The organism is Acinetobacter sp. FY683, assembly GCF_059515885.1.
This window is the reverse complement of the sequence record NZ_JCAKNA010000008.1, coordinates 1-115,343: the sequence shown is the minus strand read 5'-3', so window position 1 is coordinate 115,343 and position 115,343 is coordinate 1. Positions and strand designations below refer to the sequence as shown.

General features: G+C 36.0%; 110 protein-coding genes and 1 riboswitch (1 of these 111 running past the window's edge). Of the genes, 61 read left to right on the top strand and 49 right to left on the bottom strand.

Annotated elements, in window-relative coordinates; all coding sequences use genetic code 11:
- A protein-coding gene (locus AC5YDH_RS06520) for an AAA family ATPase (protein WP_496117864.1) crosses the window boundary here: on the top strand, window positions 1-744 show its 3' end. It extends 1,119 nt beyond the left edge of the window; the window shows 744 of its 1,863 coding nt (coding positions 1,120-1,863); its start codon lies beyond the left edge, outside the window; it ends in the stop codon at window positions 742-744.
- A gap of 24 nt (window positions 745-768) precedes the next feature.
- Here AC5YDH_RS06520 and uca read toward each other — a convergent pair whose 3' ends face one another.
- The 7 genes from uca to AC5YDH_RS06485 form a co-directional block, all read right to left on the bottom strand.
- On the bottom strand, window positions 769-4,374 hold the full coding sequence (gene uca / locus AC5YDH_RS06515; protein WP_496117862.1) for an urea carboxylase: 3,606 nt from the start codon (window positions 4,372-4,374) through the stop codon (window positions 769-771).
- A 3-nt stretch (window positions 4,375-4,377) separates the two neighbouring features.
- A complete protein-coding gene (locus AC5YDH_RS06510) occupies window positions 4,378-5,028 on the bottom strand; it encodes an urea amidolyase associated protein UAAP2 (protein ID WP_496117860.1) in 651 nt (216 codons plus the stop codon).
- 15 nt (window positions 5,029-5,043) lie between these two features.
- Complete coding sequence (locus AC5YDH_RS06505) at window positions 5,044-5,790, bottom strand: urea amidolyase associated protein UAAP1 (RefSeq protein WP_496117858.1); 747 nt, start codon at window positions 5,788-5,790, stop codon at window positions 5,044-5,046.
- Between the two features lie 28 nt (window positions 5,791-5,818).
- A riboswitch (guanidine-I (ykkC/yxkD leader) is annotated at window positions 5,819-5,932 on the bottom strand.
- Between the two features lie 224 nt (window positions 5,933-6,156).
- The gene (locus tag AC5YDH_RS06500) at window positions 6,157-6,627 is read right to left on the bottom strand and encodes a copper resistance protein NlpE N-terminal domain-containing protein (protein WP_496117856.1); all 471 of its coding nucleotides are present in this window, start codon (window positions 6,625-6,627) and stop codon (window positions 6,157-6,159) included.
- Window positions 6,628-6,709: 82 nt separating this feature from the next.
- Window positions 6,710-7,966 carry a serine hydrolase domain-containing protein gene (locus AC5YDH_RS06495; protein WP_496117854.1) on the bottom strand — a complete coding sequence of 419 codons (1,257 nt, stop codon included), beginning with the start codon at window positions 7,964-7,966 and terminating at the stop codon, window positions 6,710-6,712.
- A gap of 61 nt (window positions 7,967-8,027) precedes the next feature.
- Window positions 8,028-8,882 (bottom strand): MaoC family dehydratase, encoded by an 855-nt coding sequence (locus AC5YDH_RS06490; protein ID WP_496117852.1) that lies wholly within the window; start codon window positions 8,880-8,882, stop codon window positions 8,028-8,030.
- 140 nt (window positions 8,883-9,022) lie between these two features.
- Window positions 9,023-10,414 carry a 3-oxoacyl-ACP reductase gene (locus tag AC5YDH_RS06485; RefSeq protein ID WP_496117850.1) on the bottom strand — a complete coding sequence of 464 codons (1,392 nt, stop codon included), beginning with the start codon at window positions 10,412-10,414 and terminating at the stop codon, window positions 9,023-9,025.
- 241 nt (window positions 10,415-10,655) lie between these two features.
- On the opposite strand from AC5YDH_RS06485, the gene AC5YDH_RS06480 reads away from it, so the two are divergent.
- Window positions 10,656-12,197 carry an acetyl-CoA C-acetyltransferase gene (locus AC5YDH_RS06480; protein ID WP_496117848.1) on the top strand — a complete coding sequence of 514 codons (1,542 nt, stop codon included), beginning with the start codon at window positions 10,656-10,658 and terminating at the stop codon, window positions 12,195-12,197.
- A gap of 711 nt (window positions 12,198-12,908) precedes the next feature.
- On the opposite strand, the gene aceI is transcribed toward AC5YDH_RS06480, so the two are convergent.
- Complete coding sequence (gene aceI, locus AC5YDH_RS06475) at window positions 12,909-13,334, bottom strand: chlorhexidine efflux PACE transporter AceI (protein WP_496117846.1); 426 nt, start codon at window positions 13,332-13,334, stop codon at window positions 12,909-12,911.
- Window positions 13,335-13,443: 109 nt separating this feature from the next.
- On the opposite strand from aceI, the gene aceR reads away from it, so the two are divergent.
- The 4 genes from aceR to AC5YDH_RS06455 all read left to right on the top strand — a co-directional run bounded on the left by aceR (window position 13,444) and on the right by AC5YDH_RS06455 (window position 17,419).
- Window positions 13,444-14,328: an HTH-type transcriptional regulator AceR gene (gene aceR / locus AC5YDH_RS06470; protein WP_496117844.1), complete on the top strand. Its 885-nt coding sequence runs from the start codon at window positions 13,444-13,446 to the stop codon at window positions 14,326-14,328.
- Window positions 14,329-14,423: 95 nt separating this feature from the next.
- Window positions 14,424-15,413, top strand: a complete 990-nt coding sequence (tal, locus tag AC5YDH_RS06465; RefSeq protein ID WP_496117842.1) for a transaldolase — start codon at window positions 14,424-14,426, stop codon at window positions 15,411-15,413.
- A 73-nt stretch (window positions 15,414-15,486) separates the two neighbouring features.
- Complete coding sequence (gene leuE, locus AC5YDH_RS06460; RefSeq protein WP_496117840.1) at window positions 15,487-16,134, top strand: leucine efflux protein LeuE; 648 nt, start codon at window positions 15,487-15,489, stop codon at window positions 16,132-16,134.
- A 106-nt stretch (window positions 16,135-16,240) separates the two neighbouring features.
- A complete protein-coding gene (locus AC5YDH_RS06455) occupies window positions 16,241-17,419 on the top strand; it encodes a benzoate/H(+) symporter BenE family transporter (protein WP_496117838.1) in 1,179 nt (392 codons plus the stop codon).
- Window positions 17,420-17,481: 62 nt separating this feature from the next.
- Here AC5YDH_RS06455 and AC5YDH_RS06450 read toward each other — a convergent pair whose 3' ends face one another.
- The 3 genes from AC5YDH_RS06450 to AC5YDH_RS06440 all read right to left on the bottom strand — a co-directional run bounded on the left by AC5YDH_RS06450 (window position 17,482) and on the right by AC5YDH_RS06440 (window position 19,470).
- On the bottom strand, window positions 17,482-18,039 hold the full coding sequence (locus AC5YDH_RS06450; protein ID WP_496117836.1) for a TetR/AcrR family transcriptional regulator: 558 nt from the start codon (window positions 18,037-18,039) through the stop codon (window positions 17,482-17,484).
- An 11-nt stretch (window positions 18,040-18,050) separates the two neighbouring features.
- Window positions 18,051-18,383 (bottom strand): SMR family transporter, encoded by a 333-nt coding sequence (locus AC5YDH_RS06445; protein ID WP_496117896.1) that lies wholly within the window; start codon window positions 18,381-18,383, stop codon window positions 18,051-18,053.
- Window positions 18,384-18,480: 97 nt separating this feature from the next.
- A complete protein-coding gene (locus AC5YDH_RS06440; RefSeq protein ID WP_496117834.1) occupies window positions 18,481-19,470 on the bottom strand; it encodes an alpha/beta hydrolase in 990 nt (329 codons plus the stop codon).
- A 263-nt stretch (window positions 19,471-19,733) separates the two neighbouring features.
- Here AC5YDH_RS06440 and AC5YDH_RS06435 point away from each other — a divergent pair, with 263 nt between their 5' ends.
- Both AC5YDH_RS06435 and AC5YDH_RS06430 read left to right on the top strand, forming a co-directional pair.
- Window positions 19,734-20,177: a universal stress protein gene (locus tag AC5YDH_RS06435; RefSeq protein WP_496117833.1), complete on the top strand. Its 444-nt coding sequence runs from the start codon at window positions 19,734-19,736 to the stop codon at window positions 20,175-20,177.
- 114 nt (window positions 20,178-20,291) lie between these two features.
- Complete coding sequence (locus tag AC5YDH_RS06430; protein WP_496117832.1) at window positions 20,292-20,738, top strand: universal stress protein; 447 nt, start codon at window positions 20,292-20,294, stop codon at window positions 20,736-20,738.
- A 54-nt stretch (window positions 20,739-20,792) separates the two neighbouring features.
- Here AC5YDH_RS06430 and AC5YDH_RS06425 read toward each other — a convergent pair whose 3' ends face one another.
- On the bottom strand, window positions 20,793-21,017 hold the full coding sequence (locus tag AC5YDH_RS06425) for a hypothetical protein (protein WP_496117830.1): 225 nt from the start codon (window positions 21,015-21,017) through the stop codon (window positions 20,793-20,795).
- Window positions 21,018-21,240: 223 nt separating this feature from the next.
- Window positions 21,241-23,850: an aminopeptidase N gene (gene pepN, locus AC5YDH_RS06420; RefSeq protein WP_496117828.1), complete on the bottom strand. Its 2,610-nt coding sequence runs from the start codon at window positions 23,848-23,850 to the stop codon at window positions 21,241-21,243.
- Window positions 23,851-24,185: 335 nt separating this feature from the next.
- Here pepN and AC5YDH_RS06415 point away from each other — a divergent pair, with 335 nt between their 5' ends.
- The 4 genes from AC5YDH_RS06415 (at window position 24,186) to hdeA (ending at window position 27,551) form a co-directional block, all read left to right on the top strand.
- Complete coding sequence (locus tag AC5YDH_RS06415) at window positions 24,186-24,443, top strand: hypothetical protein (RefSeq protein WP_496117827.1); 258 nt, start codon at window positions 24,186-24,188, stop codon at window positions 24,441-24,443.
- Between the two features lie 345 nt (window positions 24,444-24,788).
- A complete protein-coding gene (locus tag AC5YDH_RS06410) occupies window positions 24,789-25,952 on the top strand; it encodes a hypothetical protein (RefSeq protein WP_496117894.1) in 1,164 nt (387 codons plus the stop codon).
- Window positions 25,953-25,992: 40 nt separating this feature from the next.
- Window positions 25,993-26,820 (top strand): hydroxyethylthiazole kinase, encoded by an 828-nt coding sequence (gene thiM / locus AC5YDH_RS06405; protein WP_496117825.1) that lies wholly within the window; start codon window positions 25,993-25,995, stop codon window positions 26,818-26,820.
- Window positions 26,821-27,236: 416 nt separating this feature from the next.
- Window positions 27,237-27,551: an acid-activated periplasmic chaperone HdeA gene (gene hdeA, locus AC5YDH_RS06400; RefSeq protein WP_496117823.1), complete on the top strand. Its 315-nt coding sequence runs from the start codon at window positions 27,237-27,239 to the stop codon at window positions 27,549-27,551.
- Window positions 27,552-27,639: 88 nt separating this feature from the next.
- Here the strand turns inward: hdeA and AC5YDH_RS06395 are convergent, their stop codons facing one another.
- Complete coding sequence (locus AC5YDH_RS06395; protein ID WP_496117821.1) at window positions 27,640-28,143, bottom strand: cytochrome b; 504 nt, start codon at window positions 28,141-28,143, stop codon at window positions 27,640-27,642.
- Window positions 28,144-28,983: 840 nt separating this feature from the next.
- On the opposite strand from AC5YDH_RS06395, the gene aroQ reads away from it, so the two are divergent.
- From aroQ to accC, 3 genes are read left to right on the top strand one after another with little or no spacing between them, the layout of a single operon-like run.
- Window positions 28,984-29,439: a type II 3-dehydroquinate dehydratase gene (aroQ, locus tag AC5YDH_RS06390; RefSeq protein WP_496117819.1), complete on the top strand. Its 456-nt coding sequence runs from the start codon at window positions 28,984-28,986 to the stop codon at window positions 29,437-29,439.
- 17 nt (window positions 29,440-29,456) lie between these two features.
- Window positions 29,457-29,876, top strand: coding sequence for an acetyl-CoA carboxylase biotin carboxyl carrier protein (gene accB / locus AC5YDH_RS06385; RefSeq protein ID WP_496117817.1), 420 nt, complete (start codon window positions 29,457-29,459; stop codon window positions 29,874-29,876).
- Window positions 29,877-29,893: 17 nt separating this feature from the next.
- A complete protein-coding gene (gene accC, locus AC5YDH_RS06380) occupies window positions 29,894-31,252 on the top strand; it encodes an acetyl-CoA carboxylase biotin carboxylase subunit (RefSeq protein WP_496117815.1) in 1,359 nt (452 codons plus the stop codon).
- A gap of 68 nt (window positions 31,253-31,320) precedes the next feature.
- Here the strand turns inward: accC and AC5YDH_RS06375 are convergent, their stop codons facing one another.
- Window positions 31,321-31,806 carry a hypothetical protein gene (locus tag AC5YDH_RS06375; RefSeq protein WP_496117813.1) on the bottom strand — a complete coding sequence of 162 codons (486 nt, stop codon included), beginning with the start codon at window positions 31,804-31,806 and terminating at the stop codon, window positions 31,321-31,323.
- A 205-nt stretch (window positions 31,807-32,011) separates the two neighbouring features.
- Between AC5YDH_RS06375 and AC5YDH_RS06370 the strand changes: the two genes are divergently transcribed.
- Window positions 32,012-33,442 carry a GGDEF domain-containing protein gene (locus AC5YDH_RS06370; RefSeq protein ID WP_496117811.1) on the top strand — a complete coding sequence of 477 codons (1,431 nt, stop codon included), beginning with the start codon at window positions 32,012-32,014 and terminating at the stop codon, window positions 33,440-33,442.
- A 6-nt stretch (window positions 33,443-33,448) separates the two neighbouring features.
- On the opposite strand, the gene AC5YDH_RS06365 is transcribed toward AC5YDH_RS06370, so the two are convergent.
- Both AC5YDH_RS06365 and AC5YDH_RS06360 read right to left on the bottom strand, forming a co-directional pair.
- A complete protein-coding gene (locus AC5YDH_RS06365; RefSeq protein WP_496117809.1) occupies window positions 33,449-34,606 on the bottom strand; it encodes an MFS transporter in 1,158 nt (385 codons plus the stop codon).
- Window positions 34,607-34,759: 153 nt separating this feature from the next.
- Window positions 34,760-35,389 carry a TetR/AcrR family transcriptional regulator gene (locus AC5YDH_RS06360; protein ID WP_496117807.1) on the bottom strand — a complete coding sequence of 210 codons (630 nt, stop codon included), beginning with the start codon at window positions 35,387-35,389 and terminating at the stop codon, window positions 34,760-34,762.
- A 357-nt stretch (window positions 35,390-35,746) separates the two neighbouring features.
- Between AC5YDH_RS06360 and AC5YDH_RS06355 the strand changes: the two genes are divergently transcribed.
- The 3 genes from AC5YDH_RS06355 (at window position 35,747) to AC5YDH_RS06345 (ending at window position 39,279) form a co-directional block, all read left to right on the top strand.
- Window positions 35,747-36,043: a LysM peptidoglycan-binding domain-containing protein gene (locus AC5YDH_RS06355; protein ID WP_496117806.1), complete on the top strand. Its 297-nt coding sequence runs from the start codon at window positions 35,747-35,749 to the stop codon at window positions 36,041-36,043.
- Window positions 35,953-38,937, top strand: coding sequence for an inverse autotransporter beta domain-containing protein (locus AC5YDH_RS06350; RefSeq protein ID WP_496117892.1), 2,985 nt, complete (start codon window positions 35,953-35,955; stop codon window positions 38,935-38,937). Before AC5YDH_RS06355 ends, AC5YDH_RS06350 begins: the two co-directional genes overlap by 91 nt.
- A gap of 153 nt (window positions 38,938-39,090) precedes the next feature.
- Window positions 39,091-39,279 (top strand): hypothetical protein, encoded by a 189-nt coding sequence (locus AC5YDH_RS06345; RefSeq protein WP_496117804.1) that lies wholly within the window; start codon window positions 39,091-39,093, stop codon window positions 39,277-39,279.
- A 58-nt stretch (window positions 39,280-39,337) separates the two neighbouring features.
- On the opposite strand, the gene AC5YDH_RS06340 is transcribed toward AC5YDH_RS06345, so the two are convergent.
- The 6 genes from AC5YDH_RS06340 to AC5YDH_RS06315 all read right to left on the bottom strand — a co-directional run bounded on the left by AC5YDH_RS06340 (window position 39,338) and on the right by AC5YDH_RS06315 (window position 43,348).
- The gene (locus AC5YDH_RS06340) at window positions 39,338-39,571 is read right to left on the bottom strand and encodes a hypothetical protein (RefSeq protein WP_496117802.1); all 234 of its coding nucleotides are present in this window, start codon (window positions 39,569-39,571) and stop codon (window positions 39,338-39,340) included.
- A gap of 237 nt (window positions 39,572-39,808) precedes the next feature.
- The gene (locus AC5YDH_RS06335) at window positions 39,809-40,354 is read right to left on the bottom strand and encodes an Ail/Lom family outer membrane beta-barrel protein (RefSeq protein WP_496117800.1); all 546 of its coding nucleotides are present in this window, start codon (window positions 40,352-40,354) and stop codon (window positions 39,809-39,811) included.
- 114 nt (window positions 40,355-40,468) lie between these two features.
- Window positions 40,469-40,894: a 2-amino-4-hydroxy-6-hydroxymethyldihydropteridine diphosphokinase gene (locus AC5YDH_RS06330; protein WP_496117798.1), complete on the bottom strand. Its 426-nt coding sequence runs from the start codon at window positions 40,892-40,894 to the stop codon at window positions 40,469-40,471.
- Window positions 40,851-41,231, bottom strand: a complete 381-nt coding sequence (gene folB / locus AC5YDH_RS06325; protein ID WP_496117796.1) for a dihydroneopterin aldolase — start codon at window positions 41,229-41,231, stop codon at window positions 40,851-40,853. Before folB ends, AC5YDH_RS06330 begins: the two co-directional genes overlap by 44 nt.
- Before the next feature lie 31 nt (window positions 41,232-41,262).
- Window positions 41,263-42,561 (bottom strand): ABC1 kinase family protein, encoded by a 1,299-nt coding sequence (locus tag AC5YDH_RS06320; protein WP_496117794.1) that lies wholly within the window; start codon window positions 42,559-42,561, stop codon window positions 41,263-41,265.
- Between the two features lie 58 nt (window positions 42,562-42,619).
- Window positions 42,620-43,348 (bottom strand): HesA/MoeB/ThiF family protein, encoded by a 729-nt coding sequence (locus AC5YDH_RS06315; protein WP_496117891.1) that lies wholly within the window; start codon window positions 43,346-43,348, stop codon window positions 42,620-42,622.
- 503 nt (window positions 43,349-43,851) lie between these two features.
- Between AC5YDH_RS06315 and AC5YDH_RS06310 the strand changes: the two genes are divergently transcribed.
- The gene (locus tag AC5YDH_RS06310) at window positions 43,852-44,202 is read left to right on the top strand and encodes a hypothetical protein (RefSeq protein WP_496117792.1); all 351 of its coding nucleotides are present in this window, start codon (window positions 43,852-43,854) and stop codon (window positions 44,200-44,202) included.
- 62 nt (window positions 44,203-44,264) lie between these two features.
- On the opposite strand, the gene prmC is transcribed toward AC5YDH_RS06310, so the two are convergent.
- Both prmC and prfA read right to left on the bottom strand, forming a co-directional pair.
- Entirely contained in the window at window positions 44,265-45,083 is an 819-nt protein-coding gene (gene prmC / locus AC5YDH_RS06305) for a peptide chain release factor N(5)-glutamine methyltransferase (protein WP_496117791.1), read from the bottom strand.
- Window positions 45,084-46,172, bottom strand: a complete 1,089-nt coding sequence (prfA, locus tag AC5YDH_RS06300; RefSeq protein WP_496117789.1) for a peptide chain release factor 1 — start codon at window positions 46,170-46,172, stop codon at window positions 45,084-45,086.
- Between the two features lie 399 nt (window positions 46,173-46,571).
- Between prfA and AC5YDH_RS06295 the strand changes: the two genes are divergently transcribed.
- From AC5YDH_RS06295 to AC5YDH_RS06280, 4 genes are all read left to right on the top strand, one after another.
- Entirely contained in the window at window positions 46,572-47,003 is a 432-nt protein-coding gene (locus tag AC5YDH_RS06295) for a glycine zipper domain-containing protein (protein ID WP_496117787.1), read from the top strand.
- A gap of 216 nt (window positions 47,004-47,219) precedes the next feature.
- Window positions 47,220-47,717, top strand: a complete 498-nt coding sequence (locus AC5YDH_RS06290) for a YMGG-like glycine zipper-containing protein (protein WP_496117785.1) — start codon at window positions 47,220-47,222, stop codon at window positions 47,715-47,717.
- A 130-nt stretch (window positions 47,718-47,847) separates the two neighbouring features.
- Complete coding sequence (locus tag AC5YDH_RS06285) at window positions 47,848-48,849, top strand: LLM class flavin-dependent oxidoreductase (protein WP_496117783.1); 1,002 nt, start codon at window positions 47,848-47,850, stop codon at window positions 48,847-48,849.
- A gap of 155 nt (window positions 48,850-49,004) precedes the next feature.
- A complete protein-coding gene (locus AC5YDH_RS06280) occupies window positions 49,005-49,562 on the top strand; it encodes an NAD(P)/FAD-dependent oxidoreductase (RefSeq protein ID WP_496117781.1) in 558 nt (185 codons plus the stop codon).
- Window positions 49,563-49,685: 123 nt separating this feature from the next.
- On the opposite strand, the gene ppsR is transcribed toward AC5YDH_RS06280, so the two are convergent.
- A complete protein-coding gene (gene ppsR / locus AC5YDH_RS06275) occupies window positions 49,686-50,522 on the bottom strand; it encodes a posphoenolpyruvate synthetase regulatory kinase/phosphorylase PpsR (RefSeq protein WP_496117779.1) in 837 nt (278 codons plus the stop codon).
- A gap of 153 nt (window positions 50,523-50,675) precedes the next feature.
- Between ppsR and ppsA the strand changes: the two genes are divergently transcribed.
- The 13 genes from ppsA to alr all read left to right on the top strand — a co-directional run bounded on the left by ppsA (window position 50,676) and on the right by alr (window position 63,854).
- Window positions 50,676-53,057: a phosphoenolpyruvate synthase gene (ppsA, locus tag AC5YDH_RS06270; RefSeq protein ID WP_496117778.1), complete on the top strand. Its 2,382-nt coding sequence runs from the start codon at window positions 50,676-50,678 to the stop codon at window positions 53,055-53,057.
- Between the two features lie 78 nt (window positions 53,058-53,135).
- A complete protein-coding gene (locus AC5YDH_RS06265; protein ID WP_496117776.1) occupies window positions 53,136-53,912 on the top strand; it encodes an RDD family protein in 777 nt (258 codons plus the stop codon).
- A 306-nt stretch (window positions 53,913-54,218) separates the two neighbouring features.
- On the top strand, window positions 54,219-55,259 hold the full coding sequence (cyoA, locus tag AC5YDH_RS06260; RefSeq protein ID WP_496117774.1) for a ubiquinol oxidase subunit II: 1,041 nt from the start codon (window positions 54,219-54,221) through the stop codon (window positions 55,257-55,259).
- A gap of 3 nt (window positions 55,260-55,262) precedes the next feature.
- On the top strand, window positions 55,263-57,251 hold the full coding sequence (gene cyoB, locus AC5YDH_RS06255) for a cytochrome o ubiquinol oxidase subunit I (RefSeq protein WP_496117772.1): 1,989 nt from the start codon (window positions 55,263-55,265) through the stop codon (window positions 57,249-57,251).
- Between the two features lie 4 nt (window positions 57,252-57,255).
- Window positions 57,256-57,873 carry a cytochrome o ubiquinol oxidase subunit III gene (gene cyoC / locus AC5YDH_RS06250; RefSeq protein WP_496117770.1) on the top strand — a complete coding sequence of 206 codons (618 nt, stop codon included), beginning with the start codon at window positions 57,256-57,258 and terminating at the stop codon, window positions 57,871-57,873.
- The gene (gene cyoD / locus AC5YDH_RS06245; protein WP_496117889.1) at window positions 57,870-58,199 is read left to right on the top strand and encodes a cytochrome o ubiquinol oxidase subunit IV; all 330 of its coding nucleotides are present in this window, start codon (window positions 57,870-57,872) and stop codon (window positions 58,197-58,199) included. The genes cyoC and cyoD overlap by 4 nt, the downstream gene beginning before the upstream one ends.
- A gap of 10 nt (window positions 58,200-58,209) precedes the next feature.
- Window positions 58,210-59,088: a heme o synthase gene (cyoE, locus tag AC5YDH_RS06240; protein ID WP_496117768.1), complete on the top strand. Its 879-nt coding sequence runs from the start codon at window positions 58,210-58,212 to the stop codon at window positions 59,086-59,088.
- 234 nt (window positions 59,089-59,322) lie between these two features.
- A complete protein-coding gene (gene rpsF, locus AC5YDH_RS06235; RefSeq protein WP_496117766.1) occupies window positions 59,323-59,712 on the top strand; it encodes a 30S ribosomal protein S6 in 390 nt (129 codons plus the stop codon).
- Between the two features lie 12 nt (window positions 59,713-59,724).
- Window positions 59,725-59,952 carry a 30S ribosomal protein S18 gene (gene rpsR, locus AC5YDH_RS06230; protein WP_004278792.1) on the top strand — a complete coding sequence of 76 codons (228 nt, stop codon included), beginning with the start codon at window positions 59,725-59,727 and terminating at the stop codon, window positions 59,950-59,952.
- Between the two features lie 9 nt (window positions 59,953-59,961).
- Window positions 59,962-60,408, top strand: a complete 447-nt coding sequence (rplI, locus tag AC5YDH_RS06225; protein ID WP_496117762.1) for a 50S ribosomal protein L9 — start codon at window positions 59,962-59,964, stop codon at window positions 60,406-60,408.
- A 225-nt stretch (window positions 60,409-60,633) separates the two neighbouring features.
- A complete protein-coding gene (gene dnaB / locus AC5YDH_RS06220) occupies window positions 60,634-62,079 on the top strand; it encodes a replicative DNA helicase (protein WP_496117760.1) in 1,446 nt (481 codons plus the stop codon).
- Window positions 62,080-62,193: 114 nt separating this feature from the next.
- On the top strand, window positions 62,194-62,535 hold the full coding sequence (locus AC5YDH_RS06215) for a hypothetical protein (RefSeq protein ID WP_496117758.1): 342 nt from the start codon (window positions 62,194-62,196) through the stop codon (window positions 62,533-62,535).
- A gap of 245 nt (window positions 62,536-62,780) precedes the next feature.
- Window positions 62,781-63,854 carry an alanine racemase gene (gene alr / locus AC5YDH_RS06210; RefSeq protein ID WP_496117757.1) on the top strand — a complete coding sequence of 358 codons (1,074 nt, stop codon included), beginning with the start codon at window positions 62,781-62,783 and terminating at the stop codon, window positions 63,852-63,854.
- A 48-nt stretch (window positions 63,855-63,902) separates the two neighbouring features.
- Here alr and AC5YDH_RS06205 read toward each other — a convergent pair whose 3' ends face one another.
- The 5 genes from AC5YDH_RS06205 to AC5YDH_RS06185 all read right to left on the bottom strand — a co-directional run bounded on the left by AC5YDH_RS06205 (window position 63,903) and on the right by AC5YDH_RS06185 (window position 68,098).
- Window positions 63,903-64,313 carry a BLUF domain-containing protein gene (locus AC5YDH_RS06205; protein WP_496117755.1) on the bottom strand — a complete coding sequence of 137 codons (411 nt, stop codon included), beginning with the start codon at window positions 64,311-64,313 and terminating at the stop codon, window positions 63,903-63,905.
- 78 nt (window positions 64,314-64,391) lie between these two features.
- Window positions 64,392-65,126, bottom strand: a complete 735-nt coding sequence (locus AC5YDH_RS06200) for a proteasome-type protease (protein WP_496117754.1) — start codon at window positions 65,124-65,126, stop codon at window positions 64,392-64,394.
- A gap of 18 nt (window positions 65,127-65,144) precedes the next feature.
- On the bottom strand, window positions 65,145-65,924 hold the full coding sequence (locus AC5YDH_RS06195; RefSeq protein WP_496117752.1) for a transglutaminase family protein: 780 nt from the start codon (window positions 65,922-65,924) through the stop codon (window positions 65,145-65,147).
- Window positions 65,921-66,523, bottom strand: a complete 603-nt coding sequence (locus AC5YDH_RS06190; protein ID WP_496117750.1) for an alpha-E domain-containing protein — start codon at window positions 66,521-66,523, stop codon at window positions 65,921-65,923. Before AC5YDH_RS06190 ends, AC5YDH_RS06195 begins: the two co-directional genes overlap by 4 nt.
- Window positions 66,524-66,547: 24 nt before the next feature.
- Window positions 66,548-68,098, bottom strand: a complete 1,551-nt coding sequence (locus tag AC5YDH_RS06185; RefSeq protein ID WP_496117748.1) for a circularly permuted type 2 ATP-grasp protein — start codon at window positions 68,096-68,098, stop codon at window positions 66,548-66,550.
- A gap of 221 nt (window positions 68,099-68,319) precedes the next feature.
- Between AC5YDH_RS06185 and AC5YDH_RS06180 the strand changes: the two genes are divergently transcribed.
- Window positions 68,320-69,318 (top strand): helix-turn-helix transcriptional regulator, encoded by a 999-nt coding sequence (locus tag AC5YDH_RS06180; protein WP_496117746.1) that lies wholly within the window; start codon window positions 68,320-68,322, stop codon window positions 69,316-69,318.
- A gap of 400 nt (window positions 69,319-69,718) precedes the next feature.
- Here the strand turns inward: AC5YDH_RS06180 and mhpT are convergent, their stop codons facing one another.
- Both mhpT and mnmG read right to left on the bottom strand, forming a co-directional pair.
- A complete protein-coding gene (gene mhpT / locus AC5YDH_RS06175) occupies window positions 69,719-70,921 on the bottom strand; it encodes a 3-(3-hydroxy-phenyl)propionate transporter MhpT (protein ID WP_496117745.1) in 1,203 nt (400 codons plus the stop codon).
- 295 nt (window positions 70,922-71,216) lie between these two features.
- Complete coding sequence (mnmG, locus tag AC5YDH_RS06170) at window positions 71,217-73,097, bottom strand: tRNA uridine-5-carboxymethylaminomethyl(34) synthesis enzyme MnmG (protein ID WP_496117743.1); 1,881 nt, start codon at window positions 73,095-73,097, stop codon at window positions 71,217-71,219.
- A gap of 292 nt (window positions 73,098-73,389) precedes the next feature.
- On the opposite strand from mnmG, the gene AC5YDH_RS06165 reads away from it, so the two are divergent.
- The 6 genes from AC5YDH_RS06165 to purD all read left to right on the top strand — a co-directional run bounded on the left by AC5YDH_RS06165 (window position 73,390) and on the right by purD (window position 79,919).
- On the top strand, window positions 73,390-74,262 hold the full coding sequence (locus AC5YDH_RS06165) for a bile acid:sodium symporter family protein (RefSeq protein WP_496117741.1): 873 nt from the start codon (window positions 73,390-73,392) through the stop codon (window positions 74,260-74,262).
- 118 nt (window positions 74,263-74,380) lie between these two features.
- On the top strand, window positions 74,381-75,283 hold the full coding sequence (gene prmA / locus AC5YDH_RS06160) for a 50S ribosomal protein L11 methyltransferase (protein ID WP_496117739.1): 903 nt from the start codon (window positions 74,381-74,383) through the stop codon (window positions 75,281-75,283).
- Between the two features lie 22 nt (window positions 75,284-75,305).
- Window positions 75,306-76,166 (top strand): MJ0042-type zinc finger domain-containing protein, encoded by an 861-nt coding sequence (locus tag AC5YDH_RS06155; RefSeq protein ID WP_496117737.1) that lies wholly within the window; start codon window positions 75,306-75,308, stop codon window positions 76,164-76,166.
- A 387-nt stretch (window positions 76,167-76,553) separates the two neighbouring features.
- Complete coding sequence (fis, locus tag AC5YDH_RS06150) at window positions 76,554-76,823, top strand: DNA-binding transcriptional regulator Fis (RefSeq protein ID WP_001086304.1); 270 nt, start codon at window positions 76,554-76,556, stop codon at window positions 76,821-76,823.
- 94 nt (window positions 76,824-76,917) lie between these two features.
- A complete protein-coding gene (gene purH / locus AC5YDH_RS06145) occupies window positions 76,918-78,492 on the top strand; it encodes a bifunctional phosphoribosylaminoimidazolecarboxamide formyltransferase/IMP cyclohydrolase (RefSeq protein ID WP_496117717.1) in 1,575 nt (524 codons plus the stop codon).
- Window positions 78,493-78,635: 143 nt separating this feature from the next.
- Complete coding sequence (gene purD / locus AC5YDH_RS06140; RefSeq protein ID WP_496117715.1) at window positions 78,636-79,919, top strand: phosphoribosylamine--glycine ligase; 1,284 nt, start codon at window positions 78,636-78,638, stop codon at window positions 79,917-79,919.
- Window positions 79,920-79,964: 45 nt separating this feature from the next.
- On the opposite strand, the gene AC5YDH_RS06135 is transcribed toward purD, so the two are convergent.
- On the bottom strand, window positions 79,965-80,213 hold the full coding sequence (locus AC5YDH_RS06135; RefSeq protein ID WP_496117713.1) for a hypothetical protein: 249 nt from the start codon (window positions 80,211-80,213) through the stop codon (window positions 79,965-79,967).
- A 145-nt stretch (window positions 80,214-80,358) separates the two neighbouring features.
- Window positions 80,359-80,694 (bottom strand): FRG domain-containing protein, encoded by a 336-nt coding sequence (locus AC5YDH_RS06130; RefSeq protein WP_496117888.1) that lies wholly within the window; start codon window positions 80,692-80,694, stop codon window positions 80,359-80,361.
- Between the two features lie 651 nt (window positions 80,695-81,345).
- On the opposite strand from AC5YDH_RS06130, the gene AC5YDH_RS06125 reads away from it, so the two are divergent.
- The 12 genes from AC5YDH_RS06125 (at window position 81,346) to AC5YDH_RS06070 (ending at window position 97,713) form a co-directional block, all read left to right on the top strand.
- The gene (locus tag AC5YDH_RS06125) at window positions 81,346-82,215 is read left to right on the top strand and encodes a MetQ/NlpA family ABC transporter substrate-binding protein (RefSeq protein ID WP_496117711.1); all 870 of its coding nucleotides are present in this window, start codon (window positions 81,346-81,348) and stop codon (window positions 82,213-82,215) included.
- Window positions 82,216-82,288: 73 nt separating this feature from the next.
- The gene (locus AC5YDH_RS06120) at window positions 82,289-83,314 is read left to right on the top strand and encodes a methionine ABC transporter ATP-binding protein (protein ID WP_496117709.1); all 1,026 of its coding nucleotides are present in this window, start codon (window positions 82,289-82,291) and stop codon (window positions 83,312-83,314) included.
- Window positions 83,311-84,006 carry a methionine ABC transporter permease gene (locus AC5YDH_RS06115; protein WP_496117707.1) on the top strand — a complete coding sequence of 232 codons (696 nt, stop codon included), beginning with the start codon at window positions 83,311-83,313 and terminating at the stop codon, window positions 84,004-84,006. The genes AC5YDH_RS06120 and AC5YDH_RS06115 overlap by 4 nt, the downstream gene beginning before the upstream one ends.
- Window positions 84,007-84,272: 266 nt before the next feature.
- The gene (gene dnaE / locus AC5YDH_RS06110; RefSeq protein WP_496117705.1) at window positions 84,273-87,842 is read left to right on the top strand and encodes a DNA polymerase III subunit alpha; all 3,570 of its coding nucleotides are present in this window, start codon (window positions 84,273-84,275) and stop codon (window positions 87,840-87,842) included.
- Window positions 87,843-87,869: 27 nt separating this feature from the next.
- Entirely contained in the window at window positions 87,870-88,697 is an 828-nt protein-coding gene (locus AC5YDH_RS06105) for an RNA methyltransferase (RefSeq protein ID WP_496117703.1), read from the top strand.
- Between the two features lie 14 nt (window positions 88,698-88,711).
- Window positions 88,712-89,518 (top strand): serine O-acetyltransferase, encoded by an 807-nt coding sequence (gene cysE / locus AC5YDH_RS06100; protein ID WP_496117701.1) that lies wholly within the window; start codon window positions 88,712-88,714, stop codon window positions 89,516-89,518.
- 122 nt (window positions 89,519-89,640) lie between these two features.
- A complete protein-coding gene (locus AC5YDH_RS06095; protein ID WP_496117699.1) occupies window positions 89,641-90,471 on the top strand; it encodes an ABUW_2363 family tetratricopeptide repeat lipoprotein in 831 nt (276 codons plus the stop codon).
- Between the two features lie 114 nt (window positions 90,472-90,585).
- The gene (locus AC5YDH_RS06090) at window positions 90,586-92,592 is read left to right on the top strand and encodes an esterase/lipase family protein (RefSeq protein WP_496117697.1); all 2,007 of its coding nucleotides are present in this window, start codon (window positions 90,586-90,588) and stop codon (window positions 92,590-92,592) included.
- A 172-nt stretch (window positions 92,593-92,764) separates the two neighbouring features.
- Entirely contained in the window at window positions 92,765-93,988 is a 1,224-nt protein-coding gene (locus tag AC5YDH_RS06085; RefSeq protein ID WP_496117696.1) for a diguanylate cyclase, read from the top strand.
- 90 nt (window positions 93,989-94,078) lie between these two features.
- Window positions 94,079-96,700 (top strand): DNA mismatch repair protein MutS, encoded by a 2,622-nt coding sequence (gene mutS, locus AC5YDH_RS06080; RefSeq protein ID WP_496117694.1) that lies wholly within the window; start codon window positions 94,079-94,081, stop codon window positions 96,698-96,700.
- A gap of 166 nt (window positions 96,701-96,866) precedes the next feature.
- Window positions 96,867-97,184, top strand: coding sequence for a hypothetical protein (locus tag AC5YDH_RS06075; protein ID WP_496117692.1), 318 nt, complete (start codon window positions 96,867-96,869; stop codon window positions 97,182-97,184).
- A gap of 199 nt (window positions 97,185-97,383) precedes the next feature.
- Entirely contained in the window at window positions 97,384-97,713 is a 330-nt protein-coding gene (locus AC5YDH_RS06070) for a hypothetical protein (RefSeq protein ID WP_496117690.1), read from the top strand.
- 97 nt (window positions 97,714-97,810) lie between these two features.
- Here the strand turns inward: AC5YDH_RS06070 and tsaD are convergent, their stop codons facing one another.
- Entirely contained in the window at window positions 97,811-98,827 is a 1,017-nt protein-coding gene (gene tsaD / locus AC5YDH_RS06065) for a tRNA (adenosine(37)-N6)-threonylcarbamoyltransferase complex transferase subunit TsaD (protein WP_496117688.1), read from the bottom strand.
- Window positions 98,828-98,973: 146 nt separating this feature from the next.
- Here tsaD and rpsU point away from each other — a divergent pair, with 146 nt between their 5' ends.
- Both rpsU and AC5YDH_RS06055 read left to right on the top strand, forming a co-directional pair.
- The gene (gene rpsU / locus AC5YDH_RS06060; RefSeq protein WP_001136722.1) at window positions 98,974-99,189 is read left to right on the top strand and encodes a 30S ribosomal protein S21; all 216 of its coding nucleotides are present in this window, start codon (window positions 98,974-98,976) and stop codon (window positions 99,187-99,189) included.
- A 34-nt stretch (window positions 99,190-99,223) separates the two neighbouring features.
- On the top strand, window positions 99,224-99,670 hold the full coding sequence (locus AC5YDH_RS06055) for a GatB/YqeY domain-containing protein (protein ID WP_496117655.1): 447 nt from the start codon (window positions 99,224-99,226) through the stop codon (window positions 99,668-99,670).
- A gap of 116 nt (window positions 99,671-99,786) precedes the next feature.
- Here the strand turns inward: AC5YDH_RS06055 and AC5YDH_RS06050 are convergent, their stop codons facing one another.
- From AC5YDH_RS06050 to AC5YDH_RS06005, 10 genes are all read right to left on the bottom strand, one after another.
- Complete coding sequence (locus tag AC5YDH_RS06050) at window positions 99,787-101,232, bottom strand: M48 family metalloprotease (protein ID WP_496117653.1); 1,446 nt, start codon at window positions 101,230-101,232, stop codon at window positions 99,787-99,789.
- Window positions 101,233-101,314: 82 nt separating this feature from the next.
- On the bottom strand, window positions 101,315-102,289 hold the full coding sequence (locus AC5YDH_RS06045; RefSeq protein ID WP_496117651.1) for a 2-hydroxyacid dehydrogenase: 975 nt from the start codon (window positions 102,287-102,289) through the stop codon (window positions 101,315-101,317).
- 14 nt (window positions 102,290-102,303) lie between these two features.
- Complete coding sequence (locus AC5YDH_RS06040; protein ID WP_496117649.1) at window positions 102,304-102,948, bottom strand: hypothetical protein; 645 nt, start codon at window positions 102,946-102,948, stop codon at window positions 102,304-102,306.
- Window positions 102,949-103,036: 88 nt separating this feature from the next.
- A complete protein-coding gene (locus AC5YDH_RS06035; RefSeq protein WP_496117647.1) occupies window positions 103,037-104,926 on the bottom strand; it encodes a M48 family metalloprotease in 1,890 nt (629 codons plus the stop codon).
- Window positions 104,927-105,014: 88 nt separating this feature from the next.
- Complete coding sequence (purF, locus tag AC5YDH_RS06030) at window positions 105,015-106,553, bottom strand: amidophosphoribosyltransferase (RefSeq protein WP_496117646.1); 1,539 nt, start codon at window positions 106,551-106,553, stop codon at window positions 105,015-105,017.
- A gap of 24 nt (window positions 106,554-106,577) precedes the next feature.
- Complete coding sequence (locus tag AC5YDH_RS06025; protein ID WP_496117644.1) at window positions 106,578-107,162, bottom strand: CvpA family protein; 585 nt, start codon at window positions 107,160-107,162, stop codon at window positions 106,578-106,580.
- A gap of 1 nt (window position 107,163) precedes the next feature.
- A complete protein-coding gene (locus tag AC5YDH_RS06020) occupies window positions 107,164-108,165 on the bottom strand; it encodes a quinone-dependent dihydroorotate dehydrogenase (RefSeq protein WP_496117642.1) in 1,002 nt (333 codons plus the stop codon).
- A 236-nt stretch (window positions 108,166-108,401) separates the two neighbouring features.
- Window positions 108,402-108,854: a phosphoglycerate mutase family protein gene (locus tag AC5YDH_RS06015; protein ID WP_496117640.1), complete on the bottom strand. Its 453-nt coding sequence runs from the start codon at window positions 108,852-108,854 to the stop codon at window positions 108,402-108,404.
- 76 nt (window positions 108,855-108,930) lie between these two features.
- Window positions 108,931-110,001 carry an NAD(P)H-dependent glycerol-3-phosphate dehydrogenase gene (locus AC5YDH_RS06010; protein ID WP_496117638.1) on the bottom strand — a complete coding sequence of 357 codons (1,071 nt, stop codon included), beginning with the start codon at window positions 109,999-110,001 and terminating at the stop codon, window positions 108,931-108,933.
- 24 nt (window positions 110,002-110,025) lie between these two features.
- Window positions 110,026-110,601 (bottom strand): nitroreductase family protein, encoded by a 576-nt coding sequence (locus AC5YDH_RS06005; RefSeq protein ID WP_496117636.1) that lies wholly within the window; start codon window positions 110,599-110,601, stop codon window positions 110,026-110,028.
- 282 nt (window positions 110,602-110,883) lie between these two features.
- Here AC5YDH_RS06005 and AC5YDH_RS06000 point away from each other — a divergent pair, with 282 nt between their 5' ends.
- On the top strand, window positions 110,884-111,264 hold the full coding sequence (locus AC5YDH_RS06000; RefSeq protein ID WP_496117634.1) for a hypothetical protein: 381 nt from the start codon (window positions 110,884-110,886) through the stop codon (window positions 111,262-111,264).
- Window positions 111,265-111,353: 89 nt separating this feature from the next.
- Here the strand turns inward: AC5YDH_RS06000 and rhlB are convergent, their stop codons facing one another.
- Together rhlB and AC5YDH_RS05990 are read right to left on the bottom strand one after the other, a co-directional pair.
- On the bottom strand, window positions 111,354-112,505 hold the full coding sequence (gene rhlB / locus AC5YDH_RS05995; protein WP_496117632.1) for an ATP-dependent RNA helicase RhlB: 1,152 nt from the start codon (window positions 112,503-112,505) through the stop codon (window positions 111,354-111,356).
- Window positions 112,506-112,604: 99 nt separating this feature from the next.
- Complete coding sequence (locus AC5YDH_RS05990) at window positions 112,605-112,820, bottom strand: cold-shock protein (protein ID WP_004280099.1); 216 nt, start codon at window positions 112,818-112,820, stop codon at window positions 112,605-112,607.
- Between the two features lie 378 nt (window positions 112,821-113,198).
- Here AC5YDH_RS05990 and AC5YDH_RS05985 point away from each other — a divergent pair, with 378 nt between their 5' ends.
- Both AC5YDH_RS05985 and rpoH read left to right on the top strand, forming a co-directional pair.
- Window positions 113,199-113,432, top strand: coding sequence for a sulfurtransferase TusA family protein (locus AC5YDH_RS05985; RefSeq protein WP_496117624.1), 234 nt, complete (start codon window positions 113,199-113,201; stop codon window positions 113,430-113,432).
- Window positions 113,433-113,556: 124 nt separating this feature from the next.
- Window positions 113,557-114,426, top strand: a complete 870-nt coding sequence (gene rpoH / locus AC5YDH_RS05980) for an RNA polymerase sigma factor RpoH (RefSeq protein WP_496117622.1) — start codon at window positions 113,557-113,559, stop codon at window positions 114,424-114,426.
- Window positions 114,427-114,516: 90 nt separating this feature from the next.
- On the opposite strand, the gene AC5YDH_RS05975 is transcribed toward rpoH, so the two are convergent.
- Window positions 114,517-115,263 carry an IS5 family transposase gene (locus AC5YDH_RS05975; protein ID WP_496116939.1) on the bottom strand — a complete coding sequence of 249 codons (747 nt, stop codon included), beginning with the start codon at window positions 115,261-115,263 and terminating at the stop codon, window positions 114,517-114,519.
- Window positions 115,264-115,343: the final 80 nt, after the last annotated feature.

The following is a 115,343-nucleotide window of genomic DNA, read 5'->3' as shown; positions in this document are numbered from 1 at the left end:
GGGCTTATGCCTATAACCAGTTTAAGATACATCACAAAAGATGAAACAAATCAGCATGTCATTGCACATGCAGATTGCAATGACATTTTACAATCAATCAGTGAAGATTTAGGTATACATCCTTTTGGTAATATCTCTAATCCTCAATGTCGAGGATATATATTCGTTGAAGGTGTTTCTGATGTTGTATTTTTAAAACACATATTTTCAAAATTTGCAGAAAATAGATTAATTCAAAAAGATTACATCGCTGAACTAGATGTACAACTTTTAATAAGTGGAGGAAGTGATAATTTAAAACATTGGGTTAACTATAAGTTAATTGAATCACTTCAAAAACCTTGGGCTGTATTTTTTGATTCTGATAATGATGGTAACAACTGCCCTAAGTACCAACAGAATCTAGCATCGCAGATTAAATATCCAAATATTATTTTTCATTTAACTACCAAAAGAGAGTGTGAGAACTATCTACATCCTAATGTCATATTAAGAGTATCTAATAACAGACTTAGCTACACCCCTGATAATTTTTCTGATCAAAAAGTACTTTTAACTCCTCTTCTATCCAATTATATCGCCATTAAAAAAAGTAATTTAATTGAAAAATTATGGGGAAATAGTACATGCGAGGAAATTATAGAAAGTTGCACAGATCAACAAGGAAATAATGAATTCCTTACATTCATTAACAGGATTGAGGAAAAGTTTGGTTTAATACAACCTGAAAAAAAGACCGCTTAAGCGGTCTTTTTTATAACTATCTCATCAAGCCACTGGTGCCAACGTAAACAACACCTGTCCCGTTTTCACTGTTTGCCCTTTCTCAATCACAATTTCCTCAACTTTCATACGCTCAGGTGCAATAATTGGAATCTCAATTTTCATTGCTTCAATTACGGCTAAGGTTGCACCTTCTTCCACAATATCACCCGAAGCACATTCAATTTTCCAAATAGACCCTGGCATATGCGACTCAACCGCACAACCACCATCAGGAATTTGAATATCACTATCATCAGTCACAGCATCAAGGCTTTCAGATACATATTCTGCAAGCCCTGCTTCATGCCAGCGTTTACGTTCAGCATCAAAATTCGCTTGTTGTACAGCTTTAAACTCTGAAATAGATTGCTCATTTTCAATCAAGAAATCATTGTATTCTTTTAAGTTAAGCACACCTTCTTCAACACGAAGTTTTAAGCGACCTGCTTTAAAGTCCTCACGCATTTGCATAAGTTCTGTTTCAGAGACTTCATAAAACTTAATTTGATCAAAGAAGCGCAGTAACCACGGCATATCTTGCTCAAAGTCAGGGTTTTTACGGTAACGACTCCACATTTGCGTAGTACGACCGACAAACTGATATCCACCCGGACCTTCCATGCCGTACACGCACATATAAGCACCGCCAATACCAACAGCATTTTCAGGTGTCCAAGTACGTGCAGGGTTATATTTAGTCGTCACTAAACGATGGCGTGGGTCAAGCGGCGTAGCCACAGGCGCACCTAAATACACATCACCCAAACCCATCACCAAATAATTGGTGCTATACACAATGTCTTTCACTGCTTGTTTAGAATCTAAACCATTAATACGGCGGATAAACTCAACATTATCAGGACACCACGGTGCATCAGGGCGCACGGTTTGCATATAACGCTCGGTTGCCAATTGGGTTTGCGAATCTTCCCAAGCAAGTGGTAAATAGACAGTACGTGATGGCACTTCCATCTCCGTTACATCAGGCAATAGGCTTTCAGCTTGTTGTAATAAACCAAGCAGTTTTTTCTGATCTAAAACCAATGAATCAAAATGAATTTGTAACGAGCGAATCCCTGGTGTTAAATCAATAATGCCATCAAAGTGCTGATCTTTTACCCATTGCATCAGCGCATGAATACGGAAACGTAAGTTTAAATCCAGTACTAACTCGCCATATTCAACGAGCATATAATTGTTACCCGCAGGGCGATATACCACATCAGGCAAGCCATTTTCACCTTTTAAGGTCGCAAGAATGGCATCTTGTAGCGTTTCCATTTCTGCGCTAAATCTTGGTGCAAAATCAACAGTATCAGTAACGTCAGCTTTTAAGGCTTTGCTATAGGCTTGATTTAAAGTTTGTGCTTGTTCATAAGATACAGGAATAAATTTCACTTTATCGCCCGCTTTTAGCTGACCCACTTTCCAAAGCTCTGAACTGACGATCACCGCAGGACAAACAAATCCACCTAAACTTGGACCATCTGGCCCTAAAATAATCGGCATATCGCCTGTAAAATCGATTGCACCAATCGCATAAGCATTGTCATGAATATTGGATGGGTGTAATCCTGCTTCACCACCATCTATACGTGCCCACTCAGGTTTTTCACCAATTAAACGCACACCTGTACGGCTTGAGTTAAAGTGAATTTCAAACTCTTGGACAAAAAAAGTATCAATATCTTTTTTGGTGAAGAAATCAGGTGCACCATGTGGACCATACATCACCGCAATTTCCCATGTATTCGAAAATGTTGGGATTTGCTCAGGACTTAATGCTTTAGATTCAACCGATGTGTACGCTGTAATTGGCAACATATCGCCAATCAACAAATTACGACCTGCATGACCACCAAATTGACCTAATGTAAAAGTTGCTTGTGAACCTAAATATTCAGGCACATTCAAACCGCCTTTAATACCGATATAGCTACGGCAACCTGTGGCAACTTTACCTGTTTTCAGGATTTGTCCTTTTTTCACATTAATGGTTTGCCACATTGGAACCGTAACACCATTAAGCGTTGCAGACATTTCTCCGCCCGTAATCACAATTTGGCTATCACAATGGAATTTTAAAGTTGGTCCTTGTAGCGTACATTCCAAACCTGCGGTGTTATATGCATTACCAAGCAGTTGATTTGCGACATTTAAAGATAATGGATCAATCGCACCTGATGGTGGTACGCCCACATCCCAATAACCCAAACGCCCTGTCACATCTTGCACAGCGGTTTGAATACCCGCTTGAAGCACTTCAATTTTTTGCGTTTCCCACTCGAAGGTATTTAAAAAACGTGTGGTTTGTGTACCTGCTTTAAATACATCGCATTCGATAATATTTTGTAGATATTCAAGATTGGTTTCTATACCTGCAACCGAGGTTTTCGCCAAAGTATCCGTCATCGCTTGAATCGCAGAGTCACGATTTTCCGCAGTGACAATAATTTTGGCAATCATTGGGTCATAGAATGAAGATACATTTGAGCCTGTTTCTACCCAAGTTTCATTACGTGCTTGCGGATCAAAATCTACATAAGTGAGTAAACCTGCGCTTGGCTGGAAGTTTTTAATTGGGTCTTCTGCATATAAACGTACTTGAATCGAATGCCCTTTAGACTCTAACTTTGAGGTTGGTGCATTCCAATCACCACTGCCTAGCGTTACCATCCATTCAACTAAATCGACACCAAATACTTGTTCTGTTACGCCGTGTTCAACTTGCAGACGAGTATTTACTTCCAAGAAATAAAATTCTTGTGTGTCGGTATCCATCACAAATTCAACTGTCCCTGCCGAACGGTAATTCACCGACTGCATCAGTTGAATGGCTACATTTTGAATATAGGCACGTTGCTCATCATTCAAATGTGGTGCAGGCGTCTCTTCTACCACTTTTTGGTTACGGCGTTGTACTGAACAATCACGCTCGCCCAGTGCTAAAACCAAACCCTGACCATCACCAAAAATTTGCACTTCGATATGACGAGCATTTTGAACAAATTTCTCTAGGTATAATCCTGCATCTTTAAAGTTGGCTTGCGCTAAATAGGATACGGTTGCATAAGCATCTTTCAGCTCTTCTTCGTTCCACACCAAACGCATACCAATACCACCACCACCTGCGGTACTTTTCAGCATCACAGGATAACCAATGCGTGATGCCTCAAGCAGAGCTTCGGCTTCATCCGCCAATAACTGACTACCTGGCAGTAATGGCACATTGGCTTGAATCGCAAGTTCACGTGCAGTATGTTTTAAACCAAATGATTTCATTTGCGCTGAATTTGGTCCTAAAAACACAATACCTTGAGCTTCACACAAATCACAAAATTCTGCATTTTCAGATAAAAATCCATAGCCGGGATGAATCGCTTGTGCACCCGTTTGCTTTGCCACTTCTAAAATTTTATCAATATTTAAATAACTTTGGCTTGCAGGTGAATCGCCAATAAAAACAGCTTCATCGGCTAACGTCACATGTAAAGAGTCTCGATCAGCTTCTGAATAGACCGCAACAGATTGAATGCCTAATTTTTTTAAGGTACGAATAACACGACACGCAATTGCACCACGGTTGGCGATTAGAACTTTATTAAACATGGCTTATTCCTCGCCTTCACGGATGATCAATTGAATTTTAGTTGGGTTATAGGCATTACAAGGGTTGTTCAGTTGTGGACAGTTAGAGATCAGAACAATAAGATCCATTTCCGCTTTCACTTCGACATATTTACCCGGTGCGGAAATACCATCATCAAACTTAAGATGACCTTCCGCCGTTACAGGCACATTCATAAAGAAGTTAATATTCGGCCCAATATGGCGCACGTTTAAACCATGCTTTTTCGCAATAGCATGTTGAGATAAAGCAATCATGAAGTTATTACGACAACTGTGCATTGGGAACTTATCTAAGCTATAACGCACCGTGTTGCTTTCACATGAACAAGCACCACCTAACGTGTCATGTCGACCACAGTTATCATCATTAATGGTGGCAATTTTATTACCAAAGTTAGTGTAGAGCGTTGTACCTTTTTCCAAGTAAATCTGTTGGTTAATAGCTAAAGTATCAGTTGCGCTATAACGCTCTTCAGGGTTTTGAGCAGAAATAAATAAGGTATCTACTGCTTGATTACCTTCGACATCAACAATGCGGAAATATTGTCCTTTTTTCACTTCACACATCCATGCTTCACCAGCAGGACAAACCTCATTGAGCACTTCTTTGTTTAATTGAACTAATGCAGTCATTTTTCTTCTCCCCAATTAAGCGCTAAGCACGCTAGAAGATAATGCGTAGTAACGATTATTATTTTGGAATGCACGTTTATTTTGCGGGCATGAATCACGGCAAACGTCAGTTTCATCTAAAGGTAGAGCTTTAAAAAGTGAAAGTTGGATGTCAGCAGGTGCATATTCAGTACTATTATCTAAAGCATGCGGTGCAGAAGATAAGAACACCAAACAATCCATTTCAAAACGCAGTTCAATTACTTGATCGGTATTGTCCGATTGCACATAACTTAAGTTGCCATTGTCATCAGGTTGAACTTTTGAGAATAGATTTAAAGTGCTACTAAGATCTGTAGCAGATAGACCAAACTTGGTCATTTCAAGCAATAGACTGTCTTTCCCATTGCGATACATGTCATTACGTGCATCTTGGAAAGTTTGAATCCCAAATTGCTTTTCGATTTGTTTCGCTGTGCTTGGTGCACAAAAAGCATCATTCCAACTGTGGTCATCTTTAACAATAGAAACCATAGCTCGACCAAGGTCAGAGGCTAAGATATGTCCTGTGCTTAAAAATGCAGTGTGTTGCCCTTTTAAGCTGTCTGGCATGTTATAGCGTTCAAGTTTATCTTCACTGTTTACGCAATAAAGAGCCACATTGGCATTTTTGCCTAAGGCTTTCAGTTGTAAGACTGCGCCACGCCCAATGCGTGCAGACCAGTGATGTCCACCTGGTAAACGCTCAGCCCAAAGAACTTGGTTATTATGATATTCGCCCATTGCACGCCCCCTAAAAGCTATAAATACAACCTCCCGGGCTTTTATCCCTCCGTGTAGCTCTGTTTGGTTAAAAACGAAGCCGTGAACTCTCGGTCTCAGTCATATATGAAATGCATATATCGGAACCCTAGTTCACCTTTCATGTATTTTATAAAGCAAAGGCTATGCCAATTTAGTATTACGTATTTAAAAAAACGTAATACTATTTAGTAAGGGACTCAATTTAAATAAAGTCTATTTTTCAGAAATTAATAAAGAATAGAAATCGCACATTTTTGAAGATAAAAGCACCTTTATAGTGCTAAAAAAGCCTCATATAAAATGAGGCTTTAAAATTAAATATGAGCTAAGACGTAAAACAACACACTAACCATCAATAGATGAAATAAGCAAAAAGTCATTTTGCGCTTTATATGCTTCTGCTGTTTGATCAACACGAATTTCCAAGACATGGTTTTCCAAATCTACAAACAATTGATTGCGTGTTTTAACATTTAATAATTCTAATTGTGTTTGTTCAGGATTCTTAAATAGAATTTTGCCTTCAAGTGTTTCAATTCCACCGTGATCATTTTCATTTAAACTTTCACGGCGTAGGACATAAGTCATATTGTCTTTAAGTTCAACATCTACCGCCATGCCAGAGCAATCTTCACATCTAGAAGAACATGTCATACACGGTGTAGTCCCCTGATAGTTTCCTACCCACAGTGGAATAACTTTCTTTTCTACCCACCCATCTTTTACATCATCAACTTGAGTATTCGTTTGATTTGACTCCTGACAACCCAGTAGTACAGTAGATGCAAATAAAGGAATAAGAACGCGATTTTTCATATAACAAAAGTAAAACAACACAATCGCTATAAGATAACACACTGCATTAAAAAGCTCATTAGATGCTAAAAATTCATCTCTCCTAGAACCAGCCTTTAAACCCATGAATTTCGGCATCTGCACAACGTAAAGCTTCTTGCGTTAATCCCCATAAACGGTAGTCGCCTGTAATTGAACCTGTTTGAAAGTTATGAATATATGCAAAACTGAGTTGTCGATCGACATCACACCAAGCACCAGAGCCATTAAAGCCAATATGTCCAAAACCTTGTGGAGCTTTTTTACCTAGTGTAAGTAAACGGTGATACCCCAAACGCCAATACATAGGAATAGGCATGACTCTATCACGCTTAATATATTGAATCGTTGACAGCTCTTGAAATACTTGGTCTTGAATATATTGTTTGCCTTCCCAATTTCCCCGATTCGCCAACATGGCATAAATTTTTGCCAAGCTATCTGCGGTAAATACACCATTGGCAGCAGGAATAATTGAGCGCATCGCTTGTTCATTAAACATAGTGAATTGCCCCATACCCCGAGGAATCATCGCATCTTGAAAATCTTGAAGATTATGCCCACTAAATTCCATTAAACGATCCATTTTGGTTTTTTTACGTTTAATTTTTTTAGGATTGGGAAACATCGGTTTTAACTCATGATTTTGAGCAACTAAAGGTCGAGCAACTCGATCAATTTCATCTTCAGGAACGCCATAAAATGCCCCATCAAGCTTAAGAGGCTCTATTAAATAAATTTGCATTAATTCATTTAATTTTTTACCAGAGGCTTTTTCTAACACACCACCCACTTGCCAACCAAAAGTAAAAGGTTGATATGCTGCATCTGTACCCGCTTGAAATCTTGGAGTTGCTTGCTCCATAACTTTTAGCATTTTCTCCCAATTTGCCATATCTGTTGCATGCTCGATATTAGAACGAATATCAAACAAGCCACTCTGATGACTTAGCATATGACGTAAGGTAATTTTATCTTTATTATTTTGAGCAAATTCAGGCCAATAATGTGCAACAGGCGTATCGTAGTCGAGCAAACCCTCACTAACTAAAATATGAGCAAGTGTTGAAAGTACGCCTTTACCTGTGGAATAACACACAGACATGGAGTCGTGCTGCCAATCTTCAGTGAATGATTTTTTCCCTGTATAAATATCAACAACTTTTTCACCTTGGAAATACACCACCAAAGCAGCGCCACCAAAATCTGTTCGTGCATCCTGCATTTGGCTAAATTGTTTCGCTAAATCTATAAATCGCGCATCGACATCGCCCTTATAGTTTCTTCTTTTAGCGAAGAGATATTCTGGAATACGTTTCATCTATACAATCCTTTGCATTAGACAGAAAAAAAGCCTAAATCAGATGATTTAGGCTTCTAGCTTAAACGGCTTTTAATATTCCCGCTACATGTGGTTTCTTATTTTTACTATTTCTAATCAAAAAGTTAATGTCTTTTCCAGACGGTGCAGTCATAAATTCAACTGTTGATGGCAAGTACATTGGCAATTTAAAATCGACATCAACTTCATAGGCATCGGGCAAAGTTAAATGACTAAGTACTTGCGCCTTACTCCACATTCCATGGGCAATGGCTTGTTTAAAACCAAAGGCTTTCGCTGTAATGGCATGAATGTGAATTAAATTAAAATCACCTGAAGTTAAAGCATAACGACGACCTGTATTTTCAGATACAACCCATTCTTCAACAACTTGATAATCTGGTGCTTTTACCGCTGTATCTTTCGCTCCTACTTTTTTATCTACTTTTTGACGAGCAAGATAAGTCGTTAAAGCCTCTACTACAGTTTCATTCCCCACTTTCACAGTGGTAATAAAGTCAAACTGCATGCCTTTATCGTGAGGTTGAAGCTCACCAAATTTACAAGAAAGCGTCAATTTTTCGTTCACACCTACTTTACGTAACTGCTTTACTTGGTTGCGAATATGCACCAAACCAAGTACTGCAAATGGAAATGCCTCTTTGGTCATCATGTGCATTTGTAGGCTTTGTGATAACACCGCTAAATAAATTGCAGGAATATATCCATTATTTTTAAAGCCAGTAACTTCGTTATACGCTTTTAAATGTTTTGGATCGACCTTGAATGAATCCACCACATATTCAACTTGTGGTAGAACCTTTTCCCCTTTTGGCTTTTTAAAAATTAAACCCTGAATTACTTTTGGGTATGCCGTGTAAGGTTTTGGCAGTTGACTAAAATGGCGAATATTCATACTAAACCTTTGGAATTTTATTATTACAGATTATAAAAAAGCTCCATCTCCCTTTGGGAAATGGCTGGGGTAAGGATCATCATAACTAGTTACCTTTCCCTAGCCCTTTCCTTAAAAGAGAGGGAGCTTTTTAGGTGACATTAAGCGCCTAATAAGCTTTGACCACAAACACGTACAACGTTACCGTTTAGACCAGATGATGCTGTTGAAGCAAACATTGCTATCGTTTCTGCAACATCTACAGGTAAACCACCTTGGCTCATTGAGTTCATACGACGACCCGCTTCACGAATAGCAAATGGGATTGCCGCTGTCATTTGCGTTTCAATGAAACCTGGTGCAACTGCATTAATAGTCACACCATTTTTCAATAATGGTGCGGTAAATTTAACAACACCAATTACACCAGCTTTAGATGCTGCATAATTCGTTTGACCTAAGTTACCTGCAATACCTGAAATTGAAGATACGCAAACAATACGGCCATTTTCATTAATACCGCCATTACCAAGTAAATAATCATTTACTCGTTCAATTGCAGACAAGTTAATATTAATCACTAAATCCCAAAGCTCAGGCTTCATATTTGCCAAAGTTTTGTCACGTGTAATACCTGCATTGTGAACAATGATATCTAAACCACCATGCTCCGCAGCAACAGCTTTAATTTTTTCACCTGCATCAATAGCCGTAATATCAATAGCCAATGCAGAACCACCAATTTCAGCCGAAACACGATCTAAGTCTGCTTGTTGTTGTGGTACATCTAAACAAATAACATGTGCACCATCACGTGAAAGTACATGTGCAATGGCCTCACCAATACCACGACTAGCACCTGTTACAACAGCTGTTTTACCAGCAAGTGGTTTTGTCCAGTCGATATCGACTTGTTTCGCTTTAGAAACACGAATCACTTGACCTGAAACATAAGCAGAACGTGGTGAAATAACAAAACGTAAAGCCGACTCTAAGTTATCTTTTGCCGTTGGATCGACATAAACTAAGTTTGCTGCAATACCTTTCTTAAATTCTTTAGCAACAGATTTTACAAAACCTTCAAGTGCACGCTGTGCAATGGCTTGTTTTACTGTTTTTGCAGATTCAGGGGTAATACCAACAACGACAACACGACCAGAAGATTGAACTTGGCGTGCAATTGGCTTAAAGAATGCATAAAGTTCATGTAATTGTTCAGAATTTTCGATACCTGATGCATCAAAAATAACAACCTTAAATTTAGATTCTTTATCGCCTTCATTGAAAGCATTTAAATTTAAACCCACTTTAGCCGCAGCTTGCTGAAGTTCTGCATTATTGCCTGCATAAGCATTTGCATGAACATTTGCCAATACTTGAGCAATCGAACCTGACAAACTACTTGAAGATGCTGCACCCAATAAAACCGCACCCTGAACAACAGGCGTTGCTGATACAAAACGATCTAAAAAAGTTGGCGATGGTAAGCCTAGGTTTTTAATGACAAGTTTACCAATGGTAGATTTTGCGAATGCTTGATATTGGTCAGTCATGTTTATTATCTCTCATGCAAATTAATTTTTGATGGATTTGGATGTCATCTTTTAACTTCAATGTGATGTCAAATACTTATATTTCAACAGATCCATCAGTTTCTCTTGAATAATACTTGAGTTAAAGTCTATATGTCTTGACCTGAATGCATACCACAGCGTCATTTTAGTCAATTGAGCTTTTTTTCTATTATGATAATGTACACTATAAATTGATGATCAACATGCTTGGGAAAGCCTTATGAGTAAAACAACTCAAGAAACGCCAGCAGTCGAAGATTCTGCGACAAAACCTGTGTCAAATACATCAAAGAGTACAACTCGATCAACAACAAAATCACGTACTTCTACAACATCTACATCGACACGTGCCAAAGCAGCACCTAAAGCCACGACAACATCTCGTGCAAAATCACCTACATCTGCAACCAAAACTGTAAAAGCAACACCAGTAAAATCGACATCTATAAACCAAGTAAAACCGAAACAACAAGGTCAATCCATGAGTCAAAACACTATTCGCCGTGTCGCTATTATTGGCGGTAACCGTATCCCTTTCGCTCGCTCAAATGGCGCATATTTCAAAGCATCTAACTCTGACATGTTTACTGCTGCGTTAAATGGCTTAATTGAACGTTATAACCTTCAAGGTCAACGTTTAGGCGAAGTAGTTGCAGGTGCTGTTCTTAAACATAGCCGTGACTTTAACATGACACGTGAATGTGTTTTAGATACCGCTCTTGCTCCTGAAACACCAGCTTATGATTTACAACAAGCATGTGGTACTGGCTTACAAGCAGCATTCCAAGTTGCAAATAAAATTGCGCTTGGTCAAATTGAAGTAGGTATTGCAGGTGGTGTTGATACCACATCTGATGCTCCAATTGCTTTAGGTGATGGCTTACGTAAAGCATTACTTGAGCTTAATGTTGCTAAGACTGCAAAAGATCGTTTAAAAGCATTAACGAAAATTAACTTTAAAGACTTAATGGAAGCACCTAAAAATGGTGAACCTCGCACGGGTCTTTCTATGGGTGATCATCAAGCACTTACAACGCTTGAATGGGGTATTTCACGTGAAGCGCAAGATGAACTCGCTGCCTCTTCACACCAAAAAATGGCGGCTGCGTATGAAGAAGGTTTCTTCAACGATTTAATCACTCCATTTTTAGGTCTAGAACGTGACAATAACTTACGTGCAGATTCTACTGTAGAAAAACTTGCTAAATTACGCCCTGCTTTTGGTAAAGGCGATGCACGCACCATGACTGCAGGTAACTCTACACCACTTACAGATGGTGCATCTTGTGTGCTTTTAGCATCTGAAGAATGGGCTAAAGCAAATGGTCATGAAGTACTCGCTTACTTAACATTTACTGAAACAGCTGCTGTAGATTTCGTAAACAAAAAAGAAGGCTTATTGATGGCACCTGCTTATGCAGTTCCACGTATGCTTGAGCGTGCAGGTCTTACACTTCAAGATTTTGACTATTACGAAATTCATGAAGCATTTGCATCTCAAGTGCTTTCTACATTAAAAGCTTGGGAAGATCCAAAATTTTGTAAAGAGCGCTTAGGTTTAGAAGCACCATTGGGCTCAATTGATCGTAGCAAGCTGAATGTAAAAGGTTCATCTTTAGCTGCAGGTCATCCATTTGCTGCAACGGGTGGTCGTATTATTGCCACTGCTGCAAAACTTCTAAACCAAAAAGGTTCAGGTCGTGTACTCGTTTCGATCTGTGCTGCGGGTGGTCAAGGTGTAACTGCCATTATTGAAAAATAATGAACTATTGAATAAAAAGCACCTCTTTTGAGGTGCTTTTTTAATTTAAAAATGAAGTAAAATCATGCATTAACATTTCAATAAAAGTAAGATATATTCCTTAAAACATGAATAAGACACTACAATTATGAAGAATCTCCAACCTTTTTTCTTCTATATAAATGCAGTTGCCCCCTATTATTATTTCTATCTTATTCCCGTTATTATCTGCCTTATTGTTGTCAGTTTCGATTTTCAATTTCATGGAATTTTTCCAACAACGGTGAACTCTACTATTTCTAGCAAGCATAAATTTATTAACGATTTTTTTGCTATTTGTTCTTACTCCGTCATGCTCTTCATTTTTTTCAATTACTTTAGACTCAAGCCAGATCGCACATACAAAAGGCAACTTAGACTAAACTATCTTAAATTAACCACACAACAGCAATCATTTTTTGGTTTTCTAGGTTTGGTTTTTTTCGCCTTTATTCTATTTTTCTTTTGCATAAACTGGTTTCTTATTTCAGACACTCTACCTCCTCAAAATTCCAAGGGGTATTTCTTCACCTATTTAATGTATTTTTCACACCCATATAGCAGTGTTTTTGCCTCAAGTTTTCTATATGTACTTATTTTGTTTTTCACGCTTCATTTTGTATATGCACTGAATATGCGGAAATATCGTTAATATAAAAAAGGGAGCTCAATAGCTCCCTTTTATTTTTACATTTAAGAATGAACGACGCCATAACCTAAACGTGCTTCAATATGGTCGTAGAACCATTGGAATATAAAGGTATAAACCAAAATACACATGGTTAAACTAAAATCGAGCACAATTGCCTGCCAAATTGTCATCTCCATTGCATAAGCAACCATAGGAATGGTCGCAAGCATTAAGCCACCTTCAAATCCAATCGCATGTAAAATACGAACACCAATTGTTCTTTTTAATTTACGTTTTGCTTCAAACTTTTCAAAAAAATGGTTAAAAATCATATTCCAAATAACAGAGGTAACCGCCATGGCAATACCCAATGATCCTGTAACTTCTAAGGGCATATGGAAAATAAAACTCAAAGCAACAGCAATGATTACCAACAGGATAATTTCATAGCTTAAAGCATGAATAATCCTTCTTTTGGAAATCAACATTTTAATTCTCTCTAAAATTATTTATTGAAGATGAGTGAATTTTATTCCATATTGTTGAATGATCGAGTTAGAATCTATCAAATATTTTGAAAGATTAAATTTTATAATTATGAATATCAATCAAGATCAGCTCCTCATTTTTAAAACTGTCATCGAAACAGGTTCATTTTCTGCTGCTGCACGAAAATTAGGAAAAGTTCCATCTGCGGTAAGTATGTCTATTTCAAATTTGGAGATAGATTTAAATTTACAGCTTTTTCAAAGAGTTGGTCGTGAGCCAATTCCAACAGAAGAAGCAATGGTTCTCTTTGAAAAAACAAATCAACTGCTTGTTGAAATGAAACAATGGAAACAACATGCTTTCGCACTCAGTACAGGTTTAGAGTCTTCTCTAAATATTGTGGTGGTTTCTGAACTTTTACACACAAACTGGACAGACTATATTTCAATAATTGAAACAAAATTCCCACAATTACAAATCAATATTTTCAGTGCTCCTCAAGAAGATGCACAAAAAATGCTACTCAATGGCACAGCACAACTTGCCCTAATGTTTGAGCGTGAACAATTAGAAGGCAATGAACAATTTGTAGAACTAAAACGTGAAATATTAGTTCCTGTATCATCTAAAAACTTTGAACTTGCTAAATTTGAGCATGTAAGCTTCGAACAAATATTACAAAGTCGTCAAATTGTGGTCGCTAGTAGAGATAAAAACATTAAGCCTGAGTTATTGTATTCAAAGTCATATTGGCGTACAGATAATCATCACTCTGCGTGTTCTATTATTTTACAAAATTTAGCTTGGGGTGTTTTACCCCTTGAAATGTTTAATGAAAACCCTGAACTCAAACATCAATTAAAAATTCTCAACTTTTCAGATTTCACTCCAAAATTTGAATATTTTGTAGATTTAGTTTGGAATCGAGAAAGCCAGTTAGGTGCTGCTGCTCGTTTTTTGATTAATCACATAAGAAATGAAAGAAAATTTTAGAATTTAGCTTCACAAAACGATTGAAGAGACTTTTCCAATACAAAGTTTGTGTTATAAATAAATGATGGGTAAACAACTTTAAAGAATAGATACTAATGACACTTACAGCCTTAAACCAATTAAAAAACCTAACCACTATTGTTGCCGATAGCAGCGACTTAACCGCAATTGAAAAGTTTCGCCCATTAGATGCTACAACTAATCCATCATTAATTACGGCTGCAGCAAATCAAAAAGAGAATATTGAACTCATTCAAAGTGCATTTACTCAAGCTAAAAATGAAAATTATGAAAATGACGAGTTGATTGAACGCACTATTGATATTTTAACGGTAAAATTTGGTGTAGAAATTTTAAAACTGATTGATGGTCGTGTATCTACAGAAGTCGATGCGGCTTTATCTTATGACACAGAAGCAACTGTAGCAAAAGCAAAAGATTTATTAGCACTATACAAAAAATATGGCGTAAACCAAAACCGCATTTTAATTAAAATTGCTTCTACATGGGAAGGTATTCAAGCTGCCCGTATTCTTGAATCAGAAGGTATTCACTGTAACCTAACCCTGCTATTTGGTTTACACCAAGCTCAAGCATGTGCTGATGCCAAAGTTACCCTTATTTCACCTTTTGTTGGTCGTATTTTAGATTGGTATAAAAAGGCTGAAAATGTAGATGCTTACTCGATTGATAAAGATCCCGGCGTATTATCTGTAAAACAAATCTATCACTTTTACAAACAACACGATATTAAAACTGAAATTATGGGTGCAAGCTTCCGTAGTATCGATCAAGTACTTGGTTTAGCAGGCTGTGATTTACTTACTGTTGCACCAAATTTACTTGCTGAACTTGAAAATGATACTCGTATTGTAGAAGCTCAACTCTTTGAAAATCATGCTCATGCACATTGTCAGCATGATGTTGTTTCATTTAATGAAGCGGACTTTAAACAAGCTGTAGAACAAGATTTGATGTCTTCTCAGTTATTACAAAGCGGTATTGATGGATTTATTAAAGCTCGTGAACAATTAAGTACTTTATTACGCCAATCTTTTGGTATCGATGCTGAAATTAAAGCTTAAGGTTCTATTTCCCATCTTTTTGTTAAGCCGATGTTGATATACTCACATCGGCTTCTTATTCGAGTGTATTCACGTGTTTGGTATCACAGACTTAACCACCTATATTATTGGCACTATTTTAATTGTGATACTACCAGGTCCAAACTCATTATTTGTCATGTCTATTGCATCTCGATTTGGGATTAAAGCTGGCTACAAAGGAGCTTTAGGTGTTTATACTGGCGATATGATTTTAATCATATTAACTGCATTAGGCGCTGCATCTTTACTACATGCTTTCCCATGGTTATTTATTTTACTCAAAGTTGTTGGTGCTGCTTATTTGAGTTACTTGGGAATTAAGTTGCTGATTGCCGCATACCACACTTTCAATGCAGTACATACTCCAGAAAAAATAGAAAAAAAACAATCATTAGAACAAGTTAAGCCATTTAGTACAGCACTTACTATTAGTATTTTAAATCCTAAGGCTATTTTATTTTACTTATCTTTTTTTGTGCAATTTGTTGATCCTGCTTACTCATATCCTGCGATCACGTTCACAGCACTTGCAATTATTTTGCAAATTATCAGTATGAGTTATTTAACCGTGCTTATTTTTTCAGGTGCGAAACTCGCCTCTTATTTTTCAAATAGATTAAAACTAACGGCAATTTGCGTCGCAAGTGTTGGTATTCTATTTTGCGGATTTGGCTTAAAACTAGCAACATCCACATTATAACTCACTTCTTTTTATACACTTTGTTGGAACATGTGCTGTATAAAAATATTGAAAGGCGTATGATAACTGCACGAATTATCCATTAATAATAATGTTGCAAGGACTCATGCAAAAGCTCATCCAAGATTTTTCCATACCTGCTGTTTTTGCAGGTTTTATTACTTTCCTTGTTGGTATTAGTGTTTCATCTGTACTTGTTATACAAGCGGCTCAGCATCTAGGTGCAAATACATCTCAAATTACATCATGGTTTTGGGCACTTGGCTTAGGTATTGGTATTAGTGGCTTATTTCTTTCATGGAAATATAAATACCCTGTAGCAACCTCGTGGTCTACAGCAGGATTAGCACTCATTTTAGCATCGGGTAGTGGCTACTCATTAAATCAAGCCATTGGTGCATTTTTAGTTTGTGGTTTACTTACTGCAGTCTTAGGGTTTTTAGGCGTTTTCAATAAAGCACTCGAATATATTCCACAAAGTTTAACAAGCGCTATGCTTGCGGGCGTTCTATTAAAATTTGGTATTGATATATTCGCAACGATGCAATACGAATGGGGATTCATTCTTTCATTACTCGCTGTTTACATCATTTCAAAACGCATTTTTACTCGATATAGCATTGTCATTACAGTAATTGCGGGTGTTGTACTTTGTCCAATGTTCCTGACTTTTGCCACGCCAAATATTCAATGGTCATTGGCTCGTCCTGTTTGGATGAAACCTGATTTTTCTATTGCCGCTATTTTAGGTATTGCTTTGCCCTTATTTGTTATCAATATGGCTTCTCAGTATTTACCCGGTCTCGCGATGATTCGTAGTTATGGTTATGAACCCAATGTAAAACCACTAATTGGTTTTACAGGTTTAATGCATACCTTACTTGCACCATTTGGCTGTTTTAGTGTGAATATTGCTGCAATTAGTGCTGCAATTAGCTTAGATGATCAAGTGCATCCAGATCCTAAAAAGCGTTATATCGCAGGTATGAGCTGTGGTTTATTCTATATTCTGATGGGTTTATTTGCTGCAACATTAACCAGCTTTTTACTGGCTTTTCCACTTGTATTTATTACTGCCTTAGCTGGTATCGCACTCTTTGGTACGATTGGTCATAACATTGCAATTGCCTTTCAAGATGTATCAGAACGTGAAGCTGTATTACTTACCTTCTTATTTAGTGCATCAGGAGTAAACTTTTTTGGTATTGGATCTGCATTTTGGGGGCTAATTTTTGGTTTAGTGGTTTCTATGATTCTAAAATTGAAAATAAAAAAGTCTAACTAAATTTAAAAACAGAAAAAGCAAACCGAGGTTTGCTTTTTTCATAATACATTAATTTGCTTAGGCTATTTAGGGTGAGTGCGACGTATAAGTTCTGCCTTTAATTTTGCAGCTTCTTCTTGCTTCTCAACCTTGGTAAAAGATGTTAACCACAATCCATCTGCAGCATAACGTAATATTGATAAATCTAAATCACGATCAGTTTGCTGATGCTTATGTAAACTTGCATCCAACCAACGAATCCAATGTTCATTGAACGTATGATCTGTGAGCATGGTCATCGATATGGCATCCCATAAGTTTCCCATACCCTCGACATCTTTACTTAATGTAATATCAATATATGCACGAGTAAATCGACCATATTGCTCAGAATCATTATTCATATATGAATCAAAAACATCATTAAGTCTTTGAAATATTTCTACAAGCATTGCATCTAACAATATTTGTTTATTTGAAAAATGATGAAAAACCCCACCTTTAGTAATACCCACCAGATCTGCAATACCCTGTATTGAAATGCCCGTAACACCCTTTTTCGCAGCAAGTATAATTGCTGTTTCTAAAATTTTTTTACGTACAATTTCTGGTTCTTTTTTACGTTGATGTGGATTTTCCATTCATATTCCTATTAGTGCCCCGCAGATGTTGAAAACATATTAATAACAACAACCCCTGACACAATTAAGCCAATACCTATAAGTGCAGCAATATCTAGGCTTTGTTTAAAAACAAAGTAACCCACTATTGCTGTGAGAATAATACCAACTCCAGCCCATATTGCATAAGCAATCCCTAACGGAATTACCTTAATAACGTGCGATAGCATATAAAATGCTGCACTAAACAGAACAATAACTGCCAAAGATGGCATAAGCTTAGTAAAACCTTCCGACTTTACCAAAAATGCTGAACCCATTACTTCTGTGATAATTGCGCATGCCAGTAAAGCATAAGCAAACATTACAGGACTCATATAAACCTCAAAAATATAAACATACCGACCGGTAGGTATGTTATAGATTTATAAAATTAGATGCAATCTTTATATTTAAATAAATTTAATCAGAATTTTTATCTAAAAACTGAATGGTTTTAACAAAAGTTTCTTGGCTTGCTTTTTTACTCATCATAAATTGATATTCATGCACAAGTAATTCTCTAGAATTTGGATAAAAAATTTCTGTAACAGGAATATTCTTTTCCTTTAACGAAAGAACAAATGGAATAGACTGACTTTCCGTTAAAAAATCTTTATTACCCCCACTAATAAATACAGGTGGATAATTTTCAGTTAAATGCTGACTTGGAGAAATACTTGCCAAAAAGTTAGCATCATCTTTTTTACCGCCAGTATATGCCTGAACAAGATTTAAAATCCCCCATTCAAATAGTTTCATTTCCTTGGCACTGTTTTTAACAAAACTTTCTAAGTCGTAAATACCACAATGCAAAATTAAACCTTTTAATTGAGAAGTTGATATTTGGGGATATAAATCTGAAGTTTGGGCAAACTGAGCATTTGCAACAAGTGCAGCATAATGACTTGCCATATTTGCACCTGCAGAATCACCTGCTAAATAAATTTTGTTAGCATCTATGTGATACTTATTTGCATGCTCTGTTATAAATGCTAAAGCTTGATCAATTTGTTGTAATTGTTGAGGATAAATTTCCGTTGGTGCAAATTGATATTCTACAGAAACAACATTATAGCCTTGCTCTGCAAGTCGTTTAAAATAACCACTCGCATGTTCTTTTGAGCCTGAAATCCACCCACCACCATGAATCCAAACTACAACGGGTCTTTTACCTAATTCGGCAATATTTTCAGGTTGATATAAATCAAAATGTAACTTTGGATTTTCCATATATTCAATATTATGTGTCACGATAATATTTTCAGGAGCATGGCGTTCAATAAATTTCTTTTGAATATTTGTAGATGCATTAAATGCACCTGCAATAATTTTGCTATTATTTTGCGTATTTTGACACCCACTAATAGCTAAAGATAAAACTAAACTCAGCAAAACAAACTTTAATTGCACCGCTAGCCCTTTCATTCATATATAAAAAATAATAAATTGAGTTTAATTTAGTTTTAAATATTTCCCTATAAAAACATATCAAACCAGACAAAATATAAACAAAAACCGACCAATTTTATATGAATATTCTGCCAAATAAATAACATAATTTTGATTAAAATTTATTATTTTTTCACGATCACATTATAAGGTTTGAACCATCACTAGCAATGTGTTATCAATAAATAAGTAGGGTCAATAACGATAACTTTGGAGCATTTTTTATGTCATATAACCATATTTTAGTTCCTGTAGATGGTTCACAAATTTCATTTTCAGCAGTCAAAAAAGCAGCTCAAATAGCAAAAGCATTCAATAGTAAACTTAGCTTAATCAGCCTTGTTGCTGAAGACCCTTTTACAGATACAGATTTTTATTATTCTTCAGCAGCAATGAAAGAATACTTTGTACAAGCTTATAACAATGCAGAAGCAGCACTAAAAGAAGCACATGAATTTTCAACTGCTGAAGGCGTACAAGCTGATGTTAAAGTAGTAAAAGGAACAGTAAGTGCGGAAGGTATTTCCGTTGCTGCCAAAGATGCAAATGTAGATTTAATTGTTATAGGTTCACATGGTCGAAAAGGCTTTAAAAAGCTTATTTTAGGCAGCTTTGCTCAAGATGTTCTAAATACAACTGAAATTCCTGTACTTGTGGTCAAACAATAAAACTTATAATGAAGCTCATATTATGTGGGCTTCGTTTATTTCTACATAGATATATTTTTTAAATTCCTCTTTCAAATATAAATCCACTAATAGACAACTTCTTTAGGAAAAATGATGACAATATATAAACATATACTCGTTCCAGTAGATGAATCTCCTATCTCTTATGCTGCTGCTGAACATGCCTTAGCACTTGCTAAAGACCTAAATGCAGAAGTTACTCTAATGTGTGTCATTGCTGTCGATCCATTTGTTGGTGTCGATTTCTATAAAGTAGCACCTGCGGTAACAGATTACTTTATGCACGCAGAACAAAATGCTCGCAATCGCTTGAAAGATTTATCTCTAAACTTTGAACGTGATAACATTAAAATCAACTCAAAAGTCATTCACGGCGTAGCACCTTCAGACGGTATTATTGCTGTAGCAGATGAAGTTAATGCAGATTTAATTATTATGGGATCTCACGGCCATACAGGTTTCAAAAAACTCATATTGGGTAGCGTTGCACAAAACGTGCTCACAAACTCACCTGTACCCGTTTTAGTTGTGAAAGTTTAATTCATTAAATACAAAAAAAGCCCGTATCTACGGGCTTTTTTAAATATGAACGAATTATACGCGATATGGTAGATAGTACATTTGGTTTAAAGCTGTATAAAAACTACGGCGGTCTTGATTTAACTCAATTTCACGACCAGATTCTAATAAAATATTTAATCCAACATTTACCCAAATAAATCCTTCACGCGTATTTTGCATTTTTTTTGAAGGTACTAGGGATACTACAATTTCACTACCATCAATTGCTTTCGCAACCAATTGATTACTATTACTCAATATTTACACCAATTTAAAAATAAGAAAATAATTCTTTTCAGAACATTATAAACAGAAGAATGATGACATCTAAAAAATATCGTTAAGTCGATAATTGAGAGGAGAAATAGAAGTTTTTATTATCTGTTCAAATATTATAACACATTATTTAACTTTAGTTAAATAATGAAAAAAGGGCTAAACAACCTAAGTCATTTAGCCCTCTTTCATATATGGAAGAAATTTACACGCTTAACATGCTATTTAATGTTTCAGATACGTTTTTCGATTTTACATCTGGTTTTAAAGCTTCTAATTCAGCTTTTACCTCAGAGCGTTGAGGCTCTGCTAACGTATACCAACGAGATAAGACCTGTAATAAACGAGAACCAACAATTGGATTTTTCTCATCTAAGTACTTCGCAAGCTCAATAAAATGCTGAACACCAAAACCCCACGTATTTACAGGATTTGCATTTAAACCACCTGTAACAGCACGAATACGGTTTGGAATTGCCAAATCATAATCTGCATGTGTAGTTAATGCTTTAATGGTTTCTGCTGTTGCCTTTGGATGTGCTGCCTGAACCATAAACCATTGATCCATAGATAAAGCTTCATCTTTAAAGCGATTATAAAAATCTTCCAATGTTGCTTTCGCTTGCGGTGCATCATTCCAAACGAGAACTTTTAAAGCACCTAAACGTTCTGACATATTCAACGTAGTCTGATACTGTTCATTTGCCAATTCAAATGCTGTTTCATCACCCTGACGCGCAATCATAGATAAAAGAATATTTTTCAATGCACGTACACCCATTGCTTGTGAAAACTCTTTTTCATTTGCTGGGTCTAAAGATAAATAGGCTTCTTTACAGAAAGAACCAAAAGCATCCGCCAAAGTTTTTAATAAAGTATTACGTTGAGCTTGAATAGTTGCAGGATTGTAATCTGTATCAATACGGCTACCTAAATAACCTTCTGCCGGTACATCAAACAAACGTGAAGCCAATAAAGGATCTTTCTGAATCACTTCAGGTAAGGTTTTCTTCATCGCCTGAACATAAATATCAGATGAATGACCATTTAATAAAACACGTTCAAGTAAAGTTTGTGTTGCTTGCCATTGGTTAAAACCATTGGTCTCAAATTGTAATAAGAATGCCAAATCTTCATCTGAGTAGTTAAACTCAAGATTTACAGGTGCAGAGAAATTACGAAGTAATGACACTACTGGTTTTGTCATTACATTTTTAAATTCAATGCTTGCTTCTGCTTGATCAAATAAGTAAACACCATCTTTTACTGCATTCTCAAATAATGCATCAGACTCAAGCACAAGTTGTTCACCTGTTATTGCATCAAATAAAGCAAGAGCAACTGGAATTGGAACCGCTTTTAAATTTGGATATTTCGCATGCGCTTTTAAAGTTTGCTTAAAGCTTAAACGATAGGTTTTTGCAGTCGCATTATATTCACCCTGAGCTTCCAATTTTGGCGTACCAGGTTGGTTATACCAAACTAAGAATGCAGATAAATTAACACCCGAACCCGCTGTTAATGCATTAACCCAATCTTCAACCGTTACAGCTTGACCATCATGACGTTTAAAATATTCATCTGTACCTTTACGGAATTTTTCTTTACCCAGTAAAGTTGCCATCATGCGGTTAATTTCCGCACCTTTTTCATAAACAGTCGCTGTATAGAAATTATTAATTTCAACAAAGTGATCTGGACGTGGTGGATGTGACAATGGTCCTGAATCTTCAGGGAATTGATGTGCTTTTAATACAGCAACATCATCAATACGTTGTACCGCAGCAGATTGTAAATCTTCAGAGAACGATTGATCACGGAAAACCGTTAGACCTTCTTTTAAACATAATTGGAACCAATCACGGCAAGTAATACGATTCCCTGTCCAGTTATGGAAGTATTCATGTGCAATCACCGATTGAACACGCATAATCGCAGCATCTGTTGTGTATTCTTCATCAGCAAGTACGCATGAAGTATTAAAGATGTTTAAACCTTTATTTTCCATTGCACCCATGTTAAATGCACTTGTTGCAACAATCATGTAATTGTCTAAATCATAAGGACGACCATAATGCTCTTCATCCCAACGCATAGAATGTTTTAAAGCTTCCATCGCAATATGACATTTAGGAATATCTTTTTCTTCAGCATAAATTTCTAAAGCAACATCACGACCTTCAGAGGTTGTATAACGGTCTTTTAAAACAGCTAAATCACCAATCACACATGCAAATAAATAGCTTGGTTTTTTAGTAGGATCTTGCCAAATTGTATAGTGACGATCTTCGCCCGCCTCACCTGCTTCAATTAAGTTACCATTCGCGAGTAAAACTGGATATTTTTTATCTGCCTCAACACGTGTTGTAAATACAGATAAAACATCTGGACGGTCAGGATAAAAAGTAATTTTACGGAAGCCTTCTGGCTCATTTTGCGTAACAAACAAATCCGAAGCCGCTTGATATAAACCTTCTAGCATGGTGTTTGTTTCTGGATGAATCACCACTTCAGTTTCAATAATGCTATTTTGTGGTGCATTTTTAATCGCAAGTTGCTCTGTATCGAGTACATACTCACTTTCAGTAAGTTTCTTACCATTAAGTAGAATAGTTTTTAATTCAAGATCACGACCTAAAAGAACTAAATCACCTTCAGCTTGACGCTGCATCACCAATTTTGTATTTACAAGTGTATGATCTGCAAAGACTTTAATATCTAAATCAATAGAATCGACCAAGAATGTTGGCTTTTGATAATCTTTTAGATAAACAGTTTGATCTGCTTCTACCACTGGGTTTGCCGCAATATTCATATTATGTCCTACTGTTGTTTTAGCACTAACTTTCCTGTGAGGTATTTCGATCATACTTCAAACGTACAGAAAATGTCTTTGCAATTCGTATGCCTTTATATATGGGACTTAGCTCCTCTTTTTCAATATAAAAACACTGAAATATATATTGTTATTCATTTTTTAATCACCGCGCGTTTTAACTATAAAATCGCACTAGATAAAAACTCATACAAACATATAATGATATAAAATATTTTAAATTGATCATTTTGTGCACGATTCTTGCTTATTCCTATATGCTGAAAACGTAATCCAACAAAATACAATGCAAAATAAAAAATCAGGGGTGTAATATGTTTATCAAAGATCACATTATTCGTATTGAAAATATCAAGACTTTACAAGCACTTGATGCTGCAAAAATCAATCATAAAGTCATTGCACTATTTATGACATGTGAAGGAATACCACTCAAAGAATTTGAAGTAAGTGCCATATTAAATAGCTTCGACACTTTAGGAAGCAAAAAAATAGCATCCAAAAAAGTACAGGCTTTGCTCAAAGCAAAACAACTCAGTGAAGAGGATGAAAGTTTACCTTGTCCTGTGTAACAAACTCATGAACCAATAAAAATACGGCTATATGCCGTTTTTTTATATTCACAACATTCCTTTCAAACTTATACTTATGCTTTTACCGCATAAACCACTGAAAAAATTAACTAAATTTTAGTGCAAACGAATTCTATTATTTAATAAACTATTTTTTAATTTATATGATTTTAATCAACACTACAGCCCATTAACTCTCCCTAGATTATTAAACGATATCTAGACTAAATACAGAGTAAATTATAAAAAATATAAAGTCTCAGAGAAATGAATTACTTTACTGAAGTTTGAAAAGCTTCGCCTTGTTCTGTGTATAATTCAATAAGACAATTACGAATGTGGATTATTATGCTTCAAATTCTCCAAAAACAACTTGATGAAAGTACACAATGCCCTTTGTGTCGTGCATCTATGTATTGGATTGAAGCTGAAGAATTTGATAAAGAAGTGAATTATCATGAATGTATAAGCTGTCTACACAAGGTTTATCAAGATAGTCGCCAAACTTGTCATTGTGACACCTGTACATCAGATCGAAAGAAACTGATGAAAGAAACAATGCAACAAGAACAAAGAAAAATTAAACAAAAATCCCAAGATATTTTTGAATATGACTTAAACAATCTAAGTTTTTTAAATAAGTTATTTTTACTCAGTATTTTAGATGAACTTGTTGATGAACACACAGGACATCAAGAATTTATTGACTGGGAACAAATCAAATTTCGACCAATTAGCCCAAGTTACTTATTTCAAAGTTATTTGATTAAACAACTTGTTAAAGACAATGTTTTACTAGCGAAAGAATTTAGTGATACTGCTCAGCAATACTATATTAATGTTCGCTTAGATGGCTACTCACAACCTAGCCTTTTCAGTATTACCCAACAATTAAGAAATTGGTTCTATGAAAATTTAGCATTAGGCGTGCCCTTTAAATCTTCAGATGAAGTAAAAGAAGCTGTTCATCTTTTGCTTTATCAAGAAATTGTGCAATTTATGCAATTCTATTGTAGAACTTGGGGTGTACAAATTGCAGGTAATCAAAGTTTTCAAAGCTTTTGTTATCGCTTAATGGAATCACTTGCTGTTGGTCAAATTTATTATTTGATTCAAAATGCGCTGGAATATTTACATCAACAAAATGCATTAAAACCTAGAAATGAAAACTTCATTAATACCAATTTGCTGAAAAAGACCTTACAGCAATATCGTGAACGTGCATTAACCGAAAAATGGGAAACAACAACTTTACCGCGTCCTTACAATATTCCACTCAGTAAAATGAGTGAAATTTTATTCTATAAATTTTTAGGTTATGACGACAAAATATTTTTCCAACCCTTTTGGCGATCATGGAACAAAATTGAACCTCGCTTAAAGTTTTATTCGCTTAAACGCTGTATGCACTGTGGCTCAAATGAACTCACTGTCGATTATGATGCCGAAGATTATGTATCTTTATTTTGTAGAAACTGCAAACACCAAGACCATTACTTCACCAAATAACTGATATTTTTTCAAAAATAGTATGAAGCAAAACTCTCCTATGAATAACTCAACTCAATTAAAAGCCCAAATTTTAGAACAAGTCGTTGAAGCTTGGACTCAACTACAAGTACAGCAACCTTTAGTTCATTGCATTACCAATAGTGTTGCAGCCAATTACGTTGCCAACATTCTTTTAGCAGCAGGCGCTTCTCCTGCAATGATCGACAATACATTTGAAGCAGAAAGTTTTGCAAAAATTTCAGGTGCTATTAGCATTAATACAGGTACGCCAACTCCCGAACAAACTGAAGCAATGAAAATTACAGCTAAAACTTGTGCAGAATATAACAAACCTTGGGTGCTTGACCCTGTTGGTTATGGTGCTATCTTAGCTTGGCGCTCCAAAACTGTAGATGAGCTTATAAAATTTAAGCCAACTGTTATTCGTGGCAATGCTTCTGAAATTAGCTCACTTGCGGGCAATCAAAATCAAACTAAAGGCGTTGATAGTCTCTTAAATAGTGCAGATGTTTACCAACAAGCTAATATACTTTTAGAACAAGCGCACTGTGTTGCAATTTCTGGCGAGTCAGATTTTATTATTACAAAAGATATTCCAGCCGTAATTCAAATTAATGGCGGTTCATTTTTACAGCCAAAAATTACAGCAACAGGCTGTGCACTCGGTGCACTCATTGCCGCATATTGCGCTGTAGCTAAACCTAGTATTGCAGCTATTGCAGCACATATCCACTTTGCGATTGCAGGTAAATTGGCTTTTGAAAAATCAAAAACAGTTGGAGGTTTTGGCGTTTCATTTATAGATGAAATTTATACAATGGATGCAGAAAAGCTCAAAAAACATGCCGATATAGTCATAAGATAATAATTTCATTGGGGAGGTTTAAGCTTATTTTAAACCTCCACCCCCAATATTTAACCATCTCATGAAACCTGAATAATATTCAAAAATCTCAACCAATGAAGATCAGCTTGTTAATAAATAATAAGATGGAAATTTAAGCAAAATACTAAAAAAATTACGTTCTCTTTAATAAAACTTCTAATACACTTTTTATAAAAACCCTTTAACTAATCACTAACATACGTAATTTCTCCATAAACTTTCCACTGCATTCCCACATTGAACATTATCGAATTTCAATCTTTATCAAAATGGTTACATTATTATAATAAAATTATACATTTCATCTAATATTTATTAATGTATATTAAATCAACAACAACAAATCACTCACTAAACTAAGTCAAAACCACTAAGTTCAAACAAAGGAAACTAAAATGAAAAAACTATCACTTATTATTTTATCTTGTGTTGCATTAGCTCCAATGCTTGTAAATGCAGCACCGAATAAGAAGCCAGTCAACAAATGGACATGTGAAGATTTCCTTGTTCTTGATACAACATATCAACCTACTGCTATTGGTGTATCTATCGCCTTAAACATGAACAATAAAGGCATGGAAAACCAAGTCATTGACATGCAAGGCATTGAAAAGATCACTCCAATTGTAGTGCAAGAATGTAAGAAAGATAAAAAACAAAGCTTTAAGAAAACACTTCATACAGAATGGGCTAAAATAAAACATAGCTAATTTTTTAAAATACAAATGGGAGCTTCAAGCTCCCATTTTTTATGTCATATATAGTCATTATATTGTTCAGATTGGTCTTTTAATAATTCTATTTCATACTTTTTAGTACATTATCTTTTAATATAAAGTGATGAAATAAAGCAGCACAAGCATGTAAAGCAATGAGCGTAATAAAAATATTAGCGATAATTTGATGTAATAGCCCAATATTGTAATTTTCTATAATCTTTATCATTGGGAAATTCACACCCAATATATGAAAATGACTTTGTGTGGTTGATAAAGCGAACCACCCAAAAAATGGAACAAAAAACAAGCATAAATATAGTGATATTTTCATCCACTTAAAGGCATTATCTTGAAATTTTGGCATTTTGGGAACATCAGGAAATTGAGTTCTAAAAGAAAAATATAAAGTAATACGTATAAAGAAAAATATAAAAACAATGCTACCAGCCAAAACATGCATTTGCCCTAGCCACTGATCCTGAATAGGACTTTGACTAGTAACATAAGCGAGAAACACTAAACATAAGGTAGCCCAATGAGCATATATAACGAGTTTAGGAAATTTTTGATTTGATCTATCCATTCTAGTTTTTTCTCAAAATTTATTTTCTATTTATCTTATATAGAAAATGAAAAACAGTAAAATGTCATATAAGATCAAAAAAAATTCTACTTATTCTAAGTTCAAGTCGCTATTAGCATAAGAATATGCAACAAACACTCACCTTTTGCCAACTTACCATCTCTAGAGAGTTAAATTTTGTCTGAAAATTTCTTAAATATTTGAGATAAATCGTCAGTTCTTTTTCCTAAAAAAAAAGAGATCTAAATGCGAGTTTATAACTCTATAAAATCAGACAAATATTCATGCTTATTTTACATTCAACTTTATCCAGTCTTAATATTTACGTTAAATGTCTAACTGAACACTTAACTCCAAACTAAAAACCCTTTACAGCCAACCAAGAAATAATTATAACAACTTGATATTTATAAATTAAATTATTCCATTTTTTAAAAATTTAATTTTATTGATATTACGAATTTATATTAAAAATAAAGGAAAAATTAAAAAACTTTGCAAAAATTTAAACCAATAACAGCATCGACACCAATTCATGCAATATATTTATAAACCCAATTTTAAATTAAACCCATTACATACATTTGAGCTACATAAATTTAATTCATCATTTTCGCCAATTATCCTACAATGTAAAAAATAGTAACAAAGAAATAATTTGTAATTTTTTAACATTGTCATTTACCTGCAAAATTTACATTATATTGCCAAGTTCTGGCACAATGCTTCTGCATCATTTAAAAGAAATTATAAAAAAAATGTAGAATTTTATGCCATAATTAGCAAACTTTGCAGACATCTTGCAAAGTAAATTTGCAACTTATAACTGGAGCAAGCTGAATGAGTGCGACCATTTTGGTCATTCATGGACCGAATTTAAACTTATTAGGGAAACGTGAACCAGAGGTTTATGGCTATCTGACTCTTGAAGATATCAACTTACAGCTCACAAACCAAGCACAACAAGCTTCTATTTCTTTAGACACTTTCCAAAGTAATTGGGAAGGTGCAATTGTGGATCGCATCCATCAAGCAAAACAAGACGGTACACAATTCATTATTATTAATCCAGCGGCACTTACTCATACATCAGTTGCGCTTAGAGATGCACTACTTGGGGTAGCAATACCTTTTCTTGAAGTTCATTTATCTAATGTACATGCACGTGAAGCATTTAGACATCACTCATATTTATCAGATAAAGCCGTTGGCGTAATTTGTGGTTTAGGTGCAAAAGGTTATGCCTCTGCCCTCGACTTTGCTATTGAAAAAATTCAATCTTCTACACAATCTTAAATTAGGAATACTGTCTCATGGATATCCGTAAAATCAAGAAGCTCATCGATTTGATGATTGAGTCTGACTTACAGGCGATCGAAGTTAAAGAAGGCGATCAATCAATCGCATTAACTCGTCGTAATCCAGTTGTCGCAGCAGCTGTTCCAGCAATGCCAACAGCTTCTGTAGAAGCTGCACCTGCGAAAAAATCACCACGTGGCGCAGTTGAAACATCACCAATGGTTGGTGTGTTCTATACAGCACCAAGCCCAGGTGAACCAACTTTTGTTAAAGTAGGTCAAACTGTTTCTGCAGGTGAAACACTTGGTATTATTGAAGCAATGAAAATCATGAACCCAATTGAAGCAACTCAAAGTGGTGTGATTGAAGAAATTTTAGTTAAAAATGGCGAAGTGATTCAGTTCGGTCAACCATTATTCCGCTACCGCGCTTAAGACCTCGGGGATTCATAATGTTGCAAAAAGTTTTAATTGCAAACCGTGGTGAAATCGCTCTGCGTATCACACGAGCTTGCAAAACTTTAGGAATTAAAACCGTTGGTATTTATTCCGATGCCGATAAAGATCTTATGCATCTTCGTTTTTGTGATGAAGCAGTTTGTATTGGTCCAGGTGCAAGTAGTGAAAGCTATTTAAATATCCCTGCGATTATTACTGCAGCTGAAATTACAGGTGCTGATGCTATTCACCCTGGTTATGGTTTCTTATCTGAAAATGCTGAATTTGCAGAAATTGTAGAAAACTCAGGTTTTACATTCATTGGTCCACGTCCTGAACATATTCGCCTTATGGGTAATAAAGTTTCGGCAATTATGGCAATGCGTAAAGCAGGCGTTCCTACAGTTCCCGGTTCTGCACACGCAGTAACACCGCAAAATGCTTTAGCAGAAGCAAAAGAAATTGGCTTTCCACTGATTGTGAAAGCTGCTTCTGGCGGTGGTGGTCGTGGTATGCGTATTGTTGAAAGCGTAGATACTTTACTTGAATCTGTTCAGGCTGCTCAACGTGATGCAGAAATGTGGTTCAGTGATGATACTGTTTACATGGAACGCTTCTTACAAAAGCCACGCCATGTTGAAGTTCAGGTTCTAGCAGATGGTAATGGTCATGCGATTCATTTATATGACCGTGACTGTTCTTTACAGCGTCGTCATCAAAAAGTACTCGAAGAAGCTCCTGCTCCAAATTTACCTGAACAAGCACGTGCAGAGATTTTGGAAGCTTGTGTAAAAGCTTGCGAACTAATGCAATACCGTGGTGCAGGTACATTTGAATTCTTATTTGAAGATGGTGAATTCTTCTTCATTGAAATGAATACACGCGTTCAAGTTGAGCATCCTGTGACAGAAATGGTTACAGGTATCGACATTATTGAACAACAGCTTCGTATTGCAGGCGGTCTTGGCTTAAACATCAATCAAGAAGATGTTGAAGTTAAAGGTCACGCCATTGAATGTCGTATCAATGCAGAAGATCCTACAACATTCTTACCATCACCAGGTAAAATTGAACACTTCTATACACCAGGTGGTGCAGGTATTCGTTTAGACTCGCACATCTACGAAGGCTATAACATTCCTCCGTACTATGATTCGATGATTGCTAAACTTATTGCACATGGTAAAGATCGTGAAACATCTATTGCACGTATGAAACAAGCTCTAGATGAAATGATCCTAACAGGCATTAAAACCAACATTCCTTTACATAAAGATTTAATCTTAGAAGATAAAAAATTCTGTGAAAAGGCAATGGATATCCACTATTTAGAAAAGCACTTATTAAAACAATTAGAAGGTCATCAAGACTAATTCTAATTTAAAATAAATTGCTAAAAAACCGCTAAAATTAGCGGTTTTTTTATTTTTAAAAAGATTTTTTATGGCAAAACGCGTTGTAATGTTGCAAAACACTGTTCAGAGTTCTCACTATTACATAAGCTCACTGTACTTGGATTTTGCCATTTAACATAGTATTGCGTAACTTCACCAGTTTGATCTTTTTGAATACCAGAACAATCAATTTCATTATTATCATATTGAATTTGAAGTGTTAATGCAGATAGTACGGAACTTGGATCAGGCGTAGGTTCATAATCATATACTCCCGTAGACCATTCATTACCACTTTTAATTAACACATTACTATCACTTTTAAAATTATAATATTCTACGCACTGATTTTTTTTCGCAATTTGCATCCCCCAAAGTCCAACAATTTCAGGTCTGGTTTGAATACGAATAGTATTTTCTACCGTAGATTTATTCACTTGAGCATTTTGTTCTTTTTCAGGAGATTTTGTATTTTCAGCATAAATTGTAGAACCATATAAACTTACCAATACTAATAGCGCTATTTTTTTCATAAAGATACAGGGTTATTCCATTTCTATTAACGTTACCATATCTAAAAAAAAATGATATATTACAAATACAAATACCAACAAATATATTGATTTAAAAAAGTTTAATTTTGTATTTCTACAGGTAACAATATAATCGTTGGAGAATATAAGTAAATAAATCATAATAATGGAAACTTGATTAGTTTCACGTTTTTGAGGTATCCATTTGCAAGCTCAATTAATTCACTTAAGCAATCAACAAATTCAAAGACACTCCTATATCTTTGTTATTTTTGCTTTCGCAATTTTTATAGGCGCGCTTATTGGTATTTTTACGCGACCACTTGCTCACTCTGCATTTTTTTGGCCTGCAAACCCTATATTCTTAGGCTTACTTTTACGTTTTACTCAGTTCAGAACATCTAGTGCCTTATGGGGTGCTTTTGCAGGCTACATGCTTGCAGACCTAATAACATCTAATGGGCTTGCACTTACATTCATTCTAACAATAACCAATTTCGTTGCCGTATTAAGCACATTAAGCATATTACTTTTTATTCAATCGCAATTAAAATATTTTCGAGATGGTGCACTTATCATCTATCCTTACGTTTTTGCAATTATGAGTGGAACCATTTTAGCTGCTCTATTTGCAATAAATACAATTCCGTATGTGCCTCATACGTTTATGTCAACCAAGCAACCATGGGTGGATTTTACAAATTGGTGGACTGGAGAGTTTTTTAATGCACTAATTATTTTGCCTTTAGTACTTACTTTTCCAAAACTTGTTCAAATTAAACAGTTTTTGAAAGATAGACGTACAACATCTTTTAATATATTTGATGCTATTCCTTTGGTTGCAGTTATACTTTCAATGATATTAACCCACACCTATTTTGGACCTGGCGCACTACTCTATCCATTAGCAACACTCATTTGGGCAGCATCTGTTTATAGTACTTTCACTATTGCGATTATTAATAGCTTTGTTTGTTTAACGCTCTATCACAGTGTTTCTTTTTTATACTTATATGATTCGACCAATTCATTTTTAACAGAAATTATCTCTATTCGTATTGGTTTAGCAATTCTTGGCTTAGCAACCCTTATTCTTTGTATTATCAGCCAAAATCGTAAACTACTATTTAAAGAAGTCTACTATTTAGCAAATCACGATACATTAACTGAAACAATGAACCGTCGTAGTTTTCTTAGACTAAGTACACGATTACTTGAAAGCAAAAAAAATAAACAAGCGTGTTTTCTTATGATAGATATCGACTATTTCAAAAACTTAAATGATAATTTTGGTCATCATGCAGGTGATATTGTACTTAAAAAATTCTCAGACTTAGTTAAAGAAAACTTAAGAGCTGAAGACCTATTTTGTAGGTATGGTGGTGAAGAATTTGTAGTTCTTTTAGCAAATGTAGATAAAGCAGAAGCTCTGATGATTGCTGAGCGTATCCGCTTACAATTATCGGAAACTTATATTGATATACAACAAGCAAATCCTATTAAAATCACAGTAAGTATAGGTGTTTCTCATACCACCTTACCCACCAAAACCAGCTTGCAAGAGCTCATTAACATTACAGATAAAGCACTTTATCAAGCAAAAGAGAATGGACGAAACTGCGTGATAGTGACTTAATATTTCCTAAGCCTTCACCACTTGGTTTGGTAATTTTGTGATAAAAAGTAATCCAAAAACTGTCGACAACCCTGCGATGATAAATATAGTAGAACCACCATACTGTCCCCAATAATGTCCAGCCAACAAGCTCCCCAAGGCTACACCAAGTCCCCACATCGTGCTATAAATTGCTTGCCCACGACCCTGTTGTCCCATAGTGAAATATTGAAAAATCACTCGCATAGCAATCATGTGAAATAAACCAAAACTAAAAGCATGGATTGTTTGAGCTAAAAATTGCATAACAAAGCTATTCGGAAATATCCCTACAACACACCAACGCAATCCAGTAATAGCTAGACAAAAAGAGACTAAAACTCTCCATGAATAGCGTGTCAAAAATACATTTGCGTATGCAAACATAATAATTTCAGCAACAACCCCAACTGCCCATAAAAAACCAATAACTGACGTTTGAAATCCAGCATGTGCAAGATAATTACTATAGAAACTATAAAATGGTGCTTGTGAAAATAGCATTACAAATTCAATAATAAAAAATGAATACACCACCGGATTTTTCAGTATAGGCAGTAAAGGTTCTAATCTATTTTGTGATTTAGGTGCATTATTTGGCTCCTTAATTGTAAATGACCAAATAAAAGCAAGGAAAGAAATACATAGCAAAAGGATTGGCAACATAGAAATATCAATAATTTCTAGCAATGCTCCTATTCCAAAAACCCCTACAATAAAACCAATAGATCCCCACTTTCTTACTTTTCCGTATAATTTTTCGCGTTGATCCGCCAACCAAAATAATGTTACACCTTCAAACTGTGCCAAAATGGCATTTTGAAAAAAACTAAATATCAGCATAAGCAAAGCAACAGATTGGAAACTATTTGGAATAATGAAAATTAAAAACCAAATACATGCTTCCATCCATGTTGCTACTCTAACCAATAACATGCGTTTTCCAGACTTATCAGCAATCCATCCCCAAATAAATGGTGCAAAAAAACGCGTAATAATCGCAAGTGACGACAACAAACCTATTTCACTAAATGCAAAACCTTGATCTTCTAAATACAAACTCCAAAATGGCATGAATGTGCCAACAATAGAATAATAAAAGAAGTAGAACCCACCTAAGCGGTGATGAATTGCAAAAGATTGCATTTAGTATTTATTCCTCATCCATCCAAAATATTAAAAATTGAATGCTTTATATCTTGTATTCAATTTTAGCATTAACTAGATTTATATTAAGGAATAAAAAAACCTGAAAGTTTCAGGTTTCAAATCAATCATCAACATAAACAAAAAAGATAATTATTCCTTCTTAAACCCTTTAATAAGCCTCCAAACAGAGCGTGCTATTTCTATCCTATAATGTTTTGGTGGGTGTGGAACTCGTTTTAACATCCAATATTTGCAATAGTGTTCAGGAACACCATTAATAAAAGATGAATAAAGATCCATAGGAATTTCTATATTTGCACCATGTTGAAATTCTGGTAGTAACAACCAATCTAGTAGTTTCTTTCTATTATTAATTTTACGACGGACCAAATCATCTTTAAACTCACCCACATATACATCAAACTTTTCAGATAACATTATTTTTGCAAATTGTGGATGCTCATCTACCCAATCAACATAAGAAAGTACTAATGCATAAATACACTCTTCAAATGTTTTAGCATCTAATAAATAGCGTTGGCGATAACCAAATAAATCATCAATAGCAGCTAATACTACCGCTGCAATAATCGCTTCTTTAGTATTAAAGTGATAATAAATTCCACCTATACTTAGTTTGGTTTTTTCGCAAATCATTTCCATGGAGGTGCTTTCTACCCCATATTTATCAAAACATTGGACAGCATGTTTTAATATCAATCTTTTTGTCTGGTTTTGTTGTCCAGGATAAATACGACTTAGTATTTTTTGATTTTTCATTATAACCTTTACAAATCTTAGAAGTTATTCAATAAAACCACTCACATTATATAAGTTTCTGATTATAAATAAAATTAAACCGATAATGGTTCGGTTAATTTACCATTTAATAAAAATACAAATGTAAACTTATAAATAAAATCAACAACTTACAGTTTAACAAAAAATAAACAGTGTATTTTTTATGTAAATTAATTTCTCTTAAAATTTAATCTAATTAATATTTGCCACCTCAAATTTTTAGGTGAATTTTTAATATGAATGCCCAATTTTGTTTAAGTACTAAATCAAGGGGTAACCTCGACAAGACAAAGTCATTATTAATAAATAAATAACGCAGTTGCGTTGTCATTATCTATGCCTTTTTTAACCACTTCAACATACGCCTTAACAGACTCAAATCAACTAAAAAATCAAAATATTCTAAAATCTGATTTAAACACACAAAATATTAAATCACTTCATGGTAAAGCCATTCTAACTAAGAAATATGCACTCAACATAGGTGAAACCTATCACATCGTTGCTCAGCGTTTTAATGTTGATGTTGATTTTCTTCAAGCATTGAATACACATTTAAATCTAAGTATCCCTCCAAAAGCTGGCGATATTATTTTCGTTCCTGCATCACCTTTAAAAAGAATATTCCGTTAATACAAAATCAATCATCTTTAAATAATGATGGCTATCAAAACCAACTTGTAAATATCGCTGCACAAATTGGTTCATTATTAGAATCGAATCCAAATAGTGACGCCGCTTCTGCAATGGCACGTAACCTTGCATCTTCAACTGTAAATAGCAGCCTAGAAAAATGGTTTAGCCAATATGGTCGTTTACGTGCGCAAGTGAATGTTGATGATAAATTTTCTCTCAAAAACTCACAGTACGATTTATTGCTTCCAATTTGGGAAAATAAAAAGAACTTAGTATTTACCCAAGCAAGTGTTCATCGTACCGATGACCGTAATCAGGCAAATTTAGGTTTTGGTATTCGTCGATTTAATGAAAATTATATGATTGGTGGAAACACATTCATTGACTATGACATGTCAAATGATCATTCACGTGCAGGTATTGGTGGTGAATACTGGAGTAATTTTCTAAAAATTTCTGCTAATGGTTATTTACGTCTAAGTAATTGGAAAGATTCTAAAAAAGTTGAAGATTACGAAGAACGTGCTGCCAATGGTTGGGATATTCGAACTGAAGGTTATTTACCAGCCTACCCTCAATTAGGCGGTAAATTGATGTATGAAAAATACTATGGCAATGAAGTTGCATTGTTTGGGAAAAATAATCGTCAAGAAAATCCACAAGCATTGACATTGGGTGTGTCATATACACCTATTCCATTCATCACCATGAATGTAGAACATAAGCAAGGTCAAGATAGTAATAAAGATACGTCCATTGGCTTACAAATGAATTATCAATTTGGTGTGCCATGGGCAAAACAAATTGATCCTAAAGCTGTTTCAGCATTACGTAGCCTTGCAGGTAATCGTTACGATTTCGTTGAGCGTAACAATAATATTGTGCTCGAATATCGTAAAAAAGAACTTATTTTCCTTAATATAGCAAAACAAGTTCGTGGTTTTTCAGGTGAACAAAAGTCTTTAGAAGTATCCGTTCAGACTAAATATGGTTTAGATCGTATTGAGTGGGATGCGAAAGAAATCATCGCTCAAGGTGGTGAAGTTGTTCAACAAGGCTCGGATTATGTTATTAAATTACCCGACTACAAATATGGACGTAGCGCACCAGCAAATACGTACTCAATTAGTGCAATTGCCTACGATACTCTAGGTAATGCATCTGGTCGTCAAACAGCACAAATTGAAGTTACAGAAGCCGCAGTAAGTGAAACCAACAGCGAATTTACCCCCCTTACTACAACTCTTGTCGCAAATGGTAAAAACTCACAGGCTTTAAAATTAACTGTTAAAGACTATAAAGGTCATCCAATTCACATTCCTATGTCTGAAATTGAGCTTAATGTTTCATCCAAAACACGTGGTGATATTTCAGCTGAAGTAAGTGAGTGGAAAAAAATTGCAGATGGTGAGTTTGAAGTTACAGTTACAGCTGGAACACAAGTAGAAACATTGCAACTAACACCTACAATTCGAGGTGTAAGCTTAAAACCTGCAAAAATTGAAATGATTGCTGGTGATGTTGTTTACCATTCAACAATGGATACAAATCCAAAAGAAATCATTGCAAATGATGAAGATGAAGCAGAAATATCACTAACTCTAGAAGATGAGTTTAACAACACGATTAAAGGCAAAACTGTAACCTTTACAGCTACGGGTTTAATAAACACACAAATTAGTGATGTTGTTGAAGTTAATGGCATTTATAAGGCGAAGCTAAAAGGTACAAGAACAGGTACTGTAACAATTACAGCTGTTGTTGATGGTAGTGAAGTTAACAAAACGGATGTGACTTTAAAACCAGGACCTCTAGATTTAACAACATCTTCTATTCAAGCTTCACCCTCCCGTATTCCTGCCGACAATAAAACTAAATCGCAAATCGCTGTAAAATTACGTGATAAATTCAGAAACCCTCTTGAAAAAGGCGATGTAGATTTCAAAATTTCAGGTGTATCCGGTGCAACCTTAATAAATAACGCCGATTATGAAGATAATGCTTATATCGCTGAAGTCTTTGGTGAGAATGCTGGTTCTTTAACAATTACCCCCATTTACAATAAAACTCAGTTAGATTTATCAACAAAAGTTGAACTTTTACCTACTGTACATTCTATTGAAATAACGACCGACCAAGATAAGGCTAAAGTCAATGATGGCGGTATTATGATGTACATTATTACTAAGGATAAAAATGATAAGCCTGTTTCATCTGCCAAATTAACATTCAATCTTACTGCACGCGATCGCCAAGGAAACATTCGTACAGATTCAGGAATACTACAAGGTAATTCTGGCGACTTAACCAATGGTAAGCAAGTGCTAAGCAATGACAAGGGAGAGGTTCCAATCATTATTAGAGATCCCAATGGTATTGGTGTAGAACATATCATTAAAGTACATACAGATAATGGTGTTACCGCTGAAAAAAGTGTTTACTTTACTGTTCTGACTAGCCCAGATAACAATAAAGCTCAAATGTGGGGTCACATGAGTGATGAAAAATTAAGTGGAGCTGATGGAACAAGATTCTCGCGCCCTAAGCTTGCTGCTGAAACATCTGGCTATCAAGCGACTCATGTAGAAAACAATGAAACTTGGGCATTATTTAATGCTAAAAGTGAAGGTATTTACGCACATTGCGGAGGCGTAGATAACATACCAAGTAGTACCCAATATATAAAATTATTTAACCGGTATGGAACAAGTATTCCAACCACTTATGGCTGGCCTAAAGAAAAGCTATACCGTAGCAATACTTCTGGAGCAGGCACTGGTAATAAGTTTGCATATTGGCTTAATACTGGTAAAGATGAATTCCCTGATGGTACCCCAGTTGGACACTTTGGAACAAATGTAGAAACTCCAGGTTATGCATCTTGTAAATAATTTTAAAAGCCAAGCCTCAGCGCTTGGCTTTTTCATATAAAAAAATTGATATATATTCTGTATATCAAACATTTTTCCAATGAATATTTTTCGCACAAACTAAAAATTCAGCGTATAGTATTCAAATCCCTAATTAATTTATGGAATTATTTTATGCTAAAAAAATTCTTTGTTTTATTTGCTAGTTGTTTAGCTTTGGTACTCGTTTTAGGCACTATCTTTATTAAAGCAATCAGTGACCATAATGTTGTAGAGTTTTGGATTCTACTTATGCTTCCTTGTTTTGGTGTGCCAATATTAACAGCCGTATTAATCAGTAATACTGAAGAAGTTACAGCCTAATGTTGGAAAAATAAAAAAGCTCGCCTACTGCGAGCTTTTTTTATGAAAAATAAAAAACTTAAACTTGAGAAATTACTTTTACAATAATGGTTTGAGTATCTTCTTGCTCTTCAGCTAAATACACACGTTTTTGTTCTTTAGATTTCACTTTAAATTGATGATTTTGAAATGAAATAACCGAAGGGATTTGATCAAAATACAGGGCATCAGCATCAATTTCCTCTTGAAATAATGGTGTCCCTAATTGGTAATCTAAACTTTTTAATACAACATATTTTACTGTGGTTTTCATAAGATGTACCTACTTTCACTGAACACTTTATTTTTATTTTTACCACTGTTTAGACAATGAATAAACCTTTAATTTCAAAAACAGTTTAATCCTTAAACAAATAGAAAATTTATCAATTTATAAAAAATATCATTACATTTTTGTTCTACTAAAAAGCAATAAAGCCATGCCTTTTAATAATGTTTCATTAATAAAAAAGGCTCAATATATTGAGCCTTTTTTAGCATTTATCTAAAATTAAAAGCGGTAGCCCAAACTAACATTCCAACCATTTAATTTTAAACGCTTTTCTTCAGCCTGCTTAAAAGATGTACCTTCATATCCCACATTTATAGCGAAGTTTTGAGTAGGATTAACGATAACACCTGCCCCATACGCCAATTCTGTTTGAGAATTATTCTTAATTTCTGGGCTAGAAGTACCAACAATTTCTGTACTTTTAAGTTTAATATTAGAAATACCTGTAGTTGCATACACACTTACATAATCATTAAAACGATAAGCTGGCCCCATCATATAAGTAAAATATTTAATATCAGTTTTGTATATATCTGAACCATCTTGCTCAGATAAGTCACCTTTTAAATATGAAATAGACGAAACTAAGCTTAAAGGTGAATTCCACTCATAACGATACTGAGCATTTACACCCTTTAAATCGATATCACTAATTTTACTTTGTGCATAACCTAATGAAAATGTATGGTCATCAGCAAATATAGATGAAGATGTAACAACCGTAGTAGTAACTAATAAAGCTAATTTTAATGTTTTATTTAACATATTCGTTCCCTTTATCTAAATTTTTTATTTAAATGTATCTAAAATACGAATAAAATATACACTAGAATTAAGGTTATACGTAGTAAGCCATACTTTTCATGTGATGTATCAACCCTAAATTTTAGGATAAATAATATTTAAAGATTCAAATAATGGGCTAGCCCAAATATCTGACATTGGAATTTTTACATCTAATGCCAAAGGTAATTTTTTAGGATTAAATTGCATCTCATTTAACTGCATTCCCCATGCAATTAAATCGACATCTAAAGAGATTTTATGAGATGGACGCACACGATTCGACTCAATTTCCATTTTTTTCAAAATAGATAAGATCTCATCTACACTATATTTACTCTTAATTAAGCACGCAGCATTCCAATAATCTGCACCAACACCATCACGACATGGTATTAAATAAATATCAGAAAACTGTACATTACCCAAAGATTGGATTTTGCTATACGCTTTTTCAAAATTGAGTTCAGGTTCGAAATTACTCGCTAATGCTAGCGCGAAAATCGTTTCGGTGTCGTTCAAGACGAATTCCTACAGAATTAGCTTGCGGGATAATTGCAGGCTTACGGATCGTAATGATGATTGATTCAATTGCTGAAAATTGTGCAAATAATACATTAATTACCAATTTTGCAGCATGTTCAATCAATTTTGGTTGAGCTTCTTGAATCACTTTTGCTGAAATTTCACAAATTTCAGCATAGTTCATAGTGTCGTCAAGTTCATCTGAATTTGAGGCCTGTTCAAGATTTGTTTGCAAGGTCAAATCAAGCATGAGCGGTTGAATAATTTGACGTTCCCAATTGAAACATCCAATTACTGTATCCACCTTTAAGCCTTCAATGATAATTGCATCCATAACTCAACCTTATTCTAAAATTAAATCTTTATTAATGTTTTAATAAAAGATTTGGGTCTATAGTTTGCACCATCTGCAAACGTTGGTCTGCATAAATATCTGTGTATGGCGCCAGAATGCGCATAAAGCGATCGAAATACAGCATTTGTTTAAATAGCAAAGCAAAATCTCTAGGGAAGCGAATACCGTGACGCTCACCTACAGCAACCATATCCATCATAATATCATTCAAATCGGCAGGATTTGATGACAAAATTTCCTGCGGATCTGCAAGTAATACGCCGCTAAATAAACGCTCTAAATCATCGGCTAAAACTTTGGTATCAATTTTACGATCTGTCATTCCCATTTTAAGCATGTTTTCAGCCATTAATGGAAAATCGGTTTTTTGTAGTGCATCCATAAATGCAATACATGCTGTCCACACTTCAGCTTTAAGTTGTCCAACAATACCAAAATCGATAAAACCAACTCGACCATCTTCAAGCAACATCAAGTTCCCTGCATGTAAATCTGCATGAAAACTATTACACATCATTAAACTACCAAACCATGTGTTCATGGCTGTAATAAGCACTTGAGATGGATCTTTTGAAACCTTTTTAACAACATTAAAATCTGTTAATGGCACACCAAATAAACGCTGCATAGTCAACACACGGCGTGTTGAATATTGGTGATACACTTTTGGCGCTGTAGCGGCTTTGTTTTGTGTAAGCTCTAAATATTGAACAAAATCATCAATATTTTTTGCTTCCTCAATAAAGTCGACTTCACGTACCATACGGTTTTTAATTTCTTCAACAATATCTGCTAAAGATGCAAATTTCACTTTTGGTACAACTTTTTCAAGTAGCTTTGCAGACCAATGTAGTACGTTTAAGTCAGTGTATAAAATGGTTTCAACACCAGGTTTTTGCACCTTAATAACAACATCTTCACCACTCACCAATTTGGCTGCGTGAACTTGCGCAATAGATGCAGATGCTAATGGTGTTTCATCGATAGATGCAAAAATTTCACCTAAATCACGTCCAGCAAACTCAGAGGCTAAAACACTTTCAATATAGCTAAATGGGAGTTTTGGCGTTTGATCTAAACAACCCTGAAACTCTTCTACATATTCACGTGGAAAAAGTGATGGCGTACTTGCAATAAACTGACCTAATTTAATATAGGTTGAACCTAACGATTCAAAAGTTTCTCGCATAAGCTTTGCATTACTTGGTTTTTCAGTTGCGTATTTAATACCTGCTTTTGCAGCAACAACTGCAGTTTCGCCCATACGGGCAACTGACTTAAGTCCATCTAACCAAATTTTCTTTTTCATAATGTCTTAGGAAAAAATAATTGCACCGAGTTTAGCAAAATTTTGAACCTTTGCAGGATTATATTGCCTGACATGTTGAACAATTCGTATCTATTTCGAAATTAACAATACGTTGTTTCATACTTAGACCATCCCAAAGCAATATTTTTCCTTTTAATGGGGTTAAGCCTAAGCCTAAATACAGCAAAGTATGATGTGCTTGCAAAGTCGCCATTACATTTGGAGTTGTTGCTAATACCCCCGAGTCGGCACAACGTAAATGTTCATTGGCATGATCTTCTTTAGGGAATAAACATTCATAACAAGCAGATTCACCTTCTACCATGAACATTTGACCTTGAAAGCCAATAGCTGATGCACTAATCAAAGGTACTAAAAATTGATGACAAACCTCATTAACTAAATAACGGGTACTAAAATTATCACAACCATCTAGTACCAAGTCTTGTGATGCAATTAAAGACTGACTATTAAATTCATTTAACTTTTCTACTTTTGCAGTCACGTCAATAAACGGATTAATTGCCTGTAAACGCTTTGCTAATATTTCAGCTTTATAAAAGCCAACATCTTGTTCTGTATACGCAATTTGGCGTTGTAAATTGCTGACTTCAATCGTATCTGAATCAATTAATGTAATTTTCCCAACACCAGCACGTGCAAGCAATTCTGCTGTTGTACAACCAATACCCCCACACCCAACAATTAAAACATTCGCAAGTTTTAATCTTTCTTGCGCGTCAATATCCCATCCATCAAGTAAAATTTGACGTGAATATAAATGCATTTCTGCATCTGAAAGTTCTAAGTTTGAATCGAATGCGTCTACCAAAATAATTACTCAACCAAGTTTACTAAGCATGATACAAATAAAGCCTTTAAAGTTTGTTCTATTTTTACAAATATTTCATTCCTTTCGCTTTCTATTTTTTAAATCCACTCAAATTAGTATTTATGCATAAATCATCTTTCTATGAAATTTACCTAAAAACTATTTCTGCTGTTTTAGTATTGATTAGTCTAAATGATTTTATAAACGTCGAAATGTATCTTAATTATTAGGCTACATATTAAAATTTGGATAAATTCGCCACAATTGTAATTACAATCCCAACACCTATCACTCCAACGTCATTACAAATTAGCAGATTCCCTGCTTTTATATCTATTAATGACTGTACGTTCATCTGCTCAGTCTTGTTTCACCCAATCAAATAGGTTATTTTTCAATCAATTTAAAGCATTTGCTTAATCCGATTTTATAAATCACCTTACCCTAGAGGTACTCCCATGTCTAAGATGATTGATCTATTTGAACAAAACCTTGTTCAAAATTTTAGTAACTTTTTCTTTTCAAAAGCAGATTATATTGAAAGTGAGCTACATCAGAACATTCAAAATACCGCTGAAAATGATCTTAAATCTTTAATTGCTAATTTCTTTGCTGAACCTCAAGCTCAAGAAACAGCTACAGCATTAGATTTACAGCAAAATGAAATTCAAGCCTTACTTGCAGGTGAAGCATTAACAGAAATGCATTTAGCAAGCACAGCTAAAATTGTGGCATATTACCTAGCAAAAGAAACGGATACTTTTTCTAAATTAGACCTTTTTGATAGTTTAAAAGACTACCCAATGTAATAAATAAGTTGGGGAAATAAAAAAAGCGACTTTTATAGTCGCTTTTTTTATAAATAAATATCTTAGTGTGGCCAACATGCCAAAGTCACACGATCATTACCACCATAATCTTTTACAGTGCGTATTTGTTTATACCCTGCTTGTCTAAATAAATGTTGAACAGCATCTGCTTGGTCATAACCATGTTCAAGAACAACCCAACCATTTACAGTTAAGTGTTTTTTCGCTTGAACAATAATCTCTTCAATATCTGCTAAACCATTTTTAGCCGAAACCAAAGCACGCTCAGGCTCCGTTGCTAAATCTTTCATGTGTACATCATTTACATCTATATATGGCGGATTAGATGCAATCACATCAAAAAATTGACGACCAAATGGTTTTAACCATGAACCCAATACAAACTCAACATTTTCAATATCATGCTGTTCTGCATTGTACTGTGCAACATCTAATGTTGGTACATAAATATCAGAAGCTATCACTTTCCAATCAGGGCGTTCAGAAGCAAGTGACAAAGCAATAGCACCTGTACCTGTGCCTAGATCTGCAACACGTGCATCTTCTGGTAAATCCAACTTAAGAACTGTTTCTACAAGTACCTCTGTATCTGGACGTGGAACCAAAGTGTCTTTGGTCACTTTTAAATCCAACGTCCAAAATGGTTGTGAACCTGTTATATACGCAAGGGGTTCACCTTCCGCAATTCTTTTTAAGCCTGATACATAAGCTTGCTCTTGCTCAACTGTAAGTTCTTGACTCTTTTTCATATACAAATCAAAAGAATCAATTTTAGTGATATGTTCAAGCAACCATGAATTTTCTTGACGTTCGTAGCTTTCAGGTTCACCACGTAAGGCTAACGCCTGTTCAATATTCAATTAACCACCATTTTGCTGTGCAAGCATTGCAAGCTGATCTGCTTGATATTCACGATGTAAACTGTCTAAAAGCTCAGTTAAGTCACCTTCCATCACCGCATCTAACTTATATAAAGTTAAGTTAATACGATGATCTGTCATACGACCTTGTGGGTAATTATAGGTACGAATACGTTCTGAACGATCACCAGAGCCTACTAAATCACGGCGCATTTCTGATGTTGCTGCATCTGCTGCTGCACGTTTTGCATTTTCTAAACGTGAAACGAGTAATGCCATCGCTTTTGCTTTGTTCTTATGCTGTGAACGCTCATCCTGACATTCAACCACCGTACCTGTAGGAATATGGGTAATACGAACAGCAGAATCGGTTTTGTTAATATGCTGACCACCCGCACCCGAAGCACGGTAAGTATCAATACGTAATTCAGATGAATTAATTTCTACCGTCGTATCAACATCAATTTCAGGCAAAATAGCTACAGTACATGCAGATGTGTGTACACGACCTTGAGATTCTGTTGCAGGTACACGTTGTACACGATGTGCACCACTTTCAAACTTCAAGCGACCATAAACGCCTTCACCATTAATCAGACAAATGACTTCTTTATAACCACCATGTTCGCCTTCATTTTCAGAAAGAATTTCTATACGCCAACCTTGAGATTCAGCATATTTGCTATACATACGGTACAAATCACCCGAGAAAATTGCGGCTTCATCACCACCAGTTCCCGCGCGTACTTCCAAATAAGCAGAGTTTGCATCATTTGGATCTTTAGGAATCATTAAGATATTCAAATCGGCTTCAAGCGATTCAATTAAAGCTTTATTTTCTTTAATCTCTTCTTGTGCCATTTCTTTGAAATCTGGATCAGATAGCATTGTTTCAGCTGTCACAATGTCTTCTTCAGCTTGTCTGTATTTTTTCCAAACTTCTGTAATTTCGCTTAAATCACTATGTTCACGTGATAATTGACGAAAACGCTTGTTATCTGAAATAACCTCAAGATCTGCAAGTAATGCGTTGAGTTCTTCATGACGGTCAGAAAGCTGATCTAATCGTAAACGTAACGATTCTTTCATTTTTTAAAATATCTCAATACAAAAGCCTTTTCTCGTATTTACACAAGATCGGCATAATAAAAATTGCGCTTAGTTTAACGATTCTTTGATGTAAATGACATATTTAACTTGTATATCAAGTGATTCGATCATTAAAAGTATTTTATAGAAGTAAAAGTATTTTTATAGCGTGATTTAAACAGCTTTTTAGTTAAAATATCGACTAAACAAGGGTTTTGGCGTTTTATTCACCACAATTCTTCATATTTACTCCAATTTTTATACTTACAATTACAAACCACTACAAAGCAAAAACCAAACTGCTTAAAAGTCCTAGCATCTCTCCACATTGTCATGTAAAGCCTTTGCTACATTAGCTCTCGAGATAACTATTCAGATCTAATAAGATACGGAGATACCATGAAACTTAATGCAATCTTACTCAGTGCAACACTTGCAACATCATCAATGTTCGCAATGACAGCACATGCAGACAACACCACTCGTGTTGCAGCAGCGAGTGCATTGGGAAGTGTTGCGGGTACAGCAATTGGTAAAAATATGGGTGGCAATACAGGGGCAATAATTGGTGCAGCTTTAGGCGGTGCTGGTGGTGCTGCTGTCGCAAGTGATAAACGCAACCGTACAGAATCTGCAATTGGTGGTGCTCTCGGTGGCGGTGCTGGTTATACCGTTGGTAAAAGCATGGGTGGTACTAATGGCGGATATATCGGTTCGGCTGTTGGTGCAGCAGGTGGTGCTGCTTTAGGTAACAAAATTTCAAAAGACAAGCAATATTCAAGTTCAAAAAATAGCAAATGGAAAAAACACAACCGTAAGAAATATCGTTAATTTTTCATTTTAATATTCAACAATTCTCCATTAGCACCTTCGGGTGCTTTTTTTTATTTGAGCAAAAACTTTTAATAATTAAGGATAAATTTTGTAGATATTTCACTTATTTTTTACCAATTTAAACACTATATTTTCATTTATCTTCATCATTATTCCAAAGTCATTTCATACATTAATACCAACAAATAAATTATTCTTCACATGGTGTTGAACATGAAAACAAACTCAGTATTAATAGCAAGCGTGATTGCTGCATCTGCAATTACAATGTCAAATGTACAAGCAAATAATGATACTCGTGTTGCAGTAAGCTCTGGCTTAGGTGGACTTGTGGGAGCTGCTATTGGTAATCAAATGGGTGGACAAACAGGTGCAATGATTGGTTCTGCTATTGGTGGTGGCGCAGGTGCAGCCGTATCTTCTAATAAACGTGATCGTAATGGCGCAATCATTGGTGGTGCTCTAGGTGGTGTTGGTGGATATACCGTAGGCAAAAGCATGGGCGGTACTAATGGTGGTTATATTGGTGCAGCAGCGGGTTCTGCTGGTGGTTCCGTACTAGGAAAAAAAGTAAGTGAAGACCGCCGCTATGATGATCGATATGACCGTCGTAACAACAACTATAAATACAACAATTATAGATACAACGATCGTGGATATCGCAATGATAATGGTCGTCATAATGGATGGTATAAAAAAGATAAACGCTGATTTAGATTAAAAGCATCTTTGGATGCTTTTTTTATTTCGTTACATCTACATTAATATATCGTTTTTTTTCGATATACAAAACCATTTTCACAACGTATGATAAAAACAGTTTCATTTTTCGGAATACATCATGCGCTCACTGCAAGATACTAAATTTTCTATTCTAGAACTCGCTCCCGTCCGTGATGATCAATCGGTTCAATTTGCCCTTCATCATGCTTTAGAACTTGCTCAATATGCTGAAAAACTAGGCTATGAACGTCTTTGGCTTGCAGAGCATCATAATATGGATGGTATTGCGAGTTCCGCTACTGCAGTTTTATTAGGATATCTTCTTGCCAATACAACAACTTTAAAAGTTGGTTCTGGTGGCATTATGCTACCCAACCATGCGCCATTAGTAGTTGCAGAACAATTTGGTACACTTGAAACATTATATCCAAATCGAATTGAGCTCGGTTTAGGTCGCGCACCAGGCACAGACCAAATGACTATGCGCGCTTTAAGACGTGGTCGCCAAGAAACTGAAGAACAGTTCCCACAAGATGTCTTAGAAATTCTCAATTATTTTAAAGATGCTCAACCAAATCAGCGTATTGTTGCTACACCTGGGCAAGGTACAAATGTACCTGTATGGCTTTTAGGTTCTAGTTTATTTAGCGCACAACTTGCAGCACGCTTAGGTCTTCCCTATTCATTTGCCTCTCACTTTGCCCCACGCATGTTGGGTCAAGCGATACAACTCTACCGTGAAAACTTCCAACCCTCTGAATACTTAGACCAACCTTATGTTTCTATGGGAATTCCAACCGTTGTTGCACAAACAGATGATGAAGCACATTATTTAGCAACAAGTGCATATCAGCGGATATTAGGTTTATTACGTGGACAGAGCCTTAAACTCAAAGCACCTGTACAAAGTATGGATGGCTTATGGTCTGTTGCTGAAAAAATGTCTGTCGATAATTTCTACGCATTAGCACAAATCGGTAGCCCTCAAACCGTCAAAGCTGGTCTAGAAAAAATATTATCGCAATATAATGTTGATGAGTTTATCTTTACTTGTGATATTTATGACACAGATAAAAGATTAGAAAACTTCAATCATCTTATTCATTTAAAAAATCAATAATTATTGATTTACCTACAAGGCTTATTATTTTTAATAGGCCTTTGTTTTTTCATATAATTATCAGTCAAAAAAAACATTTCCCGAATTTAAGAAACACCTGTATAAATATTACTCAAAATGAAAATTTAAAAAATAAAATTATTTGGGGAATAATCATGGCATATAAAAGTCAGCGAGAAATATTATCGTCCTTTGAAAATCAAAAAGAAGATTACAATTCATTTCAAGGACAAGTGATTTGTTCTAAAGATATTGCAAATCATAATTACGATCAGCTTAATATCGCCATTATTGGTACAGATCAACATACTGTTTCGCATTTAGAAAGTATTTGCATGGTTTCTCAACAGGTAAAAGTATTTCAAATTACACCTCAATATATTTTACCTAAAACAGATAAAGGGATTCACCGCTTAATTAGCCACCCTTTACTTATTAAAAATCGTCGTCTATTTAACAATCGAATTAAGACTTTATTATCTTTACGTTTCTTAGAATCTCAAATTATTGACCCATGGCTAAGACATTTACTTACACCCAATAGCGCAAATTTACCCAAAAGCTTTCTTAAATCTGATGGTTATTATGCGGCGTTACAACGTGAAAATTGCACTCTAAATACATGTCCTATTCAAAAAATTTCAACACATACAATTCAAAGTATTGATGGTTTAAGCTTTAATCCTGATTTAATCATCACAACTTCTATTTAAAAACCACTATTTTTTAATCAATTACACATTTTTCTTTATATTTTTTTATGATTATTTATGCACTATTTATAATAAAAAAAGAGCCTAAAATGGCTCTTTTTTTCATCACAAAAAATCAAGTTTTTAACTAATACGACGTTTTAAACCCGTCATCTGAAGTACACGTGTAGAAATCTCTTCAATAGACATTTCCGACACATTTAGATACTTAATACCTTCCGAGATATAGATACCTTCAATAGCACGAAGTTCCATTTGGCACTGACTAAAACTTGCATAACGACTGTTCGCTTTACGCTCAGAACGGATCGCAACTAAGCGGTCTGCATCAATCATTAAACCGAACAATTTATGCTTGTGTTCCTTTAATACTGCGGGTAAACGATTATCGTCAAGATCTTCTTCTGTGAGTGGATAGTTCGCTACACGAATACCAAATTGTAGTGATAAATAAATCGATGTTGGCGTTTTCCCTGATCGAGAAACACCAATCAAAATAAGATCTGCTTTATCGTAATGACGTGTTCTTGCACCATCATCATTATCTAAAGCAAAATGAACCGCATCAATACGTGACTTATATGACTCAGAATCTGTCACAGCATGCGTTTGTCCGACTAAAGTTGTAGGTTCTGTACCCAGCTCATCAGACAATTTACTAATAAGTCCCTCAAATACATCAAGATTTACTGCATTTGCCGTACCAATAATGTCTCGAACATAGGGATCAACCAAGGTATCAAATACCAATGGTTTTTGCCCATCTTGTTTTGCTCTTTCGTTAATTTCTGCTACGACATTAGTCGCAGCCTCCTCTGAGCTAATATAAGGAATAATATGTATGTCAAAATTCACATGCGGAAACTGCGCTAATAGCGAGTGGCCAAGGGTTTCAGCGGTAATTGCTGTACCATCTGAAACAAAAAAAACACTGCGCTTAATTTGTTGAACTTCTGACATTAAAATTCTCCCGAAACATTTGTCTTAGAGCCATTAAATCTTTATAGTAAGCCATCTTACATGACTGTAGCTTAGTTCAACCAAATTGCTAAGTACTTTGTTATAATTTCATGCCAAGATAGTGATTAATACTGCAAAAGTGGAGTAACAACTTTGGAAGCGCGCGTAATTGGTCTAGAAAAATTAGGGAAACATGACGTTGAGCTAGTGGGTGGGAAAAACTCATCACTAGGCGAAATGATCAGTCATCTGTCTAATGCTGGTGTATCTGTTCCTGGTGGTTTTGCAACAACGGCTCAAGCCTATCGTGAATTTCTCGAACAAAGTGGCCTAAACGCTAAAATTAATGCAGAGCTTGCAGCACTCAATGTTGATGATGTAATTGCTTTAGCTGAAACAGGCGCTAAAATTCGCCAATGGATTGTCGACACTCCTCTTACTGCTGAACTTGAAAAAGAAGTTCGTGCTGCATTTGAAGCGCTTTCGAATGGCAATCCAGATATTGCTGTTGCAGTACGTTCTTCTGCAACAGCTGAAGATTTACCTGATGCATCTTTTGCAGGTCAACAGGAAACTTTCTTAAACATCCGCGGCATCGACAACGTTCTAATCGCGATTAAAGAAGTTTTTGCATCGTTATATAACGACCGCGCAATTTCTTACCGTGTTCACCAAAACTTTGCACACGATGTTGTTGCATTGTCTGCGGGTATTCAACGCATGGTTCGCTCTGAAACAGGTGCAGCTGGTGTAATGTTTACACTAGATACTGAGTCAGGTTTCCGTGATGCTGTATTTATTACTGCATCTTATGGCTTAGGTGAAATGGTCGTTCAAGGTGCTGTAAACCCTGATGAATTCTATATTTCTAAACCATTGCTAAATGCAGGCAAACACGCGATTCTTCGTCGCAACCTAGGTTCTAAACATCAAAAAATGATTTATAGCGATGATGCTTCTGCAGGCAAATCGGTTTCTATCGTAGATGTTGAAAAATCTGAACGTCAACAATTCGCATTAAATGACCACGAACTACAAGAACTTGCTAAACAAGCATTAATCATCGAAAACCATTACGGTGCTCCAATGGACATCGAATGGGCTAAAGATGGTGATGACGGTGAAATCTACATCGTTCAAGCACGTCCTGAAACTGTAAAAAGCCGTGAAAATGTCGGCACAATGGAACGCTACCTCTTAAAACAAAAAGGTACTGTTCTTTGTGAAGGTCGTTCAATTGGTCAACGTATTGGTTCTGGTAAAGTACGTATCGTTACTTCAATCAAAGAAATGGACAAAGTACAAGACGGTGACGTGCTTGTATCTGACATGACAGATCCAGATTGGGAACCAGTAATGAAACGTGCTGCTGCGATTATCACAAACCGTGGTGGTCGTACTTGTCATGCTGCAATTATTGCACGTGAACTTGGCGTTCCTGCAATTGTAGGTTGTGGTAATGCAACTGAAATCTTGACAGATGGTCAAGAAGTTACAGTTTCATGTGCTGAAGGTGATACAGGCTTTATTTACGAAGGTGCTTTAGACTTCGAAATTCAACGTAACTCTGTTGAATCTATGCCTCCTCTTCCTTTCAAAGTGATGATGAACGTAGGTAACCCTGATCGCGCATTCTCATTTGCTCAAATTCCAAACGCAGGTATTGGTCTTGCTCGTTTAGAATTCATCATCAACCGTATGATTGGTGTGCATCCTAAAGCATTACTTAATATTGAAAGCTTACCTCGCGAAACTCGTGCGGCTGTAATGGCACGTACTGCAGGTTACTCTTCTCCTATCGATTTCTATGTAGAGAAATTAGTAGAAGGTATTTCAACGCTTGCTGCTGCTTTTGCAGATAAACCAGTTATTGTTCGTATGTCTGACTTTAAGTCAAACGAATATGCAAACTTAATTGGCGGTAAGTTATACGAACCTGAAGAAGAAAACCCAATGCTTGGTTTCCGTGGTGCTAGCCGCTACGTTTCAGACAACTTCCGTGACTGCTTCGAACTTGAATGCCGTGCATTGAAAAAAGCACGTGATGAAATGGGTCTTACAAACATCCAAATCATGATTCCTTTCGTACGTACAGTTGCAGAAGCTAAACGCGTAATTGAGTTATTAGCACTTAATGGCTTAAAACGTGGCGAAAATGGTCTTAAAGTGATCATGATGTGTGAGCTTCCAACAAACGCATTATTGGCTGAACAATTCCTTGAACATTTCGATGGTTTCTCTATCGGTTCAAACGACTTAACTCAGTTAACACTTGGTTTAGACCGTGACTCTGGTATTGTTTCTCACCTATTCGATGAGCGTGATGCAGCTGTGAAAGTACTTCTTTCTATGGCAATTCAAGCATGTCGTAAAGCAGGTAAATACGTAGGTATTTGTGGTCAAGGCCCATCAGATCACCCTGATCTTGCAAAATGGTTAATGGAACAAGGTATTGACTCTGTTTCTTTAAACCCAGACTCAGTGCTTGAAACTTGGTTCTTCTTATCTGAAAAAGAAAAAGCTCAACAAGCATAAGAATCTGTGTTAAAAAAAGACCCTAATTAGGGTCTTTTTTCATTTATACTCTTAACACGTTTTTGAGATTTAAAATTTATGCAGATTTATTTGGCACGAAATAATCAACAAGCTGGTCCATATACTGTTGAACAAGTTAATCAAATGCTCGCAAGCCAACAAATTCTTCTTACAGATTTAGCATGGCATGAAGGCATGGTTGAATGGAAAGCTTTAGGCGAACTTACTCAAGGTAAACTTGTCTATGAACCTGCTGGTTATATAGCGACACCATCTGTTCCTAATTTCGATCAAACGCAACAGAACTATCAAAACCCAAGCATTCAAAATATTCATGTAACTAAAAAAGTAGAGCCAGAGCTTGCATCTATTGGTTCACGTGCATTTGCTAAATTTTTAGACATATTACTATGGATTCCTGCTGCAATTATTCCATCATTTTTCTTGAGCCAAAACCAATTTACTGAGCTCACTGAAATTCAGCAAAAAATGCAAACCGCAGCAACATCAGAACAGGCTCTGCAAGTTCAATCCCAACTTTTCCAACTTATTCCAAACGAGGCTTGGATTGCTGCAGGTCTATACATTATTATCATGCTTGCAATTCAAGCTGTCTTACTTGCAAAACATGGGCAAAGTATTGGCAAACGTCTAGCTAAAATTAAAATTGTAGATATCAATACAAATGAAAAAGTCTCGTTAATGAGAGCATTTAGCTTACGTAGTGTTTTGTTTATTTTACCAACACTTTATTTATTTCCATTCTTCTCTATTATTGATTGGGCATTTAGTTTCAACAAAAATCGCCAAGCTCTGCACGACAAACTCGCTAAAACCAAGGTAATTAAGCAATAATTTACCGAAAGCACACAAGGAGATTATTATCTCCTTGTGTGCTTCACACCATTGATATTTAGAATAAAATTTTATAATTAGAATTAATTCCGACTAAGAAAATTGGTTTTTATTACAGTTATTTAAAGCATCTTTAGATATAGCTTAGTTCTTAGATATAAGGCATAATGCCCTACAACGTAGCGGTGTCTAACAAATTAGAGTATTTTTAGTTTAAATTTAAACATTAAAGCTCAAATACATTAGACACTTTAATCGCTATCCCATATTTAATTAGGGAATGGGACTCTTCACCGAGGTTGTAAAATGAGACAAACGACTTTAGCTGTATTGTCTTTATCAATGATGGCCGCACTTTTAACAGGTTGCGGTGGTGATCTAGTACTTCTAAACTCAAAAGGTCCAGTAGCAGCAGGTCAAAGTCACCTGATGATGACTGCGATTTGGTTAATGCTTTTGGTGGTAATTCCATCAATCGTGATGGCTTTATGGTTTGGTTGGAAATATCGCGCGTCAAATAAAGATGCAGACTATAAACCTACATGGGCACACTCAACTGCAATTGAAATTGTAGTATGGGGTATTCCTGTGATTATTATTGGTATTCTAGCGGTTCTAACGTGGGTTGGTTCACATAAATATGATCCATACCGCCCGATTGAATCTGATAAAGCGCCATTAACTGTTCAAGTTATTGCTGAACAATTCAAATGGATCTTCATCTATCCAGAACAAGACATTGCAACTATTAACGAATTGCGTTTCCCGGAAAAAACTCCTGTAAGCCTTCGTTTAACCTCTAACTTCACGATGAACTCTTTCTTCATCCCGGCGTTAAGTGGTCAAATTTATGCAATGGCTGGTATGCAGACTCACCTTCATTTGTTAGCAGATGGCACTAGCCCAGCTGAAGGCTATCGTGGCTTCTCTTCTAACTATTCAGGCTATGGTTTCTCACAAATGCGTTTCCGCGCTCACTCTGTGACTGAAGCACAATTTGCTGAATGGGTAGCTGACGTTAAGGCAGGTAAAGGTACTTTAATAAACCCTGAAGCGGTTCAAAAAACTGTTTTAGATAAAGCTGAATTCGCTACTTTACGTGATGGTAACCGCTCTGCGCACCAAATCGAAGTGATGAATGAGACTGCTCGTACTGAATTAGAGAAGAAACTTGCGGCTATCGCTAAAGCAGAAGGTCCTTACCCGACTAAGCCACACCCTGTGACTTATTATTCTTCTGTTGAGAAAGGTCTGTTTGAATCTGTAATCAATACTTACATGTCGAACTATCATGGCGCTGATCATTCAGCTTCTGAAGCACATGCAGCTGCTTCTCAAGGGGAATAACACATGAGCTTATTAGGTAAGTTAGGTCCTGAAGCAATCCCACACGATCCAATCGTGTTGGTGACGATTGCATTCATGATTTTAGGTGGTATTGCCATAATTGGTGGTATTACTTATTTCAAAAAATGGACGTATTTGTGGAACGAATGGTTCACATCTGTAGACCATAAAAAAATCGGTATCATGTATCTTCTCGTATCTATCATCATGCTACTTCGTGGCTTTGCTGATGCGATTATGATGCGTCTTCAACTATTCCTTGCAAAAGGTGGTGGTGAAGGTTATTTACACCCTGAACATTACGACCAAATCTTCACTGCCCATGGCGTGATCATGATTTTCTTCGTAGCGATGGGTCTTGTTGTTGGCTTAATGAACATCTCTGTACCACTTCAAATTGGTGCACGTGACGTTGCCTTCCCATTATTAAACTCTCTAAGCTTCTGGTTATTTGCCGGCGCTGCTGGTCTAATGATGGCTTCTCTCGTTATTGGTGAATTCGCTGCAACTGGTTGGATGGCTTACCCTCCACTATCAGGCATTCAGTATTCTCCTGGCGTGGGTATGGACTACTACATCTGGGCTCTACAAGTATCTGGTCTAGGTACGCTTTTAACTGGTGTTAACTTCTTCGTTACCATCATCAAAATGCGTGCGCCTGGCATGGGTCTTATGGATATGCCGATTTTCACATGGACATCTTTATGTACTGCTGTGTTAATCATTGCATCATTCCCTGTGTTAACTGCAACTATTGCAATGTTAACGCTTGACCGTTACTTCGATTTCCACTTCTTCACTAACGACTTAGGCGGTAGCCCAATGTTGTACGTGAACTTGATTTGGACTTGGGGTCACCCAGAAGTTTATATCTTAGTATTACCTGCTTTTGGTATTTACTCAGAAGTTGTTTCAACGTTCTCTCGTAAAACGTTATTCGGCTACAAATCTATGGTGTATGCAACTATCGCGATCACAATTCTTGCGTTCGTGGTATGGGTTCACCACTTCTTTACTATGGGTGCTGGTGCCAACGTTAACGCGTTCTTCGGTATCATGACTATGGTAATTGCGATTCCTACAGGTGTGAAAATCTTCTCTTGGTTATTCACAATGTATAAGGGTCGTATTACGTATACAACACCAATGCTTTGGACACTTGGCTTCCTTGTGACTTTCGGTATCGGTGGTTTAACTGGTGTATTAATGGCTGTTCCACCTGCGGACTTCCTTGTACACAACTCTTTATTCCTTATCGCTCACTTCCATAACGTAATTATTGGTGGTGTAGTATTCGCAATGTTTGCGGGTATCATTTTCTACTGGCCAAAAATGTTTGGTTGGAGACTGAATGAGACTTGGGGTAAAGCATCTTTCTGGTTCTGGTTCTTCGGTTTCTACTTTGCATTCATGCCACTTTATATCCTTGGTTTCATGGGTATGACTCGTCGTTTGAATACATATGACAACCCAGAATGGGATCCGTACTTAGCTATTGCTTTCTTCGGTTCTGTACTAATCTTGATTGGTATTCTGTGCTTCGTTATGCAAATTGTTGTTGGTTTCTTACAACGCAATCAACGCATTGACTACACTGGCGATGCTTGGGATGGTCGTACTCCAGAATGGGCTACTTCTTCTCCTGCTCCGTTCTATAACTTTGCTCATGTTCCTGAAATCAATGGTATTGATTCTTTCTGGACTGACAAAGAAAACGGTGTTGCATACGTTAAACCAACTCATTACGAAGACATCCACATGCCAACTAACCGCGCTGCCGGTGTTGTTATGGGTCTAATCATCACACTTATGGGCTTTGCATTAATTTGGCACATTTGGTGGTTAGCTATTGTTAGTTTCGTTGCTGCGATTGTTAGCTTCATCATTTCTTCATTCACGAAGAAAGTTGATTACTATGTTCCAGCTGCTGAAGTTGAACGTATTGAAAACGAACGCTTTGCGATTCTTGAAAAACATTTGAAGAAGGACTAAGACAATGGCTGACGTACTTCATCACGAAAACCACGGACACGATGATCATCACCACGATGATACTGACATCACTGTCTTTGGTTTTTGGACATACTTGATGAGTGACTTGATCCTTTTCGGTACACTCTTCATTGCATTCGCTGTATTAAGTAGCCATATTCCAGTTGGCACACCAAGTGCAAAAGATCTGTTCGCAGATTCTCTAGGTTTCGTTTTAACTGAAACTTTTGCTCTTTTAATTTCTTCAGTAACTTTTGGTTTTGCGGTTCTTGCTGCATACAAAAAAGATGTTGCTAAAGTATTAACTTGGTTAGGTATCACTTGGATATTTGGTGCTATCTTCATCGGCATGGAACTTTATGAATTTCAGCATTTAGTTCACGCTGGTCATGGTCCAAGCACTTCTGCATTCTTATCTGCGTTCTTTACGCTGGTAGGTACTCACGGTATCCACGTAACTTCAGGTTTAATCTGGATGATCGTGTTAATGGTTCAAATCAAGAAATATGGTTTGACTCTTGCAAACACTCGTCGTCTTGCTTGCCTAAGCTTATTCTGGCATTTCCTTGATATCGTTTGGATTTGTGTATTCAGCGTAGTTTACTTATTAGGAGTACTATAATGAGTCACGAACATAACGCTGCAGGTGCTGCGCACGGTAATGTGAAGCAATATACAATTGGTTTTATCCTTTCAGTTCTTCTTACCATCATCCCTTTTGGTATGGTAATGGCTGGTGGATTTAGCCGTGGTTTATTGGTAGCTGTTATTGCAATTACTGCAATTGCACAGGTACTGATCCAATTAGTTTACTTCTTGCATATGAACTCATCTTCAGAGCAACGTTGGAACGTAATTGCATTTATTTATACAATTGTTTGTATTGCTGTGCTTTTAATTGGTTCTGTATGGATCATGAACCACTTACACTTCAACATGATGATCTAAACTGGTCGTCATGCTGAAAAAGTATTTATTCCTGACTAAGCCAGGAATTCTCTTTGGTAACTTCGTTACCACTTTGGGCGGCTTCTTTTTAGCCGCCCAAGGTTCTGTAGATTTCCTTCTCCTACTCATCACCCTCATTGGTACAACGCTTGTTGTTGCCTCTGGATGTGTGATCAATAACGTCATTGATCAAGACATAGATAAAAAAATGCAACGCACCCAAAACCGTGCGCTTGTAACAAAAACCATTTCTGTTCCTGTTGCATCTGTTTATGCTTTTGCTTTAGGTATCATTGGTTTTAGCATTTTATGGTTTGCTGTAAATGCCTATGCTTTTCTATTTGCTGTTATTGGTTTTGTAGTTTATGTTTTCTTTTATAGTCTATGGACAAAAAGAACATCTATTCATCAAACTGTAATTGGTAGTATTTCTGGTGCAAGCCCCCCTGTTATTGGCTATACGGCTGTTGTAGCTCAATTTGATTTGGGTGCTCTTATTTTATTTATAGGATATGCACTATGGCAAATGCCTCATTCTTGGGGAATTGCAATTTACCGTTTCGATGACTACAAAAATGCAGGTATTCCAATTTTACCTGTAGCACGCACAATATTACGCACAAAAATCGAATCTTTGATTTATGTCGTATTATTCACAATTACAATGAATCTTCTTTTTGTATTTGGTTATGCAAACTGGATTTACCTTGTAATCATAAATGCTCTTTGCATTTACTGGTTGTATATTGCTGTACTCGGCTTTAAAGCACAAAATGATCAATTATGGGCAAAACGCTTTTTCCTATATTCAGTGATCTTAATTACTGTTCTCAGTGTTTGCTTTAGCTTCACATCAATAACACCAAGCACAAATATTGTACTTTTTTAAAAGATAGAGTTCTTCTCTATCTTTTATTAGAGTCTTTATTCTCATAAATATAAAAATGCAACACCTCTTCACTTCTACAGTAAATTTCATCTCTAGTTAATTTCACCAAATTCCTTGTAATTTCTTGCTAGAAGCACTAAAATCACGCTTCGCATTTTTATGCGACACAACCTTGGTTGTGACTCCTTGCCTTTAACTTTTGTTATAGGCTGTATAATCCGTAAGGAGCTGACAATGCGTCACTACGAAATCGTACTTTTAGTACATCCTGATCAAAGCGATCAAGTAGTGGGTATGGTAGAACGTTACCTAACTCACATCAAAGAAGCTGAAGGTCAAATTCACCGTCTTGAAGATTGGGGCCGTCGTCAATTGGCTTACCCAATTAACAAAATTCATAAAGCACACTACATTCTTATGAACGTAGAATGCGGTCAAACTACGCTTGATGAATTAGAAGAATTGTTCCGTTACAACGATGCAATCCTTCGTAACCTTATCATCCGTCGTGAAAACGCTATCACTGAAGAGTCATTATTGGCTAAGAGTGCTGAAGAAAAACGTGCGCGTAAAGCTCAACGTGAAGAAGCACAACAAGCTAACCAAGACTCTGCTGAAGCATAAGGAGAACATAACATGGCACGTTTTTACCGTCGTCGCAAGTTCTGCCGCTTTACAGCTGAGAACGTTACGTACATCGATTACAAAGACATCGACACTTTAAAACAGTACATCACTGAAAACGGCAAAATTGTTCCTAGCCGTATTACAGGTACTAAAGCTCGTTACCAACGTCAATTGGCGCTTGCTATTAAACAAGCTCGCTACTTGTCTTTGATCCCTTACACTGACAATCATAAGTGAGGTTGAGCTGTGGATATTATTTTATTACAACGCGTTAAAAACCTAGGTAAATTAGGCGATAAAGTATCAGTTAAAGCTGGTTACGGTCGTAACTACTTGATCCCTCAGGGTATCGCTGTAGCTGCAACAGAATCAAACACTGCTGCTTTTGAAGCTCGTCGCGCTGAACTTGAAAAGCAAGAAGCTGAAGTATTAGCTGCTGCTCAAGCACGTGCTGACCAATTGAACGAAGTAAATATCGTAATCACTGCGAAAGCTGGTGACGAAGGTAAATTATTCGGTTCAATCGGTACTCGTGACATCGCTGATGCGTTAACGAATGCTGGTCTTGTTGTAGACCGCGCTGAAGTTCGTTTACCAAACGGTGCGCTTCGTCATACTGGCGAATTCAACATCGCAATCCAATTGCATCATGATGTTGTTGCTGAAGTTCTCGTTACTATCGTATCTGAGTAATTTCTTGCAAAAAAAAGAGCATGCTTTCGCATGCTCTTTTTTTATCTGTAAAAACCCCTTCTCTATTCTTGTTAATACTTCACATTATTTGCTTCTAGAATTTTTTAAATTCAAGTCGCAATTTGTTTGCAGAACACGTATGATTTAAATTAACAATTCATTGCTTAATGCTTAATTAAACATTAAAAAAATTCTGAATATACTGTTTTAAAATCAGGGATTTATATGTCACAGGCTACTGCCAACTCAAAACAAAATTCGACTAAAACAGCACCTAACGCTAGCGAAAGTGCACAGCTTAAAGAGTTTCGTACGCCACCACATAATTTGGCGATTGAACAAGCTGTACTTGCTGCATTAATGACTGTTGCTGAATCCTTTGAACAAGTAGGTGATGTACTTCAAGAATCTGATTTTTATGCAACACGCCACAAATATATTTTCCGTGCAATCGATACACTTGCAAAAGAAAACTCACCTTACGATGCGGTATTAGTCAATGACTGGCTTATTAAGCAAAATCTGCTCGATGCTGCAGGCGGTGAAGAATATTTAATGCAGTTAATGGCAGATTCTCCATCAAGTTTCTATAACATTGAAACCTATGCCACAAAAATTAAAGAATTTTCAACTTTAAGAAATATGATTAAAGTGAGCTCTGAAATTTTACAGAATGCTTATGATACTAAAGGTCGTAATGTCAGTGAAATTTTAGACTTAGCAGAAACTAATATTTTCCAAATTGCCGAACAACATAACAACAATAAGAAAAACGCTGGGCCAAAAGCCATTAATACCGTTGTTGCAGATGTATTTGATAAGTTAAATGAACTTTCACAAACTGAAGGTAGTATTACAGGTTTAACTACAGGATTTGTTGAGCTAGATAACAAAACTTCTGGTATGCAAGCAGGTGATTTAATTATTGTTGCGGCACGTCCGTCTATGGGTAAAACTACTTTTGCTATGAATTTAGTTGAAAGTGTACTATTCAACAACAATCTCCCTGCACTTGTTTACTCGATGGAAATGCCTGCAGACTCCATTGCAATGCGTCTAATTTCGTCTTTTGGTCGAGTACATCAGGGACATTTGCGCTCAGGTAAAATGGACAGTGACGAATGGTCAAAAGTAACCAGTACCATTGTGCACTTACAAGAAAAAAATCTTTATATTGATGACTCGTCTGCTTTACCACCAACTGAAGTACGTTCACGCGCACGTCGTATTGCCAAACAACATGGTGGAAAACTCGGCTGTATTATGGTCGATTACCTTCAGTTAATGAAAGTTCCAGGCATGGGCGATAACCGTGTAGGTGAGATTTCGGAAATTTCACGAAGCTTAAAAGCACTTGCCAAAGAAATGCAGTGCCCTGTAATTGCACTTTCACAGCTTAACCGATCACTTGAGAATAGACCGAATAAGCGCCCTGTAATGTCTGACTTACGTGAATCAGGTGCGATTGAGCAGGATGCCGATTTGATTATGTTTATTTATCGTGATGAGGTATATAACAAAGAATCTAAAGAAGCAGGTACCGCTGAAATTATTATTGGTAAGCAACGTAATGGTCCTATTGGTACAGTACGTCTTGCCTTTGAAGGGCAATACACGCGTTTTAGTAACTTATCTCCTGAATTCTACGCTCAATATGATGACGAAGAATAAAATTACTACGTATTTCTATACCTATACTTAAGCCATTAAATGCTCTAGGATAAATAGTATTTTAAGATCTCTGAATTTACTATTTATCCTTCAAAATAAATAAGAGCAGTAATTATGCGTAAATTTTTATTTTTTATTATTTTTTTCAGTTGCAGTAATTCACTTATAGCGAGTTCTGAATTTTCAGGTGAAAGCGCTGCAGATAACATCTTAAAAAAAGATATAAAAAAAACAATTTCTCAATCATTAAACACATGGTTCGGACAGAAATGTAGAAAAATTGATTCTATTTATACCCAAATTTCTAAAATTGACCAAACTCCAGAAGGACGTATTAAAGAAGTCATTGAATACTGGACTGTAAGTGCATGCAACAGCAGTAAAACCTATTATATTAGTTTGCGTCCAGATATAAATGGTGAAGTCGATTTCTCCGTAAGATTACCTCCTAAATAATATTTAAATATTGAGAAAAATCACCTAGACAATTATGACTATATATACAAAAACAACTTATATAGGCATACAATAACAATCACATTTATATCTATTGTGTTTCTAGTCTTATGACATGATTTTTTAATAACATCATGATTATTCATACCATTATGTAAGTGAGATGAATTAAACATATTCCATTTGATCTAAGTCACTCAATAGATAATCCGTTACCCTATTTCCTCGTTTAAGGAGTTATTCAGGTGCGCCAAGCAACTGTTTATATTGACAGTGAATCACTACAATATAATTTAAATCGCGTTAAACAACTTGCCCCAACAGCTAAAATTGTCAGCATGGTGAAAGCCAATGCCTATGGACATGGCGTAAAAGACTGTTTAGCAGCCTTATCAAATACAGATGCTTTTGGTGTAGCTTGTTTAGAAGAAGCCCTTGAAATTCGTGCATTAGGCTATGAACAACCCATTACGCTGATTGAAGGTATTTTTTCTGATACAGAAATGCAAATCGCAATTGATCAAAATATTGAAATTATTGTTCACCATCAACAACAAGTTGACTGGTTGCTTAGCCACAAAAATGCCTATATTGCAAAAAATTTAAAAGTTTGGGTGAAACTGAATAGTGGTATGAACCGTTTAGGCTTTAAAGTACCTGAAATTATCAACGTCATTCATCTTTTAAAATCTGAAGGGTTTACTTGTGTACTTGCCATGCATTTTGCAAATGCTGATGCAGATCACCACCCTTTAAATGAACAACAAAAACAGCAGTTCTTACACGTAAAAGAAGCATGCGCTCCAATCATGGCATCTTGCTGTAATTCGGCTGCTATTTTTAAATGGCCTGAGCTTAATTTTGATTTTGTACGCCCTGGAATTATGCTATACGGTGCAAGCCCCTTTGCTGACAAAACTGTACAAGACCTAGATATTAAGCCAGTTATGACATTTACAGCAGAAATTATTGCTTTAAATACCATTCAGGCAGGTGAATCTGTAGGATATGGCTCTACATTTATTGCAGATAAAGAAACTGAACTTGCTATTGTTTCAATTGGCTATGGTGATGGTTATCCACGTGCTTTCTTTAAACAGAACTTTGTTGCAATCAATGGTCAAAAAGTTCCTGTGATTGGTCGTGTAGCAATGGATATGATTGCAATTGATGTAACAGGTTTAAACATAAAAATAGGTACTGAAGTTGAGCTTTGGGGTAAAAATCGCTTAGTAGATGATGTTGCTGAAGCCAATGGTACAATTGGCTATGAACTATTATGCCGATTAAGCAACCGCCCTATTCGCAAGAAAATTTAATACGTAAAAGAAAAAAAAGCCCAAAATAATTTGGGCTTTTTTTTAAAATTAATCTTCAATATCAACCAACAATCCTATCAACTTATCTACTTGATGTAATCGCAATTGTTTTGGTTGAAATCGCTGAAAACCCTGTTCACGCATATAATCTTGAATCAGACTATTACGTTTTACATATTTCATTGACCAATCTTTAAAATGTAATTTATCTATAGGCTTACATTCAAAGAGTGTAAAATCCTTATGCCTTGAATCTTTTTTTAACTTTTCAACAAGGAACTCTAAGTCTTCTTTTCTCCCCTCCAAGCATTGGAAAAAGTATTGATCTGCAAAATAAAGAACACCTGTAATTTTATGAATAACATTAAAGTCACGAGCTTCTTTTAAAATACTTCTTAGATCTTCAAATAATTTATCAGCTTCCGAAATTGAATAACTAGCATAACTTAATTGGTACATATCCCCACCTTATGTCTGTATAAAAATCATACTACCAAAAATAACAATGTACTTGTTTTATAAGAAGAAATAAAGCATTTAATCAAAATAATCTTTAGTCGGTTTTGGGAGTTCTTGTAAGCCTTTTTTCAAAGTTTCAGACCATTGTTTACTAATTTCTTGAAAATATTGATCTGATTCATTAATTCTTTTGCCTTCAGGAACGTGTAGGCTATCTTTTTTATAAACCAAAACATCCAATGGCATACCTACAGACACATTAGATCTTAAAGTTGAGTCAAACGATATTAAAGCACATCTAAGCGCTTCATCAATTTGCATGTCATAACTTAAAGCACGATCTAAAATAGGTTTTCCATATTTACTTTCACCAATTTGGAAAAATGGTGTGTCTTTGGTTGCACTAATAAAATTCCCTTGAGGATAAATATTATATAGCTGTAAAGGTTCTTCACCTATTTGCCCACCAACCAATAAACTACAATAATAATTGCTTTGCTCTAAAGTGTCGGCCGTTACATCACTAATTACCTTACGTAGCGTTTGACCTACCAATTCAGCCACTTCAAACATCGTATTTACACTATATAAATTTGGCTCTTGTTTTAACGTGAGCTGATTTTTTAAGTACCCAATTACAGCCTGAGTTGTTGCCAAATTCCCAGAGGTTTGAATTGTAAAAAAGCGCTCACCCTCTTTACCAAAAATATATAACTTTCTAAATACCGAAATATGGTCTACACCCGCATTTGTGCGCGTATCGCTAATAAATACTAAACCTTCTTTTAAACGTAGCGCACAGCAATAAGTCATAACATCCTCTTTTCTTTTTTAACACGCTAAAACCTGCACAATAGAGTGCATTGTTTCTAGCCCACCCTTTTCGCGCATTCCTCTTACGGGTGCAACATCCCAATAGTCACGTCCAACTGCAACGTAAATATGTGAACTAGGCGTAAATAATTGATTACTAATGTCGAAACAATACCATGAATCGTTTAAAAAAACTTCAGCCCATGCGTGACTGGCAAGATGAGAAAGATTGGGTACATACAAATATCCAGACACATAACGCGCTGCAAGCCCTAAAGATTTACACATTGCAATGAAGACATGACTATGATCTTGACATACTCCTTCTTTACGCTGAAATGCTTCAATAGCTGTTGTATTCACATGCGTACTTTGTGGTACATAAGGAATATATTCCAAAATAGCAGCAGCTAAATATACTAAACTGTCATAATCCACAACAGGCACACAACGATGTGCAAACTCTTTCATTTCTGCATTACACATCGTGCTTGGTGTCGGCTGCATAAATAAATACGGATTCATCTGGTCATCTAGACCATTTTCAGGTGTTGAATTTAGCTCAACAATTCCTTGTGCCATGATCGTCATTTGCTGATAAGCATAGCGCTGCGTACTAGTAATCCAAATATTATTAAATGCATCTCGTTTAATTTGCTTTTCACCAGGGACACTAATATCCCAAGATCTAACATTCTGATGCCTATTATTAAATGGCATCATTTTAATGTATTGAATACTATTTGAAGCTTCTTCTGAATATGAATAATGAGTTTGATGATTGACCATTAATTTCATGCGTCCACCTCAAACATTTGATGAATACTATGGCTAAATTGGTAAAAGTTAGTTGCATTAGGTTCTTTTGATAAACTCCCCCAAGCTTCAGTAATTGCATCCCAACCTAATTCTTCTAATAGTGCAATTACAATACTGAGCTCCTGCAAAGCTTCATCTATTTCTTGATTTAAACGAATCAGACGGTCAATTTGCTCAATATTTTGTCCCAATTTAAAAAATAAAAAAACGTCGTGAGATTCTGCTTCAAGTACATCCAAACACTCACCCACAACATCACAGATATAACCTGGGTTTTCACTTGCCAACTTAATCAGCTTATTCAATTCAGCATAACCAAATGCTGTCAGCACACCACGTAAAGAATGAATATTATCTTTGGTATATGCAAATTGCTGCTTAAATGAAACAGCATTACTTTCATCCAAAACCAACTCATTGAGTGAAATTGCATCAAATGCGGGCAAACAAAATGCAGATGCATATTGAATGGCTTCATTATCTTGCTTAAATGGAAATTGATGACATAAATATTGGATACGTGAAATATAACGTCCTAACCAAAAAATGTTTTCTGCACTTGTATTTAATAAAATCATTTTTATTCCCCTAATATCTAAAACTTATGAATGTAGAGAATCGACAACCCATGTATCTTTAATACCCCCACCTTGCGATGAGTTCACCACTAAAGAACCTTCTTCCATTGCTACTCGTGTTAAGCCACCCGGAACAATTTCAGTTCTATACGGCGAGCTCAAAACAAATGGGCGTAAATCAATATGTCTTTCTGCAATACCTTTATCAGTTAATGTTGGCGAAACAGAAAGCTCTAATGTAGGCTGTGCAATATATAAATGTGGTGTAGCAATAAGCTTATCTCTAAAAGCTGAAAGTTCTTTTTCACATGCATGTGGTCCAATAAGCATGCCGTATCCACCTGAACCCTGTGCTTCTTTCACCACCAATTTTTCAAGATTTTCGAGCACATAATCTAAATCTTGTTGTTCACGACATTGATACGTTGGTACATTTTTAAGAACAGGTTCTTCACCTAAGTAAAAACTAATCATTTTATCTACATAAGGATAAATTGATTTATCATCTGCAACCCCTGTACCTGGTGCATTTGCGATAACAACATTGTTTTGTAAATATGCCGACATCAAACCAGGTACCCCTAAAGTACTATCAGGTTTAAAGCAAAGTGGATCGATAAAGGCATCATCTAAACGGCGATAAATCACATGAACTTGCTGACGACCACGAATTGTTTTGACAAATACTTTGTCATTTTCAACAAATAAATCTTTAGATGTCACCAATGGCACATCCATTTCTCTTGCTAAAAATGCATGTTCATAATAAGCACTGTTATATTTACCTGGCGTAAGTACCACAATCATTGGATTATCTACATAAGCATTTTCTGCAAGAATTTCTCTTAACAATTGCGGATACTGTTCAATCGCTGAAATATTGTTTTGCTTACATAAATCTGGCATTAATTTTTGACTAATTTTACGTCCTTCAAGCATATAAGACACGCCAGATGGTGTTCTTAAATTATCTTCAAGTACATAAAAATCACCTACGCGATCGCGAATAATATCAATACCGCTAATTTGACTATAAATTTTTCCTTTTAGGTCATGTGAAAACATATGTGGCTGATATGCTTCATGCGTAAGCACTTGCAACTCAGGAACAATGCCTGCTTTTAAAATTTCTTGTTGATGATAAATATCATGTAAAAATAGATTTAAAGCTCTTACACGTTGTGCACATCCTAAAGCGATTGTATTCCATTGTTTTTTCGCAATAATGCGTGGAATAACATCGAATGGAATCGTTCGTTCAATCCCTTCTTGCTCCCCATAAACCGAAAAAGTAATACCTTCATATAAGAAATGTGTTTTTGCTGCATCATTTAAAGCATGCAAATCGTTTAAACTATGTTGCGCTAACCATCGCTCAATATTTGGTCCCGCATTTCCAGACATAGATTTATCATCTAATAATTCATTAAAGAAACGCGAACTTAACTCGTTGTTTGTATATTTAGTTTTCGCTACAGCAGACTGTGTGAATATATATGATGGTGGTGTTTCGATACTCTGATTTGTAGCCACATTTTCTAAAGTGTTATCTAAGCCATAATCTTCTTTAAGCATACAAACCTCTACTTTGTAATTTTATGTAATTATTGTAAGCAATTTAAGTGCCAAAATTATTCTAATAATGAAGAAGCTATGTGTTTTAAAATTAAATTGCAAGTATAGAAGAACTATCGATTGAATATGAAATTATTAAATTTACTTGCTAAAAGAATATAGTTTTCATATTGTGTGCTGTATTCAACTCATATTTTCAATTCATTATCTTTTGATTCCTTATGCAAGCACAAGAAAAAGAAACTTCGAATACTCTATATCGCCAATGGCAAATTCTTTCCCGTCTATCTACAGGAAAATGGATGGGTACACGTGAATTACAAGAAATATTACAACGTGAAGGTATCGATATCAGTTTGCGAACGATTCAACGAGATTTAAACCAAATATCACAACGCTTTCCTATTGAAAATAATGGGACAGTTCCACAAGGTTGGCGCTGGCGTGCAGATGCACCAATTCAAAGTTTGCCACATATGACAAGCTCTCAAGCAGTCACCTTTATGATGGTTGAAGAACATCTAAAACATTTACTTCCACCAAGTTTGGTGGAGGAAATGAACCCATGGTTTGACCTTGCACGTCGAAGTTTATCTACCCAAAATAACGTTCGCCAATGGATTAACCGCGTTCGTATTGTTCCTGCAAATCAACCACTTATTCCACCCTTGGTAGATCGTGGTTCTCAACAAGCCATTTATGAAGGATTATTGCAAGATAAGCAACTTGAATGTGTTTATCATGCACGTACAATTGGTGCAGAGGAAAAAACCTATGTACTTAACCCCTTAGCATTGGTTCAAAAAGGTGCTGTTATTTATTTAATATGCACCCGTTTGGATAAAACAGATATACAAACTTTTGCCTTACATCGTTTTAAAACAGCCAAAGTTCTGAATTCTCGTGCATTACATCCTGTTGATTTTGATATAGATAAATATATCGAATCGGGTGCATTAGGTTTCCGTGTAGACTATACAAAACCAACTGATTTGGTGAAATTAAAACTCACCATGACCACTGAAAATGCAGCATACTTTGAAGAAAGTCAGCTAAGTAAAGATCAGGTGATGGAAGATTTAGGCAATGACTTAGTTCAAATACAAGCATCTGTTCCCTTCACCTCTCAGCTTGTTTGGTGGTTGCGCAGCTTTGGACGACGCATTCAAGATATTGAACCGATAGATGTATATAATGCTGTTTATGAAATTGAAGATTAAAAAAAGCCCCAATTAAGGGACTTTATAATTTTATTTTTATATTTTTGTCATTTTTTGCGCTGTTGGTTTATAGAAATCGAAGCTTGCAAACAAGACACCCGATATTACAAACTTCGTTGCTCTTTATACGAGTTATTTGACAGTTCAGTTTGAGCATAAGCATGCTAAATCTGAATTGTTATAACGAATACGCTTCATTGTCATCATATTTACCTCTTGTTTTAAACATAAAATTAATTTAATCGTTTTACTCTTTTTTGTGAAATAAGTTGATGTGCTAAATAAATCATCTTTGCTATTAAAGATGAAACTTGCTGTTCTTATCAAGAAAAAAGCTAAAGTAACCGTAGTCACTTTAGCTTTTAAATACATCGTCTTTTTAAATCATTAGATCTTTAAATTATTTATCTTTCAAACTGGCTTTATATTTAGATAAAGCAGTAACCGCAATTGCAGAGATAATGATACCCGGAGCACTTGCGATTAAAATACCTGTCGTACCTAATCCTAAAGCAAGTATTTTTCCTGTAAGCAATGGTCCTGTCATTGCACCTAAACGCCCAAGTGAAATCGCGCTTCCTACACCTGTCACTTTGCCCTGACCTGAGTAAAAGATAGGTGAAATACCGTATAAAATTGATTGACCACCAGTAGAAAAAATACCACCCATAATTCCGGCAAAAACAAGCATCGCAATTGAGTTTGTTGTGAATAGAAGAACAACCGCAAATAATAGACCAATGTAAATAATACACGCCATTTGCCAAAGCTTTAAACGGTCTAATAAGTACCCCAAACCTAATGTTCCAATGACAGCTCCCACTTGGAATAACAACATAATCATAAATGCTTGTTGCTTTTCTAAGCCTTGCGCCATTAATAAATTTGGTAACCAACTAATCAAAATATAGTTGATCATTAATGTGAAAAAGAAGCTTACCCAAAGTGGTACTGTGTACTTATAACGCTGCTCGGCAAATAGAACTTCCGCCATTTTAGGTACATCAGCTTGATCTATCGCAACATTCTCTTTTTTCTTATCTTTTAGAATAATCATCATAAAAGGAATAAGAATCAGTGGAGTTAAACCACCAATTAAGAATAAAGTTTGCCAAGCAATATCTTTAAAGAATACTGCTAAACCTGCTACAAAAATTGCACCTACAGGTAGTCCGCAATACATCAGACTATTTAATTTACCGCGATTTTGTTCAGTTGCTTCATCACCTACCACAGAAATCATGGTTGGCATTGCAGCACCTAAACCTAAGCCTGTTAAAAAGCGTGCAATATATAAAATTTCGGTATTTGGTGCGATTGCCGTAATGGTCATAAATACGCCAAAAATTAAAATAGACAAAATAAGAACTTTCTTTTGTCCTAGATAGTCTGCGACACGACCACCTAAAAATGCACCAAATAGCATTCCAAATACGCCTAGGCTAAATACATAACCTAACTGAACTTGGTCTAATGCAAATGTTTCAGCGATTCCTTTTGCTGCAATACCTGGCGCTTGTAAATCGAAACCTTCGAAAAAAGCCACCCAGAAACATAAAAACACGGTCAATATTTTTTGCATTTTGCTGCTTTGAATATTCATCGTTCTATCCTTAGTGAATGAATTTGTTAATAAACTCATTGCACATTCTCTAGATATTAAAGATGAATAAACATCACTACATTAGTATCGCCACAAATGAAAGTACAGTAATTTAGTCTGAATTCAATACAAAAGAACATAAGGTCTTATTTGTATTTATTATAATTAAAACTTAATAAAACAATAGTTTAAATCAATCACTTTGTTTTCATGATCGTTCGATAGTTTTTTATAATAGTGTCGTAAAAACATAAAAAAACCCGCATTTAGCGGGTTTTTTTATTAGCTCAAAATCTTATGCAGATTTTTTCGCTTGGTTATTTTTACGAATTGTAATCATCACCAATTGAACAGCCGCAGGTGTAACACCTGGAATACGACTTGCTTGCGCTAAAGTTTCAGGGCGAACATCCTTTAACTTCAACGTAATTTCACGAGAAAGACCTGAAACCACATCATAATCAAAATCAGCAGGAATTTGAGTTTCTTCAAGACGCTTCATTTGAGCAACATCTTCTTGCTGACGGTTAATATAACCCGCATATTTCACCGCAATTTCAATTTGCTCACCAACAAACGCAGAAACTTCAGAACCTGTAATTTCAGCAATTTGTGAGAAATTAATATTTGGACGTTTTAACAAATCAATCGCATTGGTTTCTTTAGATAAATCATCGCCTGTTAAATCTACAAACTTCTTACCTAAAGGATTATTTGGCGCAGCCCAAAGATGCTGTAAACGACCTTTTTCAGTTTCAATCGCTTCCATTTTTTGGCAGAAAGAATCCCAACGTGCATCATCCACAAGACCCATTTCACGACCAATTGCTGTTAAGCGCTGATCGGCATTATCTTCACGAAGCATCAAACGATATTCCGCACGTGAAGTGAACATACGGTACGGTTCTTTTGTACCTAATGTAATTAAATCATCCACAAGAACACCCATATACGCTTCATCACGTTTCGGTGTCCACTGCTCTTGATCCCATGCACGGCGTGCAGCGTTCAAGCCTGCAAGTAAACCTTGCGCACCCGCTTCTTCATAACCTGTTGTACCGTTAATTTGACCTGCAAAATACAAGTTATTAATGGCTTTAGTTTCTAAAGAGAATTTCAATGCTTGTGGGTTGAAATAATCGTACTCAATTGCATAACCTGGACGAAGAATATGTGCATTCTCCATACCACGAATCGAGCGAACCAATTCAAACTGAACATCAAATGGTAAAGATGTAGAAATACCATTTGGATAAAGCTCGTGTGTATCTAAACCTTCAGGTTCAATAAACACTTGGTGAGAATCTTTGTCGGCAAATTTATGAATTTTATCTTCAATTGATGGGCAGTAACGTGGACCCACACCCTCAATTACACCTGTATACATTGGTGAACGGTCTAAACCGCCACGAATAATGTCATGTGTACGTTCATTCGTATGCGTGATATAGCAATTCACTTGTTCAGGATGCATTGAAGCATCACCCATAAATGACATGGTCGGAGATGGGAAATCACCCGGCTGTGCTGTCATTACAGAGAAATCAACTGAACGTGCATCAATACGTGGTGGCGTACCTGTTTTTAAACGACCTACAGGTAAATTTAACTCACGTAAACGTGCAGCTAAAGAAATAGACGGAGGATCACCCGCACGACCGCCTGATGCATTGTTTAGACCAATGTGAATTACACCGCCTAAGAATGTACCCGTTGTTAATACAACAGTTTTCGCATCGAAGCGTACACCCATTTGCGTAATTACGCCTTTAACGGTATCGCCTTCAACAATTAAATCATCTGCTGCTTGTTGGAAAATATCTAAATTTGCTTGGTTTTCTAATGTTTCACGAATTGCAGCTTTAAAACGTACACGGTCTGCTTGAGCACGTGTTGCACGAACTGCCGCACCTTTACGAGAGTTTAGAATACGAAATTGGATACCGCCTTTATCGGCAGCAAGTGCCATTGCACCGCCCAAGGCATCAATTTCACGCACAAGATGTGACTTACCAATACCACCAATGGCTGGGTTACAGCTCATCTGCCCTAAAGTCTCAATATTGTGAGTTAAGAGTAAAGTCTGTCGACCCATACGTGCCGCAGCCAATGCTGCTTCTGTACCTGCGTGACCACCGCCGATAACAATGACATCGTAAACTTTAGGATAATGCATAATGGTATTGAGAGATAAAAATAATGACTGAATATTGTAGCAAAATTTAGCGTCTAAGTTGACAAATTAAGTCGAATTTATCGTAATAAAAAAATGTATTAAAAATATAGTCATTTTCAACAAACAAACACTCGCATATAAACCTAATAAAACACCGTCATTTTTTGTGGTTTACAAGGCTCATATAAGTATGGTTTATATAACCTTATATTTAAAATATTAAAACTAATATTCAAAACAAGTAAGTGCATATGGAATATGCAAAAAATGACAATATTTACAGGAGTAATCTATGAATATGGGAATTATTACTGTGCTTTTGCCCTTAGCATTAGCCATTATTATGATTGGTTTAGGCCTAGAACTAACCCTTAACGATTTTAAACGTGTTTCTAAACATCCTAAAGCAGTACTCATTGCCTTATTTTGTCAATTGGTTATTTTGGTGGGTGTTGCCTTTATATTATGTAAAGTTCTTGCATTACCACCATTACTTGCCGTGGGTTTAATGCTACTTGCAGCCTCTCCGGGTGGTAGTACAGCAAACTTATTTAGTTACTTATTTAAAGGAGATATTGCGCTTAATATTAGTTTAACCGCAATAAATTCAGTGGTGGCAGCTGTTACTCTACCTTTAATTATGAACTTTTCTATATTGCACTTTATGCAAGAAAGTCAGCAAATCGCACTACCTTTGTCAAAAATAGTGCAAGTATTTGCCATTATTATTGTTCCCGTTGCTATTGGAATGCTCATTCGACACTATGCGCCTAAGTTAACTGAAAAACTAAATAAGCCTTTACGCATTTTTGCTGTCATCTTCCTAATCGCGATTATTATTCTTGCAATATTTGCAGAGCGTCAAAATATTGCGACATATTTAACTCAAGTTGGGCTTGCAACAGCTCTGTTTTGTGCATTCAGTTTAGCCATAGGATATTTTGTGCCGCGTCTTTTAGGTATTAGCAGTACGCAAGCACGTGCTTGCGCCTTTGAAATTGGCATTCATAATAGTACTTTAGCCATGACCATTGCATTAACCGTTATGGCAAACACCACCATTGCCATGCCTGCCGCAGTGTATTCAATTTTTATGTATATTTTTGCTGCAGCCTTTGGTTTTATGATTACTCGATCAAAACACCCTGCAATACAAAACACTTAATTCAAACCCCAAAACTAGAAATTGGAGTAGTACCTAAACATCATTACTCCAATTTCTAAGCAGTGTTCTTGTAGATCGGCTACAATACTCAAGATATAAAATTTTTTAGGTTATTCCCGTGAAGTGGTTACAAATTCATATTACTGTTGAGCAAGCTCAAGTCGATTTTACCGAAACTCTTTTAGAATCTCTTGGCGCAGTCAGCGTTACTTTAGATGATGCTGAAAATCAAGACTTGCTTGAGCCACTTCCAGGCGAAACACCACTTTGGAATAAAGTGATTGTGACGGGTATTTACGCTCAAGAAGATGATGAAGAAATTGATGTTGCTGCATTAGAAACATTTATTCGCACTCAACTTCCAACCGAACCTATGCGTAGCGAATTTATGGAAGACCAAGAGTGGGAACGCACTTGGATGGATGCTTACGAACCAATTCAAATTGGCGAGAAATACTGGATTGTTCCAGAATGGATGGAACCACCTGAAGCTGATGCAGTAAATATTAAGTTAGATCCAGGTCTAGCATTTGGTACAGGCAACCATGCATCTACATTCCTTTGCTTACAATGGTTAGGCAAAACAGATGTTAAAGATAAAATTGTCATCGATTATGGCTGTGGCTCAGGTATTTTAGGTGTAGCTGCCCTTTTATTAGGTGCTAAAAAAGTATATGCCACAGATATTGACCCACAAGCTGTATTAGCAACACAACAAAATGCAGAGTTAAATGGCGTATTAGAAAACCTATACGTAGGTTTACCTGATGAGTTTAACGAAACATTAAAAGACCAAAAAGCAGATGTTTTTGTAGCAAACATTCTTGCAGGCCCATTAATGATGCTTGCTCCACAATTTGCAACTCTTGTAAAATCTGAAAGTGAATTTGCACTTGCAGGTGTTATTCAAGAACAAGTTGAAGAAGTTTCTAGTGTATATTCTGAATTTTTTGATATATTACAAGTAGAAACACGCGACGAATACTGGTGCAGAATCTCTGGGAAGCGTCATTCATTCTAATAGCACAACAATAGAATAATATATGAGTGAAAAACAAACTACATGCCCTGAATGTCATACGACATATAAAGTTACTGTACCTCAGCTGACTGCAGCTCAGGGCATGGTTTGTTGTCCTAAATGTGAGTTTACATTTAATGCAATTTCATACTTAAACACACCTCATACAGAATTCGATACATCTATTTCTTATCAGTTTACTGAAGCAGAAAAAGACTCAAATGATATAATTACCCAATACACGCCCACTTTAGCGTCAAATGTAGTCAAAATTTTTGATGCCACAGTTGAAAATTCAGCTATTAGCTTAAGAACCTATTTAAACAATTTAAACTATTTCAACCCAGAACCCATTAACGCATTACCCTCACTTAACTTATCTAAAGAAAGTGAGTTTATGAAAGATAAAAAAAATGGCATTGGGTATTATGCGATTTGGGGCCTTATTAATTTTTCTTTAATTATCATTTTCTTGATTCAAATCGTAATAGCCAACCCTAAAATCATAAACAACAACTCCTTTATAAATAGTGCCTACGTTAAAGTATGTAATGTTTTTCAATGTGAAAGCATTATTCAGCAATACAAACTTGTCGACTTAGTTGATATCAAAGCAACCTCAGTCAAGCCTAATTCAACTAAATTGTCTGGTTATGTAATTAACCACAACGAATACAGCCTTGCACTTCCCCTTATTCGTGTAAACTTATTAAACGATAATGTAACTGTGTACTCACATATCTATCGACCTCAAGAATACTTAATTAAAAGTTTGATTGATGTTGAGCGAATTCCGCAAAATAGTCCGTTCAACTTCAATATTATTGTCCCAATCGCTAAAAAAGACTTCAATGACTACCAAATCGAAATCATTAGACCCTGAATATTGAAAAAAACTATTAAAATTTGCAAAAAAAAGTAAAAAAAATGCAGTTTTCTTGCTCACTTTTCTTTTTACAATGGTATGATACGCGCCACGAAAGCTTTGTGCTGCAAACTCCTCGCTTAATTCACAACATAATTACATCCACAAAATGCGCTTTATGAATCTTATTGCGTATTGAGTAGATTTTTTTGTTTACGAATGGTCTGTAACAAATCTTTAACTATTGTTACGCTTAAATTTCGACCAAAGCTCTGAGTTGTGGCAAGCTATACACCAGTTTTAAAATATTCCGTTTTAGGATCTAAAACGGAATATTCGTTAAATTTTATAGACCATATTTATATATCACTTTACCCAAGTGATATTTGTTTCGGATTAATTCGCATGAATAGCAAATCTCCTATTTTTACTGCTCAATCTGATGTTGCTCTTCGTATTCACGTAGATCGCGCAGTTCGCCACTACTTTGCACAATTGCAAGGTGAGCAACCATCACAAGTTTACGACATGGTGTTGGCAGAAATGGAGAAACCTCTTTTATCTGTGGTTCTAGAATATACGCGTGGTAATCAAACTCGCGCTGCCGAGATTCTAGGACTTAACCGTGGTACTTTACGTAAAAAGTTGAAAGCTCACGGTTTAATGAGTGAATAACTGATAAAATGCTTGCGGCTACCGCAGGCATTTTTTTTATCTGTAATATAGCTAATTTGTTTTAATCTGTTCCTTAAAGACTGTGACGAAGATCATGACTATCAAACGCGCTTTAATCTCTGTTTCCGACAAAACTGGTATTGTTGAATTTGCACAAGAACTTGCTGCTCTAGGGGTAGAAATTTTATCTACTGGCGGTACATACAAATTGTTGAAAGACAATAATGTTGCCGTAGTTGAAGTTTCAGAGCACACAGGTTTTCCTGAAATGATGGATGGACGTGTTAAAACACTTCACCCTAAAATTCATGGTGGTATTTTAGCTCGTCGTGGTCTAGACGAAGCTGTAATGGCTGAACACAACATCGATGCTATCGATTTAGTTGTTGTAAACCTTTATCCATTTGCTGCAACAGTTGCTAAACCAAACTGCTCACTTGCTGATGCAATCGAAAACATCGACATTGGTGGTCCTACAATGGTTCGTGCTGCGGCAAAAAACCATGCATCTGTAGGTATCGTAGTCAATGCATCTGACTACTCTACTGTTGTTGCAGAGCTAAAAGCTGAAGGTTCATTAAGCCATGCAACTCGTTTTGACTTAGCTGTTAAAGCATTTGAACATACTGCTCAATATGACGGTATGATTGCATCTTACTTAGGTGCTCGTGTTGGTAAAGAAGAAGGCGAAGCTGATAAGTTTGCTCGCACATTCAACACTCAATTAAATAAAGTACAAGATCTTCGTTACGGTGAAAATCCGCACCAATCTGCTGCTTTCTATGTTGAAGACACAGCTTCTGAAGCGTCTGTTTCAACTGCAAAACAATTACAAGGTAAAGAATTATCTTATAACAACATTGCAGACACTGACGCAGCACTTGAATGTGTTAAGTCATTCGCTAAACCTGCTTGTGTAATTGTTAAACATGCAAATCCATGTGGCGTTGCTGTTTCTCTAGATGGCATTCAAGCAGCTTATGACTTAGCGTATGCAACAGATCCTGAGTCTGCATTTGGTGGCATTATTGCATTTAACCGTGAATTAGACGTTGCAACTGCTCAAGCAATTGTAGACCGTCAATTCGTTGAGGTCATTATTGCTCCAAGCATCGCTGAAGGCGTTTTAGAAGTTACAGGTGCGAAGAAAAACGTACGTGTACTTGTATGTGGCGAACTTCCAGCAATTGATGCACGTCAAGCTCAACTTGACTACAAGCGCGTAAATGGCGGTTTACTCGTTCAAGATCAAGACTTAGGTATGATTACTAAAGATGATCTTAAAGTTGTAACTAAACGCGCTCCTACAGAAGCTGAAATTGATGACATGATCTTTGCTTGGAAAGTAGCAAAATACGTGAAATCTAATGCGATTGTTTATGCAAAAGGCCGTCAAACTATTGGTGTAGGCGCAGGTCAAATGAGTCGCGTAAACTCGGCTCGTATTGCTGCTATTAAAGCTGAACATGCAGGTTTAGTGGTTGAAGGCGCTGTAATGGCATCTGATGCATTCTTCCCATTCCGTGATGGTATTGATAACGCTGCGAAAGCAGGTATTAAATGCATTATTCAACCAGGTGGTTCTATGCGTGATGAAGAAACAATTGCAGCAGCTGACGAAGCTGGTATTGCAATGGTCTTCACAGGCATGCGTCATTTCCGCCACTAAGTTGTAAAACTTAAAAAATAAACCCTCCTTCAATTCAGGAGGGTTTATTACATCAGTATTTTTTTCCATCTTGCGTTAAGATGTGAATGATTTTAAAACCGCATTCGGTTTTTCGGAATTTCATTTTCGAGGGTTTTCTAAAGATGAACATTTTAGTTTTGGGTAGTGGCGGCCGTGAACATGCACTCGCATGGAAAATCGCACAAGACGATCAAGTCGCTAAAGTATTTGTAGCACCGGGTAACGCAGGTAGCGCAACTGAAAATAAATGTGAAAATGTCGCTTTAGACATTCTCGACAATCCTGCAATTATCGATTTTGCAAAAAATAATGCAGTAGAAATGATTATTGTTGGCCCTGAAGCACCGCTTGTAAATGGTGTTGTAGATGCTTGCCGCGAAGCAGGTGTTAAAGTTTGGGGACCAACGCAATTTGCTGCACAGCTTGAAGGCTCTAAAGCTTTCGCTAAACACTTCTTAAAACGCCATAACATTCCAACTGCTTTTTATGATGTATTTACCGAAGTAGATGCAGCTAAAGCATTTGTGGAGAAAAATGGTGCGCCAATCGTGATCAAGGCAGATGGTCTTGCTGCGGGTAAAGGCGTAATTGTTGCAATGACTAATCAAGAAGCATTCGATGCAATTGATGACATGCTTGCAGGCAATAAATTTGGTGATGCAGGTTCTCGCGTTGTTATTGAAGAATTCCTTGCAGGTGAAGAAGCTTCTTTCATTTGTATGATTGATGGCGACAACATCTTACCAATGGCAACATCGCAAGATCACAAACGTATTTTTGAAGGTGACCAAGGTCCTAACACAGGCGGTATGGGTGCTTACTCTCCTGCTCCTGTTGTAACTTCAGACGTTTTTGAAAAAGCCATGAATGAAGTGATGCGTCCAACTGTTGAAGGCATGAAGAAAGATGGTCATGTTTACACAGGCTTCTTGTATGCAGGCTTGATGATTGATGAACAAGGTCAACCAAAAGTAATCGAGTTTAACTGTCGTTTTGGTGATCCTGAAACTCAACCAATTATGATGCGTTTAAAATCATCTTTGGTTGATTTAGTTCAAGCAGGTTTAGATGGTAACTTACCTGCCGAGGCTGAATGGGATGAGCGTAAAACGGTTGGTATCGTTTTAGCGTCTAAGGGTTACCCTGAAACGTCTAGCAATGGCGATGTCATTACAGGTTTAGATACACAAATGACAGATGCTAAAGTTTTCCATGCAGGTACTAAAGCCAATGAAAATGGCGACATCGTAACTGCTGGTGGCCGTGTACTTTGCGTAACTGCACTAGGTAATACGATTGGCGAAGCTCAAGCGAAAGCATTAGAACTTTGTGAAAAAGTAACGTTTGATGGTGTTCAATACCGTAAAGATATTGGTTACCGTGCAATTGCTCGTGAAAATGCTTAATCTATATTTTGATTAAGAAAAACCCCGCTAAACGCGGGGTTATCTTTATTTACTGTATATCCTTTTAATATAAGTTGCGACCTTTTCAATTTCAGGAAAAATAGTTGCTTCGGTAATCCCCAAAATTTCAAGTTGTCCAATTATTCTTGCTTTATCACTATAAGGAATAATTATTTTCTGATCTTTGGTTAAAATCAACTTATCATTCAATTTAGCTGGTTTATCTTTCTTAAAATCATCAATACCAAATAGAAAAAATGCACTATCTTGCCTAATAACACGCTGATTATCCATTCTAGGCTTAACACACAAAACACTAGAGAGAACATCCGGTTCTATACGTGGTTCGAAATGAAGTTTTTCACTTTGTATTTCATAAACTAACTTTTTAATACAGTACTGATTATTAAATTCCTCACACATTTCATCAAAGTCATCATCAAGAAAAAAATAACTTAGTATCTATACTTTTAGGTATATAAAAATCACAAGGAATACGACTTAGGTTTGATAAAATACTTACAGTATCACTATCGTAATATTTAATAGATGATTTAGGAACCTTGATAATTATGAGTTCAGCATCATTCTTAGACTTAGATTGACAAGCAAAGTACAGTGCTATAAGTGGATTTGTAGTAATGTCTAACAATCTTGTTGGAAGTGAGTAATGTTGCATTTTCACTAGGAATTCAAAGGTAGTCTTACAATGCTCAAAATCTTGTGGGCATCTAAGTAGTAGCTCTTTAAAAATAATATGCTCATTTTTTATGATTTCATCACGATAGATATACGGTTCAAGCTTATAGTTTTTATTTGAATGTCCCCTAAAAAAATCGCATGATCATTTGATATCAAATCATATTCATTTAATTTTTTTAAAATTTCTGCAATCCCCAACTGTTGTCTCGACATAAATCACACCATTTTTTCCAAATATTTCAATCATTAACAAACAAACTATTAAACAAATTATATTAAGATATGATTTTCCACAACGGAAACCCTATATTCATTTTTCATCTTTATATCGTAAAAAATCTTATAAAGATGAATAAAGCATTTATTCTTAAGCTATTTAAAATCATCACAATCATAATTTATTGTTTTTTAATGGTTTTAACAAATTAAATCACAACGCTTATCCAATAAATTAGCTAAGCATTCTGATTTTCATCACTATATCGAATAATTATTTATTGTTATGATATTACCAAGTTATGAACATTTCCAAGTCAAACAAAATTTGCCTTTATTTAGTACTCCCTATAAAGTCTTTGTTTAGTATGGAAACAGCCATATAAGTAATTGATTATTAAATAACGATTAAGTTGCACACAGCCAACCTTAACTTGTTATTTAAACAACAATATCTCCAACATTGGTTATCGTAAATTTATATTTTAAATTTACTTAGGATGATGAAATGAAAAAAATTCTCGGACTTATTCTAGGTCTAACAGTTGGCTTAACAGCTTGCTCAAAGCCTGAAGCACCTGCAACTGAAGCTGCTAAAACAGACTCAACAGAATTACAACAAGTTGTAATGGCTTCTACAGGTTCAGATGCTGATATCTGGAATCACATTGCAAGCCTACCTGAAACAAAAGAAGCAGGTATTGATCTTAAAGTGAAAAACTTCACTGACTACGTAGCAATGAATACTGCTGTAGCAAATAAAGAAATTGATATCAATGCATTCCAATCTTATGCATATCTTGTTGCTTTCAATGAATCGAACAAAGATAAAATTATCCCTGTTTCTACAACTTATTTAGAACCAATGGGTATTTATGCAAGCAAAGTTAAAAAAGTTGATGATTTCGCAAAAGGCGCAACTATTGCTATTCCAAACGATGCTGCAAATGAAGCTCGTGCGTTATTACTTCTTCAATCTGCTGGCTTAATTAAATTAAAACCTGATTTTAACCCTGCAACTGGTACACCAGCTGACATCATTGAAAATGTAAAAGAAATTGTAATTAAACCAATTCAAATGGCAACTGCTGTTCGTGTTAAAGACGAAGTAGATGCGATTGTTTTAGGTAATACACTTGCATTGGAAGGTGGTTTAAACGTTCTTAAAGATTCTATTTTCTATGAACCTGTAGACCAAAGCACAAAACTTAACGTAAATATTTTAGCGACTTCTGCAGATCGTGCAAATGATCCTATTTTACAAAAAGTTGGTGCGTTATATCACACTGAAGCCGCTCAAAAATTCATTAAAGAAAAATTTGAAGGTACTAAAGTTGACGTAAATAAACCAATCAGCTATTTAACTGAATCTAAATAGTAATATAATTAAGAATAACTAAAACAGGCAAAGACACTTTGCCTGTTTTTCATTTTAGATTAATTTAGACGATATGATTGAATTTAAAAATATTTCCAAGCATTACACGCTAAACGGCCAAACTATCCGTGCCTTAGATCAAATTAACCTTCAGATTCCAGATGGCAGTATTTTTGGCATTATTGGCTATAGTGGAGCTGGTAAAAGTACTTTAATCCGTCTGATTAATCTTTTAGAACGTCCAAATGACGGTCAGGTGATTATTAATCAAACCGATTTCACAGCTTTAACTCCTGCACAGCTTCGTACCGAACGTGCCAATATTGGGATGATTTTCCAGCACTTCAACTTATTGCAAACAAAAACTGTTGCAGCAAATATTGAAATGCCTATGAAATTATTAGGCTATAGCAAAGCAGAACGTGAAAAACGCTTAAATGAATTATTAGAGTTTATTGATCTAAAACATAAAGCCAATGCCTACCCTGATGAATTATCTGGTGGTCAAAAGCAACGTGTAGGTATTGCTCGCGCTCTTGCCAATCATCCTAAAATTTTATTATGCGATGAAGCAACTTCTGCGCTTGACCCACAAACAACAAAATCTGTTCTAGAACTATTGAAGAAAATTAATAAAGAACAAGGTATTACTATTGTAATGGTTACGCATGAAATGGACGTTATTGAGTCTGTGTGTGACTATGTTGCCGTAATGGAACAAGGTAAAGTGATTGAAACGGGTTCTACTTTAGAAATCTTTAGTCAGCCACAGCATCCAACCACTAAAAACTTTATTCAAACTGTTTTACAGCAACAGCTTCCTGTGAATATTCTAAATAACTTGGCAAATAAAAATGCCAACAGTATTTATTGCTTAAAATTCTTAGGTAGTTCTGCTCAAGAAACTGTTATTCAAGCAGCGATTAAAAAGTTTGATGTAAGTTTAAATATTCTTTTTGCCAATATGACTGAAATTAATGGCACAGTTATTGGTCAAATGTTCATTCAGCTTTTAGGGCAAGATGATACGATCCAAAATACGCTTCAATTCCTTCAAGAAAGTGGCGTGCAAGTTGAGCAAGCTGGAGTAATCGCATGAGAGATTTAATAGTGCAATTGCTAACCTCTTTAACAGCACCATTTTGGACTAGCTCTGTTTCAATGGATCAGTTTGTTACCGCATTGCAAGAAACCCTAAATATGGTGTTCTTCTCAATGATTTTCGGTACGATCTGGGGCTTTGTTCAAGGTATTGCTTTAGTCGCAACACGCCCAGATGGGATTTTGCCGAACAAAGCAATTTACACGGCGTTAAACCCAATTGTGAATGCTCTTCGTTCACTTCCTTTTATTATTTTAATGATTGCAGTTTATCCTTTAACAAAGTTCATTACCGGCACAACTATTGGTACATGGGCTGCCATTGTTCCCCTGACTATTTATGTGGGTCCATATATTGGTCGTTTAGTGGAGTCTTCTCTTTTAGAAGTAAATAGCGGCATTGTTGAATCTGCACAAGCAATGGGTGCAAATCCACTACAAATTGTTTTTAAATTTGTCATTCCTGAAGCGCGTAGCTCACTTATTCTAAACTTGACCACTGCCCTTATTAGCTTAATTGGTGCAACTGCTATGGCTGGTGCAATTGGTGCAGGTGGTATTGGTGATTTAGCAATTTCTTATGGTTACCAGCGTTTCGATGATAGTGTGATTTATTTGACCGTTATCGTACTCATTATTTTGGTTCAAATTGTTCAATCTTTAGGTGAATGGTTATCTCGCTTAAGATAATGCTCTGACAGAATTATTGATAAATAACAGCCCTCTTTCGAGGGCTTTTATTTTTGTCTTTGTATCGATTTTCATTAAAAACATTCAGCTTGTTAAAAATTATTTAATTTAAGTGATACCAATTTAATATTTTTTCATTTGTTAAAGTTTTGATCATGTTATATTTCTATGAAATATTTGATAAAACTTCACCACTTCATTCTAATTACACTCAGAAAAACAGTAGAGCGTGCTAAAATAGCGGGTGTTTTTGCAGGGACTCATTTATGCACTTTGTACATCTTGGTATTCAAACAGAATTTTCAATTACGGAATCTATTGTTCGTATACCTGATCTTGTGAAAGCTGCAGCAGATGACCAAATGCCTGCACTGGCAATTACAGACTTATCTAACTTACATGCAGCTGTAAAGTTTTATGGAAAATGTTTAGGCAAAGGCATTAAACCTATTTTAGGTTCAATTTTACGTCTAAATGATGCAGAACACCGAATTACTCTGCTTTCTATGACTAATAAAGGTTGGCGTAATCTTACGGAACTCGTTTCTGAAGGTTATATTTCAGGTCAACAGCTCGATATCCCTTGTGTAAAAAAAGAATTAATTTTAGAGCAACACCAAGATCTAATTTTACTACTTGGTATGCACAGTGATGTTGGTAAAATGCTATGCACGTCCAACCCACAAAAAGCTGAGCCATTATTAGAAGAATGGGTTGCGAAATTTGGTAATCGTGTTTACTTTGCCCTTACACGGACCAATCATCCTGGTGAAGAAGACTTTATTCACGAAGCGGTAAAATTAGCTAAGAAATACAATATTGGTGTAGTGGCTCATAACGATGTCCATTTCATTAGAAATGAAGACTTTGAAGCACATGAAGCACGTGTATGTATTGCAGATGGGTACGTCTTAGGTGATAGTCGTCGTCCTAAAAATTACACCCCTGAACAATATTTCAAAACATCTGAACAAATGGTTGAGCTATTTTCAGATATTCCCACTGCTATTGAAAACACCTATCACATTGCAAAGCGCTGTAACGTAACACTACGCTTAGGTTTCAATGACCTACCCGATTATCCAATTCCTGAAGGTCATACCATTGACACTTACTTTGCACATTTGTGTGAAGTCGGCTTAGAAGAACGTTTAGATTTCCTCTATCCAATTGAAAAACGTGGTGAAGATTGGGCTGAAGTTCGCAAACCATACGATGAACGCTTAGCCTTTGAAATTAAAATTATTCTAGACATGGGTTTCCCAGGCTACTTCCTTATTGTTATGGACTTTATTCAATGGTCTAAAGGTAATGGTGTACCTGTAGGTCCGGGGCGTGGTTCAGGTGCAGGTTCACTGGTTGCATATAGCTTAAAAATTACCGATCTTGATCCATTACGTTACGACTTACTTTTCGAACGTTTCTTAAACCCTGAACGTGTATCGATGCCCGATTTCGACGTCGATTTCTGTATTGCAGGTCGTGACCGTGTCATTGACTATGTTGCTCGAACTTATGGACGTGAAGCAGTATCGCAAATTGCAACTTTCGGTACCATGGCAGCCAAAGGGGCGATTCGAGATGTTGCTCGCGTATTAGGTAAGTCTTATGGTTTAGCTGACCGTATTTCAAAAATGATTCCAACCAAACCATTAGGTTTGAGTTTAGAAGAATCTATTGAAGCTGAACCACAACTAAAAGACATTGTAACCAACCCTTCTAACCCAGATAACGATGATGCATCTGAAATTTGGGAAATGGCATTAAAGCTTGAAGGTATTACCAGAAATACAGGTAAACACGCTGGTGGTGTTGTAATTGCACCTACAAAACTAACCGACTATTCGGCAGTTATGTGTGATGCAGATGGTACATCGCGTGTTGCTCAATTCGATAAAGATGACGTAGAAGCCGCAGGCTTAGTAAAATTCGACTTCTTGGGTTTGCGTAACTTAACCGTAATTGAAGATGCGATTAAGCATATTAATGCCCGCCCAGATGTGACCGAACCCGTTGATATCTCATATATTCCATTAGACGATAAACCTGCATACGAAATTTTTGCAAAAGCGAATACAACAGCGGTATTCCAATTTGAATCCGTGGGCATGAAAAAAATGCTCAAGGAAGCACGCCCAAGCAAATTTGAAGAAATTATCGCCTTTGTATCGTTATACCGTCCGGGTCCAATGGATCTTATTCCTGACTTTATTCACCGTATGCATGGTGGCGAGTTTGAATATTTACATCCGTTACTCGAAAAAGTACTTGAGCCTACTTACGGAATTATGGTTTATCAAGAACAGGTAATGCAGGCAGCACAGTTCTGTGCAGGCTATAGCTTGGGTGGTGCAGACTTACTTCGTCGTGCGATGGGTAAAAAGAAACCTGAAGAAATGGTGAAACAACGCCAAATCTTTATTAAAGGTGCTGCAGAAAAAGATATTGATGAAGCAACAGCCAACCATATTTTCGACTATATGGAAAAATTCGCAGGCTATGGTTTTAACAAATCACATGCTGCTGCATACGCTTTAGTTGCTTATCAAACAGCTTGGTTAAAAGCACACTATCCTGCGGAATTTATGTCTGCCGTTCTAACTTCGGAAATGCAGAATACAGATAGCATTGTATTTTTAATTGATGACTGCCGTATTAACAAATTAGAAGTCCTTCCTCCTTCTATTAACATGTCTATTTACCAATTCCATGCAAGTAGTCCATCGACTATTGTTTATGGCTTGGGTGCAATTAAAGGTGTTGGTGAAGCTGCAATGCAGTCTGTAATTGACTCACGCATTCAAGATGGTCCTTATAAAGATTTATTCGATTTCTGCCACCGTGTAGATTTGAAAAAAATCAATAAGCGTACTTTAGAAGCACTTATTCGTTCAGGCGCACTCGATTGTTTAGGCATTGAGCGTTCAAGTTTAATGGCTCAACTTCCTGAAGCGGTGCAAGCTGCTGAACAAGCACGCTCAAACCGTGAAACAGGTATTATGGATTTATTTGGTGAAGTTGAAGAAGTTCAACGAAAACCTGCAAAACCTGTAAAACCTTGGTCAGATGAAGTTCGCCTCAAAGGTGAAAAAGACACGTTAGGTCTATATTTAACAGGACATCCTATCGATGTTTATAGAACAGAGTTGAAGTCTTTCGTATCGAATAAAATTAATGAATTAACACCAACACGGCGTGGTGTAACCACTGTATTTGCAGGTTTAGTGGTTGATATTGCCAACTTCCCGAATCGCATGATGATCACACTAGATGATGGCACAGCACGTATTGAAATTTCAGCCAATCACGAACGCTTCCAACGTTTTAAAGATGTGATTGTAAATGAAAAAGTGGTGGTGATTGAGGGTGAAATTTACGAACGTGAAGGCTTTGACCGCCCTATGGGTCGTTTAACCAAAGCATTCAATCTAAATGAAATTCGTCAAAAACGTGCCAACGGTATTCAAATTACATTGGCACCTGAACATATCAGCAAAACATTAAACAAAGATTTGCAAAATATACTATTACCTTACTGTAATGTAGATATGCATACTCACATTCCAGTCCAGCTCAAGCTAGACTTTGACTATGCTTCTACAGAGCTACATTTAGGGATCAATTGGAAAGTTGCCCCATTAGATGAGCTTCTCAGTAAAATTCGTGATTATTTTGGCAAAGATGCCTTATATATCGAATATCACGTGAAATCTAAAGCAGCTAAAGCCGTTAGTTATGAAGCTGCTCAATCTGTTCAAGTTGCACCACCTCCTGAAGGTATGTCTATGGATGATGCAATGGAGCAATATCAGGCACAAGCCGAACAATATTCTTAAGATAAAGACTGTCAAAGTGGAAAAATTATGAGTCATATTGACAATGCTGCTGTTTCAGCACATCTCTCCCATGTGCGTATTGTCATGGTCAATACAACACTACCTGCAAATATAGGTAGTGCATTACGTGCAATGAAAACAATGGGTTTATCTAAATTGGTGCTGGTTTCTCCAAAAACCTACCCACATCCAGATATCAATGCACTTGCAGCTGGCGCAACAGATTTAATTGAACAAATTGAAATTGTTGAAACACTTGAAGATGCAATTAAAGATTGCCACATTGTATTTGGTACAAGTGCACGTAGTCGTACTATTCCATGGCCTTTACTCGATGCGCGCCCTGCTGCTGAAAAATCATTAAAAGCCGTTGTGAATGACAAACAAGAAGTTGCTGTTATCTTTGGACGTGAAGATCGCGGTTTAACCAATGAAGAACTTGCTCTTGCAAATTTTCATGTCACCATTCCTGTCAATACAGATTATGGTGTATTAAACGTCGCACAAGCCATTCAAGTCATTTGTTATGAAATGCGTATGGCTGCAATCGACACTATGGGTAAAGAAGCAAACCCAGAAGCAACCATGCATGTAACAGATACAGAAGATATGCAATGGGATGAACCACTTGTCACACATGAACAAATGGAACAATTTTATCCGCATATTGAAAAAATGTTAGCCGAAATTGAGTTTTTAGACCCTAAAAACCCACGATTACTTCCTTTACGCTTGCGTCGTCTATTTGGTCGTATACAATTAGATCGTATGGAATATCATTTACTTCGTGGCATATTTAGCCGTGTACAAGCACTAAATAATGGCACATGGAAACAGTCGAAGTCTGAAAAATAATGGGGATCAATCCAATGCTTAAACAGCTTAAAGAAGATATAAATGCTGTATTCGCGCGCGATCCTGCCGCACGAAATACCCTTGAAGTCTTAACTACATATCCTGGCATTCATGCATTAATGATGCATCGAGTAGCACATGAGTTATGGAAAAAAGACTGTAAAGGCTCTGCACGCTTACTCTCTTCTTTTAGCCGTTTTGCAACAGGTATTGAAATTCACCCAGGCGCTAAAATTGGTCGTCGCTTTTTTATTGATCACGGCATGGGTGTTGTGATTGGTGAAACAGCAGAAATTGGTAACGATGTCACACTTTATCATGGTGTCACTTTAGGTGGTACAACTTGGAATAAAGGCAAACGCCATCCTACACTTGAAGATGGTGTAGTTGTTGGTGCTGGTGCCAAAATTCTAGGACCATTCACTGTGGGTAAAAACTCTAAAGTAGGATCTAATGCAGTTGTAACAAAAGAAGTACCCGAAAACACAACTGCTGTTGGTAACCCTGCTCGTTTCATTACCAAAGACAAACCTAGTGAAGAAGAAGCACGTCGTCGTGATTATGCTGAAAGTATTGGCTTCCAACCTTATGCAGCAACACAAGACCAATCTGACCCTATTCTTGAAGGTATGCGTGTTTTATTAGATAGAATTCAACAAAATGAAAAACGCATGAATACATTATGTCAGCGTTTATCCTTACTTGATCCTACTTTTAAAAAGCAGCAAGTCAAAGAGCAGCCTTTTAGTGCCGAAGAACTTAAGATTATTGAAGATGTTAGACGTGAATGTGAGGCTCAAAGTAGCCAATCTAAAGCATAATCGTTTTACGTCATAAATTAACAAGCCGTAACTTGCATATTTATGAGTGTTTTTCTAGACTCATAAATATGTGCAATATTACACTCTAAATCACACTTTAAAAAAATGAATGGATGATCATAATGATGCTTAAGCCGTTGGCATGTGCAGTATTATCAGCAACGCTTTTATCTGCTTGCTCAGTTTTACCGACAAGCAAAGACCCGATTGTTTTCAAAGAACCAACTCTTTCTGCTCCTTTTTATGCACTCAATCCATTTAACTATGAAGCTCCCCCAACTTTTGAGCTTGACTTGAAAAAAGCGGGCACAAAAAAATTAATTATTCCTGCAACAAACAGCAAAGTTCGCAATATGACTTATGCAGATAAAGCAGGTAACAACCAAATAGATATCACTGAAATTGATGACTCTCTTCAATTAGTTGAAGGTAAAGCTCGTCATTATCCACCTCGTTTTGCATCTAAAGAAGAACGCAAAGGCTTTCAGCAAAAGATGAAACAAGTTACACAACAACTTGATACTTTAGCTGCCCCAGATAATGCATCTTTTGATGTGCTCATTCGTGCATTTAAAGCAAGTGCGATGGCACGTAACTTAGATTTAGGCGCAGTTTACACTACAAAATCCTTAACTTACGCACAGCGCCTGCAAAAATTAAATAAAGAAGATCCTGAACTTAACTTTTGGTTTGGCTTTACCTTGTCTGAAGGTGGTGGTCAACGTGAAGCAATTCCGTACCTAGACAAAGCAATGAAATCTGGTGTTCAAGAAGCTTATTTAGCTGCTGCAAATAATTATCTTGCAATGGAACAAAAGAAAAATGCGATTCAAGTTCTAAAAAACTATAAGCTTCAATATCCTCAAGAAGCAAATGTTGCAGATCGCTTAATCAATGAAATTGAGAAAAAAGGTCGTTGGAATGTGTGGCAAGTCCTAACTCCGACAAAATAACTTTTTTTGTGTTACTAAATTAAGACCGTTTAAACGGTCTTTTTTTATATTTGATGATTGAAATGACAAATAAAAATCGTATGATGAAATTTGCATATTTAATATATTAAGTCTATGACTCCACTTATAAAAAAAATAACATTCCTAACAACCATAAGTACTTTATTACTACTTTCAGGTTGTCAGGTTGTTAGTGTTAAAACCGTATCGCTCAATGCGACTATTGCGAATGAGCGTGATAGTATTTTATCACGGAACAAATTAAGTGAAGCGAGTCTAAATGTCTTATCTATGACAGGTCAAGATGCTAAAGTTTGCGCTGATGATCCTGATCATTGTGTAAAAGAACTCAAAGAAATTTCTCAAATTCAAGATGAACAATTACTTTCTACTGCAAGTGAATTATATTTAGCAAAAGCACTTGCTTACGAAAACTCATCGAACTGTAAAACAAATATATTAACAAGCCATCGCTCTGAAAAAAAACAAAAGGCTATTCAGCAAGCCTACGACACATGCTTAGATAATCAGCTTCACATGCTTGATCAAAGTATTCGTTACAGCTATGCCTATATGTTTAAAACGAAACGTGATGTCAATGATCGTATTTTTGACAATAGACAAGTTCAAATTCGTGACTTTTATAACCAAGCAATTGCGAAGCTTTCAAATACTCATGCTTTGAAATATAAATACACAACATTTCAACCTAATATGAAAGTTGGCAATAGTATTTACAAGATTAATTTCGACAACTATCCCTTACTCAAAACACAGAAAATTGAAAATGTTATGTCGACCTATAACATGAACTTTTCTGGGTTAAGATCAATTACACGTCGAGATGGTTTCGGTTCTGAATTTTTAATGGTATTACAAGATCCTAATGAAAATTCAATGAACAAAAAAACTGAATACATTACAGATCCTCTGCATCACAAATACCCAAATGACATCAATCCAAATATTCACAATGCACGCTATTTAGCTGTTACGGTTACTGTTGAGCCAGAAAACACATCATCTATAGACGATATTCTATATGGCAAAGTCTTAAATCTAAAAGTGTATGATCCCTATGATCATAGTACTGTGACAGTTGCAGGAAAATCGTATCCTTTAGCTGCAAACTTTTCTGCACCTTATGGTTTATGGCTCGCGCAAAATAATCTAGTTCGCGCTGCATACTTATCACTGATTGACCGTGATGATCGTGTAACTATGCCCCACTTATTTATGCTTGAACCTTATAATCCAAATAAAAAAGTGATTGTTTTAGTCCATGGTTTAGCCAGTAGTCCTGAAGCGTGGGTCCGCTTAACAAATGACATTATGGGTGACCCCGTTTTACGTGATCACTATCAAGTTTGGCAAGTGTTCTATTCAACCAATATGCCAATTCTTGAAAGTCGTTATCAAATTTATGCTCTTATCACACAAACATTCGATCAAGTTGCGCCTTCCGCATCGGCAAAAAAAGACGCTATATTAATTGGTCATAGTATGGGTGGAATTATTTCTCGCTTGCTTGTAAGTGATGCCAATCTCGTTAAACCCACTATAGAATTATTAAATGATAATCGTGCCAATGAATTTAAAGATGACTCTTTGTTTAAAGCACGCTTAGAAATGCAGCCTATTCCTAACTTTAGTCGTGCGATTTTTCTTTCTGCACCACATAGAGGAACTGCTTTTGCTGATCGCTGGTTTACCCTTGCAGCCCGCAAAATTATTAAACTTCCTGGTGCTTTTCTTGGGGCACTTGCAGATACTTTACAAGATGGCAATATACAAAATTTCACGAAAGAACTCGGTCAGGGATTAATTCAAAATGGCCCAAGTGATTTAAGTAATAATTCTAAATTTACTCAAATTACCAAAAATGTTATGCCCTATGATGGATTTAAGTACCACAGTATTATCGGTAACAATACTGCTAGTGATGATATAAATATCATCACCGATGATGTAGTTCCTTATAAAAGCGCCCATTTAGATGGTGCAATTTCAGAAAAAATCATTAAAGGTGGACATTCTATTCAAGAAACACCTGAAGCTGTTTTAGAACTTCGTCGGATCTTAAAACTCCACTTAGTTGACCTCGGCTTATATAAAAAATAACGCCCTACTACAATATAAAAACTCCAATCATTTATTTAAGATTGGAGTTTTTATAACTCATTATATAAAATAATTAATTGAATCAAAGTACTTGCATATACCAAATTAAATATGTTATTCATTTGTACAGATGTATAAGAACAAATTCACACATTATAAGTAGTACCTCGATATGAAATTACACGGTACAAAAGATTTAACTCGCAACGAAATTGATAAATTTATTGCGAAAAAATTGAACTTTTTACACTTTTCAAAACCAATTGAAAATATTTATCGAGAACAATATCGATTTGCTGCGGCTATAGAATTTCGTTATCGCGCCCCACTGGTTTTATTTTTATATGCATTTCTAACTTGGGGTATTTATGAAAATATATTTGATCCTTATTTAAGAAATTTATGGCTATCACTTTATAAATGGGTGGGTATTGCTATTGTGATTGCTTGGCTTTTTTCATTCAAAAAGTCATGGTCAAAATATTTTGATTTTTATATTGGCATTGGAGCAATGTCTGCTGTTGCTATTACTTTCGTCATTATCAATGCACTTGCCACTAGCTATAGCTCAGCCTTATTACATGCTGCCATGATGTATACCATTGTCATTATCTATGGCTTTATTGGGCTACGTTTTTATACGGCTATTATTGCAGGTTGGTTAGGCGGTTTAATTGGAATTTATTGCTCACATTATTATAATTTATATATAGATTGGACCTATTTATTACACACCTACATTTTTAGTAGCTTTTTAGGTATGTCTTTATGTTATGTCATAGATAGACAACATCGAGAAAACTATCTGCAAAACTGTATTATTGAAACCACACAAAAAGAAATATCAGACCAAGCTTTATTACTCGAAGAATTATCTCTCCTTGATCCACTCACAGGCTTAGCCAATAGACGCTATTTAAAGCGGATTTTAGAAGCAGAATGGTCTTTAGCCTGTAAACACCAAGAAGCGATCTCTGTTATTATGCTAGATATCGATTATTTCAAAAATTATAATGATAGTTTAGGGCATATTTCAGGTGATAACTGTTTGCAAAAAATTGCAGCTGAATTAAAAGACCTTACCCTTAACCACTCTGAAATAGCAGCACGATATGGTGGCGAAGAATTCATTTTAGTCTTTCCACAAACAACAGCATTAAAAGCTGAAGAAATTGCGAATTTAATTTTAAACAGAATACATAGACTTGAAATTAAACACCCCAATAGCCCCATCGCACCAATCGTTACCGTAAGCTTAGGTGTCGTAACCACCATACCTAAACAAAATGATTTACTTAGCGATTATATTGAAGAAGCAGACCAAAATTTATATAAAGCCAAAAATGCAGGACGCAATCGCTATAAAATCTCATTAATAAGTGACGTAATCATTTGATTATTTTTATAACAGAATGAGCACTGTTAACAGGTAGTTTTTAGCAAAAAGACTGCTAAAATCGAATGAATAAATAACTTAATTAATGTGATGACGACGCTTTCAATGACTGATCTTTCCAACCACACCCCGATGATGCAGCAATACTTAAAAATAAAAATGCAGCATCCTCATTCATTGATGTTCTATCGCATGGGCGATTTCTACGAATTATTTTTTGAAGATGCTCAAAAAGCTGCAAAAATTCTAGGTATTACACTCACACATCGTGGTAAAGCCAATGGCAACCCTATTCCTATGGCAGGTGTACCCTATCATGCTGCTGAGGGATATTTAGCCCGCCTTGTAAAAAAAGGTGAAACCGTTGTAATTTGCGAACAAATTGGAGAAGTAACAGGAAAAGGTCCTGTTGAGCGTGGCGTTGTACGAATTATTACCCCTGGAACGCTCACTGATGATGCACTTCTTACTGCACACCAATCTTCTAACTTAGTATCTATTTGTATTCAACAAAATGAAATTGGTATTGCTTTACTTGACCTAAGTGCAGGTATTTTTAAGGTTCAGCAACAAGAGTATAAAACTGAGCAATTAAGCATCGAACTTTCACGGTTAATGCCAAGTGAAATAATAATTGATGAAAACATTATCGATCCAAATATTATTGAAGATATTAAACGCACTTTGGACTGTCCTATTACAAAGCGTCCAAATGTCGATTTTAATATTAATAATGCACAAAAAACTTTATGCGACCAGCTTGGTGTATCGACCCTATCAGGTTTTGGTATAGATCATTTACCTTTAGCAAAAGCAGCTGCTGCCGCACTTATTCACTATGCTAAAGAAACGCAAAAAACAGCCTTACCTCATATTCGTTCAATTCTACTTGAACAAAGTAGTGACTTTATTGCTTTAGACCCAGTTACACGTCGAAACTTAGAGCTTATTGAGCCACTTTTTGAGCATGGTACAGCTTTATTCCAACTCATCAATCAATGTCAAACTGCAATGGGTGGACGCTTACTCAGTCGTACTTTGATGCAACCACTACGTGATACCGCTATTTTAGATGATCGTTTAGATGCGACATCTGCGCTATTAAATGGTTATCACGAAGAACCTGTCCGTTTGGTATTAAAAGAAATTGGCGATATTGAGCGTGTACTTAGCCGTGTCGCTTTAGGTAGCGCTCGCCCACGTGATTTAGTCCAATTACGTCAGACTTGTGCTCAGATTCCTTTTTTACGTCATGCACTACAACCTATTATTAGTGCAAATAAATCTAAATTACTTCAGCAGCTTAATGAAGAGCTAGGCGATTTCCATGGATTACATCAACGCTTAATGTCTGCCGTTGTAGAAAATCCGCCTGTTTTATTACGTGATGGTAATGTAATTGCTGAAGGCTTTGATAGTGAGCTTGATGAACTTCGTAAAATACGAGATCACGCAGGTCAATTCCTTATTGATCTTGAAATTCAAGAACGTGAAAATACAGGTATTTCAACACTAAAAATTGGCTATAACCGTGTAAGTGGTTATTACATTGAATTGACTCGTGCTCAAGCAGAACAAGCACCTGATCATTATATTCGTCGTCAAACATTAAAAAATGCTGAGCGCTATATCACGCCAGAACTAAAAGCGTTCGAAGATAAAGTTTTATCAAGTGAGTCTCGCGCGCTTGCACGTGAAAAAATGCTCTTTGAAATGTTACTCGAAGAACTTCGTGCGGATATTGGCAATTTACAAATGATGAGCAGTGCAATTGCACAAGTTGATATGCTTACAAATTTTGCCCATCAAGCACGTCTAAGAAGTTGGAACAGACCTGAATTTACACCTGAAATTGGTGTAAATATTGTTGCTGGTCGACATCCTGTAGTTGAAGAGTTAAGTAAATCTGTATTTACACCAAATGATACAACGCTAAACTTTAATCATCGTATGGCGATTATTACAGGTCCGAATATGGGCGGTAAATCGACCTTTATGCGTCAAACAGCGCTCATAGTATTATTGGCATATTGTGGCTGTTATGTTCCTGCTCAATCTGCCGTACTTGGTCCAATTGATCGTGTATTTACACGTATTGGCTCCGCAGATGACCTCTCTACAGGCAAATCTACCTTTATGGTAGAAATGACTGAAACATCGCAAATTTTACATCATGCAACAAACCAATCTTTAGTTCTTATGGATGAAGTTGGACGTGGTACAAGTACATACGATGGTTTATCACTTGCTTGGGCATGTGTTTTAGACTTAACCAAGCGTATTAAATGCTTATGCTTATTTGCGACACATTACTTTGAACTTACGGAACTAAGCAAAGAAACGGGTATTGATAACTATCACGTGACCGCAAAAGAACTAAATGGCAATTTAATTTTATTACATAAAGTTCAACAAGGTCCTGCAAGTCAAAGTCATGGTCTACAAGTTGCAAAACTAGCGGGTATTCCTGCCAATGTCATTAAAGATGCACAAAATCGCTTAAAGATTTTGGAAAAGCAACAACAGAAATTGGTGACATCTTCTGTACAAAATGACTTATTTGCAATTGAGCCTGAACCAGAAGTGCTAGAACGTATTATTGAAGTTGAAAAGAGTTCACCTGCTTTAGACTACCTTCAATCAATTGATATCGACAACCTCACCCCTCGACAAGCACTTGAGCAATTATATGCTTTAAAAGAAAAGCTTTAATTTAATTTTAGATTTCCTGAATAAACCGTTGTAGTCCTAGCTATAACGGTTTGTTTTTATATTCGTACACAAAATCAACAAAATCACCCACAAAAACGCAAAATACATCACACTATTTTCAGGTGCATTAATTTTTTATTTTATTCATAAATAATAGGTTTTTATAATGAAAAAAGGTCAAATTGCATTAGTGCTCATTATTGGTTTAGCAATTGGTTCTATTGCAGGCTATGTAGCATACTCCCAACTTACAGCACGTTTTATTGCAGCAACTACAGCATGTACTATTGCAAATGAAGCTGTAAAAAATAAACTACTTACTACAGAACAAGTCAAAGAGCTTGGGCATTTTACAGGTCAAGAACTTAATAAAAATTATGCTTCTGTTGCTTCAAAACTCGCATTAACCAAAGATCAGATTGATGCTGCTTCTCCTGCATCTCATTGTAGCCAATTCCTTGTAGGTATTAACCAATCGAAATAACCTAAATTACTTTGCTTTATACTTACATCAGACGAATATCATCCCATCTACAATAGATAAACCTGTCTGATGTAAGTCAATAATGACCTATTAAAATAATATTTTTCTAATTTTTTGCTTATCTACCCATTTTTACTTAAAGTATGCACTTTATTTTTTATATTCTCCCGCTATGAATTTTAGATTTTTTGCCTTTGGAATGAGCCTATTATTTGCAATGGTTATCGTTGTTATGATGCTAACCATGATAGGAAGTCAATTCCTTACAAAAGATCAACTTTCGCTCATCATTGAACCCATCTTTTTCATTGGTTTTATCGTTATTGGATATTTCATTTATCAACGAGCATTACCCAATAAATATATTCACTCAACTATACTTTGCCTGATTTTAATTGCATTCATTGGTATTTTTTTAGATGTCATTAAACAGGTTCCAACAAACCTATGGAAATTCTTATTATTTAGTTTTGCATTATTGCAAGTTGGAGTTTTTATTAAGCTCATTATGCTCAAAATTAAAAAATAAGCATTTTAAAAATGAACTAAAACCACGTGCTTTTCAGTAAAAAAATAGAAATAACACCATAAAAAAAGAGGCTCTCAAGCCTCTTTTTACAAACACTTTATACTTCTGCTGGATTGCTCAATTCTGTCATTGGCCAACGAGGTGTTGTTGTTACAGACAAACCATCTTGCTGCCCTGCTTTTAAACGCTGATAACCTGCAAATGCAATCATTGCACCATTATCTGTACATAAAGCAGGTTCTGCATAATAAACATTAGCACGTATTTTCGCTAAATCTGCTTCCAAACGCTCACGTAAACGCTTATTTGCACTTACACCACCAGCAATAACTAAGCGCTTTAAACCAGTTTGTTTCAAAGCTTTTACAGATTTTTTCACCAAAGTATCTACAAGCGCTTCTTGGAAACTTGCAGCAATATCCGCATCACGGTTTTCACCATCTAACTTTTTAAGTTGTACAGAAACTGCTGTTTTTAAACCGCTAAATGAAAAATTAAGACCTTGATGCAACATTGGACGAGGAAATTCAAAGGCATCTTTGGTACCACTTTCCGCCAAACGTGAAATATTTGGACCACCTGGATACGGAAGTTTCAACATTTTTGCGACTTTATCAAATGCTTCACCAGCCGCATCATCAATAGACTCGCCCAATAACTCATATTGTCCAATACCGTATGCAGCCATCAGTTGTGTATGACCGCCAGAGACCAATAAAGCGACAAACGGAAATTCCGGTGGAGTTTCTGATAATAATGGTGCAAGCATATGACCTTCCATATGATGAACACCAATAGCAGGTTTATTTAAAGCAAATGCTAAAGTTCGACCAAATAAAGCACCTGTCATTAATGCACCCATTAAGCCTGGTCCACGTGTATAAGCAATCGCATCAATTTCAGATTTATTCACATTACTTTCTGCAAGTAACTGATTAATTAATGGAATTAACTTTCTAACATGATCACGAGATGCAAGCTCTGGTACTACACCACCATATTCAGCATGCAATTTAATTTGGCTATAAAGTACCTGCCCTCGTAACCCCAACTCGCTGTCATACAATGCAAGTCCTGTTTCATCACAAGAAGTTTCTAAGCCCAAAACGATCATTAAATTGCCTATAAATTATATCAAATCAAATGCGAAGCCTATTATAGACTTGTGGTATGAGATGTAAATGAGTAAAATACTGCACTTCACTTGTGATCTAAGACAATTCGGTCTTGATCTTATCCATAACTTAATGAGGATTCTTCATGCCACAAGTTAAATTGAAAGAAGGCGAACCAGTAGACGTAGCTATCCGTCGTTTCAAACGTTCATGCGAAAAAGCTGGTGTTTTAGCTGACGTTCGTAAACGCGAATTCTACGAAAAACCAACTCAAGAACGTAAACGTAAAAAAGCTGCTGCTGTTAAACGCTACCAAAAGAAATTGGCGCGTGAATCAGTACGTACTACTCGCCTTTACTAAGATTAATTTGTGATTGACTGCCTGGACTAAATAAATGACTACTTTAAAAACCCAAATTATGGACGTTCTGAAAGCAACAATGCGTGCTAAAGAAATGGACAAATTGACGGTAATTCGTAGTTTACAGGCGGCAATTAAGCAAATCGAAGTCGATGATCGTAAAGAGCTTGACGACGCTCAAGTTCTTGCGGTCATTGAAAAGCAAATAAAACAACGTAAAGAATCGATTAAAGCCTTTCTAGGTGCTAATCGAGATGATTTAGCTAGTAAAGAACAAGCCGAACTTGAGGTTTTATCTCAATTTCTACCAGAAGCTATGACTGAGGAAGAACTTGATTCTATCATTGCGCAAACTATTGCTGCGCAAGAAGCTACTAGCATGAAAGATATGGGTAAGGTGATGAACTCTCTGCGTCCGCTCATAGCCGGGCGCGCCGATCCTTCTCTAGTTTCTAGCAAAATTAAAGCTAAACTGGCTTAATATCTTAAAATCTATTGAATTACGTTGAACTGTCTTTATTAAAAGTCAGTTCATAACGTCAATACCCCACAAAAATAAAAACACATACAAGTCTCTTCTTCAATTATAAACAACTCTTAAAGCTTATACTGTCGTTCTTTCTGCATTTCTGTTAGACGTTTTTTAACTGTTTCAGACATTACCAAATTCTCTTTAGATAATCGTTGTGCATGCAATAAAGATTTAATCGCATTATCTTCATGACCTGTCCAATACTCTACTTCCGCCCTATATCGTAAAACATTAACCGTACGCAAAGGATTACTCTTATCTGCATTTGCTGACTGTTGCATGAGCAACCATGCTGTCGAATCAATTGGGTTCTTACGAATAAATCTTTGCACTATAGCCTGTGCTTCAGCTTGCATATTTTTACGAATAAGCACTTCTGCATATTTAAAATTTAATGCACGATTTTCTGGCGTAACTTTAGCTATGGTCTGAATTTCATTTAAAGCCGAGTCAATATTATTTTGTCCTAAATAAATATCTGTTTGAATTAATGTTATAAGGTTATGCGATTTTTTATGCTTTTTCGCTTCGTTTAACATATTTTGAGCAGTTTTATATTCACCTGAATGTAAATAATATGCCGCCAATGCAATTTGGTTGGCTATATTATTTTGAGCAGTCATCATTTTTAATTGATGTTCTGTTTTTTGTTTCGAAAGTACAGCTGTGTAATTCTTTAAAATTTCAAAATCTGTTTGATCTAGTTTCTGCCGTACTTGTGGCAATTGTCTTGCTCTAAGACGAGCCTCGCTCATACGCTCAGTTGTGAGTGGATGTGTAAACCAAAAGTCAGGTAAAAAACTCACACGGGCTGTAGCACGATTCATAACCTCAAAAAAGTCCGCCATACCTTCAGGGTTATAACCTGCCGCATACATATATTGCATACCAATACGGTCAGCCTCTCGTTCCTGATTACGACTATAAGAAAGCTGTTTATCTATTAATGCCGCTTGTGAACCAAGCATTACAGCAGCACCAGCATTAGAGTCCGACTGCGTTGCAACAAGAGCCCCAACAATAATCCCTGCAAGTGCTAATAATCCTTGCCCCTTAAAGGCTTCCTGAGATCGGCTGTAATGACGTTGTGTCACATGTGCAATTTCATGCGACATGACACCCACAACTTCATCCATCGTTCTAGCAGATGTAATTAACCCCGAATTTAAAGCAAATAAACCACCAGGCACAGCAAAAGCATTAATTTGATTATCATTAATAACAACCAAACCAACAGGTTTAGGTAATTGCGTCTGGCTTAAAATTTGAGAAAAAACTAAAAATAATTGATCTTCTAGCCATGGATCATTGAGTACAGGCATCTGCCGATGTACTTCTCTATATACCTTTTCACCAATATATTTTTCATTTTGTTTATCTAAAAGTCCGACCCCACTACCAATTTCAGGAATATTAAATTGAGTTTTTTGATTAAATAAAAAAGATGGATCATCCGCACATGTAATTGCAGAACTCACCCCTAAACCTAATGCAAAAATAATTTTTCTCAAAACTTAACTCAATCCTTAAGTAAGATGACTTATTATTTAAAATATACCATTCAAATATGAAGATTAATGCAAAGATCTGTTATTACTTTGATAAAATTTCTCTATTTACAACATTGCATGGTTCATTTCCATCTAACACATTAACCAAATTTTGATAAGCCAGTTCCGCCATTTTCTGACGCGTGCTTGCTGTTGCAGAACCAATATGTGGCAATGTCACCACATTATTTAAGCCAAATAATTCAGAGTTTTGCAATGGCTCTGTTTCATAAACATCTAAGCCCGCAGCAAATATTTTTTTGTTTTTTAATGCCTCTATTAAAGCCGATTCATCAATGACTGAACCACGTGAAATATTAATGAGTACAGCATGTTTTTGCATTAAATCGAGCTCTTTATGACTTATAAGCGCTTTAGATTCTGTATTTAAATCTACCGCAACAACAACATAATCCGACCGTTGTAATAAACCACTCAAACTACAATATTCTGCATTTAAAGACTGAGCAACTTCTATTTTGGGCTTACGGTTATGGTATAAAATATTCATATTAAAGCCATAAAAACCGCGCCGTGCAATTGCTGCACCAATATGCCCCAATCCTATAATTCCCAATGTCTTACCATGTACATCTAAACCAAATTGCTCAGTACCAACTGTTCGTTTCCACTCTCCATTTTTTACCCAAGAATCTAATGATGGAACTTTCCTTGCAGCACTCATTAATAATGTAAATGCTAAATCTGCTGTACTTTCAGTCAATACATGGGGTGTATTACAAAGTAAAATTCCCTGCTGATTCAAATAATTTAAATCGTAATTATCGTAACCCACACTTACACTAGAAATTACTTTTAACTTCGTTGCTGTAGATAAATTTCTTTCATTCAGCAAGCGACCCGCACCAATTAAGCCATCTGCATCTTGTACTTCTTTTAAAATTTGTGCATTCACATCACCCAGTTTCGGGTTAATTACACAAACTTGAAATTTTTCTTTAAGCTTTTCTAATATTTCTAAATCTATTTGACTAAATACAACAACTTTTTTCTTCATTCCCTTTCCAATATCTATAATTTATTTTGTATAAAATTCCATAATCTTCTTTTCAATAAAGGCTCATCTAACATATCTTGCAAAGTTGCTAAGTACATCATATTAGAATTTTGATAGTGCGGAATTTGCCCCAATACTAAAATTGTTTTTTCCATCGAAATCACATCTAAAAAGCCTTGAATATAACTATTCACAGCATATCCATCTTGTAAGTCTGGCAATGCAAAAGGCCAGTTTAATTCTGTGAATTCTGCCTGCACTGCACGTTGAATATTAGACCAGAGCATTTGTTGATCTGCCGTAATATTGCTTCCTTCCATAAGAATGACAATATGAGGCAATACCAAAGCCTGAATATTAAAAGGTTCTAAAACAACCGTTGGTCGCAATTCTTGTTCAATTTCAATTACAGGTGCTAACTGTGGTTTTGACTCACCTTTAACCTGAACAGGTTGCTCTGTCTCAAATGACAAGATAGGATCATTTAAAAGCACATCAGCAACAATAGACTGATCTTGTAGCGTAAGATCTAGCATCACTTCAGGCGTATTTTGATCACGCCAAATAGTAGATTGAGGCAATTCTTGGCACACAACTTCTCTAGAAATCCAAATATCGATTCCTAAATTTGCCAATACTTCACGTGAATGCCCAATCATTAAATTATCTACACTAAGTTATCTATTAAATTTCTTGTCTATTCTAACGAGAATGCACTTAATTTTCTCTTATATTTAAACCACTATCTTAAATAATGATCAAACTATTTTTCTTCTGCATTAACTCTACAATTTCATCACTTTCAAAACCAAGCCTCCAATACAAAAGCTCCAAAACATCAAGTTCATCTTGAGTAATAATTCGATCATTCCATAAGCAAAGTTCAGCAATACTTAAAATATTCAAACGCTCACGCAATAATAATCCTGACATATCTTGCAAAATTTCTGCTAAATCAATAGGTTCATCAGAAATATCTTCATATAAAATAGCTTCTTCTGGACTTAATATCCGATTTAGAATTCGCTCACGTGTTTCCAACTGGCTTTCGCTATTAATTTGCTGAACATGCAACAGTGCATCAATCAACCGAACAATATGCACTTTTACTTCATCTAATGAAGTTGGAATATGCAGTGGCAATAAATTTACTTCAAATTTCACACGCTCTAAAAGTAGTGCATCCAATAAACCAATTTCACCATCTTCTTGAATAATTTTTGCAAGCTTAGTTAAAAATTGACGTGCCACACTTGTAGGCATATTTCCAATGCATCCACAAGCTTCATGAAATATTGCAACATGCGTACGACCATCTTCATTCAATAGCGCATCGACAATGGCACGACTCACTTCAGCATCAGCAGGAATAAACTCCCTATATTGACGTATCATAAGAATTGCCACCATAACCTCGCGTGCACCAGTTGCTGTTTGCAATGCGCGCTGAATAAGCTCTGGACGTTGCATATTAGAACGTACTTCAGGGTTTAGTGGTTTAATTGCATCTTTTAATGCAAAACTAATTGGAGATAACCGTAAAAGAGGTAATGGTTCTGGAGATTGCCATGATGTTGAATATTCACCACTCAGTTCCTCTAGAGGTCTAAATAGACTAAACCACGGTAAATAACGTATTTTCTTTAAATTCTCTAGCTGTAAATCCTTCACCAAAGATGAGTCTAATTCAAAAATTCGAGCCTCAATACTCGGATGAATATTCATCCAACTTTGTGGACTTAAAGAATTCGCAAAACACATGTGCGAAATAGACTCGGAAAACTCACTATGTATTTGTGAACCTGCATGATGTACATAAATTCGCAATAAAGTTTGAATATTCGCATTATTTTTTATTAAATTTTTAGTATTTATATCATTTTCAAAAGTACGACCACTTAGCGTTATATATTTAACCAAGCGATTAATTAGTACCCCCAAACTTCCAATGAGCCAAATTACACCACCAAATGCAATAAAAGCTGTTGAAAGCTTATGCGGATCTTGCATGTAATTACGATTAAACCCTCTCTTTGCTAGCTTACTTCCCAACTGACTAAATGAAGTTAAACTGCTATATAAAATTTTAATTTTTGTATTTTCAGCAGTTTCACCTGATAAAATTCGGTTAAACTCATGACTCAATAAACCATATAATTCTTGCTGATCTAAATTTTGTAATGCGCCCCAAGTAATAATAATGACAATATCTTTGGGATAAAACCCTGCAGTGAGTGCATTTACCCCCACTTCATCTGCCAATACATATACAGCTGGTGTTTCAATATTAAATTTTTCTGCTAATTTCGCCACTATGCTTAAAGCAATATATTCTTCTGGGGTGCTTTCTAAAAAGTTTAACGATCTTGCTTTTAATTTTCTTGCTAAAGAATGTCCACCCGAACGAAATACATAACATTCAATCGCAATGGAAACAGCCATAATAGATAAAATAATAAGACCAAAAATAAGACTAAAATCATTCCATAAAATAGCTTGAGTTTGATCAAAATAATGTACAACAACACCAAGCAAAATATTTAAAATGCCAAGTGTGAAAGCCACGGCAATAGCCCAAATAAATGCAGCTAGAGCCATATTTTTATTTTTTATAAAATAACAACTTACATCCTTCAATGTAAATTTCCCAATATTTGAGTCTATATCTACATCATAAATTAAAAAGGCGGGAAATTCCCGCCTTTCTCACAGAAGAAGAAAACAATTATTCTTCTTGCAAACCTGTTAAATCAACAGAAGCAGCATCAACATTTACATCGATGTACGGATCTGTCTTAGTTTTAGCAGATTCACTGCGCTGTTTTTGCAGATTATCTAAGTATTGTTCATCAATGCCACCAGCAACATAAACACCATCAAATACCGAACAGTCAAAATCTTCAACCTCAGGTACTTTTGTTGTTCTTACTGCATCTTTTAAGTCTTCCAAATCTTGGAAAATTAAACGATCTGCACCAATAATCTCACGAATCTCTTCAACGCTACGCTCAGACGCAATTAACTCTGATTTAGCAGGCATATCAATACCATACACGTTTGGATATTTCACCATTGGTGCAGCAGATGCAAAGAATACTTTTTTCGCACCTGCATCACGTGCCATTTGAATAATTTCATTACACGTTGTACCACGTACAATTGAGTCATCCACAAGTAAAACATTCTTGTTTTGGAACTCAAGTTCTACAGGGTTAAGCTTTTGGCGAACCGATTTTTCACGTTGCTTTTGACCTGGCATGATGAAAGTACGACCGATATAACGGTTCTTCATGAACCCTTCACGGAATTTCACACCTAAGAAATTTGCAAGCTCTAATGCCGATGTACGTGATGTATCTGGAATTGGAATGACCACATCAATATCGTGCTCTTCACCCCACTCACGCGAAATTTTCTGCGCAAGTTTTTCACCCATTTTTAGACGAGCTTTATAAACTGAAATACCGTCAATTGTTGCATCTGGACGTGCAAAATAAACATATTCAAAAATACATGGACGATATTCAGGATTTACAGCACATTGTTTAGTGAATAATTGACCTTCACTATCAATAAAAATTGCTTCACCAGGAACAACATCACGCTCAACTTTAAAACCTAACGCTGTTAAAGCAACAGATTCCGAAGCCAAAATGTATTCTTTCCCTGCGTCAGTATCGCGTGAACCTAAAATTAATGGACGAATACCATTTGGATCACGGAAACCAACAATGCCATGACCTGTAATCATCGCAACAACAGCATAACCACCTTTACAACGCTCATGAACACGCGCTACAACATGGAAAATATCATCTGAAGTTGGGTTTAATTGACCACGCTTTTGCAATTCATGTGCAAATACGTTTAACAATACTTCCGAATCTGAGTCTGTATTCATATGACGTAAGTCAGTTTTGAATAAGTCATCATGAATTTCTTCAGCATTGGTTAAATTGCCGTTATGTGCCAACGTAATACCGTATGGAGAGTTCACATAAAACGGTTGTGCTTCAGCACTACTTGAAGAACCTGCTGTTGGATAACGCACATGACCAATACCGTAATTTCCCTTTAAAGCACGCATATGACGTGTATGAAATACATCACGCACCATGCCATTGTCTTTACGAAGGAATAAGCGACCATCATGACACGTCACAATTCCAGCCGCATCTTGTCCACGATGTTGTAACATCGTTAATGCATCAAACAACATTTGGTTAACAGGTGATTTACCAGCTATACCAACAACTCCACACATAGCAACCTCGCAGACAAGCTAGGATTAATAAAAAGGATTATTCGTTGACTCACCTGATTTTCCACTCGATTTATGTGAATTTTCAGGTATTGAACTTGAAGATGCCTGAGTATCTTCAGATTTCATGTGCTTTAACGCTTCATTTGCAGCCTCTTTAGACAACTCTGTTGCCCAAGGTGCATAGGGAAGTAAATGTTGTATAAATTTAGATTGTTTCCAATGTGGCGAGCTTTCTACCCAGGGTCCAATTCCCTGCATAGTAATAAGCACAACCAACAAACCCTTCAATGTACCAAAAGCACCACCTGCCAGCCTATTTAATGGACCAAGCTTAAGTGATTTTAAAATTCCATTTAAAAGTGATGTCACAATCCATGTTGATACAATAATAACCAAAACAATGAAAGCAAATGCAGATATCTTCTGAACGACCGGATCGGAACTCAATGTAGACATAAGTGGCGCTAAGCTAGAAGAATATTTTGCCGCCATAATCAGCGCAAAAATCCATCCAACCAAGTTCGCAAAGGCTTTTATCAATCCTTGTCGCAAACCGTTTAGCCCTCCAATGAGCAAAATGATCAATATAAAGACATCAATCGTATTCATATTACAGCGCGTTAATACAGTCTTTAATTAATTCAGGACCTGTATAGATTAAACCACTATACACCTGAACAAGGCTGGCACCTGCTTCACGTTTAGCAACTGCCTGCTCACCAGACAAAATACCACCCACACCAATTAGTGGAATTTGACCATTCAATGTTTTTGAGAATGCAGCTAAACATGCTGTACTTTTCTCAAAAACAGGTGCCCCCGACAAACCACCAGCTTCTTCCGCAAATGGTAAACCTTCAACACCCTCACGTGACAATGTTGTATTTGTCACAATCAAACCATCAATTTTAAATTCAATAAGTTGTTTTGAAATAAATTGAATATCTTCAGCTTCAAGATCTGGTGCAACTTTTAGTACTAAAGGGACATAATGAGAATTTTCTTCAGCTAACTCTAGTTGACGCTTTTTCAATGTTGAAAGCAATTCTGTTAACGCATCGCCACTTTGTAAACTACGTAAATTCTTTGTATTAGGCGATGAAATGTTTACAGTAATATAAGATGCGTAGTTATAAACCTTTTCTAAGCAAATAAGATAATCATCTACTGCATTTTCGACAGGAGTATCGGCATTTTTACCAATATTAATGCCCAAAATCCCTTTGAATTTGGATGCTTTTACATTTTCAATAAGCTGATCTACACCATCATTATTAAACCCCATACGGTTAATAATGGCTTTTGCTTTCGGCAGACGGAATAAACGAGGATGTGGATTGCCCGATTGTGGGCGTGGTGTAATTGTTCCAATTTCAATAAATCCGAAACCTAAATCTGCTAAAGCATCAATATAGGCACCATTCTTATCTAAACCAGCAGCCAAACCTACAGGATTGGAAAATTGAATACCCATACACACTACTGGTTTTTCAGGAACATTTTGTCGCATCAAGCCCATTTTATGGGTCGATTTCAATAAAGATAGTGTCAGCTCATGTGCACGCTCTGGTGCTAAAGAAAACAACAAAGGGCGAGCAAGAGAATACAACATATCGGTAAAAGTCTACTGCTTTTTAAGTCGACATATTATAGGCATAGGTCGTAGAAAACACCATGCTTTGCAGGGTTTTATTTTTACCGTTTAACGCCCTGTTGTTGTAAATTTACACTATTTAACCAAATAAACTAAAACCATATTCAGCACTTATGTTCAATTGTGTTATTTGTGTAATAAATCTAACACTTGCGTATAAATGTATCAGCCCCACAAAATATACTGCTCAAAATTTAGCTGCTTGGAATAAACGCTTTTATTTGTGTAGACAACCCCGCAGCAATAACAGCCTGCTCATAGATACGTGCTTCTGCCAAATGATATGGATGAAATGATTCAGATGTTAAAATAGAAGAAATATGTGCTATTACATTCATGTGACAAACAACTGCAATTGACTCATAAGGCAATTGAGATAACCATTCGACTGCAACCTTTGCATCATCTTCAGGTTTAATGGTATTGCAAATCACTACAGGCACATTTTTAAAATAAGTTTGTAAATATGAAAGTGTTTCTTGAGCACGTAATAAAGGACTTACAACAAAAACTTCAGGCTGAATAACTTCTTTTAAAAACTCAGCTGTTTCTCTAGCTTGTTGATGACCACGTGCTGTTAAAGGTCGCTTTTCATCATTAATGACAGATGGTGCTGCTTCACCATGACGCACAAGAGTTAATTGCATAAAACTGCCTATTTATTTTCTTAAAGTATAATGAGGAAAAGATGGCAGTTTTATGAAACCACCATCTTTCTATTTCTTATTTTTGATGTGGCAGAATAAACTCAACATCACTACGCTGCCCATTTTTCATCATAGAAAAAGCAATGGAAATTGTGGGCGCACCTTTAAAAATAATTTCATATAACGCACAGGTAATTGGCATATATACCCCCAATTCCTCGGAACGTGTACGAACTTGAATAATTGTATTAATTCCTTCAGCAGTTTGTCCTAATTCTGTAGTTGCTTGCTCTAAAGTTTTACCCTTACCCAAAGCATAACCTACTTGATAATTACGACTAAGCGGGCTATTACATGTTGCGAACAAATCCCCCACACCCGACAAACCTAAGAAGGTCAATGGATTTGCCCCCAACTCCACTGCAAATCGACTCATTTCCGCCAAGGCACGCGTTAAAATCATACTTTTAGTGTTCTCACCCACTTCAAATGCCGCAGCCATTCCCATAGCAACCGCATAAATATTTTTAAGTGCACCACCCAATTCAACACCATTCACATCATCACTTGCAAACACACGGAAAAGTGCACTATGTAATGCCTGTTGAACTGCATTACGTACAAGTTCTGAGTCACTTGCAATAACAGTACCTGCTGGCTGACCTGCTACAATTTCTTTTGCTAAGTTTGGTCCCGAAAGCACACCAAAAGGAACTTCTGGAAGTTCTTCTTGAATAATGCCACTCATAAAACTAAATGTATCTGCCTCAATACCTTTCGTTAAAGACACAATTGCTTGGGATGAAACAAAAGGTTTTATCTGACGTAACACATCACGAAATGAATGACTTGGAATAGCAACTAAAATAATGTCACGATCACGTACAGCCATCTCAATATTAGAAACAGCTTTTAACTCTTTTTCTAATGAAAAATCTGGCAAATAACGCTTATTAATATGTGTTTCATTTATTTCTTTTGCTGTGACTTCATCGCGAATCCAAATCATAGTGTCACAGCCATTGCGTACAGCTGTATTTGCCATAGCCGTACCAAAGCTACCACCACCTAAAACAGTAACTCTTAACCCCGTTTTTTTAACTTCCGTGTCACTGCCTAGAAAACTTGCAAAATCTAATTCACTCATTTTTATTTTTTCCAAAAAACTAATCTACTTATTCCAAAAACTAACAAATTCGCTTGTATTAATTTCACCGCGCGCAGGAATAGCTTTTACAGCTGTTCCTATATAAATAATACCCGAAATCAAATCATCTTCACCCAAACTCAGTGCTTGCTTAAAGTGTTTAGACTCGACCACTGCACCACTACGCCACATGGTTGAAAAACCTTGTGATTGCAATGATAGTAAAAAGTTCTGAATTGCTGCACCCGTACTTAATGTTTGTTCAAAATAAGGAACTTTAGGATGATCGATAAATTGCGTTAATGCTAAAACCAACAATGGTGCACGATATGGATGATTCTTAACACGCTCCAATTGCGCTATTTCAGTTTGACCTGTATCTGCCAAAGCCTGAGATAACAACTCTCCAAATGCTTCACGTTGATCTTCAGGTATCACTACAAAACGTGTTGGTTTTAATCGATGATGATCTGGTGCAGTTAAAGCAGCTAGAAATGCTTTTTCTAATTGCTCCCCATTTGGCGCAGGTTCAACCAAATGACCAATAGATTGACGTTGATGAATATTTTGATGAATGAGATCGACCGCTGTATCCGCCATTGACTTCTATATCTGCTTTAAAAATTTCATTAAGATTAGCACAAAGTTTAAAGTTCAAGACAAATCTATTGCCGTTTTTACATGAGAATATCAATGATGGTTTTAGATAATTTCGATCATTCATGTTTTTATAAGATCGATTCAACAACTTACATGGTAGATATACAATATAATATTCTATGCACCAAGCCTCAACAAAGTCTTTTCAATTCTTATACATAAGCCACATATTTCAAACTTCAAAATATGTTGAAATCAAGAAATCAACTCAGGGGAAACAACATGAATAAGATTATTGTTTTTACATCTATTATCCCACCGCTCTTATTGTTATCTGCATGTAGTTCAAACCCAACAACCAACACCCTTGCGATTCAAAAACCAAATAATCAATATGAAATAACAGGTTTAGGCAAATCAGAAGTCATTGCAAAAAATAATGCTGCTGTTGCTGCAAACAAAACCTGTGGAAAAGCCACAGCGATTGTTATCGATGAAAAAACTACTTATAACGGTGTGCTAAAAGGTGTTGTAGATGATCAAACTGGAAAAATGATTCAAGCAGCCGCTGGTATTTTAGGTACAATTGCAGGCAAAAGTACAGATATATCTAAAGATGATGACTATCAAACTGTACTCACATTCCAATGCCAAGCAAAGTAAATATCAAATAATTTACACAATAAAAAAACCGCTTTATTAAGCGGTTTTTTTATTTCTCTTTCGTAATCTTGTGATTCAAAAACCTTGAATTAACAATAACCATCTAAACGTGTAAGCGGCAATTTCTGTCCAATGGCTTTTTCAATTTCTGGTAAATAGAAAGCATCATCTTCAGACAAGAAGCTAATACTTACACCACGCGTACCCGCACGCCCAGTACGACCAATACGGTGTACATAATCATCCGACTGCTCTGGCAACGTAAAATTCACAACGTGAGATACGCCATCTACATGAATACCACGACCTGCAACATCGGTTGCAATCATAATATTGTGTTGACCATTTTTAAACTGATCTAACATTTTTAAGCGTTTGTCTTGCGCAATTTCACCAGATAACATCACGACTTTATAACCATCTTTTTTCAAATGATCGTATAGCTTTCGAACTTGATCACGACGGTTCGCAAAAATCATGACTTTTTCAATAGGTTCATCACGTAAAATTTCTTCTAACAATTTGTATTTGTCAGATTTTGCTACCATATACACACGCTGTTCAACATCTGCATTGGTTTTCTTTTCTGGTTCAATTTCAACGGTAACAGGCTCAAACAACCATTGCTGTGCTAAATTTAATACATCGTAGCTAAATGTTGCAGAGAACATTAGTGTTTGGCGCTGCTCTTTACGTGGAGAGTAACGAACAATACGTTTTACCGATGGAATAAAGCCCATATCCAATAAACGGTCTGCTTCATCAATGACTAAAAACTCAATTTGATCTAACCAAACTTCTTTTTGCTCCACAAAGTCAATTAAGCGACCCGGTGTTGCCACAATAATATCGACGAAGTTTTTGCTCAGTTCAGCTTTTTGCTTTTCAAAATCTACACCACCCAATAAGGTTACTAAGTGTAGATCTGTAAATTTAGTTAATTCTTTTGCATCACTTTCAATTTGCAATGCCAATTCACGTGTAGGTGCTAAAATAAGAGCACGTGCTTCACCACGGAAACGCTGTTGCTGAATTGGATTGTTTAATAAGTCATTAATAACACTAATCAGGAAAGCAGCAGTTTTACCTGTACCTGTTTGTGCACGACCAATCGCATCGTGTCCTGCCAAAGTAAATTTTAAAACCTTTTCTTGAATTGACGTCATTTTAGTGAAGCCTAATGCATCAATTGCTTTTTTCAAATTTGGATGTAAATTTAAGGTTTCAAAACCAGCTGACATATTAATGTGCTCTAACTCATAAATAATAAAATTTCATACAGTATAAACAAAAAACGCTCCAATAAACATTGGAGCGTTTTTATTAGTCTAATTTTTCAATTAGTCTAATGGCTGAACTTCTTCAGCTTGGAAGCCTTTTTGGCCTTTTACAACACTGAACTCAACACGTTGGCCGTCACGTAGTGAACGGTGGCCGTCGCCTTGAATAGCACGGAAATGAACAAATACGTCATCACCGCCATTGCGTTGAATAAAACCAAAACCTTTAGTGTCGTTAAACCACTTAACTACGCCTTGTTCGCGAGCAGCTGTCATTTAGTTAATCCTCATAGACATAATTGAAGGACCACCCGGTGTTGCAAGCAGCAGACAAACAAAGCTTAAAAACATTTTTTATTTCCAAACTTATAATCATTCTGTAAAACTATTAACAAAATCCGGTTACATCCATTTCTAACCAAGTTGCTCAGTAACTTTTATAGTTACCATAACACCGAAGTCACTTTGAGCTTATCATGGGTTTATTACAAATAATAGAGTTTTTTCAGATATCTTATTCAGATTTAAGCGTATTTATTTTTTATAAATCAATTTAAATTGTTAATCTTAATCAGAATAAATAAAAATTCACATTTTTTCATTTTTCTGCCAATTTTTTGTATAATTGACCTGTTTTTAAACGGTTTAAATTAAATGGATGATGTAAATCAAACCTTAGATATTATAGATGCAATGGGAAAACCTTGCCCAATACCCCTTTTAATGTTAAAAAAAACGCTGAAGAAATCTACAAACCAGCAGTTTTTACTTAAATCATCTGACCCGCATAGCCAACAAGATGTACTTCGATATTGCCAGCTTCACCAATTAAAGTGTGAAGTAAAATGTATTTCCAATAATGAATTTCATTATATAATTGCTCAATAATTCATTTTTTAATCCTTTGGCATAAAAAATTACATTTCTTCACCATTTCCACTTAATTTAGTTGGATATTCACATTAATATGAATGTCATTGATAATTCATCGACACATCCTAAAGGAGTTCCTATGAGTGACAGCAGCAATCATTTGATGCCCCTGTCATTATCAGCACCAGGTTCAAACCTTGGGGCTTATATTAGCACTGTCAATCAAATTCCAATTTTAACTGCCGAACAAGAAAAAGAGTTGGCTGATCGTTACTTTTACGATCAAGACTTAGATGCAGCAAAAATGTTAGTGATGTCTCACTTACGTTTTGTGGTTCATATTGCCCGTAGTTATGCAGGTTATGGCTTACCACAGGGTGACTTAATTCAAGAAGGCAACTTAGGCTTAATGAAAGCGGTAAAACGTTTCGATCCAACTATGGGCGTACGTTTAGTTTCATTTGCTGTGCATTGGATTAAAGCCGAAATTCATGAATATGTTATTCGTAATTGGCGTATTGTCAAAATTGCGACCACTAAAGCACAACGTAAATTATTCTTTAACTTACGTAGTTTAAAAAAATCGAGCAAAAAGCTAACTCTTGAAGAAGCACAATCTATTGCAAAAGACTTAAATGTCACAGCAGAACAAGTGCTTGAAATGGAAGGTCGTTTAACTGCCTATGATGCTGCTTTTGAAGCTCAAGGTGATGACGACGATGAAGGCTCTACTTATGTTGCACCTGCTTTATATTTAGAAGATAACCGTTACGACCCTGCAAGACTCGCTGAAAATGAAGATTATGAAGAGCAAAGTACCAATGCCCTTCATGATGCAATGGATCAACTTGATGATCGTTCACGTAATATTCTACAGCGCCGCTGGTTAGACGATGATAAATCTACCCTACATGAACTTGCTGCTGAATATAACGTATCTGCTGAACGTATTCGTCAGCTAGAAAAAAATGCAATGGAAAAAATTAAAGTGGCAATGTCGTCAAATTAATTTTCTATTCTATAAAAAAGGGCTTAAAGCCCTTTTTTATTGTTTAAAATTTGTTTGGAACTCTTATTATATTTAGGGGCTGTTGACATTTCATAATGGTAACCAAATAAAGATGCAAGCTAAGGCAACAGAATTTTCATAGCTTTGCTTTAGCTTATCATAGCGTGTGGCAATGCCTCTAAAGTGCTTTAATCTAGCAAAGGCATTCTCAACTAAATGCCTGATTTTATATAAATACCAATCCATATGATCATGATTTGATAGTGTATTGGATTTCTTAGGAATATTGGCTTGAGTACCCGTATTTTCTATCTGTTCTCTCAAGGATTCAGAGTCATAACCCTTATCTGCACATAGAGTTTCTGTCTCGTTTAGGTAGAGGCTATCAACTAATTTAGGTGCCACTTTTACATCGTGGGTCGTGCCATCCTCTATTAGAAACTGAACAGGGTTCCCATGAGCATCAACAGCCAAATGAATTTTAGAACTGTTTCCACCGATACTTTTTGAAATAGCCTGATTTTTAATTCCTGTAGCATGTTGATGAGCTCTCACATGACTAGCATCAATAAATATCCACTCTAGGTCAGCATCAGATGAAATTAACTTAAATATTTTTAATAGCTTATTATCTTTCGACCATCTAGAAAATTTCTTGAATATGGAGTTTGGCTTTCCAAAAGTGGCGGGTAAATCCCGCCATGGGCAACCTGTACGGATTCTATAAAGAATAGCTTCAATAAAATTACGAAGATTTTGTTTGAGATAAATACGAAAATTACGGAAAATAGTTTCTAACTTAGACCAGTGTTGATCAGTCAACATTGTACGAGGCATAGCGAGGAGTAGATTTGGTTTGGCGATTAAATTTTACTTTCTCGCTATTTTTTTTGCACAGCAAATGTCAACAGACCCTA

Coding starts and splice junctions, on each gene's coding strand:
- fis (WP_001086304.1), top strand. CDS start 76,554: ATGAATAGCAAATCTCCTATTTTTACTGCTCAATCTGATGTTGCTCTT.
- AC5YDH_RS06195 (WP_496117752.1), bottom strand. CDS start 65,924: ATGAAATTAATGGTCAATCATCAAACTCATTATTCATATTCAGAAGAA.
- rpoH (WP_496117622.1), top strand. CDS start 113,557: ATGAGTGACAGCAGCAATCATTTGATGCCCCTGTCATTATCAGCACCA.
- ppsR (WP_496117779.1), bottom strand. CDS start 50,522: ATGTCAGAAGTTCAACAAATTAAGCGCAGTGTTTTTTTTGTTTCAGAT.
- accC (WP_496117815.1), top strand. CDS start 29,894: ATGTTGCAAAAAGTTTTAATTGCAAACCGTGGTGAAATCGCTCTGCGT.
- AC5YDH_RS06290 (WP_496117785.1), top strand. CDS start 47,220: ATGAAAACAAACTCAGTATTAATAGCAAGCGTGATTGCTGCATCTGCA.
- AC5YDH_RS06495 (WP_496117854.1), bottom strand. CDS start 7,966: ATGAAACGTATTCCAGAATATCTCTTCGCTAAAAGAAGAAACTATAAG.
- AC5YDH_RS06165 (WP_496117741.1), top strand. CDS start 73,390: ATGAATATGGGAATTATTACTGTGCTTTTGCCCTTAGCATTAGCCATT.
- AC5YDH_RS06450 (WP_496117836.1), bottom strand. CDS start 18,039: ATGGAAAATCCACATCAACGTAAAAAAGAACCAGAAATTGTACGTAAA.
- AC5YDH_RS06125 (WP_496117711.1), top strand. CDS start 81,346: ATGAAAAAAATTCTCGGACTTATTCTAGGTCTAACAGTTGGCTTAACA.
- AC5YDH_RS06490 (WP_496117852.1), bottom strand. CDS start 8,882: ATGAATATTCGCCATTTTAGTCAACTGCCAAAACCTTACACGGCATAC.
- AC5YDH_RS05985 (WP_496117624.1), top strand. CDS start 113,199: ATGGATGATGTAAATCAAACCTTAGATATTATAGATGCAATGGGAAAA.
- AC5YDH_RS06155 (WP_496117737.1), top strand. CDS start 75,306: ATGAGTGAAAAACAAACTACATGCCCTGAATGTCATACGACATATAAA.
- tsaD (WP_496117688.1), bottom strand. CDS start 98,827: ATGATCGTTTTGGGCTTAGAAACTTCTTGTGATGAAACAGGACTTGCA.
- rpsF (WP_496117766.1), top strand. CDS start 59,323: ATGCGTCACTACGAAATCGTACTTTTAGTACATCCTGATCAAAGCGAT.
- mutS (WP_496117694.1), top strand. CDS start 94,079: ATGACGACGCTTTCAATGACTGATCTTTCCAACCACACCCCGATGATG.
- AC5YDH_RS06005 (WP_496117636.1), bottom strand. CDS start 110,601: ATGGCGGATACAGCGGTCGATCTCATTCATCAAAATATTCATCAACGT.
- AC5YDH_RS06115 (WP_496117707.1), top strand. CDS start 83,311: ATGAGAGATTTAATAGTGCAATTGCTAACCTCTTTAACAGCACCATTT.
- AC5YDH_RS06320 (WP_496117794.1), bottom strand. CDS start 42,561: ATGAAAAAGAAAATTTGGTTAGATGGACTTAAGTCAGTTGCCCGTATG.
- AC5YDH_RS06265 (WP_496117776.1), top strand. CDS start 53,136: ATGCAGATTTATTTGGCACGAAATAATCAACAAGCTGGTCCATATACT.
- AC5YDH_RS06315 (WP_496117891.1), bottom strand. CDS start 43,348: ATGCATTTATATTCACGTCAAATTTTACTTGATGGATGGGATATTGAC.
- AC5YDH_RS06415 (WP_496117827.1), top strand. CDS start 24,186: ATGTTTATCAAAGATCACATTATTCGTATTGAAAATATCAAGACTTTA.
- purD (WP_496117715.1), top strand. CDS start 78,636: ATGAACATTTTAGTTTTGGGTAGTGGCGGCCGTGAACATGCACTCGCA.
- cyoE (WP_496117768.1), top strand. CDS start 58,210: ATGCTGAAAAAGTATTTATTCCTGACTAAGCCAGGAATTCTCTTTGGT.
- AC5YDH_RS06095 (WP_496117699.1), top strand. CDS start 89,641: ATGATGCTTAAGCCGTTGGCATGTGCAGTATTATCAGCAACGCTTTTA.
- AC5YDH_RS06500 (WP_496117856.1), bottom strand. CDS start 6,627: ATGAAAAATCGCGTTCTTATTCCTTTATTTGCATCTACTGTACTACTG.
- folB (WP_496117796.1), bottom strand. CDS start 41,231: ATGGATGCAATTATCATTGAAGGCTTAAAGGTGGATACAGTAATTGGA.
- AC5YDH_RS06280 (WP_496117781.1), top strand. CDS start 49,005: ATGGCATATAAAAGTCAGCGAGAAATATTATCGTCCTTTGAAAATCAA.
- AC5YDH_RS06395 (WP_496117821.1), bottom strand. CDS start 28,143: ATGGATAGATCAAATCAAAAATTTCCTAAACTCGTTATATATGCTCAT.
- aceR (WP_496117844.1), top strand. CDS start 13,444: ATGAATATCAATCAAGATCAGCTCCTCATTTTTAAAACTGTCATCGAA.
- dnaE (WP_496117705.1), top strand. CDS start 84,273: ATGCACTTTGTACATCTTGGTATTCAAACAGAATTTTCAATTACGGAA.
- pepN (WP_496117828.1), bottom strand. CDS start 23,850: ATGAATATTGCGGCAAACCCAGTGGTAGAAGCAGATCAAACTGTTTAT.
- AC5YDH_RS06505 (WP_496117858.1), bottom strand. CDS start 5,790: ATGGGCGAATATCATAATAACCAAGTTCTTTGGGCTGAGCGTTTACCA.
- AC5YDH_RS06190 (WP_496117750.1), bottom strand. CDS start 66,523: ATGATTTTATTAAATACAAGTGCAGAAAACATTTTTTGGTTAGGACGT.
- AC5YDH_RS06070 (WP_496117690.1), top strand. CDS start 97,384: ATGAGCCTATTATTTGCAATGGTTATCGTTGTTATGATGCTAACCATG.
- purF (WP_496117646.1), bottom strand. CDS start 106,553: ATGTGTGGAGTTGTTGGTATAGCTGGTAAATCACCTGTTAACCAAATG.
- AC5YDH_RS06510 (WP_496117860.1), bottom strand. CDS start 5,028: ATGACTGCATTAGTTCAATTAAACAAAGAAGTGCTCAATGAGGTTTGT.
- AC5YDH_RS06480 (WP_496117848.1), top strand. CDS start 10,656: ATGAGTAAAACAACTCAAGAAACGCCAGCAGTCGAAGATTCTGCGACA.
- AC5YDH_RS06025 (WP_496117644.1), bottom strand. CDS start 107,162: ATGAATACGATTGATGTCTTTATATTGATCATTTTGCTCATTGGAGGG.
- AC5YDH_RS06205 (WP_496117755.1), bottom strand. CDS start 64,313: ATGTACCAATTAAGTTATGCTAGTTATTCAATTTCGGAAGCTGATAAA.
- AC5YDH_RS06135 (WP_496117713.1), bottom strand. CDS start 80,213: ATGGATAATCAGCGTGTTATTAGGCAAGATAGTGCATTTTTTCTATTT.
- AC5YDH_RS06200 (WP_496117754.1), bottom strand. CDS start 65,126: ATGACTTATTGCTGTGCGCTACGTTTAAAAGAAGGTTTAGTATTTATT.
- rpsR (WP_004278792.1), top strand. CDS start 59,725: ATGGCACGTTTTTACCGTCGTCGCAAGTTCTGCCGCTTTACAGCTGAG.
- AC5YDH_RS06340 (WP_496117802.1), bottom strand. CDS start 39,571: ATGAAAACCACAGTAAAATATGTTGTATTAAAAAGTTTAGATTACCAA.
- thiM (WP_496117825.1), top strand. CDS start 25,993: ATGAATAACTCAACTCAATTAAAAGCCCAAATTTTAGAACAAGTCGTT.
- uca (WP_496117862.1), bottom strand. CDS start 4,374: ATGTTTAATAAAGTTCTAATCGCCAACCGTGGTGCAATTGCGTGTCGT.
- AC5YDH_RS06375 (WP_496117813.1), bottom strand. CDS start 31,806: ATGAAAAAAATAGCGCTATTAGTATTGGTAAGTTTATATGGTTCTACA.
- cyoB (WP_496117772.1), top strand. CDS start 55,263: ATGAGCTTATTAGGTAAGTTAGGTCCTGAAGCAATCCCACACGATCCA.
- rhlB (WP_496117632.1), bottom strand. CDS start 112,505: ATGTCAGCTGGTTTTGAAACCTTAAATTTACATCCAAATTTGAAAAAA.
- AC5YDH_RS06000 (WP_496117634.1), top strand. CDS start 110,884: ATGAATAAGATTATTGTTTTTACATCTATTATCCCACCGCTCTTATTG.
- AC5YDH_RS06355 (WP_496117806.1), top strand. CDS start 35,747: ATGCCTTTTTTAACCACTTCAACATACGCCTTAACAGACTCAAATCAA.
- cysE (WP_496117701.1), top strand. CDS start 88,712: ATGCTTAAACAGCTTAAAGAAGATATAAATGCTGTATTCGCGCGCGAT.
- AC5YDH_RS06285 (WP_496117783.1), top strand. CDS start 47,848: ATGCGCTCACTGCAAGATACTAAATTTTCTATTCTAGAACTCGCTCCC.
- AC5YDH_RS06120 (WP_496117709.1), top strand. CDS start 82,289: ATGATTGAATTTAAAAATATTTCCAAGCATTACACGCTAAACGGCCAA.
- hdeA (WP_496117823.1), top strand. CDS start 27,237: ATGAAAAAACTATCACTTATTATTTTATCTTGTGTTGCATTAGCTCCA.
- AC5YDH_RS06020 (WP_496117642.1), bottom strand. CDS start 108,165: ATGTTGTATTCTCTTGCTCGCCCTTTGTTGTTTTCTTTAGCACCAGAG.
- AC5YDH_RS06185 (WP_496117748.1), bottom strand. CDS start 68,098: ATGCTTAAAGAAGATTATGGCTTAGATAACACTTTAGAAAATGTGGCT.
- AC5YDH_RS06445 (WP_496117896.1), bottom strand. CDS start 18,383: ATGTTTGCTTATGCTTTACTGGCATGCGCAATTATCACAGAAGTAATG.
- AC5YDH_RS06090 (WP_496117697.1), top strand. CDS start 90,586: ATGACTCCACTTATAAAAAAAATAACATTCCTAACAACCATAAGTACT.
- AC5YDH_RS06310 (WP_496117792.1), top strand. CDS start 43,852: ATGTCTAAGATGATTGATCTATTTGAACAAAACCTTGTTCAAAATTTT.
- AC5YDH_RS05975 (WP_496116939.1), bottom strand. CDS start 115,263: ATGCCTCGTACAATGTTGACTGATCAACACTGGTCTAAGTTAGAAACT.
- AC5YDH_RS06345 (WP_496117804.1), top strand. CDS start 39,091: ATGCTAAAAAAATTCTTTGTTTTATTTGCTAGTTGTTTAGCTTTGGTA.
- AC5YDH_RS06075 (WP_496117692.1), top strand. CDS start 96,867: ATGAAAAAAGGTCAAATTGCATTAGTGCTCATTATTGGTTTAGCAATT.
- AC5YDH_RS06105 (WP_496117703.1), top strand. CDS start 87,870: ATGAGTCATATTGACAATGCTGCTGTTTCAGCACATCTCTCCCATGTG.
- cyoC (WP_496117770.1), top strand. CDS start 57,256: ATGGCTGACGTACTTCATCACGAAAACCACGGACACGATGATCATCAC.
- AC5YDH_RS06485 (WP_496117850.1), bottom strand. CDS start 10,414: ATGACTGACCAATATCAAGCATTCGCAAAATCTACCATTGGTAAACTT.
- tal (WP_496117842.1), top strand. CDS start 14,424: ATGACACTTACAGCCTTAAACCAATTAAAAAACCTAACCACTATTGTT.
- dnaB (WP_496117760.1), top strand. CDS start 60,634: ATGTCACAGGCTACTGCCAACTCAAAACAAAATTCGACTAAAACAGCA.
- AC5YDH_RS06055 (WP_496117655.1), top strand. CDS start 99,224: ATGACTACTTTAAAAACCCAAATTATGGACGTTCTGAAAGCAACAATG.
- AC5YDH_RS06335 (WP_496117800.1), bottom strand. CDS start 40,354: ATGTTAAATAAAACATTAAAATTAGCTTTATTAGTTACTACTACGGTT.
- AC5YDH_RS06045 (WP_496117651.1), bottom strand. CDS start 102,289: ATGAAGAAAAAAGTTGTTGTATTTAGTCAAATAGATTTAGAAATATTA.
- aroQ (WP_496117819.1), top strand. CDS start 28,984: ATGAGTGCGACCATTTTGGTCATTCATGGACCGAATTTAAACTTATTA.
- mhpT (WP_496117745.1), bottom strand. CDS start 70,921: ATGAATATTCAAAGCAGCAAAATGCAAAAAATATTGACCGTGTTTTTA.
- accB (WP_496117817.1), top strand. CDS start 29,457: ATGGATATCCGTAAAATCAAGAAGCTCATCGATTTGATGATTGAGTCT.
- AC5YDH_RS06040 (WP_496117649.1), bottom strand. CDS start 102,948: ATGATTGGGCATTCACGTGAAGTATTGGCAAATTTAGGAATCGATATT.
- AC5YDH_RS06015 (WP_496117640.1), bottom strand. CDS start 108,854: ATGCAATTAACTCTTGTGCGTCATGGTGAAGCAGCACCATCTGTCATT.
- AC5YDH_RS06085 (WP_496117696.1), top strand. CDS start 92,765: ATGAAATTACACGGTACAAAAGATTTAACTCGCAACGAAATTGATAAA.
- AC5YDH_RS06435 (WP_496117833.1), top strand. CDS start 19,734: ATGTCATATAACCATATTTTAGTTCCTGTAGATGGTTCACAAATTTCA.
- AC5YDH_RS06010 (WP_496117638.1), bottom strand. CDS start 110,001: ATGAGTGAATTAGATTTTGCAAGTTTTCTAGGCAGTGACACGGAAGTT.
- AC5YDH_RS06365 (WP_496117809.1), bottom strand. CDS start 34,606: ATGCAATCTTTTGCAATTCATCACCGCTTAGGTGGGTTCTACTTCTTT.
- aceI (WP_496117846.1), bottom strand. CDS start 13,334: ATGTTGATTTCCAAAAGAAGGATTATTCATGCTTTAAGCTATGAAATT.
- mnmG (WP_496117743.1), bottom strand. CDS start 73,097: ATGCATTATCCTAAAGTTTACGATGTCATTGTTATCGGCGGTGGTCAC.
- cyoA (WP_496117774.1), top strand. CDS start 54,219: ATGAGACAAACGACTTTAGCTGTATTGTCTTTATCAATGATGGCCGCA.
- rpsU (WP_001136722.1), top strand. CDS start 98,974: ATGCCACAAGTTAAATTGAAAGAAGGCGAACCAGTAGACGTAGCTATC.
- purH (WP_496117717.1), top strand. CDS start 76,918: ATGACTATCAAACGCGCTTTAATCTCTGTTTCCGACAAAACTGGTATT.
- AC5YDH_RS06430 (WP_496117832.1), top strand. CDS start 20,292: ATGACAATATATAAACATATACTCGTTCCAGTAGATGAATCTCCTATC.
- AC5YDH_RS06180 (WP_496117746.1), top strand. CDS start 68,320: ATGCAAGCACAAGAAAAAGAAACTTCGAATACTCTATATCGCCAATGG.
- AC5YDH_RS05990 (WP_004280099.1), bottom strand. CDS start 112,820: ATGACAGCTGCTCGCGAACAAGGCGTAGTTAAGTGGTTTAACGACACT.
- AC5YDH_RS06295 (WP_496117787.1), top strand. CDS start 46,572: ATGAAACTTAATGCAATCTTACTCAGTGCAACACTTGCAACATCATCA.
- AC5YDH_RS06360 (WP_496117807.1), bottom strand. CDS start 35,389: ATGAAAAATCAAAAAATACTAAGTCGTATTTATCCTGGACAACAAAAC.
- AC5YDH_RS06455 (WP_496117838.1), top strand. CDS start 16,241: ATGCAAAAGCTCATCCAAGATTTTTCCATACCTGCTGTTTTTGCAGGT.
- AC5YDH_RS06215 (WP_496117758.1), top strand. CDS start 62,194: ATGCGTAAATTTTTATTTTTTATTATTTTTTTCAGTTGCAGTAATTCA.
- prfA (WP_496117789.1), bottom strand. CDS start 46,172: ATGAAAGAATCGTTACGTTTACGATTAGATCAGCTTTCTGACCGTCAT.